This is a genomic window from Giesbergeria giesbergeri, assembly GCF_054779375.1.
Genome location: NZ_BAAGYJ010000001.1, coordinates 269,705 through 385,047, shown reverse-complemented (window position 1 = coordinate 385,047; position 115,343 = coordinate 269,705). Strand labels below are relative to the sequence as shown.

90 protein-coding genes, 3 tRNA genes and 3 pseudogenes (2 of these 96 running past the window's edge) are annotated in these 115,343 nt (G+C 59.1%); 40 read left to right on the top strand and 56 right to left on the bottom strand.

The features are described 5' to 3' along the window. The 11 genes from ACYVB2_RS01745 to ACYVB2_RS01695 all read right to left on the bottom strand — a co-directional run. Positions 1 to 245, bottom strand: the 5' portion of a protein-coding gene (locus ACYVB2_RS01745) for a CsgG/HfaB family protein (RefSeq protein WP_382429637.1). It extends 580 nt beyond the left edge of the window; the window shows 245 of its 825 coding nt (coding positions 1-245); the start codon lies at positions 243 to 245; its stop codon lies beyond the left edge, outside the window. Positions 246 to 249: 4 nt separating this feature from the next. Then, complete coding sequence (locus ACYVB2_RS01740; RefSeq protein WP_460535010.1) at positions 250 to 1,182, bottom strand: restriction endonuclease; 933 nt, start codon at positions 1,180 to 1,182, stop codon at positions 250 to 252. A gap of 78 nt (positions 1,183 to 1,260) precedes the next feature. Further along, a complete protein-coding gene (gene aspS, locus ACYVB2_RS01735) occupies positions 1,261 to 3,063 on the bottom strand; it encodes an aspartate--tRNA ligase (protein ID WP_382429641.1) in 1,803 nt (600 codons plus the stop codon). A gap of 30 nt (positions 3,064 to 3,093) precedes the next feature. Next, positions 3,094 to 3,732, bottom strand: a complete 639-nt coding sequence (locus tag ACYVB2_RS01730; protein ID WP_382429643.1) for a DUF502 domain-containing protein — start codon at positions 3,730 to 3,732, stop codon at positions 3,094 to 3,096. Between the two features lie 10 nt (positions 3,733 to 3,742). Next, on the bottom strand, positions 3,743 to 4,075 hold the full coding sequence (locus tag ACYVB2_RS01725) for an FmdB family zinc ribbon protein (RefSeq protein ID WP_382429645.1): 333 nt from the start codon (positions 4,073 to 4,075) through the stop codon (positions 3,743 to 3,745). Between the two features lie 88 nt (positions 4,076 to 4,163). After that, positions 4,164 to 5,621, bottom strand: a complete 1,458-nt coding sequence (locus ACYVB2_RS01720; protein WP_460535005.1) for a high affinity choline transporter 1 — start codon at positions 5,619 to 5,621, stop codon at positions 4,164 to 4,166. A 57-nt stretch (positions 5,622 to 5,678) separates the two neighbouring features. Beyond that, positions 5,679 to 7,247 carry a ubiquinone biosynthesis regulatory protein kinase UbiB gene (gene ubiB / locus ACYVB2_RS01715; protein ID WP_382429649.1) on the bottom strand — a complete coding sequence of 523 codons (1,569 nt, stop codon included), beginning with the start codon at positions 7,245 to 7,247 and terminating at the stop codon, positions 5,679 to 5,681. Further along, complete coding sequence (locus tag ACYVB2_RS01710; RefSeq protein WP_382429651.1) at positions 7,244 to 7,843, bottom strand: ubiquinone biosynthesis accessory factor UbiJ; 600 nt, start codon at positions 7,841 to 7,843, stop codon at positions 7,244 to 7,246. The genes ubiB and ACYVB2_RS01710 overlap by 4 nt, the downstream gene beginning before the upstream one ends. Positions 7,844 to 7,889: 46 nt before the next feature. Beyond that, entirely contained in the window at positions 7,890 to 8,873 is a 984-nt protein-coding gene (locus ACYVB2_RS01705) for a Tim44 domain-containing protein (protein ID WP_460535001.1), read from the bottom strand. A 19-nt stretch (positions 8,874 to 8,892) separates the two neighbouring features. Further along, positions 8,893 to 9,624, bottom strand: coding sequence for a bifunctional demethylmenaquinone methyltransferase/2-methoxy-6-polyprenyl-1,4-benzoquinol methylase UbiE (gene ubiE, locus ACYVB2_RS01700; RefSeq protein WP_382429655.1), 732 nt, complete (start codon positions 9,622 to 9,624; stop codon positions 8,893 to 8,895). An 80-nt stretch (positions 9,625 to 9,704) separates the two neighbouring features. Further along, a complete protein-coding gene (locus tag ACYVB2_RS01695; RefSeq protein WP_382429657.1) occupies positions 9,705 to 10,133 on the bottom strand; it encodes a gamma-butyrobetaine hydroxylase family protein in 429 nt (142 codons plus the stop codon). A 93-nt stretch (positions 10,134 to 10,226) separates the two neighbouring features. On the opposite strand from ACYVB2_RS01695, the gene ACYVB2_RS01690 reads away from it, so the two are divergent. After that, on the top strand, positions 10,227 to 10,715 hold the full coding sequence (locus tag ACYVB2_RS01690; RefSeq protein ID WP_382429659.1) for a macro domain-containing protein: 489 nt from the start codon (positions 10,227 to 10,229) through the stop codon (positions 10,713 to 10,715). A 49-nt stretch (positions 10,716 to 10,764) separates the two neighbouring features. Here ACYVB2_RS01690 and ACYVB2_RS01685 read toward each other — a convergent pair whose 3' ends face one another. Further along, positions 10,765 to 11,283 (bottom strand): c-type cytochrome, encoded by a 519-nt coding sequence (locus ACYVB2_RS01685; RefSeq protein ID WP_382429661.1) that lies wholly within the window; start codon positions 11,281 to 11,283, stop codon positions 10,765 to 10,767. A gap of 163 nt (positions 11,284 to 11,446) precedes the next feature. On the opposite strand from ACYVB2_RS01685, the gene ACYVB2_RS01680 reads away from it, so the two are divergent. After that, a tRNA-Arg gene (locus tag ACYVB2_RS01680) sits at positions 11,447 to 11,522 on the top strand. 32 nt (positions 11,523 to 11,554) lie between these two features. Here ACYVB2_RS01680 and ACYVB2_RS01675 read toward each other — a convergent pair. Beyond that, positions 11,555 to 13,267: a sensor domain-containing diguanylate cyclase gene (locus ACYVB2_RS01675; RefSeq protein ID WP_382429663.1), complete on the bottom strand. Its 1,713-nt coding sequence runs from the start codon at positions 13,265 to 13,267 to the stop codon at positions 11,555 to 11,557. Between the two features lie 237 nt (positions 13,268 to 13,504). Between ACYVB2_RS01675 and ACYVB2_RS01670 the strand changes: the two genes are divergently transcribed. The 8 genes from ACYVB2_RS01670 to ACYVB2_RS01635 all read left to right on the top strand — a co-directional run bounded on the left by ACYVB2_RS01670 (position 13,505) and on the right by ACYVB2_RS01635 (position 22,024). Then, entirely contained in the window at positions 13,505 to 14,473 is a 969-nt protein-coding gene (locus tag ACYVB2_RS01670) for a chemotaxis protein (protein WP_382429665.1), read from the top strand. Between the two features lie 203 nt (positions 14,474 to 14,676). Continuing rightward, entirely contained in the window at positions 14,677 to 16,596 is a 1,920-nt protein-coding gene (gene thrS, locus ACYVB2_RS01665; protein ID WP_382429667.1) for a threonine--tRNA ligase, read from the top strand. 76 nt (positions 16,597 to 16,672) lie between these two features. Next, on the top strand, positions 16,673 to 17,287 hold the full coding sequence (gene infC / locus ACYVB2_RS01660) for a translation initiation factor IF-3 (RefSeq protein WP_382429793.1): 615 nt from the start codon (positions 16,673 to 16,675) through the stop codon (positions 17,285 to 17,287). Positions 17,288 to 17,451: 164 nt separating this feature from the next. Continuing rightward, positions 17,452 to 17,655 carry a 50S ribosomal protein L35 gene (gene rpmI / locus ACYVB2_RS01655; protein ID WP_091454045.1) on the top strand — a complete coding sequence of 68 codons (204 nt, stop codon included), beginning with the start codon at positions 17,452 to 17,454 and terminating at the stop codon, positions 17,653 to 17,655. A 26-nt stretch (positions 17,656 to 17,681) separates the two neighbouring features. Beyond that, positions 17,682 to 18,041: a 50S ribosomal protein L20 gene (gene rplT, locus ACYVB2_RS01650; protein WP_382429670.1), complete on the top strand. Its 360-nt coding sequence runs from the start codon at positions 17,682 to 17,684 to the stop codon at positions 18,039 to 18,041. A gap of 105 nt (positions 18,042 to 18,146) precedes the next feature. Next, positions 18,147 to 19,199 (top strand): phenylalanine--tRNA ligase subunit alpha, encoded by a 1,053-nt coding sequence (pheS, locus tag ACYVB2_RS01645; protein WP_382429671.1) that lies wholly within the window; start codon positions 18,147 to 18,149, stop codon positions 19,197 to 19,199. A 57-nt stretch (positions 19,200 to 19,256) separates the two neighbouring features. Further along, positions 19,257 to 21,704 carry a phenylalanine--tRNA ligase subunit beta gene (gene pheT / locus ACYVB2_RS01640; RefSeq protein ID WP_382429672.1) on the top strand — a complete coding sequence of 816 codons (2,448 nt, stop codon included), beginning with the start codon at positions 19,257 to 19,259 and terminating at the stop codon, positions 21,702 to 21,704. Beyond that, complete coding sequence (locus ACYVB2_RS01635) at positions 21,704 to 22,024, top strand: integration host factor subunit alpha (protein WP_382429673.1); 321 nt, start codon at positions 21,704 to 21,706, stop codon at positions 22,022 to 22,024. The genes pheT and ACYVB2_RS01635 overlap by 1 nt, the downstream gene beginning before the upstream one ends. A gap of 15 nt (positions 22,025 to 22,039) precedes the next feature. On the opposite strand, the gene ACYVB2_RS01630 is transcribed toward ACYVB2_RS01635, so the two are convergent. The 7 genes from ACYVB2_RS01630 to ACYVB2_RS01600 all read right to left on the bottom strand — a co-directional run bounded on the left by ACYVB2_RS01630 (position 22,040) and on the right by ACYVB2_RS01600 (position 31,927). After that, positions 22,040 to 22,564 (bottom strand): GNAT family N-acetyltransferase, encoded by a 525-nt coding sequence (locus tag ACYVB2_RS01630; protein WP_382429674.1) that lies wholly within the window; start codon positions 22,562 to 22,564, stop codon positions 22,040 to 22,042. A 29-nt stretch (positions 22,565 to 22,593) separates the two neighbouring features. Further along, a complete protein-coding gene (locus ACYVB2_RS01625; protein WP_382429675.1) occupies positions 22,594 to 22,923 on the bottom strand; it encodes a YnfA family protein in 330 nt (109 codons plus the stop codon). 153 nt (positions 22,924 to 23,076) lie between these two features. After that, a tRNA-Ser gene (locus tag ACYVB2_RS01620) sits at positions 23,077 to 23,166 on the bottom strand. A 66-nt stretch (positions 23,167 to 23,232) separates the two neighbouring features. Then, on the bottom strand, positions 23,233 to 23,586 hold the full coding sequence (locus tag ACYVB2_RS01615; protein ID WP_382429677.1) for a hypothetical protein: 354 nt from the start codon (positions 23,584 to 23,586) through the stop codon (positions 23,233 to 23,235). Between the two features lie 6 nt (positions 23,587 to 23,592). Then, on the bottom strand, positions 23,593 to 29,574 hold the full coding sequence (locus ACYVB2_RS01610; protein WP_382429679.1) for an alpha-2-macroglobulin family protein: 5,982 nt from the start codon (positions 29,572 to 29,574) through the stop codon (positions 23,593 to 23,595). A 93-nt stretch (positions 29,575 to 29,667) separates the two neighbouring features. Next, complete coding sequence (locus tag ACYVB2_RS01605) at positions 29,668 to 30,657, bottom strand: Bug family tripartite tricarboxylate transporter substrate binding protein (protein ID WP_382429681.1); 990 nt, start codon at positions 30,655 to 30,657, stop codon at positions 29,668 to 29,670. 40 nt (positions 30,658 to 30,697) lie between these two features. Next, positions 30,698 to 31,927 (bottom strand): HDOD domain-containing protein, encoded by a 1,230-nt coding sequence (locus tag ACYVB2_RS01600; protein WP_382429683.1) that lies wholly within the window; start codon positions 31,925 to 31,927, stop codon positions 30,698 to 30,700. A 135-nt stretch (positions 31,928 to 32,062) separates the two neighbouring features. Here ACYVB2_RS01600 and ACYVB2_RS01595 point away from each other — a divergent pair, with 135 nt between their 5' ends. From ACYVB2_RS01595 to ACYVB2_RS01575, 5 genes are all read left to right on the top strand, one after another. Beyond that, the gene (locus tag ACYVB2_RS01595) at positions 32,063 to 34,333 is read left to right on the top strand and encodes a diguanylate cyclase domain-containing protein (RefSeq protein WP_382429685.1); all 2,271 of its coding nucleotides are present in this window, start codon (positions 32,063 to 32,065) and stop codon (positions 34,331 to 34,333) included. A 90-nt stretch (positions 34,334 to 34,423) separates the two neighbouring features. After that, positions 34,424 to 35,614 (top strand): alpha-hydroxy acid oxidase, encoded by a 1,191-nt coding sequence (locus ACYVB2_RS01590; RefSeq protein ID WP_382429687.1) that lies wholly within the window; start codon positions 34,424 to 34,426, stop codon positions 35,612 to 35,614. Further along, positions 35,614 to 36,546 (top strand): EamA family transporter, encoded by a 933-nt coding sequence (locus ACYVB2_RS01585; RefSeq protein WP_382429689.1) that lies wholly within the window; start codon positions 35,614 to 35,616, stop codon positions 36,544 to 36,546. The genes ACYVB2_RS01590 and ACYVB2_RS01585 overlap by 1 nt, the downstream gene beginning before the upstream one ends. Positions 36,547 to 36,666: 120 nt before the next feature. Further along, positions 36,667 to 38,229 carry a methyl-accepting chemotaxis protein gene (locus ACYVB2_RS01580; protein WP_460534983.1) on the top strand — a complete coding sequence of 521 codons (1,563 nt, stop codon included), beginning with the start codon at positions 36,667 to 36,669 and terminating at the stop codon, positions 38,227 to 38,229. Between the two features lie 114 nt (positions 38,230 to 38,343). Further along, entirely contained in the window at positions 38,344 to 39,909 is a 1,566-nt protein-coding gene (locus tag ACYVB2_RS01575; RefSeq protein ID WP_382429693.1) for a methyl-accepting chemotaxis protein, read from the top strand. Between the two features lie 16 nt (positions 39,910 to 39,925). Here ACYVB2_RS01575 and queF read toward each other — a convergent pair whose 3' ends face one another. The 6 genes from queF to ACYVB2_RS01545 form a co-directional block, all read right to left on the bottom strand. Further along, positions 39,926 to 40,780 carry an NADPH-dependent 7-cyano-7-deazaguanine reductase QueF gene (gene queF / locus ACYVB2_RS01570; protein ID WP_382429695.1) on the bottom strand — a complete coding sequence of 285 codons (855 nt, stop codon included), beginning with the start codon at positions 40,778 to 40,780 and terminating at the stop codon, positions 39,926 to 39,928. Positions 40,781 to 40,792: 12 nt separating this feature from the next. Next, positions 40,793 to 42,547, bottom strand: a complete 1,755-nt coding sequence (locus ACYVB2_RS01565; RefSeq protein ID WP_382429697.1) for a methyl-accepting chemotaxis protein — start codon at positions 42,545 to 42,547, stop codon at positions 40,793 to 40,795. Between the two features lie 187 nt (positions 42,548 to 42,734). Further along, positions 42,735 to 44,882, bottom strand: coding sequence for a methyl-accepting chemotaxis protein (locus ACYVB2_RS01560; RefSeq protein WP_382429699.1), 2,148 nt, complete (start codon positions 44,880 to 44,882; stop codon positions 42,735 to 42,737). Positions 44,883 to 44,909: 27 nt separating this feature from the next. After that, a complete protein-coding gene (locus ACYVB2_RS01555) occupies positions 44,910 to 45,812 on the bottom strand; it encodes a 2OG-Fe(II) oxygenase (protein WP_382429701.1) in 903 nt (300 codons plus the stop codon). Between the two features lie 27 nt (positions 45,813 to 45,839). Further along, entirely contained in the window at positions 45,840 to 46,616 is a 777-nt protein-coding gene (yaaA, locus tag ACYVB2_RS01550) for a peroxide stress protein YaaA (protein WP_382429703.1), read from the bottom strand. A gap of 134 nt (positions 46,617 to 46,750) precedes the next feature. Next, entirely contained in the window at positions 46,751 to 49,774 is a 3,024-nt protein-coding gene (locus ACYVB2_RS01545) for an Rne/Rng family ribonuclease (protein WP_382429705.1), read from the bottom strand. Between the two features lie 582 nt (positions 49,775 to 50,356). Here ACYVB2_RS01545 and ACYVB2_RS01540 point away from each other — a divergent pair. From ACYVB2_RS01540 to ACYVB2_RS01525, 4 genes are all read left to right on the top strand, one after another. Further along, positions 50,357 to 51,397 carry an RluA family pseudouridine synthase gene (locus ACYVB2_RS01540; RefSeq protein ID WP_382429707.1) on the top strand — a complete coding sequence of 347 codons (1,041 nt, stop codon included), beginning with the start codon at positions 50,357 to 50,359 and terminating at the stop codon, positions 51,395 to 51,397. Further along, entirely contained in the window at positions 51,394 to 52,062 is a 669-nt protein-coding gene (locus ACYVB2_RS01535) for an HAD-IA family hydrolase (RefSeq protein WP_382429709.1), read from the top strand. The genes ACYVB2_RS01540 and ACYVB2_RS01535 overlap by 4 nt, the downstream gene beginning before the upstream one ends. A 73-nt stretch (positions 52,063 to 52,135) precedes the next feature. Beyond that, entirely contained in the window at positions 52,136 to 53,185 is a 1,050-nt protein-coding gene (locus ACYVB2_RS01530) for a S49 family peptidase (RefSeq protein ID WP_382429711.1), read from the top strand. A 23-nt stretch (positions 53,186 to 53,208) separates the two neighbouring features. Next, positions 53,209 to 53,802 carry a LemA family protein gene (locus ACYVB2_RS01525; RefSeq protein WP_382429713.1) on the top strand — a complete coding sequence of 198 codons (594 nt, stop codon included), beginning with the start codon at positions 53,209 to 53,211 and terminating at the stop codon, positions 53,800 to 53,802. A gap of 6 nt (positions 53,803 to 53,808) precedes the next feature. On the opposite strand, the gene hmpA is transcribed toward ACYVB2_RS01525, so the two are convergent. Beyond that, positions 53,809 to 54,987 carry an NO-inducible flavohemoprotein gene (gene hmpA, locus ACYVB2_RS01520; protein WP_382429715.1) on the bottom strand — a complete coding sequence of 393 codons (1,179 nt, stop codon included), beginning with the start codon at positions 54,985 to 54,987 and terminating at the stop codon, positions 53,809 to 53,811. Positions 54,988 to 55,150: 163 nt separating this feature from the next. Between hmpA and norR the strand changes: the two genes are divergently transcribed. Together norR and ACYVB2_RS01510 are read left to right on the top strand one after the other, a co-directional pair. Continuing rightward, positions 55,151 to 56,740 carry a nitric oxide reductase transcriptional regulator NorR gene (norR, locus tag ACYVB2_RS01515; RefSeq protein ID WP_382429717.1) on the top strand — a complete coding sequence of 530 codons (1,590 nt, stop codon included), beginning with the start codon at positions 55,151 to 55,153 and terminating at the stop codon, positions 56,738 to 56,740. After that, a complete protein-coding gene (locus ACYVB2_RS01510; protein ID WP_382429719.1) occupies positions 56,737 to 57,819 on the top strand; it encodes a M48 family metalloprotease in 1,083 nt (360 codons plus the stop codon). The genes norR and ACYVB2_RS01510 overlap by 4 nt, the downstream gene beginning before the upstream one ends. A 9-nt stretch (positions 57,820 to 57,828) precedes the next feature. On the opposite strand, the gene ACYVB2_RS01505 is transcribed toward ACYVB2_RS01510, so the two are convergent. From ACYVB2_RS01505 to radC, 7 genes are all read right to left on the bottom strand, one after another. Continuing rightward, positions 57,829 to 58,467, bottom strand: coding sequence for a Smr/MutS family protein (locus ACYVB2_RS01505; RefSeq protein WP_382429795.1), 639 nt, complete (start codon positions 58,465 to 58,467; stop codon positions 57,829 to 57,831). Between the two features lie 390 nt (positions 58,468 to 58,857). Further along, a complete protein-coding gene (locus tag ACYVB2_RS01500; protein WP_382429721.1) occupies positions 58,858 to 59,631 on the bottom strand; it encodes a hypothetical protein in 774 nt (257 codons plus the stop codon). Beyond that, positions 59,628 to 61,544, bottom strand: coding sequence for a CHASE2 domain-containing protein (locus tag ACYVB2_RS01495; protein ID WP_382429723.1), 1,917 nt, complete (start codon positions 61,542 to 61,544; stop codon positions 59,628 to 59,630). The genes ACYVB2_RS01500 and ACYVB2_RS01495 overlap by 4 nt, the downstream gene beginning before the upstream one ends. Next, positions 61,531 to 63,186, bottom strand: a complete 1,656-nt coding sequence (locus tag ACYVB2_RS01490) for a ShlB/FhaC/HecB family hemolysin secretion/activation protein (RefSeq protein WP_382429725.1) — start codon at positions 63,184 to 63,186, stop codon at positions 61,531 to 61,533. The genes ACYVB2_RS01495 and ACYVB2_RS01490 overlap by 14 nt, the downstream gene beginning before the upstream one ends. Then, a complete protein-coding gene (locus ACYVB2_RS01485; RefSeq protein ID WP_382429727.1) occupies positions 63,171 to 66,272 on the bottom strand; it encodes a two-partner secretion domain-containing protein in 3,102 nt (1,033 codons plus the stop codon). The genes ACYVB2_RS01490 and ACYVB2_RS01485 overlap by 16 nt, the downstream gene beginning before the upstream one ends. Further along, positions 66,272 to 68,470: a CHAT domain-containing protein gene (locus tag ACYVB2_RS01480; protein WP_382429729.1), complete on the bottom strand. Its 2,199-nt coding sequence runs from the start codon at positions 68,468 to 68,470 to the stop codon at positions 66,272 to 66,274. The genes ACYVB2_RS01485 and ACYVB2_RS01480 overlap by 1 nt, the downstream gene beginning before the upstream one ends. 38 nt (positions 68,471 to 68,508) lie before the next feature. Further along, complete coding sequence (radC, locus tag ACYVB2_RS01475; RefSeq protein ID WP_382429731.1) at positions 68,509 to 69,222, bottom strand: RadC family protein; 714 nt, start codon at positions 69,220 to 69,222, stop codon at positions 68,509 to 68,511. 53 nt (positions 69,223 to 69,275) lie between these two features. Between radC and ACYVB2_RS01470 the strand changes: the two genes are divergently transcribed. Then, complete coding sequence (locus ACYVB2_RS01470; protein WP_382429733.1) at positions 69,276 to 69,728, top strand: FKBP-type peptidyl-prolyl cis-trans isomerase; 453 nt, start codon at positions 69,276 to 69,278, stop codon at positions 69,726 to 69,728. Continuing rightward, entirely contained in the window at positions 69,725 to 70,675 is a 951-nt protein-coding gene (gene ispH / locus ACYVB2_RS01465) for a 4-hydroxy-3-methylbut-2-enyl diphosphate reductase (protein WP_382429735.1), read from the top strand. Before ACYVB2_RS01470 ends, ispH begins: the two co-directional genes overlap by 4 nt. A 287-nt stretch (positions 70,676 to 70,962) precedes the next feature. On the opposite strand, the gene ACYVB2_RS01460 is transcribed toward ispH, so the two are convergent. Then, the gene (locus ACYVB2_RS01460) at positions 70,963 to 71,640 is read right to left on the bottom strand and encodes a CBS domain-containing protein (protein WP_382429737.1); all 678 of its coding nucleotides are present in this window, start codon (positions 71,638 to 71,640) and stop codon (positions 70,963 to 70,965) included. A gap of 65 nt (positions 71,641 to 71,705) precedes the next feature. Here ACYVB2_RS01460 and serS point away from each other — a divergent pair, with 65 nt between their 5' ends. Further along, positions 71,706 to 73,022, top strand: coding sequence for a serine--tRNA ligase (serS, locus tag ACYVB2_RS01455; RefSeq protein WP_382429739.1), 1,317 nt, complete (start codon positions 71,706 to 71,708; stop codon positions 73,020 to 73,022). Between the two features lie 120 nt (positions 73,023 to 73,142). Beyond that, entirely contained in the window at positions 73,143 to 75,125 is a 1,983-nt protein-coding gene (locus ACYVB2_RS01450) for a methyl-accepting chemotaxis protein (RefSeq protein WP_382429741.1), read from the top strand. Positions 75,126 to 75,153: 28 nt separating this feature from the next. Here ACYVB2_RS01450 and argH read toward each other — a convergent pair whose 3' ends face one another. Beyond that, entirely contained in the window at positions 75,154 to 76,611 is a 1,458-nt protein-coding gene (gene argH, locus ACYVB2_RS01445; RefSeq protein ID WP_382429743.1) for an argininosuccinate lyase, read from the bottom strand. Positions 76,612 to 76,661: 50 nt separating this feature from the next. On the opposite strand from argH, the gene ACYVB2_RS01440 reads away from it, so the two are divergent. Together ACYVB2_RS01440 and ACYVB2_RS01435 are read left to right on the top strand one after the other, a co-directional pair. After that, the gene (locus ACYVB2_RS01440; protein WP_382429745.1) at positions 76,662 to 77,744 is read left to right on the top strand and encodes a sensor histidine kinase; all 1,083 of its coding nucleotides are present in this window, start codon (positions 76,662 to 76,664) and stop codon (positions 77,742 to 77,744) included. Positions 77,745 to 77,751: 7 nt separating this feature from the next. Further along, complete coding sequence (locus tag ACYVB2_RS01435) at positions 77,752 to 78,492, top strand: LytR/AlgR family response regulator transcription factor (protein ID WP_382429747.1); 741 nt, start codon at positions 77,752 to 77,754, stop codon at positions 78,490 to 78,492. Positions 78,493 to 78,594: 102 nt separating this feature from the next. On the opposite strand, the pseudogene ACYVB2_RS01430 reads toward ACYVB2_RS01435, so the two are convergent. Together ACYVB2_RS01430 and ACYVB2_RS01425 are read right to left on the bottom strand one after the other, a co-directional pair. Then, positions 78,595 to 78,869: pseudogene (locus ACYVB2_RS01430) on the bottom strand (transposase); the annotation flags it as partial. Between the two features lie 170 nt (positions 78,870 to 79,039). Continuing rightward, positions 79,040 to 79,159 (bottom strand): annotated as a pseudogene (locus ACYVB2_RS01425) (transposase); the annotation flags it as partial. Positions 79,160 to 79,232: 73 nt separating this feature from the next. On the opposite strand from ACYVB2_RS01425, the gene ACYVB2_RS01420 reads away from it, so the two are divergent. Then, on the top strand, positions 79,233 to 81,071 hold the full coding sequence (locus ACYVB2_RS01420; protein WP_382429749.1) for a sensor histidine kinase: 1,839 nt from the start codon (positions 79,233 to 79,235) through the stop codon (positions 81,069 to 81,071). Here ACYVB2_RS01420 and ACYVB2_RS01415 read toward each other — a convergent pair. After that, positions 81,029 to 81,778 carry a response regulator transcription factor gene (locus ACYVB2_RS01415; protein WP_382429751.1) on the bottom strand — a complete coding sequence of 250 codons (750 nt, stop codon included), beginning with the start codon at positions 81,776 to 81,778 and terminating at the stop codon, positions 81,029 to 81,031. The genes ACYVB2_RS01420 and ACYVB2_RS01415 overlap by 43 nt on opposite strands. Before the next feature lie 216 nt (positions 81,779 to 81,994). Here ACYVB2_RS01415 and ACYVB2_RS01410 point away from each other — a divergent pair, with 216 nt between their 5' ends. The 4 genes from ACYVB2_RS01410 to ACYVB2_RS01395 all read left to right on the top strand — a co-directional run bounded on the left by ACYVB2_RS01410 (position 81,995) and on the right by ACYVB2_RS01395 (position 92,521). After that, entirely contained in the window at positions 81,995 to 82,858 is an 864-nt protein-coding gene (locus ACYVB2_RS01410; RefSeq protein WP_382429753.1) for an RCC1 domain-containing protein, read from the top strand. A 759-nt stretch (positions 82,859 to 83,617) separates the two neighbouring features. Next, a complete protein-coding gene (locus tag ACYVB2_RS01405; protein ID WP_382429755.1) occupies positions 83,618 to 84,607 on the top strand; it encodes a hypothetical protein in 990 nt (329 codons plus the stop codon). A gap of 5 nt (positions 84,608 to 84,612) precedes the next feature. After that, positions 84,613 to 85,089 (top strand): adenylyltransferase/cytidyltransferase family protein, encoded by a 477-nt coding sequence (locus ACYVB2_RS01400; protein WP_382429757.1) that lies wholly within the window; start codon positions 84,613 to 84,615, stop codon positions 85,087 to 85,089. Positions 85,090 to 85,153: 64 nt separating this feature from the next. Further along, positions 85,154 to 92,521 carry a DUF4347 domain-containing protein gene (locus tag ACYVB2_RS01395; RefSeq protein ID WP_460534953.1) on the top strand — a complete coding sequence of 2,456 codons (7,368 nt, stop codon included), beginning with the start codon at positions 85,154 to 85,156 and terminating at the stop codon, positions 92,519 to 92,521. A gap of 385 nt (positions 92,522 to 92,906) precedes the next feature. Here ACYVB2_RS01395 and ACYVB2_RS01390 read toward each other — a convergent pair whose 3' ends face one another. Beyond that, complete coding sequence (locus tag ACYVB2_RS01390) at positions 92,907 to 93,968, bottom strand: DctP family TRAP transporter solute-binding subunit (RefSeq protein WP_460534950.1); 1,062 nt, start codon at positions 93,966 to 93,968, stop codon at positions 92,907 to 92,909. Positions 93,969 to 94,064: 96 nt separating this feature from the next. After that, complete coding sequence (locus tag ACYVB2_RS01385) at positions 94,065 to 94,244, bottom strand: hypothetical protein (RefSeq protein WP_460534948.1); 180 nt, start codon at positions 94,242 to 94,244, stop codon at positions 94,065 to 94,067. Positions 94,245 to 94,325: 81 nt separating this feature from the next. On the opposite strand from ACYVB2_RS01385, the gene ACYVB2_RS01380 reads away from it, so the two are divergent. Then, a complete protein-coding gene (locus ACYVB2_RS01380) occupies positions 94,326 to 95,990 on the top strand; it encodes a sensor histidine kinase (RefSeq protein ID WP_460534945.1) in 1,665 nt (554 codons plus the stop codon). Next, positions 95,987 to 96,634, top strand: coding sequence for a response regulator transcription factor (locus ACYVB2_RS01375; protein WP_382431272.1), 648 nt, complete (start codon positions 95,987 to 95,989; stop codon positions 96,632 to 96,634). Before ACYVB2_RS01380 ends, ACYVB2_RS01375 begins: the two co-directional genes overlap by 4 nt. Before the next feature lie 64 nt (positions 96,635 to 96,698). On the opposite strand, the pseudogene ACYVB2_RS01370 reads toward ACYVB2_RS01375, so the two are convergent. From ACYVB2_RS01370 to ACYVB2_RS01355, 4 genes and pseudogenes are all read right to left on the bottom strand, one after another. Then, positions 96,699 to 98,044 (bottom strand): annotated as a pseudogene (locus ACYVB2_RS01370) (dicarboxylate/amino acid:cation symporter). Between the two features lie 239 nt (positions 98,045 to 98,283). Continuing rightward, positions 98,284 to 98,360: transfer RNA gene (locus ACYVB2_RS01365), tRNA-Pro, on the bottom strand. A gap of 47 nt (positions 98,361 to 98,407) precedes the next feature. Further along, positions 98,408 to 98,881: a molybdenum cofactor biosynthesis protein MoaE gene (locus ACYVB2_RS01360; RefSeq protein ID WP_382431767.1), complete on the bottom strand. Its 474-nt coding sequence runs from the start codon at positions 98,879 to 98,881 to the stop codon at positions 98,408 to 98,410. 26 nt (positions 98,882 to 98,907) lie between these two features. Next, positions 98,908 to 99,138: a hypothetical protein gene (locus tag ACYVB2_RS01355; RefSeq protein ID WP_382431276.1), complete on the bottom strand. Its 231-nt coding sequence runs from the start codon at positions 99,136 to 99,138 to the stop codon at positions 98,908 to 98,910. A gap of 82 nt (positions 99,139 to 99,220) precedes the next feature. Here ACYVB2_RS01355 and ACYVB2_RS01350 point away from each other — a divergent pair, with 82 nt between their 5' ends. Both ACYVB2_RS01350 and ACYVB2_RS01345 read left to right on the top strand, forming a co-directional pair. Continuing rightward, the gene (locus tag ACYVB2_RS01350; protein WP_382431278.1) at positions 99,221 to 99,475 is read left to right on the top strand and encodes a hypothetical protein; all 255 of its coding nucleotides are present in this window, start codon (positions 99,221 to 99,223) and stop codon (positions 99,473 to 99,475) included. A 1-nt stretch (position 99,476) separates the two neighbouring features. Next, entirely contained in the window at positions 99,477 to 99,806 is a 330-nt protein-coding gene (locus ACYVB2_RS01345) for a hypothetical protein (protein WP_382431280.1), read from the top strand. Positions 99,807 to 99,864: 58 nt separating this feature from the next. On the opposite strand, the gene moaD is transcribed toward ACYVB2_RS01345, so the two are convergent. Genes moaD through ACYVB2_RS01315 form a run of 6 tightly spaced genes read right to left on the bottom strand, consistent with a single transcriptional unit; the run spans position 99,865 to position 106,381 of the window. Further along, positions 99,865 to 100,116 (bottom strand): molybdopterin converting factor subunit 1, encoded by a 252-nt coding sequence (gene moaD / locus ACYVB2_RS01340; protein WP_382431282.1) that lies wholly within the window; start codon positions 100,114 to 100,116, stop codon positions 99,865 to 99,867. Further along, positions 100,113 to 101,339 carry a molybdopterin molybdotransferase MoeA gene (locus ACYVB2_RS01335; protein ID WP_382431284.1) on the bottom strand — a complete coding sequence of 409 codons (1,227 nt, stop codon included), beginning with the start codon at positions 101,337 to 101,339 and terminating at the stop codon, positions 100,113 to 100,115. Before ACYVB2_RS01335 ends, moaD begins: the two co-directional genes overlap by 4 nt. A 15-nt stretch (positions 101,340 to 101,354) precedes the next feature. Further along, positions 101,355 to 102,287, bottom strand: coding sequence for a GGDEF domain-containing protein (locus tag ACYVB2_RS01330; RefSeq protein WP_382431286.1), 933 nt, complete (start codon positions 102,285 to 102,287; stop codon positions 101,355 to 101,357). Positions 102,288 to 102,341: 54 nt separating this feature from the next. Further along, positions 102,342 to 103,769 carry a threonine synthase gene (gene thrC / locus ACYVB2_RS01325; protein ID WP_382431288.1) on the bottom strand — a complete coding sequence of 476 codons (1,428 nt, stop codon included), beginning with the start codon at positions 103,767 to 103,769 and terminating at the stop codon, positions 102,342 to 102,344. Continuing rightward, positions 103,769 to 105,103 carry a homoserine dehydrogenase gene (locus ACYVB2_RS01320; RefSeq protein ID WP_382431290.1) on the bottom strand — a complete coding sequence of 445 codons (1,335 nt, stop codon included), beginning with the start codon at positions 105,101 to 105,103 and terminating at the stop codon, positions 103,769 to 103,771. The genes thrC and ACYVB2_RS01320 overlap by 1 nt, the downstream gene beginning before the upstream one ends. Positions 105,104 to 105,151: 48 nt before the next feature. Continuing rightward, positions 105,152 to 106,381, bottom strand: a complete 1,230-nt coding sequence (locus ACYVB2_RS01315; protein WP_382431292.1) for a pyridoxal phosphate-dependent aminotransferase — start codon at positions 106,379 to 106,381, stop codon at positions 105,152 to 105,154. 119 nt (positions 106,382 to 106,500) lie between these two features. Here ACYVB2_RS01315 and ACYVB2_RS01310 point away from each other — a divergent pair, with 119 nt between their 5' ends. The 4 genes from ACYVB2_RS01310 (at position 106,501) to xth (ending at position 110,231) form a co-directional block, all read left to right on the top strand. Beyond that, complete coding sequence (locus ACYVB2_RS01310) at positions 106,501 to 106,875, top strand: Mth938-like domain-containing protein (RefSeq protein ID WP_382431294.1); 375 nt, start codon at positions 106,501 to 106,503, stop codon at positions 106,873 to 106,875. A 116-nt stretch (positions 106,876 to 106,991) separates the two neighbouring features. Continuing rightward, entirely contained in the window at positions 106,992 to 107,477 is a 486-nt protein-coding gene (locus ACYVB2_RS01305; protein WP_382431296.1) for a peroxiredoxin, read from the top strand. A 134-nt stretch (positions 107,478 to 107,611) separates the two neighbouring features. Further along, positions 107,612 to 109,435 (top strand): PhoH family protein, encoded by a 1,824-nt coding sequence (locus ACYVB2_RS01300; RefSeq protein WP_382431298.1) that lies wholly within the window; start codon positions 107,612 to 107,614, stop codon positions 109,433 to 109,435. A 19-nt stretch (positions 109,436 to 109,454) separates the two neighbouring features. Beyond that, positions 109,455 to 110,231 (top strand): exodeoxyribonuclease III, encoded by a 777-nt coding sequence (gene xth / locus ACYVB2_RS01295; RefSeq protein WP_382431300.1) that lies wholly within the window; start codon positions 109,455 to 109,457, stop codon positions 110,229 to 110,231. A 17-nt stretch (positions 110,232 to 110,248) separates the two neighbouring features. Here xth and ntrC read toward each other — a convergent pair whose 3' ends face one another. The 5 genes from ntrC to ACYVB2_RS01270 all read right to left on the bottom strand — a co-directional run. Further along, positions 110,249 to 111,799 (bottom strand): nitrogen regulation protein NR(I), encoded by a 1,551-nt coding sequence (ntrC, locus tag ACYVB2_RS01290; RefSeq protein WP_382431302.1) that lies wholly within the window; start codon positions 111,797 to 111,799, stop codon positions 110,249 to 110,251. A gap of 36 nt (positions 111,800 to 111,835) precedes the next feature. After that, positions 111,836 to 112,903 (bottom strand): nitrogen regulation protein NR(II), encoded by a 1,068-nt coding sequence (gene glnL, locus ACYVB2_RS01285; protein ID WP_382431304.1) that lies wholly within the window; start codon positions 112,901 to 112,903, stop codon positions 111,836 to 111,838. Beyond that, positions 112,900 to 113,415, bottom strand: a complete 516-nt coding sequence (locus ACYVB2_RS01280) for a hypothetical protein (protein ID WP_382431306.1) — start codon at positions 113,413 to 113,415, stop codon at positions 112,900 to 112,902. Before ACYVB2_RS01280 ends, glnL begins: the two co-directional genes overlap by 4 nt. A gap of 223 nt (positions 113,416 to 113,638) precedes the next feature. Then, complete coding sequence (gene glnA / locus ACYVB2_RS01275) at positions 113,639 to 115,054, bottom strand: type I glutamate--ammonia ligase (protein ID WP_382431308.1); 1,416 nt, start codon at positions 115,052 to 115,054, stop codon at positions 113,639 to 113,641. Between the two features lie 143 nt (positions 115,055 to 115,197). After that, positions 115,198 to 115,343, bottom strand: the 3' portion of a protein-coding gene (locus tag ACYVB2_RS01270; RefSeq protein WP_382431310.1) for a competence/damage-inducible protein A. Its footprint extends 673 nt past the window's final position; 146 of the gene's 819 nt are visible here — the last part of the coding sequence; its start codon lies beyond the right edge, outside the window; its stop codon occupies positions 115,198 to 115,200.

The following is a 115,343-nucleotide window of genomic DNA, read 5'->3' as shown; positions in this document are numbered from 1 at the left end:
GGCGAGGCCGGAAGATGACCACTCGAACCCATCACATAGCCATGCGCATTCTCGGCCAGTGCCACGGTAGCTACGGGTGCATCGCAGCGCAGCAATTCGCGGGCTGCGCCTTGGGCACCCTGCGGGCCAGCCGACCCAGTGACCACCGATCCGCCTTGGCCTAATTCTGTTTTCTTCTCACCGCAGCCACCCAATCCTATACAAGCCCACAGCAGCACCACCGTGCCCCGCATCATCTTGTGCATGGTTTTATTCCTCACTGAAGAAATCGGAGTCAATGCGTTTCAATTCGTAGGATTTCCAGGTGGAAACGCCAACGCCATGTTCAATCATCAACTGTGCCAGACGCTCCCCATCCATCAAGATCACCCGCACATGCAACGATTTGACGTATTCCCGCGCCTCCTGACTGAACCGTGAGGTGGTGATGAACACCCCACGATTGGCCTGACGGCCTGCCAAGGCACCCACAAACTGCTGGATGTCGGGCCGCCCCACGGTCTGATGCGTCCAGCGTTTAGCCTGTAGGTAAATGATGTCTAGCCCCAGTTTGTCTTGGTTGATAAAGCCATCCACCCCCCCATCACTGCCCTGTTGCAACGCCAGCCCTTGCCCTCCTGTGCCGCCATAGCCCATAGCCAGTAACAACTCTACAACCAGCCGTTCAAAAAACTTCCAAGAGTTGATTTTGATACGTTCCAGAATTTCTGCGGCCAAAGTGGAGTTCACCGCTTTGCGCAGCCGCTCAAACTGTTCCTCGGGGGGCTCTTGAATCGCGTGGGTGTCATCCGATTTTTCTTTGCCAGAAGATGCCGAGGTGTTGATCTGTTCTTTTTTCCAAGCGCGGTAGCCATCACGGGCTTTGAAGAAAAACCCCTCTGCGCCCAGCGTCAGGGCTTGCTCTCCCAAGAGCGTCAAAGTCCAGACCCCCTTGGATTTGAGCAGATAACCGGATTTCACCGCATCCACCGAAAAAAACTGCACATACATCCTCCAACGGGGCAACCCATTGCTTTCAATCTCCTCCAAGGCCCATTTGTCCAGCGGAACATGGGCGGCAATCGCATCAAAGATATCTGCCGCCTTCATCGTTTTGCCACCGTCGCGCAAGATGCTCATGGCCGCATACATGACCTTGCTGGCCAATGCGTGGGATTTAGAGAGTGGCTTGGTCACGTACATCGCTCCTGAGCATGAAAAAAGGGCGCCAAAGGCGCCCTGTCATTCTGCCGGCCTGCACACAGGCCCGCACTACGGGGTTTAGCCCGCCTTCACCGCATCGGGGTTGCGCAAACGGATGTGCAGCTCGCGCAGTTGTTTCTCGTCCACCGGGCTGGGTGCTTGGGTCAGCAAGTCTTGGGCGCGCTGGGTCTTGGGGAAGGCAATCACATCGCGGATGGATTCTGCGCCGGTCATCAAGGTGATCAGACGATCCAAACCGAAGGCCAAGCCGCCATGTGGGGGCGCACCGTATTGCAATGCATCGAGCAGGTAGCCAAACTTGGCGCGGGCGTCTTCGGGGCTGATATTGAGGGCCGCAAACACCTTGCTTTGCACATCAGCACGGTGGATACGCACCGAGCCACCGCCCAACTCCCAACCATTGAGCACCATGTCGTAGGCTTTAGCCAAACAAGCACCGGGGTCGGTGTCCATCAGGTCTTCGTGGCCGTCTTTGGGGCTGGTGAAGGGGTGGTGTACGGCTGTCCAGCGGTTTTCTTCCTCGTCGTGCTCAAACATCGGGAAGTCCACCACCCACAGCGGAGCCCAGCGGTCTTCAAACAGGCCGTTTTTCTTGCCAAATTCGCTGTGGCCCACCTTCAGGCGCAGTGCGCCGATGGAGTCGTTGACCACTTTTTCTTTGTCGGCACCAAAGAACAGCAAATCGCCATCTTGTGCGCCGGTGCGCTTGAGGATTTCAGCCAAAGCGGCATCGTGCAGGTTCTTGACGATGGGCGATTGCAGACCCTCGCGGCCCTTGGCCACTTCATTGACCTTGATCCAAGCCAAGCCCTTGGCACCGTAAATTTTGACGAATTCAGTGTATTGGTCAATTTCGCCGCGCGAGATTTGGGCGCCACCGGGCACGCGCAGAGCCACCACACGGCCACCCTTGGTGGTGGCGGGGGTAGAGAACACCTTGAAGTCCACATCCTTCATGACTTCGGTCAGCTCGGTAAATTCGAGCTTGACGCGCAGGTCGGGCTTGTCCGAGCCAAAGCGGTGGGCCGCTTCTTGATAGCTCATGATAGGGAACTCGCCCAAATCGACATTCAACTGCTGCTTGAATACTTCGGTAATCATGCGCTGGAACAGGGCGCGGATTTCTTCTTCGTCCAAAAACGAAGTCTCGCAGTCGATCTGTGTGAACTCGGGTTGGCGGTCGGCACGCAGGTCTTCGTCGCGGAAGCACTTGGTAATTTGGTAATAACGGTCGTAGCCCGCCACCATCAGCATCTGCTTGTAGAGCTGGGGCGATTGGGGCAGGGCAAAAAACTGGCCGTCATGCACCCGGCTGGGCACCAAGTAGTCGCGCGCACCTTCGGGCGTGCTCTTGCCCAGCATTGGGGTCTCGATGTCGATAAAGCCTTCTTTGTCCAAGAAGTTGCGCACTTGGATGGCGGTTTTGTAGCGCAGCATCATGTTGCGCTGCATATAGGGGCGGCGCAAGTCCAGCACGCGGTGTGTCAGGCGGGTGGTTTCCGACAGATTGTCTTCGTCAATCTGGAACGGAGGCGTGACAGACGGGTTGAGCACGTTCAACTCGTGGCACAGCACCTCGATTTTGCCGCTTTTCAGGTTGTCGTTGGTGGTGCCTTCAGGGCGAGCGCGCACCAAACCTTTGATTTGCACGCAAAACTCGTTGCGAATGCTCTCGGCGGTTTGGAACATCTCAGGGCGGTCGGGGTCGCACACCACCTGCACATAGCCTTCGCGGTCGCGCAGGTCGATAAAAATCACACCACCGTGGTCGCGGCGGCGGTTAACCCAGCCCGACAAAGTAACGGTTTGGCCCAACAGGGCTTCGGTCACAAGACCGCAATAGTGGGAGCGCATGGCCATGACAAAACTTCCGGCGCCGTTGCAGGCGCGTTAAGGGTTAGGGGGGAGCTGGGCAGCAGCCACCGCCAAGGGATCGACGGGGGTTACCACCCCCATAGAGACGATGTAGCGCAGCGCGGCATCGACGCTCATTTCCAGCTCGACGCATTCGCTCTTGCGCACCATCACGAAATAGCCGCCCGTGGGGTTGGGCGTGGTAGGCACATACACGCTAACAAACTCATCACGCAGGTAGGTGGCTACCTCACCGCTGGGAGCCCCCGTGATGAAGCCCAGCGTCCAAACACCCTCGCGCGGCCATTGCACCAGCACCGCCGTGCGAAAGGCATTGCCGCTCTCAGAAAACAGGGTGTCAGACACCTGTTTGACACTGGAGTAAATGGAGCGTACCACCGGAATGCGGTGCACTACGGCGTCGCCCCACTGCACCAACTTGCGCCCAGCAAAGTTGCTGGCAAACGCACCCACGGTGAGCAAAATCAACAGCGTGAGCAGCACACCAAAACCGGGCAGGTGAAAGCCCAACAGCCGGTCGGGGTGCCAAGCCTGCGGCAGGATCAGCAGCGTCTGATCGAGCAGACCCACAATCCAGTTGAGCACCGACAGGGTGATCGCTCCGGGAACAATCACCAACAGGCCGGTGAACAGCCATTTGCGCAAGGCAGACATGGGCGTGAACTCAGGCTTTGGGGGTAGGGCTGGTGCTGCTGGTGGCGCTGTCTGCTGCGGGGGCAGGCTTGGCCGCCTCGGGGCTGGTGTTGGACGCTGCAACATCCGTGCTGCTGGTGGCCGTTTTATCCGATGTGGCGGGTGCAGTGGTGCCACCACTGCCGCCTCGGAAATCGGTCACATACCAACCAGACCCCTTGAGCTGAAAGCCCGCAGCCGTGACCTGTTTGGTAAAGGCTTCAGCGCCACAAGCGGGGCACTGGGTGAGGGGCGCATCGGACATTTTTTGCAGCACATCCTTGGCATGGCCACAGGAGCCGCATTTGTAGGCGTAAATAGGCATATTTTGGGCCTGGACTGAAAGTGCAAAGCTTTCAATTATAGGCTGCCCTCTTGACGGCGCTATGCCTGCGCGCTAACCGTGCCACCCTTTAGGTGGCAGGGCTGCCCTGATAGTGTGGTACATGGCCCTTATGGTCGGGAATGAACTGTGGCAACAAGGAGCCAAGCAGCATCCCGACCAGTGCGGCCAGCACCCCTGCCAATTGCTGTGGAAACGCCTCCGACAGCATGGGGCTGGCTACAAACAACAACCAGACCCCCAACCCCAACACCACCGCCAGCAACGCCCCTTGGGTGGTAGCGCGTTGCCAGTAAAGGCCAAATACCAGTGGTACAAAAGCCCCTACCAACGGCACTTGGTAGGCCCCTGACACCATCTCATAGATGGATGTGCCTTGCATGGTGATGGCATAGGTGAGCACACAGCCAGTAAACACCAGCACCGATATCCGCATGGCCTTGAGTGTGAGCGCATCGCTCATGTCAGGGCGCAAATTGCGCAGGATGTTTTCCACAAAGGTGGTCGATGGGGCCAACAACGTGGCCGAGGCTGTAGACATGATGGCCGATAGCAGCGCACCAAAAAAAGCAATTTGCAAGACCAGTGGCATGCGCTCCATCACCAGTGTGGGCAACACCTTCTGCGGATCGTCTTGCAACAAGGTGCGTGCGGTATCGGGCATGATCAGCACGGCAGCCGTGACCACAAACATCGGAATAAAGGCAAACAGCAAATAGAGCACACCGCCAATCACGGGGCCAATGCGGGCCGTTTGGGCACTGTCAGACGACATGACGCGTTGAAACACATCTTGCTGTGGAATAGACCCCAGCATCATGGTGATGGCCGAAGCGATAAAAAAGCTCCACTCCTTAAAGCCACCGTCTTGCGGAAAGAACTGGAACTTGCCCTCGCGCGCGGCAAAGTCCACTACTTTGTTGGCACCTCCAGCCAAATCGGCGGCAAACCACGCAATGGCCACCAATCCGATAGCAATGACAATCATCTGCACAAAATCGGTCAGGGCTACCGACCACATACCACCGTACAGGGTGTACACCAACACCACCAAAGTGCCTACCACCATCCCCACAGTGATCGACATGGCGCCCTGTGTGAGCAGGTTAAATACCAGCCCCAGTGCAGCAATCTGTGCCCCCACCCAGCCCAAATAGCTGAAGATGATGATGACGGAACACACCACCTCAACTGCACGGCCATACCGTTGGCGGTAGTAGTCACCCAAGGGAATCAGATTCTTTTGGTACAGCTTGTAGGCAAAAAACAGCCCCACCAACACCAAACACATGGAGGCACCAAACGGGTCTTCGACCACTGCGCCCAGCCCCTGATCGACAAACCGGGCGGACACGCCCAGCACCGTCTCTGAGCCAAACCAAGTGGCAAAGGTGGTTGCAATGACTACCGCCAGTGGCAGGCTGCGGCCCGCCACGGCATAGTCTGCCGTGTTGTGTACCTTGGTGGCGGCAAACAGGCCCACGGCAATGGAGGCCAGCAAATACAGAACGATAAAAGTAATCAGCATGGGCAGCTCCGCCATCCCGAGTGGTGAAAAATGCCGCGCATTATCCGGGCAAGAGGGTTAAAACAGCTGCACACGCACCACCAGTTGCATCACCAACAGGCCCAGCACAAAACCGCCGCCACCATAGAGCAGTGCCTGCAACAATCGGTTGGTGCGGCGTTGCTCTTGGAGTAGTTCTTGTAGTTCGCTGGGGGCCGAGGTGCCAGAGCGACGGTGCAGTTGTTCGTACAACAGGCGCGGCAGCGCAGGCAGCAGCTTGGCGTAATGGGGCGCTTGTGCGCGCAATTCTTGCCATAGGCGTTGTGGCCCCATCTGGTCGAGCATCCACTTTTCCAAAAAGGGCTTGGCAGTGCTCCACAAATCCAAGTCGGGATCAAGCTGGCGGCCTAGGCCTTCGATGTTGAGCAGTGTTTTTTGCAACAGCACCAGTTGTGGCTGGATTTCGACATTGAAGCGCCGCGAGGTCTGGAACAGCCGCATCAACACCATGCCCAGGGATATCTCACGCAGGGGGCGGTCAAAATAAGGCTCGCACACCGTGCGAATGGCCGCCTCTAGGTCATTCACACGCGTCTCTGGAGGCACCCAGCCACTCTCAATGTGCAACTCGGCCACGCGCTTGTAATCGCGTCGGAAAAATGCCGTGAAGTTTTGCGCAAGGTATTCTTTGTCGATCTCGGTGAGGGAGCCGACAATGCCAAAGTCTAAAGAGATGTAGCGCCCCAGCGTTTCGGGGGCCAAGCTGACTTGGATATTGCCGGGGTGCATGTCGGCGTGGAAAAAACCATCGCGAAACACCTGGGTAAAGAAAATGGTCACGCCATCGCGCGCCAGCTTGGGAATATCCACCCCAGCCTCGCGCAGTTTGTCTACTTGGCTAATGGGCACGCCATGCATGCGCTCCATCACCATGACTTCGGGGTGGCAAAAATCCCAGTAAATCTCGGGGATGAGCACCAAATCCAGGCCATCCATATTGCGCCGCAGTTGTGCGGCGTTGGCGGCTTCGCGCACCAAATCCAGTTCGTCGTGCAGATAGTTGTCAAACTCGGCCACCACTTCGCGTGGTTTGAGGCGCTTGCCATCGCTGGACAGGCTCTCTAGCCAGCCCGCCATCATGCGCATCAGCCCCAGGTCTTTGTCGATCACGGGCAACATGCCGGGGCGTAGCACCTTGACGGCCACCTCATGCAGTTGGCCTTGTCGGTCGCGCAGCGTGGCAAAGTGCACTTGGGCAATGGAGGCACTGGCCACTGGCACCTGCTCAAACGAGACAAAAACCTGCCCCACGGGTTTGCCAAAGGCCCGTTCAATGGTGGCTACTGCCACTTTGGAGTCGAACGGTGGCACCCGGTCTTGCAACAGCGCCAGCTCATCGGCAATATCCGGTGGCAGCAGGTCGCGTCGGGTGGAGAGGACTTGACCAAACTTCACAAAGATCGGCCCTAGCCGCTCCAACGCCTCGCGCAGGCGCTGACCGCGCGGTGCGCGCAGATCGCGTCCGATGGAGATGATGCGTGCCAGCAGATGCAGCCAACGGTGTTGGAAGCTGTTGAGCACCAGCTCATCTAGGCCATAACGCAAGGCCACCCAGACGATGGTGGCACCACGAAGCAGTCGGTTCATGGGATGGTGCGGTCGTCCGACCACACTGGGGCCGCTCCAGGGGCATGGGCGGAGGATTCCATGCCTTGGGCTGCAGCCATGCGGCTGCCCACAAATTGGCGTAGCGCCTGTGTCAGCCAGCGCATGGCATCAGACAGGGTGCGTGCAGGCACATCACCAATGACGCGGGCCAGGTCTTCTTCGATGTCCCAGCGCAGGTTGTCCGACAGCCACTGGATGTCACCGGCAAATTGCACATCGCCATCAATGCGCACGGCAGGACGCTCACCACGCAAGGCCAATTGGGCCAGTCCTAGCGGAGAGTCTTGCATCACTTCGAGGCGCAAATCGGGGGTGACGGCTTCGTCAGCAGTGTCAAACAGACCTGCCGGAGTGACTTGCAGGGCAATAAAAAAGTGGCGCCATTGCACTTGAACAATACGCCCATGCTGGCGCTCTAGGCGCTCCATGGCCGCAGGTTCCTGTTGCAGCACATGGTTGAGCAGCAGCACGGCGCGGTGCTGCACCTCATGTACCAGCCACGGTGGAGGGACAAGCCCAGGGGCAATGCGCTCGAACACGCTGCCAAGAATGGAAAAAGGGGACTGTGTTGCCATAGTCCCCGATTATTCCTGAAGCGCGCCCAGCGTTGGGCGGGTGTTGTTATTGCAGGGCTTGCACGCCTGCAACCAACCAGCCGCTGCTACCGGTCTTGGGCTTGGTCATGATCCAGACTTCGCGGAAGGGGTTGGGCCCGGCCGAGGCTTCTTCACGGATCATGCCCGAGAACTCAACGCTGGCCATGTAGGCATCGCCCAGATCCTCAATGCCCAACAGTTGGGCTTCGAGCATCACCACATCGGTTTGGTTGGGGTGTTGCTCGCCACGGTGCGATTCACGTTCGGCCAGTTGGCTGCGAATTTCTGCCAACATGCTGTCGGTCATCATAGAGCGCAGAGTGGACACGTCGGAGCGATCCCAGGCCGCTTGCAAGGTAATGAAGTTGCGTTTGGCCGCTTCGACAAAACCTGCTGCATCAAAACCATCAGGAACGCCCCAGTTTTGTGATCCTGCCAGTGCAGAGCCAATCATGGAGCCACCAGAGCGGCTGTTCTCGAAAGACATGCTGTTGCGCTCCCAAGGGCGGGCAGAGGCGTCGTTGCCTACTTTGTCCGGGCTGTAGTCGCGCAGCACTGGGGCATTGGCAGGTGAGCCAGCCCCGGCCCCTTGGAAAGCAAACGGTGAGGCACTGGTGCCGTTGGCTGTTTGGCGCTTACGCAACACCATCGCGACCACGGCCAAGATAGCAATGCCCACCAAGGCAAAGAGTAAAAACTGGGCCAGTCCCTCGCCAAAGCCCAGCGAGTGGGCCAGCCAAGCCAGCCCCAGCCCGGCGGCCAAGCCACCCAACATGGCACCCCAAGGTTTTTTGGGGGCTGCTGCCGCAGCGGCGGGTGCGGCGTTGGCTGGGCGTGGTGCGGCTTGGTTGAAGTTTTGTGTGGGGGCGCCGGGCGCGGCTTCGCGTTGGGTCACATTGCTCGACTGCTGCCCTACCGATTTGCCACCACCCAGGCGCTTGGCCTCGGCCTCGGGGTGGGCCACGATTACCATGATTGCCAGCAACAGGGCGGGCCAGAGTTTTTTCATTGCTATGTTCTCCTTGGGTTCAACACTTGATGCCAACATGCAGTGCCACTACCCCACCGGTGAGGTTGTGGTAGTCCACATGGCCGAAGCCGGCCTCATGCATCATGGCTTTGAGTTCTTGCTGGCCGGGGTGCATACGGATGGATTCGGCCAGATAGCGGTAGCTGTCGGCATCCCCCGCAATCAACTGCCCCAGTTTGGGTAGTACATTGAACGAATACCAGTCGTAGGCTTTACTCAGAGGTTGGGCCACCTTAGAAAACTCCAGCACCAACAATTTGCCACCGGGTTTGAGCACGCGGCACATCTCGGCCAGTGCCTCGTCTTTGTGCGTCATGTTGCGCAGGCCAAAGGCCACACTGACCACATCAAAGTGTTCGTCGGGAAAGGGCAGTTGCTCGGCATCGCAGACCAGTGTGGGCAGGGCCACACCTTCGTCCAGCAGACGGTTGCGGCCCACGCGCAACATGGCTTCGTTGATGTCGGTGTGCACCACACGGCCGCTTTGACCTACCTTTTTGGCAAAGGCCAGTGCCAAATCGCCAGTGCCTCCGGCAATGTCCAACACCTGACTGCCTTCACGCAGGTTAGCCACCATGACGGTATAGGCTTTCCAGAGGCGGTGCAGGCCCGCCGACATCAGGTCGTTCATCAGGTCGTATTTGGGCGCGACCGAATCGAACACACTGCGCACACGCTGTGCCTTCTCGCGCTCGTCAACCGACTGAAATCCGAAATGGGTGGTACTCATGGTGCTGATGCTATCTGCTGTGGCGACAACCCTGCAAGGTTTCCGGGTATGGCGCCGGGGTGTTGGAGAAAGAGGAAACTTTACTGGCTGGCACAGCCGCTGCCCTCTGCGCGGGGGCTGCCGCGAACAGGCATGGGTGTGTCCCGATCCAGTCCGGCAGCCGCCAGTCGTTGCAGGTACTGTTGCCAGATATCTTGTTGTTGCTGGCCCAATTGGTAGAGGTATTCCCAAGTAAAAATGCCGCTGCTGTGACCATCAGAAAAAGTAGGTTGCACCGCGTAATGGCCTACTGGATCGAGTGCCAAGAGGGTCACATCCCGTTTGCCCGTTTGCAGTGTTTCTTGTCCGGGGCCATGACCTTGCACCTCGGCAGAAGGGGATGCCACGCGCATCAACTCGAATGGGATGCGAAATACCGCGCTATCGGAGAATGCCACTTCCAGCACGCGCGAGGTTTCATGTACCGTGAGGGCTTGGGGTCTGGGTGCATCGGGTTTCAGAGCTGCCATGAAATATCACCTGAGAGAAAACGAAAATCGTTGAAACAAATGCCTGTTCACGCCCCAAGACTGGGGCCAGGCTCCGTCATAGGAGGAGGTGCCGTGGTTCATCCGCAGATTCGAGAGGGCGATCTTTTAGACCAGGATGTAGACGTGATTGTCAATGCCTGGAACCGGAACATCATTCCTTGGTGGCTGTTGGTGCCCCAAGGCGTATCGGGCGCTATCAAACGCCGTGCAGGCTACCAGCCTTTTCGAGAGTTGGGCCGTCTGGGGGCTATTCCACTGGGGGGGGCCGTGCAAACCTCGGCAGGCCGTTTGCCGTACAAAGCCATCATCCATGTGGCAGGCATCAGCATGTGGTGGCGTTCGTCCCAGTATTCGATTCAGCAATCGGTTCATTCGGTCATGGCATTGGTAAACCAGCAGCAGTTTCGCTCTGTGGCTTTTCCGGTCATTGGGGCGGGTACGGGTGGGTTTGGTGAGCAGGGAGCGTTGGCATTGATGGTGCAGGCCTTGGCCTCTGTGGAGTCTGGCGCTACCGTGGTTGTGGTTCGTTTCCGCAGCAAGGCGGCCCCCACCGGGTGTTAAGCGCCCATGAAAAAGGCCGGCATGGAGCCGGCCTGTGGGGTGTGCAGCTTCAGGGCTTGCTGGCTTCGGCACCAGCGGCAGGGCCAGGGATGGCAAACTTGGCACCACCTGCGTTGGCCATGTAGGCCACGGCGCGCCCAATTTCGATATCGTTGAATTCGCCTCCGCCTTGGGCGCCCATCGCACCCTTGCCCTTCAGGGCCGATTGCAGCAGTGCATCAAATCCGGCGCCAATGCGTGGCCCCCAAGCGCCGGCATCGGCAAACTTGGGCGCGCCCACAGTGCCCGCAGCGTGGCAGGCAGAGCATTGGGCTTTGTAGACATCTTCGCCGCTGCGCAGTGCTTTGTTTGCTTCACGGATAGCCACAGAGCCCACTTTTTGGATGCGGCTGGCTACGCCCTGCTCGCTGTTGTCTAGGCGGCCTTTGGGTTCGGTGGGATTGGTCTTGACATAGGCCGTGGCGACCAGTCCGACCACCACGGCAATCGGCAGCACGAGCGTCAGCATGACGGAAGACAGCGACCCTCGGGAGCGGTTGGGGTGTTTTTTGTGGGGATTGGCGCGCATGACGTCCTCGCAAAGATCGGGGGGTAGGTGGACTGAAAAATAACCCCGGATTATATGGGTGCATCCCCACGGCCTTGGCACAACCAGCACCAATGGGGCCATATCTTGCGCTAGGACAGGCGCAGCCATGCGATAATGCGCGAGTCGGCCTTGTGCCGTGCCAGCGGCTGTAGCTCAGTGGATAGAGTATTGGCCTCCGAAGCCAAGGGTCGTGGGTTCGATCCCCGCCAGCCGCACCATTTCTTTCCAGCCCTTCGGGCTGGTGCATGTATCACCCCGTTGTTGCCTCGGGGGTCAGCTCAGACGCCACTCGGTTGCGTCCTGATTTTTTGGCTTGATACAGCCATTCGTCTGCCAACTCTACGGCCTTGTCTTTGCTCTGATCGGCCACGCCCACCTCTTGCGCACCCATGCTGATGGTGATTTGCCCTACCGGCTCGATGGGGGTGTTGGCTACGGTTTGGCGGATTTTTTCTGCCACCAATAAGGCTTGGGGTAAGCGGGTCATGGGCAAGAGGGCCATGAATTCTTCTCCGCCTACACGCCCCACCAAATCCACATCCCGCACCGACTGGCGCAAAACTTGGGCCACCCGCTGCAACACGATGTCGCCTGTGGCATGACCATAGTTGTCATTGATTTTTTTGAAAAAATCAATATCCAGCATCAACACGCTATAAGGTTCGTGGCCGCGCTGGAAGCGGACAAACTCTTCTTCTAGCCGTTCGTAGGTTTGGCGGCGGTTGGGCAGGCCGGTCAGGGTATCGGTGCGGGCCTGTTTGTCTAGCTCCACATTCAGCCGTTGCAGTTCGGCCGTGCGTTCGGCCACTTTGGCTTCCAAACGGTGATTGCTTTGGGCCAGAGAGTCTTTTTGCGCTGCCAGGGTCGAATACATGCCTTGCAAGGCATGAGACAGGCGCTGTAGCTCTAGGGCATCAAAATCGCCATCGAACAATACATTCTCTTCACCGTGTTGAATGCGGTGGGCAATGCGGGTCAGGTGCTCCAATGGGCGGCTCATGTGGTTGGCCCCTATCCATGCCAGCAACAAAAATGCCATACCGGCTAGCCCAGTGGCCCACAGAATGACTTGCTGCAAAGCCCGCACATCGGTTAACACGGTCTGTTCTGGTTGGCGTGCCACCACGCGCCACTCCAAGGGTGTAGAGGGTACGGGGTTTTTGATGGCTGCGCTGGCTGTGAGGTACCAGTTGTCTGGTGCTTGCCCCCAGCTGTGAAAGTGGCCTGACTGGGTGTGGCGCAACTGCTCTGGTGTGGGCACTTTGAGTTGTGCGGGGATATTTTCTGGATAGATGACTTCGTTGTTGCGGTTGACAATGAACAAGTCCAAAGCCAGTTCTTCGGCGTTGTGCGGCCTGACCGCTTGCAGCACATCACCCGCCCAATGCCAATGGGCATGGGATGCCAGTACGCCACGCAGCGCACCTGCATCGTCATAAACGGGGGCTGCAAAATCAATAAAGCGAATCGGCTGCCCTTGTGCTTGCTCTTGCAGCAATTTGGCTAAGAGCAGGGCTTCATGCAAATCCCCAGTAAAAATCCCGTGGCGGCCCTGTTGAAACCACGGGCGCTGTGCCACGCTGGCGCCAAGCAGGTGATCAGAGGTGGCGGCCCGCACCTGACCATCGGTATCGGTCAGGCCAATCCAAGAATAATGCGGATAAGATTTTTTCAGGCGCTCCAAGCTGGGACGAAACTCGGGGCTGTCGAGTGGGGCGCGGCGGTAGAGCGTGGTTTGTGCCAGCAGCTCGATCTCGCGGCGGCGCTCGACCAAGTTTTCGGCAATGACTGTGGCGGCTGAATTGGCCAAGGCGTTGAGGTATTCACGCCGATCATGCAACAGTTGCTCACGGTACACCTCGCTCACATAGAGGTAGGTTGGCAGACCTACCAGTAATGACAATAAGCCAAAGAGCGCCGCCATCCGGCTACGAAATGAGCGTGGTATCAATTCTGAAAGCATGGCATGGCGTGACTTGCGCTGCGTACACTATGGAGGGTGTAGAGAAAAGGGGCTCCGTTGTTTGGGCGGGGTGGTGCAATGGTAGGCCATTCCGCAGTGGGTGCTGCCTGTTTGCATGTGGATATGGGGGTGGGTGTTGCGCAGGGATGGCGTGGATTTTTCTTGCATCCAGTCATGTGCAAGCGCACGCTAGAGCCTAGAATTTGCCCGCGCGAGTCTCCGCGTAAAGGACATGGAATGAAATCTGTACAACACGAGATTGATGAGCGGACTAACCTCACCAGCTCCAACAAGTTCGAGCTGCTGCTGTTTCGTCTGGGGACTGACAGCGCCTTGGGTCAGTCAGAGCTGTTTGGCATCAATGTGTTCAAGATCCGCGAGATTGTGGCCATGCCCAGCATTACGCCCATTGCTGGGGGAACGGCTCACTCGCTTGGGGTGGTGAACTTGCGTGGCCAGGTGATTCCGGTGTTGGATTTGCCTGCCATTGTGGGCTGCAAACCTGCTACCGGGCTGAACATCATGTTGGTGACTGAGTTTGCCCGTACCACCCAAGCGTTTGCTGTGGAGTCGGTAGAAGACATTGTGCGCTTAGACTGGAACCAAGTGCTGTCTGCCGAGAGCAGTGGCGCTGCGGGCAAATTGGTGACCAGCATTGCCCGGCTGGATGGCAATACCGATGGCACACGCTTGGCCCAGGTGCTGGATGTGGAAGCCATTTTGCAAATGGTCACGCCCAACGAGCAAGCCTCCCAAGAGTCGCAAAAACCACGTTCTCAACTCAATATCAAAAACGGCACCATCATTTTGGCTGCCGATGACTCTTTTGTGGCGCGTACCTTGATTGAGCAGGAGTTGCAGCATCTGCATGCACCCTACGAGATGCTCAAGACGGGCAAGGAAGCTTGGGAGCGTTTACAGGCACTGGCCGATCAGGCCCATGCTGAAGGTAAAACCATCATGGACAAGGTTTGCTTGGTGCTGACCGATCTGGAAATGCCCGAGATGGACGGCTTTACCCTGACGCGCAATATCAAGGGCGATGCCCGTTTTAAGGGGCTGCCGGTAGTGATTCATTCTTCGCTGTCGGGATCGGCCAATGAAGACCATGTGCGCGGCGTGGGTGCCGATGGTTATGTGGCTAAGTTTTCTGCTGAAGATTTGGCCGCCACCTTGCACGCGGTGCTACCCGCGAAGGCCAAATAAAGGCCGTTGGGTTTTATGGGAGAATCGAGGCTTCGATTTCTCCTTTTTCAGTGCAAGAAAGATGCCTCGGTTATGACACCGCGAACGACAACCAAGGAGTTGGTTTCTGCCCGTTGAGGGGCGGCAGTTCGCGCCTGCACCGATTTTTCTTTCTTGTTTTCAGCGCGGCCCCAGAGCCGCGTTTTTTATTTTTCCATTGCCCCATGTTGAACATCACGCTCCCAGACGGCTCGCAACGTCAATTTCCCGGCCCGGTCACGGTGGCCGAAGTCGCCGCATCGATTGGCACTGGTCTGGCCAAGGCGGCACTGGCGGGCAAAATTGGTGACAAGGTGGTGGATACCAGCTACCAAATCACCCAAGACAGTTCTTTGGCTATTGTCACGGCCAAAGATGCCGATGGTCTGGAGGTGATTCGCCACTCCACCGCTCACTTGTTGGCCTATGCGGTCAAGGCGTTGTTCCCCGAAGCGCAAGTCACGATTGGCCCGGTAGTAGAAAACGGCTTTTATTACGATTTTTCGTATAAGCGCCCCTTTACTCCTGAAGATCTGGCCGCTATCGAAAAGAAGATGAGCGAGCTGGCCAACAAGGATGAGCCGGTGGTGCGCCGCGTGTTGCCACGCGACGAAGCGGTGGCTTATTTCAAGGGCTTGGGCGAAAACTACAAAGCCGAGCTGATTGCCAGCATCCCCAGCAATGAGGATGTGAGCTTGTACCGCGAGGGCGATTTTGAAGACCTGTGCCGTGGCCCGCACGTCCCGAGCACTGGCAAACTGAAGCATTTCAAGCTGATGAAGGTGGCTGGCGCTTACTGGCGCGGCGACCACCGCAACGAGATGCTGCAACGTATCTATGGCACAGCCTGGACGACCAAAGACGAGTTGCAACAGTACCTGACCCGCCTAGAAGAGGCTGAAAAACGCGATCACCGCAAATTGGGCCGCGAGCTGGACTTGTTCCACATGGATGAGCACGCCCCCGGTTTGGTGTTTTGGCACCCCAAGGGCTGGACGCTGTGGCAAGAGGTGGAGCAGTACATGCGCACCGTCTATCGCCAAAATGGCTACCAAGAAGTGAAAGGCCCACAAATCTTGGAAAAGACGCTGTGGGAAAAAACCGGCCATTGGGACAAGTACCGCGACAACATGTTTGTCACGGAATCGGAAAAGCGTGATTACGCCCTCAAACCGATGAACTGCCCCGGCCACATTCTGATTTTTAAGCAAGGCATCAAGAGCTACCGCGACTTGCCGCTGCGCTATGGTGAGTTTGGGCAGTGCCACCGCAACGAGCCTTCGGGCGGTTTGCACGGCATTATGCGTGTGCGCGGTTTTACACAAGACGATGGTCACATCTTCTGCACCGAAGACCAAATTTTGCCCGAGTGCGACACCTTTACCAAGGTGCTCAAGCAGGTGTATGCCGATTTTGGCTTTACCAACATCTTGTACAAAGTCTCGACCCGTCCAGCAGCGCGCATTGGCTCTGATGAACTGTGGGACAAGGCCGAACAGGCGCTGATGGACAGCCTGCGCCATTCGGGTTGCGAGTTTGTGATTTCGGAAGGCGATGGTGCCTTTTATGGCCCCAAGATCGAATACACGCTCAAAGACGCGATTGGCCGCGAATGGCAATGCGGCACGATTCAGGTGGACTTTAACCTGAGCGAGCGCCTCGATGCAGAATACGTAGCCGAAGACGGCACGCGCAAGCGCCCTGTGATTTTGCACCGCGCCATTGTGGGCAGCTTGGAGCGTTTCATTGGCATTTTGATTGAGGAGCACGCTGGTGCCTTGCCTACTTGGCTGGCCCCTGTGCAGGTGGCGGTGCTCAACATCACCGATGATCAGGCAGATTACTGCCGTGAAGTAGCCGCTCGCTTGCAAAAAGCATTGCCTCAACACCCCTTGCGTGTAGCGATGGATCTTCGTAATGAAAAGATTACGTATAAAATACGCGAGCATTCCATGCAGAAGTTGCCGTTCATTCTTGTCGCAGGCGACAAAGAACGCGCAGCCGGTACAGTCGCAGTGCGTGCTCGGGGCAATAAAGACCTGGGTGTCATGTCGGTTGATGCGTTCATTGAACTCATTACCCAGACGGTTGTCGCTAAACAGTGATTTTTGATCAAATCGCGGCGTGGCGCTTGCTGACTGCTTAAAAGCAGCTACGCTTTTCGTAGCATTTTGATTGAAGGTGATAGCCATAGCTACTGAATTTCGTGATCGTCGCCAGCGTGAAGAGCGCAAGCACCGCCTCAACCGTGAAATCATGGCCCCTGAGGTGCGTCTGTCTGGCCCTGACAATGAGCCCCTGGGTGTCGTCAGCCTGATGGAAGCCCTGCGCATGGCGGGTGAGTTGGATGTGGACTTGGTAGAAATTGCCGCCACGGCCAATCCGCCGGTGTGCCGCCTGATGGACTATGGCAAGTTCAAGTACCAAGAGCAAAAGCGTGCTGCTGAAGCCAAAGCTAAGCAGACGGTCATCGAGATCAAGGAAGTCAAGTTCCGCCCTGGCACCGATGACGGCGACTACAACATCAAGCTGCGCAACATCCGCCGCTTTTTGGCCGATGGTGACAAGTGCAAAATCACGCTGCGTTTCCGTGGCCGCGAAATCACCCACCAAGAACTGGGCTTGGCCTTGCTCAATCGCTTGCGCGATGATCTGGCCGATACCATTTTGGTAGAGCAGTTTCCGCGCCTGGAAGGCCGCCAGATGATCATGATGATTGCTCCGGCACGCAAAAAATCCGGTGGCGGCAAGTCTGCCACTGAGAGTGCAGCCCACACCGCAGAAGGCGCACATTAAACCCAACAGCCCGCAGCAGCCCCTAAAGCTGGTGTGGACTTACTGGGGGCTGTTATGCAGCCCCTTGCGGCAGGCTTTGGCCTGCCAATAAAAGTGGCTCGGGGCCAACAAGTTTGCAAGTCCGTTTGCAAACGCCTCACGAGCACAAACAAAGGAGCATTCACATGCCCAAGATGAAGACCAAGAGCAGCGCCAAGAAGCGCTTTCGCGTTCGTCCCGGTGGTACCGTCAAGCGCGGCCACGCCTTCAAGCGTCACATTTTGACCAAGAAGACCACCAAGAACAAGCGCCAGTTGCGTGGCGTAGCAGCCGTTCATGAGACCAACATGGGTCACATGGCACAAATGCTGCCCAAGTGCGGCTTGTAATTTACTGACGAACAAGGAGTACATACATGCCTCGCGTCAAACGTGGTGTAACGGCCCATGCCCGTCACAAAAAAGTTCTGAATCTGGCCAAGGGTTTCCGTGGTCGTCGTGGTAACGTCTATCGCATCGCCAAACAGGCGGTGATGAAGGCTGGCCAATACGCCTACCGTGACCGCCGTGCCAAGAAGCGCGTGTTCCGCCAACTGTGGATTGCCCGTATCAACGCCGGTGCGCGTGAACTGGGTCTGACCTACAGCCAGTTCGCCAACGGCCTGAAGAAGGCTGCCATCGAAATCGACCGCAAGGTGCTGGCTGATCTGGCCGTGCACGACAAGGCCGCCTTTGGCGCCATCGTGGAACAAGTCAAGGCCAAGCTGGCTGCTTGAGTTTCACAGCCGTAGCTACTGCCCGCAGTAGCTGTGAGCGCACTAACCACAAGGGCTAGAGCTTGCAAAAGCACTAGCCCTTGTGCCTTTTCAAGAGCAGAAAAAATGAACGAGTTGGACTCTCTGGTCGAAAGCGCACAGCAGTTGTTTGCGCAAAGTGCCACCCCCGCCGAGCTAGAAAATGCCAAGGCCCAATTTTTAGGCAAGGCTGGGCGCATCACCGAGCTGATGAAGGGCATGGCACAGCTGTCCGTGGAAGAAAAGAAATCGCGTGGCGCAGCCATCAATGTGGCCAAGCAGGCGATTGAAGCCGCACTGACCGCTCGCCGCCAAGCTTTGGCCGATGCCGAGTTGCAAGTCCAGCTCAAAGCCGAGGCGTTGGATGTCAGCCTGCCCGGTCGCCAGCGCGGCATGGGAGGTTTGCACCCCGTCTCCCTGACCCAAGAGCGCATTGAGAGCATTTTTGGCTCGATGGGTTTTGATGTGGCCGAAGGCCCAGAAATTGAGGCCGACTGGTTCAACTTCACGGCGCTCAACACCCCTGAAGACCACCCCGCCCGCTCCATGCACGACACCTTCTATGTCGAAGGCGGTTCGGCCACAGCCCCCAATTTGTTGCGTACCCACACCAGCCCGGTGCAGGTGCGCCATGCCGTGCAGCACGTCAAGCAATACCGCAACCTGATTGATGCTGGTCAGTCTATGCCCGAAATCCGCGTGATTGTGCCGGGCCGTACCTACCGTGTGGACAGCGATGCCACCCACTCGCCCATGTTCCACCAATGCGAAGGCTTGTGGATTGGCGAGAACGTCAGTTTCAAAGACCTGAAAGTGGTCTTTACCGATTTTTGCCGTACCTTCTTCGAGAGCGATGATTTGGTGCTGCGTTTCCGGCCCAGCTTCTTCCCGTTCACCGAGCCCAGCGCCGAAATCGACATCCAGTTTCAAACCGGCCCCTTGGCCGGTCGCTGGCTCGAAGTGGCTGGTTCGGGCCAAGTGCATCCCAACGTGGTGCGTAACATGGGCCTCGACCCCGAAAAATACATCGGCTTTGCCTTTGGCATGGGCATGGACCGCCTGACCATGCTGCGCTACGGTGTGAACGATCTGCGCCTGTTCTTTGACGGCGATATCCGTTTCTTGTCGCAGTTCCAATAAAGCACAGCAAGCCCCCCGGCGCTCGCTGCCCGGCCCCTGAAGTATCCGAGTCTGACTATGCAATTCCCCGAATCTTGGTTGCGTGCCTTCTGCAACCCCCCACTCACCACGGCCCAATTGGCCGATACGCTGACTATGGCTGGTCTGGAAGTTGAAGAACTTCAGCCGGTGGCACCGCCGTTCACACGGATTGTGGTGGGGGAGATCAAAGAGGCTGTGCAACACCCGAATGCTGACCGCCTGCGCGTGTGCCAAGTGGATGCCGGACAGGGCGAGCTGCTCAATATCGTCTGCGGTGCGCCCAATGCCCGCGTCGGTATCAAAATCCCCTGCGCCTTGGTCGGTGCTGAGCTGCCGCCCGGCGCAGATGGCAAACCCTTCAGCATCAAGCTGGGTAAACTGCGGGGTGTAGAAAGCCAAGGCATGTTGTGCTCGGCCCGCGAGTTGCAAATCTCGGAAGACAGCGCCGGGCTGCTAGAGCTGCCGCTGGATGCCCCAGTCGGCCAAGACATTCGCCAATACCTGAACTTGGACGATACCCTGCTCACGCTCAAGCTCACGCCCAATCTGGCCCACTGCCTGAGTGTGTATGGCATTGCGCGTGAACTCTCGGCCCTGACTGGCGCACCGCTGTTGCAACCCGAGTTCCCCGCCGTGCCGGTGGGCATCCAAGACAAGCTCCCGGTATCGGTGCAAGCGCCCGATTTGTGTGGTCGCTTCAGTGGCCGCATTGTGCGTAACGTGAACACCCGCGCTGCCACGCCGCAGTGGATGGTTGATCGACTGGCCCGTTGTGGTCAGCGCAGCGTTTCGCCGCTGGTGGATATCTCCAACTATGTGATGTTTGAGTTGGGCCGTCCCTCGCACATTTTTGATTTGGACAAAATCCACGGTGGCCTGCAAGTGCGTTGGGGCCAGCCGGGCGAACAGCTCAAGCTGCTCAACGGCAACACCGTGACGGTAGATGCCCAAGTGGGCGTGATTGCCGATGACCAGCAAGTTGAATCGCTGGCCGGTATCATGGGTGGCGATGCCACAGCGGTATCCGACGACGCGCGCCACATTTACATCGAGGCCGCTTTCTGGTGGCCCAAGGCAATTGCGGGCCGTTCGCGCCGTTATAACTTCTCTACCGATGCCGGGCACCGTTTTGAGCGGGGTGTCGATCCGGCCTACACCGTCGAGCATATCGAACGCATCACCCAATTGGTGATCGATATTTGCGGCACCCCCGACACCGTGGTCGGCCCTATCGATGACCAGCAAACCGCCCTGCCCGAGCGTAGCCCAGTCACGTTGCGCGTCGATCGCTGCGCCAAGGTGTTGGGTATGGCGGTTACGCAACAACAATGTGCTGATGCTCTGCGCGGCTTGGGCCTGCCGGTGCAAGAGGGTGATGGCGTGCTGACTGTCACACCGCCCTCCTACCGCTTCGACCTGACCATCGAAGAAGACCTGATCGAAGAAGTCGCCCGCATGGTGGGTTACAACCAGTTGCCCACCACGCCACCGTTAGCACCCATCACCGCCAAGCTGCGCGCCGAAAACCGCCGTAGCGCCTTTGCCGTGCGCCGCCAATTGGCCGCACTGGGCTACCAAGAAACCATCAATTTCAGTTTTGTCGATGAGCGTTGGGAGCGCGAGTTGGCAGGCAATGCCCAGCCGATCAAGTTGCTGAACCCGATTGCCAGCCAAATGGGCGTGATGCGCTCTTCGCTGTTGGGTTCGCTGTTGCAGGTGCTCAAATTCAACGTTGATCGCCGCGCCGAGCGTGTGCGCGTATTCGAGTTGGGCCGCGTGTTCTTGCGCGATGCCACAGTGCCCAACAGCGACAACACGGTGGCCGGTTTTGATCAGCCCATGCGGGTCGCAGGTCTGGCTTTTGGCCCCGCCGACAACCTGCAATGGGGCCGCAAAGAGCAAGCAGTGGACTTCTTCGACCTGAAAGGCGATGTCGAAGCCTTGCTGGCTCCTTTCAAGGCCCAATTTGAGCCGGCGACCCACCCGGCCATGCACCCCGGTCGCTGCGCCCGTGTGTTGTTGGATGGCAAGGCCATTGGTTTTGTGGGGGAGTTGCACCCACAATGGCGGCAATCGTGGGACTTGCCTCAAGCGCCTATCTTGTTCGAGTTGCAACTCGATGCCGTGTTGCAACGCAACGTGCCCCAGTTCAAAACCGTGCCTAAGCACCAGCCGGTGCAGCGCGATTTGGCCGTGGTGGTGGCCGAGCAGGTCAGCCATGCCCAGATCATGGCGGCGATTGAATCGGCAGTGGCGCCCGAAATGCTACGCCAAGCGGTGCTGTTCGATGTGTACCGTCCCAAGCCCGTCAAAGCGGGCGAAGCAGCGCCTGCTACTGGCTTGGCTGCCGGAGAAAAGAGCTTGGCGGTGCGCCTGACCTTGGGCAGTGGCGAGGCCACCCTGACCGATGCTGAGATCGAGGCCGCTGTGGCTGCTGTAGTGGCCCAGTTGGCAGGACAAACTGGCGCAAAGCTGCGGGTGTGATGGGCGCCGACCAGCGCACCACCCCGGTGCTAACCAAGGCCCAGCTCATTGAGCTGTTGCAGGAGGAGATTGTGCTGAACAAACGCGAAGCCCAAGAACTGGTCGATGCGTTTTTCAGCCTGATTGCTGAGCACCTGGTGGCGGGAGATGAGGTCAAGCTGCTGGGCTTTGGCAATTTTCAGGTGCGCGACAAACCCCCCCGCCCCGGCCGCAACCCGCGCACTGGAGAACCCGCACCTATTCGGGCGCGGCGCGTAGTCACCTTTCACGCCAGCAGCAAACTCAAGGAGCAGGTGCAAGCCTGTGCTTTGGTTTCTTGAGTTTTTGGCCGGTGTTCAGGAGCGTGGCAGTAGGCCACGCATCACGATACCCTCTTGGGCCGGTTGTGCTTGGGGCTGAAAAAAGCCCTCAAACCGCGCTACCTCTCGAAAGCCTGCCCCCATGTAGATGCGCCGGGCTGGCGTCCAAGTGGCATTGACCAGTAGCAGTGCCGAGTGCAGTTGGTTATAGACTTGGGCCATTGTTGTCAGGCAGCCCTGAAACAGCGGCAGGCCCAAGCTGCGCCCGCGCAGGGCTGGATCGAGCACCATCGAGGCGATATACAGTGTGTTGCCATGCACAGGATCGTGGCGCTCCAGAATGTCGTGTCCTAGCGCAAAGTGGTCAGCCTGCAGGGCGTTGTCGTTTGTTTCTGGCCAGATTTCACAGAAAACGCAACCAATGTTTTCCCCCTCATAGAAGGCCATCAGAGAGCCTTCGGGAAAGACCTCTACGCGCTGGGCATAAACATGCCGTGCTTCCCAATGTCCGGGATCGAAGCCTGTGACCTCTAGTGCCATGATGCGATCGAGATCGGCCAAAGTGGCGGCTCTGAACGTTAATTTTGTCATTAGCGAGGGGCCAACATAATGATTGCCATCCCTGCAATGGCTACCAATGCACCCAGCAAATCCCAAAATGTGGGTTGGATGCCATCTACGGCCCAAAGCCATAAAACGGCCACAAAAATGTAGACGCCACCGTAGGCTGCATACACCCGTCCAGAGGCTGTGGGGTGCAAGGAAAGGAGCCATGCAAAGGCCGCCAAACTGATGGCCCCCGGAACAAGCCACCAAATGCTCTTGCCTTGGTTGAGCCACAGGCTTGGGAAGTAGCAGCCGAAGATTTCTGCCACTGCAGTGACTAGGAAAAGGCCAACGGTCTTCAGTTCTGAAGGCATGGGGCGTCGTTCTTCAAAGTGGATAGGCGCCAGAGTGCGCCATCATGGCACTGGGGAGGTACTGTTCCGTTGGCAGCCATATCGCGGCACATGGTGTGCTAGAAATACAAAAGGCTTGCTACTCAATGGATAGTAGCAAGCCTTGGTATTGCTTGGCGGAGAGGGAGGGATTCGAACCCTCGGTAGGGTCGCCCCTACGCCTGATTTCGAGTCAGGTACATTCGACCACTCTGCCACCTCTCCTGTGTGCCGAAGCGGGCATTGTAGCAGTAGTTTGCTGAGGCCGAAAGAGAAGGGCGCTGGAGACGATCAGTCGAGGTAGGTGAGCTCCGCCGTAACCAGCCGTCCCTGCCGGGCCGTGATGCGGCAGATATGCCGCGAGAACGGTGACATTCCGGTAAAGGTGGCATAGAGCAGCGCATCGCCTTGTTCACGCTGGAACCAGCGTGTTTGGCGCGGTTGGGCTCCTTGCAAGATAGCTTCTTCTGCCAAGTGCGTGCTGTCCATTCCTGGAGTGAGTGGCCGACAAAATGCCTGCGCCCGCTGCTCGGCCTGGTGTTCGGCATACGTAGCGTAGGCCAGTAACAGCACCAAGGTGGTAAGCAGCACCAGTATGGTTTTGCCTACCCTCCAGCACCAGCGTTGCCAACGGTTGTTGGGCATGGCGCATTACTTTCCAGCAGGGTGAGACAGGGCCACCTGTACCTGTGCATTGGGGTACTCCCCAAACATTTCAGGGGCATACATGGCTTCTGCCCGGCTGGGAGGCAAGGCAAAGACCCCGGCATTGTTCAGGCGCACGGTGTATTCCATCTTCATGGTGCCTTTGGGTAGATATTGGTAGTAGCTGCGGAAGGCTTCAAAGCTGCGCTCCTCAAATGCGGGCCAGCCCACGCCGCTGCGTTTTTCGCCTTGGGTGGCCAATTCGGAATCACGCCCCAGGCCGCTGCCCAAAATGGTGGCTCCGCCGGGAATCGGATCGGTGATGACCACCCATGTCATATCGGCGCTGGCAGTCACTTCCAGCGTGATGCGTAGCACATCGCCCCTGGTGTATTGGCCGGGGGGCAGGTGTTTGTTGGCCTGCTCAATAGGCGTGATGGTTTTTTGCAGGCCGTAGCCTGATGCAAATGGGGCTTTGCGTTGGATGGCCGCCACCGATTGCAGCGTCAGCCACGGTTTGCCACTGCCTTGGTGGGTAACGTCCAGCGGTGCTTTGTCACCCGGCTTGGCCCAAGGCAGGAACATACTGTTGCCACGCAACATACCGGGGGCAGCAGGGGCACCAAACCATACGCTCTGATGCGCCGCGCCACTGGCATCTGCTGGCTGAATGCGTTCGACTTTGGCCCAATCCACCAGTGCGGTGTTGTTGCTCAGTGTGGCACGGGTGGTACCAGCCACCGGGATCGCCTCAAATTTTTGCGAGAAACGCTCTAAGGCCAAGCCGCCCCAGAGGTTGGCAGTGGTGGTGTGCCAAGCACCGTTTTGTTGGCGCTGAATAAAGCCGTTGGCTAAGCGGCCCATGTCGTCTTTCCAACTGGGATCGTCCATCACGGCCAGCATCAGCCGGGCCGTGTTGGCATCCCCGTTTTGCATCAGCCACCACCAGTAGTCGTCTTGCTCGGTGCTGAACAGTAGTTTGGTGCCTTGGTAGCTCAGGCGGCCCCGCACAATTTGCATGGCTTCTTGCAGCCGCTTATCCCGCTCGGGCGCATCGCTGACGCGTTGCAGCACATTGATCCAGTCCAGCACGGCGTGGGTAGGCCATTGGTTGGGGGCGATGGTGATGCTGGTCAGCATTTTGGGTGTAGCCTTACCGTAGCGCGATAGCGCCTCGATGGCCGCTAGCTTGCGCATGTCCAGGTCTTTGCGGGGGCTCCAGAAGTTGCGTTCAATGCGCCCTTCCACAAAGGCGATCAGGCCACGCTCCATGGGTGCGCGGGCGTCGTCGGGCAGAGCAAAGGCGGGGTTGATGCGGGCGGCCTCGTGGGTGGCTGCCAGCAGGTAAGCTGTCAGGGTGTCGCTGCCGTGGTTGGCCTCGCTGCTGTGTGGTGGGAAGTAGTTGGCCAGCCCGTCGCTGTCGAGGTAGGTGGGCAGTTGTGCCACCACGGTTTGCCAGAGTTTGGTATCGCGCAGGCCAATCGATTTGCTGGTTTTTTGTTCTAGGCAGGCAAACGGGTAGTTGGCCCACCAGTCGCGCACACCGGGCAAGCCCTCGGCCAACTTGGGTTGCAGTGCCATTTTCAGGCCACCGCGGCCGGGCAGCGCCTCTGCTGGGGGGCTAACGGGCAGGTTGTAGCTGCCATCGATTTGCACCAAGGTAGCCTGCTGCACCGACAAGGGCACCGCTGGCACGATGCGCTGGCGGGCCTTGAGGGCATCGCGGGCGCCGCTGCGGCTGTCTTTGGCCTCTATCTCCCACAAAATGGCCTCAATGCGGGTTTGGCCCAGTGGGGCTGGGGCTTTCACGTCCCAGGCCACTTCGCGGGCTTCTCCGGCTGCAATCTCCACCGTTTGCGGCTTGAGGTCGATCAAAGTGGCACGGGGGCTGACTTCTACCTGCATGGCCGCTTTGGTGGTGTTGCGCAGCGTGATTTGGGCGCGGAACAGGTCGTCTTCGCGCACCAGTGGCGGCAGGCCGCTGATGATCTGCAAGTCTTGTGTGGTGCGGATGCTGGTGCTGCCTGTGCCAAACAAGCCGGTAGCAGCATCAGCCACGGCCACAACTTTGAAGCTGGTCAGGGCATCATTGAGTGGCACCGTGACTTTGGCTTGGCCGTTGGCATCGAGCTGCACGGTGGGGTTCCAGAGCAGCAGGGTATCGAGCAGTTCACGCGTGGGGTTGCGGCCTCCGCCCCCGCCTGCAGGCACGGCTTTGCGGCCATAGTGGCGTCGGCCAATGATTTCCATCTGTGCCGTAGACGTAGCCACGCCCCAACTGCGCCGTTGCAGCATGGCTTCCAGCAGGTTCCAACTGTGGTTGGGCATCAGCTCTAACAGGGCTTGATCAACGGCAGCCAACGCCACCTCGGCATGGGCTGCAGGCTGGCCGTTGGGCAACTTGGCTGTGATGGTAATTTGTGCCTTGCCGCGCACGGGGTAGCTGTCTTTGTCGGCAGCCACCTTCACATCGAGTTGGTGGGCTTTGGTGCCCACTTTGATTTCGGTCACGCCCAAACGGAATGCTGGTTTGCTCAAATCGACCAGCGCGGTGGGGGCGACATATTCGCGGCCCTCGTACCAGAAGGCTGTCCACCATTGGCGTGGGGCTTTGTAACCCCAGCTAAAAAAGCTGTACCAAGGCACTTCGTGCAAGCGACCCCGCAGCGCCAAGACGCTGACATAGACGTTGGGCCCCCAGCCCTCTTGCACTTTGAGGCTGACCGTGGGATCTTGACCATTGAGTTCTACCACTTGGGTGTCCAAAATGCCTTCGCGTTCTATGCTGACCAGCGCCGTGGCAAAACGGAAGGGCATCCGCACTTGAAAGCGGGCGGTCTCGCCGGGCTGGTAGGTTTTCTTTTCGGGCAGCAGGTCAATACGGTCGTGGTTTTCACCCCCAAACCACACTTCGCCTTGGCGTGTTACCCAAACAGAGGCAGCGGCCTCGAAGGTGTTGCCGTTGCTATCGCGGGCGCTGGCGGTCAGTTCGATCTCGCCAGCGTCAGTCACTTGGGTTTGGCACAGCAGCAGACCACGGGCATCGCTCTTGCCGCTACAGACGGTGCCCAAGTCTTTGGTGCTGGTTTGGCTGTCGTAACTGTAAAACCCGCCCACCATGCGCTTGCGGTTAGTGGTGGTGATGCGCACATTGGCCTGCACTTGCAGGGGCACATCGGCAGCAGGCTTGCCTTCGGGGGTTAATGCCAGCACTTGGAATTGGGCCTTTTGGCTGGTCGATACCCAGCCCTCGGTTTTGACGCCCACCACCACGGCAGCAGGCCACAGGGTATGGGTGCTGCGCAGGGTTTGCACTTCGCCGTTGGGGTCGGCATAGGTGGCTTCGAGCACCAAATCTTGGGCTTGGGATGAGCGTGGCAACTTGTCCAGGGTGATCTGGCCGCTGCCTTCGCGGTTGAGCGTCAGGGGCAGCTTGTCGGCCACAATACGGCTGTCTTGGCTGGCGCTGTCTTCCTCCTCGCCGTTGCTGTGGCTGGCTTGGCGCTGGCGGGGGGGGCGGAAGCTGAAGCCCTCGTAATCGGCAAACTCCAAGCCTTTGCGGCGCACTTGGGCCGAGACCCGCACGGGCAGATTGGCCGCACCACCACCGGCCACATAGTTGATTTGCACGTTGGTGGGCACAGAGCGCACACTGACCAATGGTTTCTTCTCGGCGGGGCCAATGCGGCCTTCAAAGACGGGCAAGCGGAACTCTTCTACCCGAAACTGGCCTGAGCTGAAAGTTTGTTCACCTGCTTGGCTGCTGTGTAGTTCTACGGTGTACAGCCCCAACTTGGCAGCGGGTGGGATGGCAAAGCTGTTGTACGCACTGCGCCCACCAGTGGCGGTTTTGCGCCAAGCCAGTGGCTGGGTAAATTGTTGGCCGCTGCCGCTGTGCGTGATCACCAATGTGTCAGGCAATTGTGCTGGGAGGCCAAAGCCTTTGCCGGTTTCGGTGCGAATCAGGTGCTTCATCGACACGGTTTCACCAGCGCGCAGTAGGGTGCGGTCAAAAACGGTGTGGGCACGCTCATCGGGTTGGATGCTGCTGCTGGTGGGCAGGTCAAAGCGCCAAGGCTCAATTCCGCGCTGCCATTCACTCCACGTAAAGGCCATGTCTTGCACGCCATCACTCCCTTGGCTGCGGGCGCTGACAAAATAGCCATGCGTACCGCCATGTGAGTCGTTGCAGTGGGAGGGCTCGGGATTGAGTTGGCCCAACAAGGCTCGCCCTTGGTCGTCGGTGGTGGCACTGGCCAGCAACCGGCCGTGGCAGTCAGAGACCTGCACTTTGGCCCCTGCCACTGCTTTGCCTTTGTCTAGGGTGGTAACCCATGCCAAGGCATTTTCGCGGCCTAGCTTGAAATGCACGCCCAAGTTGGTCACCAGTGCCGAGGTGCGCACGACCATGGTACGGTTGGCACCATGACGCTCGTCGAGCAGCGAGGCTCCCAGCCTGGGTGAGGCAATCTCCACCACATGAAAGCCCGGTGTGAGTGGAATACCCACCACCTCAAAGGGGCGCGGGTCGCCCTTGGCGGGCTGGGGCAGCTCCAGTGTTTGCACGCCTGCCTGCCCCGCCAACAACGACAGCATCCGCGACTGCACATAGGCTTTGTCATCGGGGTTGATCACTTGTGGCAGTGGGCCTTTCACATCTTGGCGGGCTTGGCTGCGATCGACGATAAAACTATCGTAGTGCTGCACCTTGCGGTACCAACGGATGATGTCGGCATCGCTGCCGGGTTGCAAAGTGCTGACCTTGCCTTGGGGGGCTGCACCCGTCTGCAAGCCTTGGATGTGCAACTGGGCCTCCACATTGCGCAGCGTCACGGGCAGCAGCGCCGGGCCGTTGGGGCCTTCGGCAAAACGCTCCACAATGCCAAAAGGGGCGGCGGCAAACTTGGCCAGTGGTGGCCTACCTGCTGTAGCCACTTGCAGCGGAAAACTGGCGGCATTGACCAAAGAGCGGCCCGCCGCATCGGCAAAATGCTTCGGAAGCTCTATCGTAAAACGGGTTTCTTCTGCCAGTGGTGGCGCAAATTGCACTTGCTCCACCAACTCATCTTCTGTCGCTTGCGGCGCTATGGTTTCGTCTTTGGATTTGAGGCGAATGGCGCTGGCCAGCTTGGCGGGCACAGGGGCGTTGAACGACAGCGACATCGGGCGAATGGGCAAGCAAGCGGCTTGGGCGTTTTCGCGCTCGCAGTGGAACTCGGCTTGAAACGGTGCTCGTACCGTGAAGCCAAAGCGTTTTTCTATGCGGTTGGCAATGCCGCTGGGGGTGCTCACGCCCTGCCCCCAAACCAGTTGTACTTTGGAGGAGGGCGTCAGGCGTCGGTTGCAGGCCAATGTGACGACCGACAGTGCATCTGTGCTGGCCTGCTGGCGCAGGCCGTGGGCATCAAGTAGGCTACTGCGCTCCTTGCCATCGATCAGTCGCACGGGCACCCGCTCGCCCAGTCCTTCGGCGGTACACCAGACATTGGCCTGCACACTGGCCGCAGTGGCGGGGCCATTGAGTTGCAGAATGAAGAACTGCTCCTCGTCAATCGGTTGCCAGCTGGAGGGCCAGACCTGTTGCACAAAAGGCCCGCCGGTATTGAACTGGTAGCGGGTCGTACCGCTCAAGGCGGTGCTGGTGGGCGATTGAAAACCCGGTTTGCCCTGCACAGTGCAGCGCAGGCCGGGGGGCAAGTCGCGGGCAAAGTCAAATACCCATTCTCGTTCGCTAGTCCAGCGGCCCGTGCCTTGGCTTGCTTGGGCATCACTGCAACGCACCTCCAATGGCGCTGGCGCCTGCGGATCGCCAAAGCGCACTGCAGCCCCATCAAATTTGGCTACCACTTGGCGCACGCGGGCCACTTCGCCTTGGGGCGACAGGCTGGTGATTTGCAGCGCCTGTGCGCCCAGAGACGTCAGGAGCAGGCTGGTGGCTAACAAGAGCTTTGAGAATGTCAAGGTGTTTCTCCACGCCGTGGTGGGCATAAAAAACGGCCTGTATGAAGACAGGCCGTTTCAGCGGGGCGTCAGGGCCAAGGCACAGCATACTCCTGTGCGCTCTTGGCTACGGGTTTTGTTTTATCGGGGCTGAAACCCGCTTTTCTGGATGATCTGTGCCCACGCTTGGCTATAAGCGCGCTCGCGGGTTGCCAATTGTTCGCTGCTCATATAACCCACGGTCAGGCCCATATCGGTCAGTTGTTTGTGTACGTCGGGCAAGGCCAGCACCTTGGCTATCGCTGCCGATAGGCGTTGTATCTCGGCAACTGGTGTGCCCTTGGGGGCATAAATGCCATAAAACGGCAGTTCCTCAAACCCCTTTAGGCCCAGCTCATCAAAGGTAGGTACATCTGGCATGGCGGCTTGGCGCTGGGCACCCAGCACGCCCACTACACGCACTTTGCCCGCTTTGTGGTTTTCAATGAAGTCGGGTACAGAACCTACACCAGCGGCAATCTGGTTGCCCAACATGTCGGCCAGCATGGGCGCGCTGCCCCTGTAGGGTGCAGAGATCAGATCAAGCTGGTACTTTTGGCCGATGAGTTTGACCAAGAACTCGGGGGTGGAAGCAGGCGCTGGAATGCCGACGGCCCCTTTGCCTGCACCTTGGGTTTTGATCCATTCCACATACTCTTTGAAGCCCTTGGCGGGGGTTGCCCCAGAGACAGCAAAGGCATTGACGAAGGTGGCAAACCCTGCCACCGGCACAAAATCCTGTGCGGGCTGGTAGCCTGGGTTCTTGACTACCAAGGGCAGGATAGAGATGGTGTGATCGTGCGACAAAAACAGCGTGGTGCCATCAGCGGGGGCTGCCTTGAGCGTTTGTGCTGCAATTTGCCCGCCTGCGCCTGGGCGGTTGTCCACCACCACCGAAGTGCCCAGTGGCTCCTTGAGCTTGTCAGCCAATAGCCGGGCAATCATGTCGGAGCCGCCCCCAGCTGGAAAACCCACCAGAATATGCACGGGCTTGGCCGTTTGTGCCAAGGCGGCAGCGCCTGCGGTGCAGGTCACTGCCAGAGCAGCGGTGCGCAAAATACGGGTCAAAAAATGGCGGCGCAAGGCAGGCATGGGCTGGTGCTCCAGAAATCAATAAAAAGAAACACAGTGTTCAATGGCGTATGGAACCGGGGACTTGCATGGCGTGCAGAGCTGCGTGCAGTTCGGTGGAGGCCAGCACAGCACGCAACTGGGCCAGCGCCGGGTGGCTCAGGTAGGAGCGTAGATGGAACGTGTCGGAGCCTAGGTCGGCATCCAAATCGTAAGCCTTGAGCGAGGCCAATTGGCCCAACGCCAGTTTCTCACCCAAGCCAATGCACAAATAACCCAGAGCCAAGAGCGGTGCCTGTGCTGTATCAACCGCAGTGGCGGGTGTGACCAGCACCCGGCTGATGGCAGACACATCCTGCACCAAGGTGGTGGGCAACTCCCACAAGCGCAATACCAAACTGGCGACTTCACCGGCAGCCACACCAATCACTTCTTGCTCCAGTTCGGCGCGGTGTAGCCGGTCTAGCATCAGCCACTCTTCCACGCCATTGCTGGGCAAGAGGGAGGCTGCTGCCAGATGCCCCACAAAGGCCAGCACCACCTTGGTGGCTAGCACCCCTGGTTCAGGCCAGCCCAGCGCCTTGCCCAAGTGCAGGCACAGTTCGCTGGCGGTGGCACTGGCCTGCCAGATGGCATCAAACGAGCGTTGGGCCGAGGCCAGTTCTGGGCGGAAAGCTTGCGCCAGCATGTATTGCAGGCAAACATTGCGCACAGTGTCCATGCCCAGCAGCGTCACGGCGGGTTCAATACTGGTGACGGGTTGGGGCAGCCCATAGAACGGTGAATTGACAATCGCCAGCACCCGTGCGGCGATCAGCGGCTCGCCCATTAACAGTTCACTCAATTCTGCGGGGTCGGCACGGTTGAAGAAATCGGGTTCCAGCAGTTTCTGCATTGACAGAGGGGGGCGTGGAATGCCGCCAATCACCGTCATCAAGGCCTTGTGCCGTGCGGGCGACAAGTCACGTTCTAGCATCCAATGGAATGCGGCCAGCTCTGGAGGCGTATCGGGTGGCAGCGTCCCTGTGCTGGGGGGGGATGTTGGTTTGCCCAGTGCCGAGGCGTTGGGCAGTGCCTGCCTATCCAAACCCGGTGCATGGACGGTGGGGCGTTTGGCAGGCAGGATGGTTGGGGGCTGTGGGCTGGCGGTAGGGTGGGGCTGTTGTGCCTGTCCATCGCTAGGCAGCTGTGCCGTCTTGGTATGGTGTTGCCGTGCGGTGGGGCGGAATTTCCACCAAACCAAGGCAGCAAGGGCGATCAGGACAGGGATCAAGAGCAGCAAGGCAGGCACGGGTTCAACTCCTGGTGGGGGATACAACAAGTTGCCTATGCTAACCACTCTGAGCAGCCCACAGCCCAAGTACAACGCAAGTTTCAGCGCCTCAATACAATCGCCTCCTCTCTTGCCCCCCACTCTGCCTGCACTGTGCGTCTGACCCGCCCCCGCCAACTGATCCTGCTTGCTGTACTGCTCTCACTGGGGATTGGCGCCTTGTTCATGCACGCTATCTGGGCCATGCGGCAAGACCAGTGGAATTTTGCCAGCCGTACGCAGGTCAATCTGGCACAGACATTGGCGCAGGCCATTCACCACACTTTGGATGGTTTTGATGAGTCACTCAAGGGGGTGGTGGCCGGAGTGCAATATCCACAGCTGATGGCTTTGAAGCCTTTGTTGCGAGATCGGGCCTTGTTTGACCATTCCCTGACCGTGCCCGGTATTGAGGGGGTGGCTGTGCTCGATTTGCAGGGCCGCATACGGATGGCCTCGGCCTCCACCACCTTGAAGTCGGGGGGCCGCATAGAGCTGGAGGCGTTAGGTGTGCTGCCCGTTGAACAGCACCAGGGCTTGTATGTGGGCAACCCCATACACAGCCCGTTTTCGGGGGGGTACGTATTGCCGCTGAGCCGTGCTTATCGGGGGGCTGATGGTCGGCCTGCGGGCTTGGCGGTGGGATTTATCCAGTTGCAGCGGTTTAACGAATTGTTTGCTTCGGTCAACCTTGGGCCGCACAGTGGACTGAATCTGTTCCAACTCAACGGCACTGTGGTGGTACGTTTTCCTTACAGTGATCGGGATACGGGCAAATCGCTGGCGGGCACTGACAACATGCGCAGGCTGCAAGCGGCACCCCACGGCACGTTCTCCAGTCGTGCGGTGCTGGATGGTGTGTTGCGCATGTATGCGTTTCACCGGGTAGAGGGCTATCCGCTGGTCATCAATGTGGCGCAATCGGTGGATGCTGTGTTGGCTGATTGGCGCCGCAGTGCGGCTTGGTTGGGCATTTTTGCTTTGGTATTGATGGCCGCCTGTGTGGGGTTGGCCGTACTGTCTGCACGCGAACTTGAGCGCCGCCAAGCAGTCAGCAGCCAACTGCAACAGGCACAGCATGACTTGCACACGATTCTGGACAGTTTGCCATCGATGGTGAGCTATTGGGATCGCGATCTGCACAACCGCTTTGCCAACCGGGCGACTGAACTCTGGTTTGGTATCTCACCCGAGCAATTGCGCGGTATGCCTGCGGCCACCCTGTTGGGGCCACGCGATTACGCTTGGGTGCAGCCTTATCTGGAGCGTGCTTTGAATGGGGAGGCCCAGTGCTTTGAACGCCGTTTGACGGACGCGCTAGGGCAAAGCCACCATGTCCATGTCACCTATACCCCTGATGTAGACCATGGGCAGGTGCGTGGCATTCTGGCCCAGCTGATCGACATGACCGAACGCAAGCGCATGGAGGACGAGCTGTTTGAGGAAAAAGAGCGTATCCGCCTGACGCTGCAATCCATTGGTGATGCGGTGGTGTGTACCGATGCCCAGGGACGGCTGACTTACCTCAATCCGGTGGCCGAGCGCATGACGGGTTGGCCCAAAGACGAAGCCGTTGGGCAGGATGCAGACACAGTGGTGCCACTGTATTGGAGCAATGGTCAGTCTCTGCAGCCCAGTCCGCTGCGCCAGGCGCTAGAGTCGGGTGTGTCGTGTGGGCCTACCCGTGGGGTCGTGTTGCACTGCAAAGATGGCCCGCGCTATGACGTAGAAGAGTCGGCCAGCCCGATTGTGGATCGCCACGGCCAGAAAGTGGGAGTGGTCATGGTCTTGCACGATATGACCCAGACGATGGCGATGGCTGCACGCATGGCCCATCTGGCGCAATACGATTCCCTGACCGACTTGCCCAATCGCCTGCTGCTGCAAGACCGTGCCCGCCATGCGCTGGCCCAAGCGCGGCGTGATGGTCGCCAGTTGGCTGTCATTTACTTGGATTTGGATGGTTTCAAACAGATCAATGACGGCCTAGGCCACGATGCAGGCGACCAATTGTTGGTGGAGTTTGCCCGGCGCCTCAAGGCCACGGTACGTGAGTCCGACACCGTTTGCCGTCAGGGGGGAGATGAATTTGTGCTCCTGCTGCCGGGGTTGGAAAATGCCGCACATATTGATCGGTTGGCACACAAGATACTGGCTACTTGCGAGGCACCATTCAACTTGCAAGAGGGCTGCTTTGGCAAGACGGGGCGTGTGGGTGTGAGTGCGGGGGTGGCGCTGTTTCCGCAGCACGGCCTTTCGTTTGAGTTGCTGGCCCGCCATGCTGATGAGGCCATGTATGCCGCCAAACGTGCTGGGCGGGGCTGCTTTTATCTGTACCAAGGTGATGGCTTGGCCCCGATACCCATTGCCCCCCGGCACCCCTGAAAACATGGCCTGTTCAGTATGCCCCCCATGTTTGTCGATGTGCGGCCCACTTGGTAGCCCTCTACAACTCTTTTTTCATTCTCTTGTGCCATGAGCCATCTCTCTGACATCACCTGCATTGAAGACTTGCGCCAACTGGCCCAGCGCCGTGTGCCGCGCATGTTTTACGACTATGTGGACACTGGCTCATATACCGAAGCCACTTACCGTGCCAATGAGGCCGATTTGCAACGCATCCGGCTGCGCCAGCGTGTGGCCGTTGACCTGAGTGAGCGCAGTACCCGTAGCACGATGGTGGGCCAAAGTGTGGCTATGCCAGTGGCACTGGCCCCAACGGGCCTAACGGGTATGCAACATGCCGATGGCGAGATTCTGGCTGCCCGTGCTGCGCAGGCTTTTGGCGTACCGTTCACGCTCTCGACCATGAGCATTTGTTCGATAGAGGATGTGGCTGCACACACAGGGCGCTACCCGTTCTGGTTCCAGTTGTATGTGATGCGCGACCGTGATTTTGTAGCCCGTCTGATTGACCGTGCGAAAGCCGCAGGCTGCTCGGCCTTGCAACTGACGCTCGATCTGCAATTGCAGGGGCAGCGCCATAAAGACATTAAAAATGGCCTGTCGGTGCCAGTGCGGCCCACGTTGGCTAACTTGCTCAATTTGGCCAGCAAGCCACGTTGGTGCCGCGCTATGCTGGGCACACCACGGCGCAGCTTTGGCAACATCATGGGCCATGTGCAGGGGGTTGAAGATCTGTCCTCGCTGGGGGCTTGGACAGCCGCCCAGTTTGATCCCACGTTGAACTGGAATGATGTGGAATGGATCAAGCGCCGCTGGGGTGGCAAGCTCATCCTCAAGGGCATCATGGATGCCGAAGACGCCCGGTTGGCCGTGGCTACCGGGGCCGATGCTTTGATCGTCAGCAACCACGGTGGGCGCCAGCTCGACGGTGCGCCCTCCACCATTGAGGCACTGCCTGCCATCGTACAAGCCGTGGGCCAGCAGACAGAGGTGTGGATGGATGGTGGTATTCGCAGCGGGCAAGATGTGCTCAAGGCGCTGGCCTTGGGCGCGCGTGGCACCCTGATTGGGCGCAGCTTTCTGTATGGCTTGGGGGCTGGTGGTCAAGCAGGGGTGACTCGGGCGCTGGAAATCATCCAGAAAGAACTAGACACCACGATGGCTTTTTGTGGCCGTACCGATATCCGCACTGTCGATGCCTCTGTGTTGTGGCCCGGCAGTTATCCGCAGCCGCTGGCTGAATCCGGAGGCTTGGACTAATGTCTTCTGTTGCTCTTCATGCCTCTCCAGACTGGCTGTGGGTGCCTGTGGTGTTGGTGGCTGCTTTGGCTCAAACGGTACGCAACACGGCTCAACGCTCTTTGACTTCGGAGTTGGGCACCATGCCGGCCACCTTGGTGCGTTTTTTGTATGGGCTGCCATTTGCGGTGGTCTATTTGGCCGCGTTGTATCTGCTGCTGCCAGAGGCACGGGTGCTGCCAGCGTTCAGCATCAGCTATGTGGGCTGGATTGCGTTGGGGGCGCTGTTTCAGATCTTGGCGACGGCAGCCTTGCTGCGGGCGATGGAGGAGCGCAATTTTGCTGTGGCTGTGACTTTGGCCAAGACCGAGGTGTTGCAAGTGGCCTTGTTTGCTGCGGTGTTTTTGCACGAGTTGCCTACCGCTTTGGCATTGGTGGCCATGGTGCTGTCCACATTGGGCGTGGTGGTGTTGTCTCTGCCGGGGCGGGGCCAGTGGCTCTCGCTGTCGGCTTGGTTCAGTCGCCCAGCGTTATACGGTTTGGCGGGGGGCGCCTGTTTTGCCATTGCCACAGTGTGTTTTCGGGGCGGGGCGCTGGCGCTGGATGCGGCCTCGCCTTGGGTTTCTGGAGCCTGGGGCGTGTTGTTGGCCCAAAGTTTGCAATCTGTAGGGTTGGGCGCTTGGGTGGCCCAACGCACTCCGCAGGGGCTGGCGCCACTGTGGCGGGCTTGGCGGGTTTCTTTACTCACAGGGGCCATGGGGGCAATCGCTTCCATTGCTTGGTTCACCGCCTATGCTCTGCAAAGTGTTGGGCAGGTGCGCACGTTGGGCATGATTGAAGTGGTGTTCAGTTACTTTGTATCGCGCCGTATCTTGAGTGAGCACCTGCTATGGCAGGAAAAGACGGGAATGTTGATGGTGGTGGCCGGGCTGGTGTTGATCTGCTGGCCTTGACAGAACCGTGGGATGATTCAGGGTACGCATGGTGAATATGGCAAGAGAATGAAACCGTTCGTATCGAGTTGTAAACTTTGCCGTTCTAGAGCAAAGCATTTTTGAGGAGGAGACCCATTCATGCGTGTGAATTTGCCCGTGACCGATCAGGAATATGAATTTCCTGCCAAAACTATGCTGGTGTCCACCACTGACACCACCGGCGTGATCACGCATTGCAATCAAGCCTTCATGGATGCCAGCGGTTATGCCTACGAAGAACTGATAGGCCAGCCACACAACCTGATCCGCCACCCCGATATGCCGCCCCAGGCTTACAAAGATCTGTGGGCGACTGTGGGCCGGGGTTTGCCTTGGTTGGGCATTGTGAAGAACCGGCGCAAAAATGGCGGTTTTTACTGGGTGCGTGCCAACGTAACGCCCATTATGGAGGGGGGCAAGCCGCGTGGTTACATGTCGGTGCGCACCAAGCCCAGCCGCAACGAGATCGCGCAAGCTGAAGCCCTGTATGTGCAATTGCGTGCCGATTTGGCAGCCCAGCGCGAGACCTTCCGTTTGCACCGTGGCACTGTGGTACACCCCGGTTTGCGTGGTGCATTGCAGCGTGTGCGGCAGGTGGGTGCCACTCCCACTTTAGGGCTGATGTTGGCGGGTATGGCTGCCATAGCTACCTTGCCACGCTGGTTGGATTGGCAAGGGCCGCTGGCTTGGGCAGCCGAACTAGGCTTGCTGCTGCTCACTGGGGCTGGGGTGTTGACATGGTTTCAGCGCCGCATTGTGGGGGGAATGCGCAATGCAGGCTACTTTGCCCGCGACATTGCGGCCTGTAATTTGAGCACCCAGCTCGATATGTCGCAGTTTCCCAATTCGCTCCAGCCTATGGCCCGCAGCCTGCAACAGATTCAGGTCAATTTGCGTGCCGTGGTCGGAGATGTGCGTACCGAGATTGTGGGCTTCATGGCCGCCGCAGACCGCATAGCCCAGGGCGGGCATGACCTCTATGCCCGCACTGAGGCCCAAGCCAGCAGTTTGGTGCAGACGACTTCGGCGATGGAGACGCTCTCCAGCGCAGTCCACCAAACGGCCCAAACAGCAGAACAGGTGTCGGGCGACAGTGTGCAAAGTGCCGAGGTGGCCCGCCAAGGTGGGCAAGCGGTGCAACAGGTAGGGCAGGCCATGCAGGCTATTGAGCACTCCTCCCGTCAGGTGCGTGACATCATTGCCGTGATTGAAGGCATTGCCTTTCAGACCAATTTGTTGGCGCTCAATGCGGCGGTGGAGGCCGCGCGGGCGGGTGAGCAGGGGCGTGGCTTTGCGGTGGTGGCTGGTGAGGTGCGGGCGCTGGCCCAGCGCAGTGCGCAAGCGGCCAAAGAAATCCGTACCCTCATCAGTGCCTCGGCCCAACAGGTTGCAGATGGCACACACCAAATGGCTCAGGCGGGGCAAACCATCAATGACGTGGTGGCTTCGGTGTATCGGGTCAGTGAATTGGTGCGCCAGATCAGCCATGCCACCACCGAGCAATCGGTGGGTATCGACCAGGCCAATGCAGCCATGGTGCAGCTAGAAATGGTAACGCAGCAGAACGCGGCACTGGTGGAGCAAACCTCCGTATCGGCGGATGCACTCAAAAATAGCTCCACCGCCTTGTCGCGTTCTGTAGAAGTGTTTCGTCTCGATTGAGATTTGTTGGTTTTTTGTTACGCTGTTAACAAAAAGACGCAGTCATCCGATTCACGTCAGTGGCCTGCGTAGCCAGCATCCCTATATTGGAGCCTTCAACGGAGGACTTGCTGCATGCGTACCAACCTACCTGTCACGCCCCACGAGTTTGATTACTCGGGTGAAGAGCTGCTGATGTCCACCACCGATGAAACGGGACGGATCACCCATTGCAACGCAGCATTTTCCCGTGTCAGTGGCTATGCCATCCATGAGTTGATGGGCCAGCCCCACAACATGGTGCGCCACCCCGACATGCCACCAGAGGCCTTTAAGGACATGTGGAACACCATTGGCAAAGGCCGCACATGGGTGGGCGTTGTCAAAAACCGGCGCAAAGATGGCGGTCATTATTGGGTGCGGGCCCATGTGACGCCGCTGATGGAGAACGGCAAGCCCAAAGGCTATATGTCGGTACGGGTCAAACCATCGCGTGAAGAAGTACACGAGGCACAAGCACTGTATGCCCGTGTGGTGCAGGAGCGCGAGTCGGGGCGACACACTTTTTACCTGCATTGTGGCCGGGTGCGCCCCACAGGGTGGCGCGACAGGGCTGGACGTTTGCAGCGTGCCACCTTTACCGAGCGTTTGTTGGCCATGATGGTGCCCCTGTGGGCAGTGGCCTTGGTGCCACAGGCTATGGGCTGGACGAACGACTTGACGGTGCGTGTTTTGCAGCTGGTGTTGGTGTTGGGGGTGTCGGGCCTGATTGTGTGGCTTTTTCACCGGCGTATCACGCTGGCACTGGCCGATGCCAACCAACTGGCCATAGGAATTGCTGGTTGCAGCGTGATGGGTGATGAGCAGCGCATTCGCGAGCGCCATCCGGTCGCCTTGTTGATGGAGCGATTGCAGCAAATACAAGTCAATTTGCGGGCGATTGTGGGGGATGCCCGTACAGAAATCAGCGGCTTTGGTGAAATTGCCGAGACCATTGCCCACGGTGCTCAGAGCTTGGCCCAACGCACCGATGCCCAGGCCAGTAGCCTAGAGCAAACCGCAGCCTCGATGGAGGAGCTGGCCAGTACGGTGCGCCAGTCGGCCGATACCGCACAGCAGGTGCTGCGCGAGAGTGAGCGCAGTGCAAACTTGGCCCGCCGTGGGGGCCAGGTGGTGGCAGAGGTGGGGGAGGCGGTGCAATCGATTGAGCAGTCCTCGCACAAAATGGGGCAAATTATTGGCACCATTGAGGGCATCGCTTTCCAGACCAATTTGTTGGCCCTCAATGCCGCCATTGAGGCAGCACGCGCTGGTGAGCAGGGTCGTGGTTTTGCCGTGGTGGCCGGTGAGGTGCGGGCGCTGGCGCAGCGCAGCGCCACAGCGGCCCGCGAGATCAAGGGCTTGATTGGGGAGTCCAGCGCCCATATTGAGCGTGGTGCCACCCAAATGGCCTCGGCACGCCAAACGATCCAAGAGGTGGTGGAATCGGTGTCCCATGTAAATGCCCTGATGCAGCACATGGGGGCGGCGGCCCAAGAGCAATCCCAAGGTATTGCCCAAGTCAATCAGGCCGTGACAGAGCTCGACCGTGTGACCCAAGAGAACGTGGCTCAGGTGCAGGAGTCTGCCTCCACCGCCGCAGCCATGAGCAATAACGCGGGCGTGCTGGGGCGCACGCTGGCGGTGTTTCAGTTGCCCTGAGTTTGGGCAGGGCGGTTTATTGCCTTGCTGTGCGGATGTTGCGTGGCAAGGCTTGTGGATGGCTGGTGCGCAATGGGTTGATGTCTAGTCCGCCCCGGCGGGTGTAGCGGGCATAGACCGTCAACTTGATGGGTTTGCAGCGTTGCCAGAGATCCATGAAGATGCGTTCAACGCATTGCTCATGGAACTCGTTGTGGTTGCGAAAGCTGACAATGTATTGCAACAAACTTTCTTGGTCGATTTGTGGGCCGCTGTAGGCAATTTGCACCGTGCCCCAGTCGGGTTGGCCTGTGACCAAACAGTTGCTCTTGAGCAGGTGGCTAACCAACACTTCATCGACCGGAGCTTCATCAAACTGAGCGCGCAACAGCTCGGGGGCAGGCTGGTATTGCGTGCATTCGATGTCCAGCCGGTCTAGCAGCAGGCCATCGAGTTCATGCACAGGCTCGCGGTCAAACATATCGGGCAGCAGCAACTTCACGCCTACTGTGGCGGTGCGGTCGGCACCGCGCCAGACGGCCTCACTCACATCGGCACGGATGCGCGCCTGCACTTCGGTGGCATCGGCAAAGCGGGTGTTGTTAAAGCTGTTGAGGTAGAGCTTGAAAGACTTGCTCTCAATCAGGTTGGGTGTTTCACAGGGTACCGTGATGTGGGCCAGCGCCACCTGGGGTTTGCCACGCAGGTTCAACCAAGACAACTCAAACGCTGTCCACAGGTCAGCACCAAAAAAGGGTGGGGCCGCCGTCGAGATACCGATCTCGCTGCGCTTGCTGGCCCGTGGTAGTGGAAACAGCAGGCTGGGGTCGTATTGGTCGGCATAGCTGGACGTCTTGCCCAATTGGGAATGTTCAGGAGTGTTAGAAGGCATGAGAGATCAATGTCAGAAGCTTTCCCAGTCATTGTCCGATGAGGTCTGGGGGCGGGCCGCCGCTACGGGGGGCAAGGCCGGTTTGGGGCTGGAAATGCCAGCTGCACGTTGGGGTGCAGGCATGGCGGGCTTGCGCGCGGTGGCAGGCAGGCTGGGCGCAGCGGGGGGGCTGCTCTTTGGGGGCAGTGGTGCTGGCCGTGCAACTTGGGGTGGCTGTCGGTGGTCGGTGGTGGCCAGCTGGAACACAGAGACTGTTTGCACCAAGTCTTGCGCCTGGTTTTTGAGGCTGCTGGCTGCGGCTGCCATCTCTTCCACCAAGGCGGCATTTTGTTGCGTGGCCTGATCCATTTGTGTCACGGCCTGACCGACTTGAATCACTCCGGCACTTTGCTCGGTGCTGGCCGCACTGATTTCACCCATGATGTCGGTGACTTGCTTGATGCTGCTGACCACCTTGTTCATGGTTTGGCCGGCCTTGTCCACCAACAGCGTACCTTGTCCAACACGCCCAACACTGGCATCAATGAGGGTTTTGATTTCTTTGGCGGCTGCCGCGCTGCGTCCTGCCAAAGCGCGCACTTCAGAGGCCACCACCGCAAAGCCACGGCCTTGGTCTCCGGCCCGGGCGGCTTCTACCGCAGCGTTGAGGGCCAGGATATTGGTTTGGAACGCAATGCCATCAATCACGCTGATGATGTCAGCAATTTTTTGTGAACTGGTGTTGATCTCTTTCATGGTCTCAACGACCTGGCCCACCACTTCGCCACCTTCGGCGGCCACATCGCTGGCCTGTTGGGCCAGTTGGTTGGCCTGGCGGGCGTTGTCTGCATTTTGGCGCACCGTGGAGCCGAGCTGCTCCATGCTAGAGGCGGTTTGCTCCAGCGCACTGGCTTGGCTTTCGGTGCGAGAGGAGAGATCTTGGTTGCCTTGGGCAATTTCGGCACTGGCTGTTGCCACCGATTCGGAGCCTGTGCGCACACTGCTCACCACCCGGATCAGGGCGGTTTGCATCTCGTTCATGGCCGTCAGCAAAGTGCCCAGTTCATCGGTGCGTTGCACTTGAATCGGGTTGCTCAAATCGCCTTGGGCGATACGGCGGGCCGCATCGACTGCATCATGCAAAGGTGCGGTGATGGAGCGGATGATGACGGCGCTCAACACCACGGTGGCACCGATGGCGATCAACACCAAAACGATCATTTGCAGATGTGCCGAAGTGTAGGCACCGTCCGATTTTTTGGCAGATTGGGCGCTGCCTTGCTCATTGATCTGAATTAGCTTTTCCAGTTCGGCCACCATGCCGTCAAAGGCCTGTTTGGATTCGCCCTCAAACAGCACCCGCGCCTCTTCGTTGAGGTTTTGGCTGCTGAGATGGAGGGTGGTTTGGTCTAGCGCCTGCATTCGTTGCCACTTGCTGAGGTAGATGGGGTAGGTGGTTTTCTCCCCCGGCTCGGTGATCAACAACTCATACTTTTTGCGGCTCTTTTCTAGCAGTTCTTGGTGCTGCCGGAATGCCGACTCCAGCTTGGTCATGGCCTCTGAATTGGTGTTCATGACATGCTCGGCCACCAACAAGCGCAGGTTGCTGTGCTGGAGGTGCAGTGTCTCCACCGCCGTGAGGGCGGGCAGCCAGTTGGACATCACTTCATCGGCAGCCTCATTCATCTGCTTCATCTTGAGCAGGGAAGAACCTGCCAACAACAGCAGCAAGAGAATGATCAAACCAAAGGCACCCGACAAGCGAGTGCTTATTTTCCAATGTCCCATAGTCTCCACCTCTTTGATTGTTGACGCCAAGTTGAAATAGCCAACCCAGATACGTTGTAACCGCATGATGGATCAAAAGCGGCTATCCAACACCTACCCGTTGGTACTTTAGTGGTATGTGTGGTGTTGATGGGGCGTTGGGGGCTGATGGTGTCAGCCCCCTGTATCGTCAGATTCGCCAGAATCGTTAGAACGTCTCCCACGCATCGTCTTCTGGCGTGGTCTTGGAGGACATGGTCAGAGGTGGTGGTGGTGCCGTTTTGGGGGCCGCTGCCCGCAGTGTGGGAGCACTGGGGGGGTTGGCGGGCATGGGGGGGCGTTGCACCCTTGCGGCGGGCGGGGGTGTGGTGCGTGCAGGGGCGCTGCTTGGTGTGCTGGTGTGCTGGGCATTGAGCTTGAACACATCGACGGCATGCACCAGTTCTTGGGCCTGCACCTTGAGGCTGCTGGCTGCCGCTGCCATTTGCTCGACCAGCGCCGAGTTTTGTTGTGTGACCTGATCCATTTGTGCCACGGCCTCACCCACTTGGCCGACGCCTGCACTTTGCTGCACGCTGGCTGCACTGATATCGCCCATGATGTCTGTGACCCGCTGGATGGCGCTGACCACTTCGGTCATGGTATTGCCTGCTTGGTCTACTTGGCTCGCGCCCACCTCTACGCGGTCTACACTGGCGTTGATCAACTCCTTGATTTCTTTGGCGGCATTGGCCGAGCGGCCTGCCAAATTGCGCACTTCGGCGGCAACCACTGCAAAGCCACGGCCTTGCTCTCCCGCCCGTGCGGCTTCCACCGCCGCATTCAGTGCCAGGATGTTGGTCTGGAATGCAATGCCATCAATCACACTGATGATGTCGGCAATTTTGCGTGAGCTGTCATTGATCTCCTTCATGGTCTCAATCACCCGGCCTACGGCTTCGCCACCTTGCACGGCCACCCCGGAGGCATGGCGGGCCAACTCGTTGGCATGGCGGGCGTGTTCGGCATTTTGTGTCACTGCCGAGCCTAGTTGGCTCATGGAGGCTGCTGTCTCTTCCAGTGCGCTGGCCTGGCTCTCGGTGCGTCCAGACAGGTCTTGGTTGCCTTGGGCAATTTCGGTACTGGCGGTGGCTACGCCTTCTGCCCCTTGACGCACCTTGGCAACCACACCTGCCAAGCCGTCTTGCATCCGCTGCAATTGGGCCATCAGGCTGCTTTGGTCGTGGGGGCGCACCACAATGGATTGGCTCAAATCGCCTTCGGCCACACGGGCGGCAATGGCCGCAGCATGTTCGGGCTCCCCGCCAATCGGGCGCAGCACCATGCGTTCAAGCGCCAGTGCCAAGCCTATCGATACCAGCAGAATGCTCAACAGCCCCAACCCGGCAGCGAGCCAGCGTTGTTGGTAGATCTCGGCCAGAATTTCGGTATTGGGCACGGTAATGGCGAAAGACCAAGGCGTTTTGCTGGCCCCAATTTGCAAGGGCATGTAGATGCGGGTGACGGTCTCATTCAAACGCTGGCTATATGTCTCCATGCGCAACAGGCGCCCTTCAGCAATGGCAGCCCGTGCCTGCTCTGCTTCGGGGTGTTTGCCTATGTCTTGGCCCACGTTGGCTGGGTCTTGGTCACCCAGAAAAATACCGCCGTGCGAGAGCAGGCTGGCATAACCGTTGTTGAAGACGCGCACCTGCGAGGTCATCTTTTGTAGCCCTTCTAGCGTCAGATCGACACCGGCCACGCCGACAAACCGACCATCCACCTGAATGGGTACAACCAAACTGGTGATGAGCATTTCTTTGCCGCCCACAGTGTATTTGTAAGGCTCAATCAGGGTTTCTTGGCCGGTTTTCTTGGGCAACAGGTAGTAATCACCCGCCACAGGCTTGTCGTAGTCGACCAGCGGCTCTACTGCCAATGTGCCACTGCCCCGGTTCCAGTAGGGGATGTAGCGGCCTGTGGCATCGTGCCCTGGTTGGTTGGCATATTCGCTGTCCTTGCCATCAAAGGCATCGGGCTCCCAGCCAGACCAGACCCCAATCAAAGCAGGATTGCCTGCCAGCACTCCCTTGAGCAAGGCGTCTGCACTGGCACGGTTGGCCAGCCCAGACGACTTGAGTTGCCCTAGGGCATGGGCCAGTGTGCGGGCCACATCCATCCCCTGTTCCAAGTCTGCGGTGGCCTTGTGGCCTTGGTTGGCCGCCAACTGCTCGGTGTAGCGCAAGGCGCTTTCGTGTTGCAGTTGCCCTGCTTTGTATGTCAGGACTGTGAGTGTGAGGGCATAGCCTGCCAGCACGATCAGTGCCACCAACAGCAGTAACCTGGTGCGCAGGGTCAGCTTGTGGGATGTGGGCATTTTGAGGAACTCCGATAGATCAATGATTCAGGTGAACTCGCGTTCGCGTAGCCATTTCGTGGCTATCCACTTCTCGCCTGCCTGCACGGGGGCACCACCATGCAGGGTGCGCGTAGCAGGATGGGGCAGGGGGTAGCTAAAAAACACCGCATTGCCCCGCTGGGCGGCTACTTCCAGCCCTACATCAGGGAAAGTGGTGCCCCCGCCCTGTTCAGGTGTGTTGAGGTACAACACAAAGGTGCCAACACGTTGGCCGCCACGGGCCAGAATCCGCGGTGTGCCTGGCTGGGCCGGATCGAAATAGTCGTAATGGGGCCGGTATTGAGCACCGGGTGCGTAGTGCAGCACCTGCAAGCCTTCGCCGTTTTCCAGGGGCCAGTTAGCCAAGCGGGCCAGTCGGGCCTCTATGCGCTGAATCAGTTCGCTCTCACCACGTTGGAAGAACATGCCATCGCTGGTGCGGTCTGCATTGACTTCTTCGCCGCCCGTGAGGGTGGCTACCGTCAGCGAGCGGGCCATGCGTGGACGGGCGGCTTCAATCAGGGCATCACACTCTTGGGGTGACAGCACATTGCCCAACACCACCACCCGGGGTAGGGCCAGCGACAGCAACACATCGACTTGGCGGTCACCTGCATCCAAGCGGCTGGGTGCACCTTGCAGTGAGGGTTCTGGCACAGCTTGGTCGGTTGCAGGGATGGCATCACTACCCATGTGACCTAGGTGTTCACGCAGGGTCTCTTCCAGTGCCTGCATGGCAACTTCTTCGTGCCAGCCCGCAGTGGTCATGGCCTGTATCAGGGCCGGAGCACTGACGTTGGCTTGGGCTTGTTGGATGATCCAGGTTCGCAGCTCGGGCGTAATGGCGGGAGCCGCAGCCGTGCGGGCAACCTGGGCAGATGCGGTGGTGGGAGCGATTTGTGGTGCCATGATGGTATTGCGTTATGTAACATTGTCTTACATTAAGCGCCGCCGGAATACCAGCCGGTTGCATTCCGAGGCGTGTGGGTCAAAGGCATAGCCTTCTTCCTGAAAGCCTAGCAGCTGTTCTGGCTGTGTCGCGCGTTGCAAGATGGCGTGGCGAGCCATCAGGCCACGGGCGCGTTTGGCGTGGAAGCTAACGATCTTGTAGCTGCCTCCTTTCCATTCTTCAAATACACATTCCACAATGCGGGAGCGCAGGACGCTGGTATCAACGGCTTTGAAATACTCTTGAGATGCCAGATGGAGCACTACGGGAGTGGGGTCGTGGGCAAGCTCTTGCTGCAGATGGGCAGCAATTTTCGTGCCCCAGAATTGGTACAAGGTATTGCCCACTGGGGTTGCCAGCCGGGTGCCCATCTCTAGTCGATAGGCCTGCATCCAGTCCAGCGGGCGTAGCACGCCGTACAGACCACTGAGAATGCGCAGATGTTGCTGTGCCCATTCCAGATCGCTCTGTGCCAAGGTGCGGGCATTGAGTCCGTCATACACATCACCATTGAAGGCCAGGATTGCCGGGCGTGCATTGTGGGGGGGGAACTCTGGCGACCAAGCCGCATAACGGGCCACGTTGAGAGCGGCCAAGGCATCACTGATTTTCATCAGGGCGGCCAAGTCTTGGGGTGCCTTGGTACGCAGCAGCTCAATCAACTCGGTGGTTTCGGGCAGGAATGGGGGCAGGCTGTGGGGCCAATCCGCAGCCACGGGGGTGTCGTAGTCCAAAGACTTGGCAGGAGACAGCAGGATCAACATGGTGCTAAGAAAGAGAGACTGAACAGAAAAAAGCGCCGGTCTGTGTGGCACAGATCGGCGCTGGGGAGCGTTCTGGTCTGAAGGTCAGCAGCAGGGGGCGTTGTGCTGACCTTGCAGGCCTAGGGCGGGCTTCTTCAGGGCTGGATGGCCTGCTCGAATGGCAGCACCAACTCGCGCAGATCGCGGCGGGTTTCTACCAGCACCAGTGGGCCTTCGTCCAGCAAGACGGGGGCTGGGCGGTGGCGGGGCACATGCACCGGGCGGGGTTCGGCGGCAATCGCTGCCTGTGCCCGTGCTACCTTTTCTGGGTCAGACTGTACCCATTGCAGGCCGGCACGCTCGGCCAACGCTTGCATTTCAGCGACGGGCAACACAAACGGTTGCACTGGCTGCAAGGGGCTGGCGCTGGTCTCGACATCGGCGGTGTGGGCCGATGCTTCAACTGCTGGCTCTACCACGGGGGCAGCTGGTGCAGGTGCTGTAGGCTCTGCCACAGGAAGGGGTGGCTCCGAGGCGTTAACCGCTGCCACAGGCGTGAGCACTTCGGGTGCCAGTGCTGGGGTGGCTGGTGCTGGGTCAGCAGCGGCTACCACTGTAGCCACTGCTGGCGTTGCCGCAGCAAAGTAGCTGCGGCGCACAGGGGGCTCTGCCCCCTCGGTGGTCACTTCGGCAGGTGCTTCGCTAGCAGGCATGGTGGCCTGTTCAGGGCGCTCACCGCGCTCGCCGCGCTGACGGTCGCGGCCATAGCGGTCACGGGAGCGGCGTTCCCGGCGCTCTTCTGTGGCTGTGGCTGGCGTGGAGGGTTCTGCCCCGTTGTTGACGGTGACCTCAGCCGCCACGTTGGGCGTAGAGACTGGGTTCAGGCCGACATCAACGGCTTCTGCAACGCGTGGGGTGCGCTCACGGCCTTCGTTGCGTGGATTGCGCTCTGCCCGTTCGGCGCGGTCGCGCCGGGGTTGCTCGTTGCGTTCGCCGCGTTCACTGTTGCGGGGCGGGCGTTCGTTACGCGGCTCATGGGCAGGGGCCTCGTTGGGCTGCACCGACAGATTTTGGGTCAGTTCGGTATCGAGCACCTCATCGTTCAAAGGGCGGTTGTCGGCTTCGCGGCGTTCACGGCCCCGGTGGGGGGTGCGGGGTTCGCGGCGCTCGTTGCTGTCAAAGCGGTCGTTGTCTTTGGTGGGACGGGTCGTGGTGTCATGGTGGCGATTGTCCGTGCCGCGCTCATTGCGTTCTGGGCGTTCGTTGCGGCGGGTGCCGTTGCGTTCTGGACGTTCGTTGCGCTCGTAGCGGTCATTGCGCTCGGCACCTCGGCGTGGGCGGTTTTCACTGCCATTGCGTTCGTTGCGTTCGCCACGGCGGGCATCCCGTGCCGTGGGGGCGGGTGCTGGGGCCGGTGCCGCCACGGGGCTGGGGGTACGGCCAAAACCCAATAGCCGTTTGAGCCAAGCAAAGAAACCACGCTCTTGGGCAACAGGTGCGGGTGCTGGGCTGGGGCGGGCAGCGCCACGGTGGGGGCGGCCCTCGCCTTCGGGGCGGGGTGCTGCTTGGGGGGCTGGAGCGTCGGGTAGCACGCCCCGGATCAGCGGGGTTTGCTTGTTGGTCGGCTCTTGTGAGCGGCGGGTAACAGCCGTGGGGTCTTCAAAGTCTTCGGCCAGCTTGTAGCTGGGTTGGATGCCATCTAGGCGAGGATCGTCGTGCTTGAGGCGTTCTAGGCGGTAGTTGGGGGTTTCCAGGGTTTTGTTGGGCACCATCAGCACATTGACGCGCTGTTTGAGTTCGATCTTGGCAATTTCGGTGCGCTTCTCATTGAGCAGGAAACTAGCCACCTCTACCGGCACTTGGCAGTGCACAGCCGCGGTGTTGTCCTTCATCGATTCTTCTTGGATGATGCGCAGGATTTGCAGTGCCGATGATTCGGTATCGCGGATATGCCCAGCGCCGCCACAACGGGGGCAGGGAATCGAGGAGCCTTCGCTCAGGGCCGGTTTGAGACGTTGGCGGCTCATTTCCATCAGGCCAAACTTGCTGATGGTGCCAAATTGCACCCGCGCACGGTCTTGGCGCAGTGCATCGCGCAGGCGGTTTTCTACTTCGCGGCGGTTTTTGGCCTCTTCCATGTCGATGAAGTCGATCACGACCAAGCCACCCAGATCACGCAGACGCATCTGGCGGGCTACTTCATCGGCGGCTTCAAGGTTGGTGCGGGTAGCGGTTTCTTCGATGTCGCCACCCTTGATGGCGCGGGCCGAGTTGACGTCCACCGATACCAGTGCCTCGGTGTGGTCGATGACGATGGCACCGCCCGAGGGCAGTTGCACAGTACGGGCATAGGCCGATTCGATTTGGTGCTCGATTTGGAAGCGCGAGAACAGGGCTGCATCGTCGCGGTAGCGTTTGACGCGGCTGGCGTGCTCAGGCATGACATGGGCCATGAACTGCTGGGCCTGCTCGAAGATATCGTCGGTGTCGATCAGGATGTCACCGATGTCGGTATTGAAGTAGTCGCGGATAGCGCGGATCACCAAGCTCGATTCTTGGTAGATCAGGAAGGCGCCCTTGCCTGCCTTGGCGGCACCGTCAATGGCATTCCACAACTTCAGCAGGTAGTTCAAATCCCATTGCAGCTCGGGGGCCGTGCGGCCAATGCCCGCTGTGCGGGCGATGATGCTCATGCCGTTGGGGTAGTCGAGCTGATCCATCGCTTCTTTGAGCTCGGCACGGTCTTCACCCTCAATGCGGCGGCTCACGCCACCGCCACGCGGGTTGTTGGGCATGAGCACCACATAGCGGCCAGCCAGGCTGATAAACGTGGTCAGGGCCGCGCCCTTGTTGCCGCGCTCTTCTTTTTCGACCTGGATGAGCAGTTCCTGGCCTTCTTTGATGACGTCGTGGATGCGCGCTTGGCTGGGCGAGACGCCAGGGGCAAAGTATTGCTTAGAGATTTCTTTGAACGGCAAAAAGCCGTGGCGGTCTTCACCGTAATCAACAAAGCAGGCCTCGAGGCTGGGCTCTACACGGGTTACTACTGCTTTGTAGATGTTGCCCTTGCGCTGCTCGCGTCCTTCGATCTCGATTTCATAATCCAGCAACTTCTGGCCATCGACAATGGCCAAGCGACGTTCTTCGGGCTGGGTGGCGTTGATCAGCATCCGCTTCATGATGCGTTTCCTTTTTTTGCGTGGGCTGGCAGCCTGGCAGCCTCGATGCTGCACCGCTGCGACCCGTGATTCCAAACAAACAACAGGCTCTGTAGGAGCCAACAATGCCTGGACTGACGCCTTGAAACGAAGGGAATTGCCGGGTATGCCAAAGGCCGTTGGGCTGTGTCAGCTCAACGGGGGAGGCAGGGGCGCATGGATGGGAGCGGGCCTGAGAATCTGTAGCTTTGCCATTGCAGGAATGGCTGCTGGCGCAGGCAGGATAGGCACTGGCAGAGCATTGTTGGCCCATAGCGGCGGCATAAGCCATCGCTCCAGGGTCTGAAACAACATTGCCAGCATCCACATATTCGCTTTGATCCGCTGGCAGTCGCACCCCCGTGGGGTGAACTGCCAGATGGGGTATTCCGTATCTGTATTTCAATTGTGTCAGTCTGCCGTGCATCATGTAGGCCAACGCAGGCAACTGGCCTGCGATTCTTGCGTGCATGACACCCGCTGGCATCGACCGGCCTGCGCGGGGGGAAATGGCCGTGTGGACTAAACTCCAGACGAATCAACCACTTACAAAACACTGCGCAGGTGACACAGATTATAGGCGGCAAAACCCCGCAGCCCCAGCATGGGGCCAACCCTTCCCACCCCATCTCTCGTGCTGTTGGCACACCAGCGGCACGTCAAGTGCTGGTCGATGCAGACTCCAGCGGGCAGCGGCTGGACAACTTTCTCATGCGCCACCTCAAAGGTGTGCCCAAAACCCATGTCTACCGCATCATTCGCAGCGGCGAGGTGCGTATCAACAAGGGCCGTGCCAGCGCCGATACCAGGGTGCAAGAGGGCGACATGGTGCGCCTGCCGCCGGTACGGGTGTCGGAGAAGATGGCCGACAAGGCTGCGCACCCTGCGCCAGCGCGCGAGTTTCCGCTGCTGCACGAAGATGAACACCTGCTGGCGATTGATAAGCCCGCAGGCGTGGCGGTGCATGGCGGCAGTGGCGTGAGCTTTGGCGTGATTGAGCAATTGCGCCAAGCCCGGCCCCAAGCCAAGTTTTTGGAGTTGGTGCATCGCCTAGACCGCGAAACCTCAGGCATCTTGTTGGTCGCCAAAAAGCGCAGCGCGCTCACGCACTTGCAAGACCAATTTCGCGAACGCGAAACCGGCAAAACCTATCTGGCGTTGGTGCAGGGGGTCTGGCCTGCCAAACTCAAGGTTATTGATGCGCCATTGCACAAATACTTGTTGCCCGATGGTGAGCGCCGTGTGCGTGTCACCACCGCAGATGACCCCGATGGCATGCGCTCGATCACGCTGGTGAAGGTGCGGGCCACGGCAGCCGCACGGCCTGCGCAGGGCTTGCCTGCGATGAGTTTGTTAGAGGTGACGATCAAGACCGGGCGCACGCACCAAATTCGCGTTCATCTGGCCTCTCAGGGCCATCCGATTGCGGGCGATGACAAATATGGTGATTTCGAGCTGAACAAGCGCCTGCAAAAAATGGGCCTCAAACGTATGTTCCTGCACGCTTGGCGCTTGCAGTTTACCCATCCAGCCAGCAGTGAGCGTCTGCAATTGCTGGCCGAGTTGCCCCCCGAGTTGCTTTCTTTTGCACCACAGCCATCATGACCCTGACCCGCTCCCGCCGTTTTGACCTGATCGCTTTTGATTGGGATGGCACTTTGTTTGATTCCACCCAGATCATCGTGCGCTGTATTCAGGAGGCTGTGCGCGATGTGGGGGGCGTGGTGCCTAGCCAAGAGGCCGCCGCTTATGTGATTGGCATGGCGCTGATGCCTGCATTGGCCCACGCTGCCCCGGATGTGCCGCCAGAAAAATACCCCGAGTTGAGCAACCGTTACCGCTACCACTATGTGCGGTTACAAGATGAGTTGAGCCTGTTTGAGGGTATCTTGCCGCTGCTGGATGATTTGCGTGCGCGGGGCCATTTGCTCACAGTGGCCACGGGCAAGAGCCGCCGAGGCTTGAACGATGCACTGCAAAGCGCCGCACTGCGCGGGGTGTTTGATGGCTCACGCACCGCTGATGAAACAGCGGGCAAGCCCCATCCCCTGATGTTGCAGGAATTGATGGCCGAATTTGATGTGCCGCCTGAGCGGGTGCTGATGATTGGTGACACCACACACGATTTGCAAATGGCGCTCAATGCAGGCTGTGCCAGTGTGGGGGTAGCCTATGGTGCCCACGACCCCAAGACCTTTGCGCCACTGCGTCCGCTGGAAGTGGCCCATACAGTGCAGGGGCTGCACGACTGGTTGCGCGCGAATGGCTAAAGACGGTATGTACCTTGCTTGTGCCGCTGGCATACTGCATACCACGTTCCGCCGATAGCCTTTTTATTTAGCCATGACTGAACCGCACCCGCCTCACCCATCCGCTCCAGAACCCCATCGGCCTGCTCCAGATCTCTGGGCTCAGCAGCAGGCACCTGATGCGAGTGCCACGCAGGCTCCCAAGACGCCGGGTTGGGAGCGTGATGTGTTGGAAAAACTGGTGCTGGGCACTTTGGCCGAGCAGCGTGCCGCTCGGCGCTGGCGTACGTTAACACGCCTGGGGTGGTTGGCCTTTTTTGCCTTTTTGATTTGGTTGGCCATGTCGCAGGAGATGGCTGCCTCTACGCAAAAGAGCAAACCGCACACCGCAGTGGTCGCCATTAAAGGCGAAATTGCGGCGGGCGTGGACGCCAGTGCCGAAAACATTGTGGCGGCCATGCGCAGTGCTTTGGAAGATGACGGCTCTAAGGCGCTGGTATTGCTGATCAACTCGCCCGGTGGCAGCCCAGTGCAGGCAGGCATGATCAACGATGAAATCATGCGCCTGAAAGCCAAGCACCGCAAACCCATCTATGCGGTCGTGGAGGAGACCTGTGCTTCGGCAGCCTACTATATTGCAGCGGCGGCCGATGACATTTATGTAGACAAGGCCAGCATTGTGGGCAGTATTGGGGTGCTGATGGATGGCTTTGGTTTTACTGGCACGATGGACAAACTGGGAGTGGAGCGCCGCTTGCTCACAGCGGGTGAGAACAAGGGGTTTTTAGATCCGTTTAGCCCACAGTCAGAGCAGCAGCGGGCTTATGCACAGACCATGCTAGACCATATCCACCAGCAGTTTATTGCTGTGGTGCGCGCTGGGCGTGGCGACCGGCTCAAGCCCACCGACGAGACCTTCAGCGGTTTGTTCTGGACGGGCGCACAGGCGATTGACATGGGCTTGGCAGATCGCTTGGGCAGTGTGGACTATGTGGCCCGTGAGGTCGTCAAGGCCGAGGAGTTGATCAATTACACCCGCCACGAGAATGTGGCCGAGCGATTGGCCAAGCGTTTTGGTGTAGCGGTGGGTTTGGGTATGGCACAGGCGCTGCACACGCAGACGGCGGTGCCTCAGTTGCGTTAAACAGCCTTTGCAGGAGCCTCGCCATGGAATGGACGACCTGGATGCAACTGGTGGTTTTGGTGGCGGTAGCGTGGTGGGCTATTGGGGTCTACAACCGGCTGGTCAAACTGCACAACCGCATTGCCAATGCCTTTGGTCAGATTGATGTGCAACTCAAGCGTCGACACGATCTGGTACCCAATTTGGTGGAGGTAGCACGGGGTTATCTGCAACATGAGGCCGCTACGCTCGAGGCCGTTATTCAAGCGCGGGGCCAAGCACAAGGCGCCGCCAAGACGGCACGCAGCCAGCCTACGGATGCGGCGGCCATTGGTGCGCTGGCCGTGGCAGAGGGGGCTTTAGGCGCTAGCTTGGGCCGCCTGATGGTAGTGGCCGAAAACTACCCCGAGCTCAAAGCCGATGCCACCATGGCATCGTTGAGTGAAGAGCTCACCAGCACCGAAAACCGCATCGGCTTTGCCCGCCAAGCCTACAACGATCAGGTGCTGGACTTTAATAATCTGGCCACGCAATTTCCAGCCCTGCTGGTGGCACGGCTGACGGGGTTGCCCCCGGCAGCCATGCTCCAGTCCACCCAGTCTGAGGCGGAGCGCCAAGCGCCGCGCGTGCAGTTCTGAGCCGGGTTAGGCCAGCGCAGCAGCTGGGCCAAAAAACTCGTAGTGGGTTTGGCTTTCTGGCACACCCAAGGCAGCCAAACTGCGTTTGACCAAGGCCATAAATGGTTTGGGGCCAAGGAAGTAAGCATCCACATCACGGTTTTCGGGCAGCCATTGTGCCAATTGCTCGGGGGTCAGGTAGCCCACGGCATCGGCACCATCGGCCTCGGTGGCTTGGTCGTAGCTGTAAAAGCGTTGCAATTGTGGGTGCTGTGCTGCCAAGGCATCCACGGTGTCGCGGAAGGCATGCACCGCACGGTTGCGGGCGCAGTGGATAAAGTGCACGGGCCGTCCGCTGGGCAAGGCCGCTTGCAGCATGGCCAGTGTGGGGGTAATGCCCACACCACCACTGATCAGCACCAAGGGCTTATCGCTGGCTTGTAGTGTGAACGGGCCAGCAGGCGGGAACACTTCGAGCACGCCACCCTCGGGCACTTGGTCATGCAGGTAGTTGGAGGCCACGCCGCCCGCTTCTCGCTTGATGCTGATGCGCAGGCCTTGCCCATCGGCAATGCTCGAAAGCGAATAGTTGCGCCGCTGCTCTTTGCCATCCACCACCAAACGCAGGCCAATATATTGGCCGGGCTGGTAGCGCAGCACAGGGCCACCGTCTTCGGGTTGCAAATAGAACGAGGTGATTTCGGCACTCTCGGCCACTTTGCGTGCCACCCGAAAGCGCCGCACCCCGCGCCAGCCGCCTTCAAGAGCGGCATTGGCGGCATACACCTGTTCTTCGGCACCAATCAACAGGTCGGCCAGTTGCTGGTAAGCGGCTCCCCAAGCGGCCAGCACCTCGTCGGTGGCAATGTCTGCACCCAGCACCTCGCGAATAGCACGCAGCAGGCAGGTGCCCACGATGGGGTACTGCTCGGGCAGCACTTGCAGAGCGACATGTTTGTGGACGATTTGCGCGGGCAGGTTGCCCAGCTTTTCGAGGTGGTCGATATGGCGCGCATACATCAACACGCTGTTGGCTAAGGCGCGGGGCTGGTCGCCGCTGGCTTGGTGCGCTTGGTTGAACAGGGGGCGCACTTCGGGGTACTCATTGAGCATGATGCCGTAGAAGTGCTTGGTCAGGGTTTCGCCGCCGGTTTCGAGCAACGGAACGGTGGCTTTGACAATGGCGCGTTGGGCTTCGGTGAGCATAGAGGTCTCCAGAGGAAAAAATATCAGAAAGGCAAACAGGGCCTGTTGTGCCTACGCAGCATCTGTGCCAACCCAAATTTCTTTTAAAAACAAGGACTTCATAAGAATGTTGTCTTAATGACCGCAAAAATATAAAAGTCATAAAGACTGCAAAATAGTCAATATGACTACATCTACCCTGCTGGCTGCCTTGGTTCCTTTGGTGGCCGATTTGTCCCAAGAATTGCCCGAGCGCGAACGCTATCGCCGTTTGTTGCAAGCGGTGCGGGCGCTGTTTCCGTGCGATGCCGTGGCTTTGTTGCGGCTGGAGGGCGAATGGTTGGTGCCTTTGGCCATGGATGGCCTGAGCAGCGATGCGCTGGGGCGGCGCTTTCGGGTCAGTGCCCACCCCCGCTTGCAGGCACTGTTACAGGCTGGTCTGCCCACCCACTTTCCATTGGGGAGCACCTTGCCCGATCCCTATGATGGCCTGATCGAAGGGGTGAGTGGGCACTTGGAAGTTCACGACTGCATGGGTTGTGCGTTGGCGGTAGAAGGCCAACCGTGGGGTTTGCTGACTTTGGATGCCTTGGTGCCAGGCCAGTTCACGCCTGCCCATTTGGCGGCCTTGCAGGCTTTCAGTGATCTGGCCGCTGCCACGGTGGCGGCAGCCATGCGCATTAACCGGCTGGCAGCTCGGGTGGAGAACGAGCACCTGCGTGCCGAGTCTTACCGTTTGGCTGCCAGCAGTGGTTCTGCACATCAATTGATGGGGCACAGCCCAGCCTTGCAGCAGTTGCTGCAAGAGATTGATCTGGTGGGCCCCAGCGATTTGACGGTGCTGATCAGCGGTGAAACGGGCGTGGGCAAAGAGCTGGTGGCTCGGGCGCTGCACGCCCGTTCTGGTCGGGCAGATCGGCCTTTGGTGAGCGTCAATTGTGCCGCCCTGCCCGATACGCTGGTAGAGAGCGAACTATTTGGTCATGTGCGTGGTGCGTTTACTGGGGCGGTGCAAGAGCGCCAAGGCAAGTTTGAGTTGGCCGATGGCGGCACTTTGTTTTTGGATGAGGTGGGCGAGTTGCCCTTGCCGGTGCAGGCCAAGCTGTTGCGGGTGTTGCAAAGTGGGCAGTTGCAGCGCCTGGGTTCGGACAGGGAGCACCATGTGGATGTGCGGTTGATTGTGGCGACCAACCGCGATTTGGTGGCCGAGGTGCGTGCCGGACGCATGCGCGCCGACATTTACCACCGCCTCAGTGTCTATCCGTTGCCAGTGCCCGCACTGCGCGAGCGCGGGCGCGATGTGCTGATGCTCAGTGGCTTTTTTCTGGAAGAGAACCGTACCCGCTTAGGGCTGGGCAGCCTGCGGCTAGACCGTGAGGCCCAGGCCGCATTGCTGGCCTACGATTGGCCTGGCAATGTGCGTGAGCTGGAGCATTTGATTGGGCGCAGCGTGCTCAAGGCGCTGGGCCGCCACCGGCCCCGCCCACGCATTTTGACGCTCACGGCCACGGATTTGGGCTTGCCGGAGTGGGGGCCGTCCACAGGGTCGGTGCCATCGGCCCATGTCCAAGGGCCGTCGGTGATCTCTGCACCACAGGGGCTGGGTTTGCGTGCCGCTGTAGATGCCTTTGAGCGCCAATGGGTGCAGGATTGTTTGGAGCGGCATGGTTACCATTGGGCCGCAGCAGCGCGTGAGTTGCGCATGGATCGGGCCAATTTGGCTAGATTGGCTAAGCGGCTGGGCCTAGCACAAAACAGGAGCGCCAACGCATGAAGTTCTGGAACCACCAAGAAAATGCCCGCACCGAAACCCGCCGCCTGCTGCTGGCCTTTGCCGTGGCCGTGCTGCTGTTGGTGGCAGGGGTGCATGGTGCCTTGGTGTTGGCGTGGTGGTTGCTGAATGCCTTGTTGCCGGTGCATTGGCCTTACCCGGCAGGATTTATGGCGGTGAATATGGGCATGACGCTGTTTTTTATTCTGGGTGGCTGGTGGCTAGAAACCGCCAACTTGCGTGCAGGTGGCGTCAAGTTGGCGCTGCGGGTGGGCGCACGCGAGGCCCGGCCCGGCAGCTCCTATGCCGAGCAGCGCCTGTGCAATGTGGTGCAAGAGCTGTGCATTGCTGCCCACATGCCAGTGCCGCAGGTGATGGTGCTGGCGCGTACCCCTGCCATCAATGCCTTTGCCGCGGGGTGGGATCAGTCTGATGCGGTGGTGGCCGTCACCCAAGGCGCGTTGGACTACCTCAACCGTGAGGAACTGCAAGGCATGGTGGCCCATGAGCTGTCTCACTTGCATGAGGGGGACACCCGCCTGAAGATGCGCTTGGCGGGTATGGTGTTTGGGCTGGAGCTGGTACACCATTTTGGCGACACCCTGCGTGAGCGTGGCGGGCTGGCCCCCCTGTTTGGCAGTGCCATCATGGCAGTAGGTTGGTTGGGCTGGTTGGTGGGGCAGGCGCTTCAAGCTGCGGTGTCGCGCCAGCGTGAATATTTGGCCGATGCCCGTGCGGTGCAGTGGACGCGCAGCCAGCAAGGCTTGGGCGGTGTGCTGCGCAAGGTGCTGGCACAGCGGCAAGCGGCCCAAGCCAATCGGCATGGTCGTACCGGTTTAGAGCATCCTAGCGTGCAGCCTATGCTGCTGGTCGATGTGGCCGGTGGCGGGGTGTGGGCGCGTTGGTTGGATAGCCATCCACCGTTGCTCGAACGTGTACAGCGCATTTATGGCCGTCCCATGCCACCGCTGCCACTGGTACGTGTCGAGATGCCCCCCGACCCCCAGCCGCCCAAGCCAGTGCTGCAACCTGGCCCCGACTCTCTGGCGGCACAGGTCGATCCGTTTGCGCGCTACCTGTAGCTGGTGGGTCTACGGGCTTTCATTTGCAGAGGCAGTTTGGGCATGCCCTGCTGGCACCAGCAGCACCAACAAAGCGCCAGCCCCCCCCTGCACTGGGCGTGCTTGGACAAAGGCCAGCACTTCTTTTTTTTGTACCAACCAGCCTTGTACCCGGCCTTTGAGCACCGGGCTTTTGCCTGGGGAGCCTAGACCTTTGCCGTGGATGACACGCAGGCAGCGCAAGCCATTGCGGTGTGCTTGGCGTATGAATTCACCCAGCGCCTCGCGGGCCTCGTCGGTGCGCAGGCCATGCAAATCTAGCTGGCGCTGAATGCTCCAATGCCCTGCGCGCAGGCGGCGCGTGATCTCGACACCAATGCCTGGGCGGCGAAAACTGAGCTGGTCATCGGTATCGAGCAGGGTGCTGACATCCAAGTCGTCACTGATCGACTCTTGCAGCACGCGTTCCTCATCTAGCCACAGTTGCAGCGGCAGTGGTTCGGGGGGGGGCTGTTGGAGGTGAACGTGGTTGCGCTGGTGCAGTGGTGTGACTGGCCCCACAGCCCGGCTGAACCACTGGCGTTCGGCCTCTTGGCGGGCAGCGGCTTCGCGGCGCTTTTGTGCCTCGGCTTGCGTTTGGGCTTGGGCCTCGCGCCATTGCTGTGCCACTTGGCCCAGTTCGTGCAGGCCATCAAGGCGTGTGCTGGCTGGGCGTGGTGCTGGGGCGCGCTTGTTGCGTGGAGGCCGTGCAGAGGTGGATGCTGCCACGCGCACATTGGACGTGCCAGCGCCTGACGGGCGCACTGACCGTGCCAACAAGGTGGCCGTATGGGTTAGGGCACGGCGGGCTGCCCTGGCAGGGCGGGGCGCAGGGGGGGCCGCTGGTGCTGTGGGGGGTGTAGGCTGGGCTGGGGGCTGGCGCACAGCCTCTAGGGCGTGCGCCAGTGCCGAGCGCAAGGTGCCTGGGTCGTTGCGGCTCATGGCTTTTTGAAGTGGGGCACAGGCCGCAAGAGCGAGGCTGGCAGCAGGAGCAGAGGGGGCAGGCGGTGCATTGTGGCGTTATTTTCCGGCATCCTCTGTGGTGGGGTTGCGAGGGGTGGGCATGGGCTTGTGCATATTGGGGGCAGAAGATGGCAACACCCCCGCATAGAGCGTGTGCAGGCGCATGATCACGGGGTCGTGGGGGTGCAGACCCTGTAGGCGTTGGAGCTCGTGGCGCAGTCGTTCGTGCGCCCCCAGATCCCACAGCCCGGCCAGAAAATAGACCTCGGGGTTGTGGTCATCGGCGGCGGTGTTGTGGCGTAAGGACTGGTAGTTTTCTTCCAGTGTTGCCAGATTGGTGGACGAGGCACCAGTCGATGTCTCGGGGGCCAAGGTGCTCACGGGTGGGGTGGGCGGCTCTTGGCCGGGAGGAGGCGCAGAAGAGGGCAGACGCCGCAGCCGCACCCCCCCGATGCGGGCTGTGCTGTCACTGCGCGGAGTGCGGGCCATTTGCTGGGTGATAGCCAGTGGGAGTTGGCGTGTTTCGCGCCGTGGTTGGCCCCGAACAATGCTGCTCTCGGTGCTATTGATGCGCAGTACGCCAGCATCTTGCCAATCTTCTTGCAAACCGCTGCGGGCATACAACAGCCGGATGTGGGCGCCGGGGGCCAGCCGGACGCGGTCGCCCTCTAGCAGCCGGATCAGGGGCTCTATGCTTTGGGCCTTGTCGGGGAGTTCTAGCACCACATCCCCTTGTATGCGCAAAACCATTGCTGAGGAGGGCTGTCCCCATGCCAGACTGCAGAGCACCATGCTGCTCCCCCAGATGACCCAGTGCTGCCATTGTTTCATGCTGCTTCCTCCATTGCGATGATTTCAAAAACCTCTGTCGGGTGGATGCGGCCCCGCACGGTGATGCTGTCACTGCGGCCCAAGACAAAACCGGGGCCAGCGGCATGCAGGGTGTCTTGGCTGGCCAGAATCACGCAGCCTAGCGCCTTTGTCATGCCTTCAAGCCGTGAGGCAATGTTGACTGTATCGCCAATGGCGGTGTATTCCATCCGCTGTGCGGTGCCGATGTTGCCTGAAATCGCCAGCCCCGTGTGTACACCCACGCCAATCCGAAATGCGGGTAGATTTCTGCCCGGAAAACGCTGTTGCATCCATTGCCCGAAGTGCTCAGCCACGGTGCGCAGGTGCAGAGCCGCAGTCAGGGCGCGGTGGGCGTGGTCGGGATTTTTGAGTGGGGCACCAAATTCGGCCATGATGGCATCGCCAATAAATTTGTCTATGCATGCACCTTGTTCCGTCAGCACAGTGCAGGCCGCAGAAAAATAATGGTTGAGCATCTCCACCACTTCTTCTGGGGTCAGCTGCTCGCTGATCGTGGTGAAGTTGCGGATATCGGTAAACAGCACCGTCATCTCGCAGCATTCGCCACCCAGTTGTGGCATACGGTCGGAGTGAATCAGCGCCTCTACCACCCGAGGTTCTAGGTAGCGCGAGAACATCAGCCGGATGCGTTGGCGCTCGCGTTCGCCATGTGTGAAGCGCCAAGCGTAAATGCCCATGAAGCAAAACAGTGCTGTCAGTTGTATGTGGCTGGTCGAGAGCAGTAGATTGCGCTCCAGTGCGGCATAACCTAATCCACCGGCCAATACCCAGAGCAGCCCACACAGCAACAGCCCCCGCCATAGCCGCTGGTGCCACCAAAAGAGGCCCGCAGGCAGACAGAGCAGCAAGGCCAGACCCATGCGCGTGTGGTCTGGGGTGGCATTGAGCCAGTGCCCTTGCAGGAGCGCCTCGACGGTCTGGGCCTGAATCTCCATACCCAACATCAGGGGGGCGTTGCCCAAGCCGCGGCCATAGGGGGTGATGTGTACATCGTTCATGCCGCCATAGCTGGCCCCCAAAATCACCACTTTGCCGCGCAGAGCCTGCACTTGGGGCTGTGCTAGGGCATCGGGCCGCAGCAGATCCAGCATGGGGATGGCTGGTACGCTGCCAGGAGGGCCAGCATAGGCCAGACGCAGGCGCTCATCTATAGACACCGTGCGTCCGGCAAACTCCCATGTGGGCCCCTGCACGGGCTGCCCGCTGGCGTGCAGGGCCAACAAAAAGGGCAAGGAGCGCAACCGCAACGCAGAAGAGGGGTCGGGGTGCGGCACGGCAGGGGAATAGGCCCGTAGCACGCCATCGGCATCGGCTTGCAGATCGGCAGCCCCGACAAAGCGGGCAATGTCCCAATCGGGCAGTGCAGCGAGGTAGTCGCTGGCAGGCAGCAAAAGGTCGCCGGGGGGCTGCATGCCAGCCACCACTACCCGGCCTGTAGCCAGAGCTTGGCGCAGGGGTTGGTCAAACTGGCGTGCTGCCAGAGTAGGAACCCCGCCGAGTTTGGCTAGCCATTGCTCTGGACTGCTGCTCAGTACCAAATCCAGACCCACCACGGTGGCCCCAGCGGCTTGTAGGGTCTGAATTGCTTGGGCGTAATGTGGCCCCCAAAACACCAGCGGTTCATCGGGGTACTGTGCCAGAGTGGCTTCGTCCAGCTTCACCAGCGCCACCCGCTCTACCGTGTGGCGCTGTCCGGCCAATCGGAACCAGCCGTCGCTGTACCACTGGTCTATGCCCTCCAGGGCACCTTGTCGCCAGAGGGTTTCGGTCAATGCTAGGGCGATGATGGCGATGAAGGCAGCACGCCCCCCCCAACTGCGCAGGTTTTGCAGCCACTGCCATAGTGGGAAGGAGGGGCTAGAAGAAGTCATAGCTCCAATGCAGGTGAATGCCCCGGTGTTGCCAGCTGTGGCCTGCGCTGCGCTCGCCGTGCAAGGGTTGGCCCACGGCCAAGTCCAGCCGCATGCCTTGCCAGCGCAGGCGGGTAGCCAAGCCCACGGAGGCAATGCGGGTGCTGGCCTCGCCTTGGTTGTGGCCCTGACCCATGTCGTAAAACGGAATCAGAGACCATTGCAGGTCTTGCCCAGTACCTTGCAGCAGTGGCACATCCAACTCTAGATTCAAGATCTGGCCTTGGTCACGCACCAGCTGGTTTTCTAGAAAGCCGCGCACGCTGTTGGCGCCGCCAATGGCCAAGCGATCTAGTGCCAGCAGACGCTGGCGGCTTCTTTGCACCGTGGCACGAACGACCCATTGCGTGCCGTTGTCGAGCAACTTGCGGGCATATTGACCTTGCAATAGCCACAGGTGGGCTTGCTGATCGGCAGCAACAGGCCCACCCGCAGGCCAGCCAGTTTGGGCTTGTAGATTGTTGTGTTGGCGTTGTAGTGTGGCGCGCAAGGTCAGAGCTTGGTGCTCAGTGCGGTAGCTGTATTCTTGCCACAAACGCCAGCCGGTGATGCGGGTCTGGCCTTGTGATTCGCCCGGCACCAAAGAGAAGGGGGTGCCAGCCAGCCAAGTGCGGTGGCTGCGCCAGCCGTAATGCACGCCCACAGCCCACTGGTGCTGCAAGCTTTGGTGCAGCACCTGCTCCAGCCCCAGTTCTTGCTGTTGCAACTGGCTGCTGAAGTCCAGCGCCCGTATCGGTTCTTCCACCACCGCCGATTGCCCATAGTTGCCTTGCCATGACACAGCGGTGCGCGCGCCCAGTGGTAGCTTCCAGTGCCATTGGCTGCGCAGCCCACCCTGTGCAGGGGTGGCTTGTTGCAGGCTGGCATAGAGCGCATCACCGTGCCCGCTCAGATTACGCACCCAGCCCGATAGCTCCAGCGCCTGCGTGCCAATGGAGGGGGGGCGGTGGTTGTGGGTGGCTACCGTGAGCTGGTAAGGGCGTGCGCGTTGCACCTCAATGTCTAGCACCGCTTGGCCCAGGGTCTCACCGGGGCGTAACCGGGCCTGCATTTGTGCAAACAGGGGGTCATCCAGCAGCCGTTGAAAGCGTGCGCGCAGGGTGTCGAGGTGCAGCACTTCTCCGGGCTGCGGGGCCAGCCGTTGTGCAATGTATTGCGGGCGCAGGTTTTGGAGGCCGTGCGATTGAATGGCACCGAGTTGGCCCTCCATCAGTTGCAGCGTCAGTATGGGGCCAGTCAATGCTGGACTGGCAAAAACCGCCCCCGAATTGACATAGCCTTGGCGCACATAGTGCTGCGTGATGGTGCGGCGCAGGCTCTCCAGATCGGCCTCATCCAGTGGGCGGTGCAGATAAGGTGCGGCCAGTTGCTCTAGGGTGGGGGTATCGACCACCGTATTGCCAACAAAGGCCACCCGTTCTAGGCGTATGGTGGTGGGTGCTGCGGCCCTGTGGGCGGGCGCTGGTAATTCAGGCAGCACAAAGGGCGCTGCACCAGCCGCCCATGCGGGCAGTGCAGTGCCAGTTGCTAGGCTCAGCGCACAGATACAGCCGAGAGTTGCACGGTAGGCAATAGCAGGGGAGGTGATCAGGGGCGAGGGCATGGATCGGCTTTCACACGGTCTGGCTCGGCCCATGCAGCTGTGGGCAGCAGGCCTAACCAGCCATAGTGGGCCACGGGATAGTGGCCTCGGCCCGCCACAGCCAACGTGCTGCCGTTGCGGGTATCGCAGGGGTTGTGTCCTAGCCGGGCGCTGTCAAGCAAAGGAGCGCCTAGCCCTTGCAGGGCGCTGCTCAGGTCTAGGGCCGGTACGGTGATGTTGACGTGGCCGTTGATGCCTGTGGGGGCCGCCGCTTGAATGACATTGAAGCCAAACAGCCCTGGCACCAATGCATAGGGGGTATTGCCACCCAGCCACAGCGCCCCAGCACTGGGCAGCAGTGTTTGCACATCGACCTGCACCCGTCCACCACTGGCATGACGGGCGGCAGTATTGGCCTGAATGGCCCCTGTGTGGAGCGCCAGGGCTTGGCTACGCACAGCAATATCACCGCCATTGCCCAATGCGCCCAGCACAGACGTCGTAATTTGGCTGTTGTGCAGGCCCAACCGTTGACCGCCCAGCAGTTGGATGGCCCCACCATTGCCTAAAGAGGCTGATGTGGTGATCTGGCTATTGTCCAATTGCAAGCGATCTTTAAAAGACACGCTCAGGTTACTGGCATCTACATTGCCACTGGCCGCCGCAGTTATTTGGCTGTCGGTCAGTTGCACGACGGGGGCACGGATGTGCAGTGCGCTAGGCACAATCTGTGTGGGGTTGACCACAGTGGCATCGTTGCGGATAGAGATGCTGCTGCCGTTGGTCAGGGTGAGGTGTTGATGGGCTTGCAGATCCAGCGTGCCGGTTTGCCCAGAAGAATGGGCTTTGGCAATTCCCAGTATGCGGCTGTCTACACCGTCCATGCGGATTTCTGTGGCAGACACAGCCACCGCACCGGCGGCGCCTGCGGTTGCGGTGCTGGAGGAGATAACGCCGCCGCCCAGCAACTCCAGTGCGCCAGCCACCGCCACTTGCACGGTGCCAGCATGGCCGCTGCCCGAGACGGTATCACTGGAAATGACGGCAAATTGATCATCGCCTCCAGCTATCCGCAAATTTCCTGCAGCCACACGCACATCGCCTGCGGCGCCGTCGCCCAACGTGGTGGTGGATATGACACCGCCGTTATGGATGGTCATGGTGTCACGCACCTGCACCTGCACCGATCCTGCCTGTCCGGTGCTGCCGGGGCCCGTACCACTGTAGATCATGGCAGCGGCGGCATGGGCGCCATCTACCGAGAGCGAACCAGCTTTGATCTGTACCGTTCCCGCATGGCCCGCTCCCAAGGTGGCGCTGCCCACAAAACCACCATTGCTCACTGTCAATTGGTCACGAATATCGAGCTGTACATCGCCGCCATTTCCCGTCCCTTGGGTGTTGGAGGACACCATGCTGCCATCGCTCACGGCCATAGCACCACCCACCTGCACTTGGACTGATCCAGCAGGGCCGGTGCTGCCTAGCCATGAATCGCTCAGAATGGCACTTCCTTGCTCCATAGACAGCGAACCGGCCTGGACTTGTACCGTCCCGGCCTTGCCCGACCCTAAGGTGACGCTGCTGATCAAGCCCCCATTGCGCAGTGCCAGTTGCTCCTCAACGTGGAGATGCACATCGCCGCCCCGTCCGGCTCCTTGGGTGTTGGAGGACACCATGCTGCCATCGCTCACCGTCATGGCACCACGCACTTGCACCTGAACAGTGCCTGCATTGCCGCTGCCATCACTGGTGTCGCTGGAGATGAAACTTTTTGCATTGCCTCCCTCCATAGAGAGGGAACCAGCCTCGACTTGCACCGTCCCCGCATGGCCCGACCCTAAAGTGACGCTGCTGATAAAGCCGCCATTGCGCAATGCCAACCGCTCCCCAACGTGCAGGCGCACATCGCCGCCGCTGCCAGTCCCTTGGGTGTTGGAGGACACCATGCTGTTGTTGCTCACCGTCATCGTGTCATGTACCTGCACCTGCACGGAGCCAGCCCGACCGGTGCTGCCGGGGAAGGAGTCACTCAAGATCGTGCTGAGCTGATCCATCGATAGCGACCCCGCATCAATCTGCACCGACCCAGTATCCCCAGCGGTGAAGGTGCTGGAGGCAATGGCACCATGGCGCAGTTGCAGCGGCCCCGCCACATGAACCCTGACATGACCCGTGTTGCCCGTGGCCGAGTAGCCGCTAAGACCGCTGATGTCTGTGATGGCTGTTATATACCGGTCGGTATCCATGCGATCAATGAACTGGCTCAGGCCTGCGAGGTCGGGAATGCCGGTCACGGCGAGGCTGGTAATGCCCGTCACCGTCCCTGGATCTGGCCCATCAATTGACAAGGCCGCCGCTTCAATAGTGGTGTCGCCTGCTTGCGCTGGGCTGCTGGTGTAGCTGATGATTTTGCTGCCCCGCAACACCGACAGTTTTCCAGCCGCCGATACACGGATTGCGCCGCCTTCACTGCTGGACAGCAGTGAACCATCCAGCGTTATATCGTTCCCCACCACGCTCAAAGGCTGGCCGGTAGCAGGGTGCAGCATGGTTCCTTGGCCGATATGCACTGGCCCGCGCCCTGGCCCCAGAAAGCCAAAATCTACCGGGTCGGCGCTAGAGAATACGCTGGTGCTGCCAGCCGTGTGGGCCAGCCAAACACCCTCAGGAAAGCGCAGGCCATCGGCAGTGCTGATATGGAGTGCACCGGGCACATCGACCGTCGCCCCATGGCCAAAAACAATTCCGGCAGGATTGAGAAAATAAAAAGCCGGGGTGCCACTGTGGGCCCGCAGTGCCAGCGTGCCATGAATCTGAGACATACTGCCCCCCGTGACCCGGCTGATGACATTGCGAATGCCATCGCTGTGGGTAAGAAAGGTAGCCGATTCATCGCTGCCGATGTTGAATTGCCCAAAGCTGTGAAACAGGTTGTGGCCCACCCGTTTGCCCAGCAGCTCGGGCAATACATAGGCTGGGCCTTGCAGGGTTTGTGGTGTTTGCCCTAGGCTGGCATCGGTGCGAATCTGGGCTGTGGCGTCAAGGCCGGTGCAGGCCAGCAGTGCAGCCCAGAGCAGTACCGTCAGGGGAGGTTGCCAGTGCATCACAGCCAGTTTCCTATCAAGATGAACGGTGCCCAAAAGAAGGGGTGGGCCATGTCGTGGCTGTATAACAGCTGCAATTGCGCTTGGCGCAAGGCTTGGGCCTTGCTCAGGCGCCCTTGGGCCAGCCCGGTGTAAAACTGCTCCATCACGGCCTTGGCTGCCAGATCGGCAATAGGCCACAAAGTGCCCAGCACACTTTGGGCGTGGGCTTTGATGGCCACGCCCGAGAGGCCCAGGGGGGCGCGTTCGTTGCCTTGGGCCGTTTGGCAGGCCGACAGGGTGAGCAACTCAATGGGTTGGCGTTGCAAAGCCTCACTTTCTAGCAGGGTCTGGAACTGGGGCAGGCGCAGCAAGTCATCGTAGGCCATGATGAAGCTGGTGGCCGCACTGTCGCCAAAGACCCCGTGCGAGGCAATATGCACAATGCGGTATTGGCCGCTGGCCGTTTCTCGTTGAAACTGCCCTACGGTAAAACCGGCATCGAGCAAGGCGGTGCCAGGCAGCAACTGGTGCAAGGCTTGTATTTCGTCGCGCACGCCCGGCAGGGCCAAGCTGTCTTGCCACTGGGCCAGTGTGGGTGCTTGTGCTGTACGCACCTGTTGCCAGGTGCGGGTGGTGGTGTGCTGGGCCAACCCCCGATGGACAACTGTGGGGGGGGCTGGAGGCGCACGCCAGCTTTGGGCCATTTTCTCAACCGCAGGGCCGGGCAGAGCCACGCCTGTCACGAGGGCACGGGCTTGGGTTTGGGGGGGGGCCAAGCTGGTCAGTCCCATGCTGGTCACGACCGAAATAGCCCACTGCTCTATGGCGTAGTGTTGTCCATTGTGCAGTGCCGCCACCGGAATCAGTCGCAAGGTGCTGTCGGGCACCACGACCAGGTGGTCAATGCCTTGCTCAGACAACACAGCCTCCACTGGGCGCAGCAGCCAGTCGTAGAGTTGCTGTGCCGCAGGCAGGTAGGGCTCATCGCCTAGACGCAGGGTGTCGGCCCATGTGCGCACATGGCTGCGCAACAGTGGCCCGGCCACGGGGGAGGTGCGCCTCACGACACCCGTGGGGGTTTGCAAGAGCAACTCTAGCCGGTCGGCCAAAATGACAGGGTAGAGCACGCCCGTGCCAGCGGGCAACAGCGGTTTGCCCGACCGCACCTCCCATGCACAGCGGTCTCCCAAAAAATCTTGCAATTGCGCTTGGTGCAATTGCTCCATCGCCTCTATCGCAGTGTGGAGGGCAGCCTCTCTGTGGGGGCTGGGCTGTTCGTGGGTTGTGTGCAACAGCAGATCGACATAGCCTAGATACAGAGGCTCGATCAGGACACGGAATGATGATTGCCCATCGCTGGTTTCTAGCGGCAAGTCTTGGCGTGTGGCTTCCAATTGCTCTACCGCCCGCGCATAGGCGGCCAGTGCAGCACCCGGCTGCCCTTGCGCTTGTTGCAGGCGGCCTTGCCGCCACTCCAGTGCCACCAGCAGGTCGGCCCGATCTTGCAGAGCCAGACGGTGCGCCAACAGCAGCCCTTCTTGCGTCAGTTGCAGGGCTTCAGGCCTGCGCGCATGGTCTTCATACAGTTGTGCCAAGGCATCCAGTGTTTGTACATGCAGGCGGCCATCTTGAGCCGCCATTGCCAAGCTGCGGGCGCGCTCCAGATGGTGGTAGGCCAGCGCCAAAGACGCGGGGCCGATTTGCCGAGCCTGTTGCCCCAGATCAAGGTGATAGCGTGCCAGTGCAGGGTTGGGTAAGGCTTGCTCTAGCCGCTGAGCAATCGGCTCTAGGTGGGCGAGTTTGTCTTTGGCTGGGGCCAGCCTTGCCAAAGCCAAGCGTGCGCTCAGCCAGAGCGGCAACGGTGCATCCGCTACCATGCCCAGTGCCTCTGTGTAGTAACGGGCCGCCGTGTCGGGCTGTTGGCTGAGGGCGGCCAGACTGCCCAGTTGCATGGCCCACAGAGACCGTTCTGCCCCAACGGGGGCCGAGCAGTAGGCCGATTGCAGCAGTGGCTCGGCCTGTGCATAGTGGCGCCGCTGCAGCAGGGCTGCTCCGCGCTGTCCGGCGGCAGTTGCATCGCTGGTGTGCTGCATGGCCTGGGGGGGCGTTGGGCAGTAGGGGGCGGTGGCTGGGGGGGCGGCAGCGGCCACTCCACTGGCGGCTGCTGCCAGGAGCAGGGCCACTGTCAGCCAACTGCGCAATCGTGCAAATGCCATGACTTGAACCTCGCTTGGTGCAGAGCGGTAAGGGTGGCTCAGATTAACCCCTTTTCTGCCATAGATAAAGCAGCCCCCGGTGCTACGATCACATGGTCTAGCACGCGCACGTCCACCATGCCCAAAGCTGTTTTGAGCGTTTGCGTCAGGGCACTGTCGGCGTTGCTGGGCTGCACATGGCCGCTGGGATGGTTGTGCGCCAGCACCACGGCAGCAGCCCGGTGGTGCAAGGCCCGCAGCAGCACCTCGCGTGGATAGACGCTGGTTTGCGTCAACGTGCCCCGAAACATCTCCTCCAACGCCAGCAGCCGGTGTTGGGCATCCAAAAACAGCACAGCAAACACTTCATGGCCCTTGTAGGCCAAATGCAGTTGCAGGTAGTGTTTGACTGCTTCGGGTGAATCAAATACCTCACCTTGCTGCAACTGTTGTGCCAGGGCACGCCGGGCCAACTCTAGCACCGCCACCAGTTCGGCCCGTTTGGCCGGCCCTAGCCCTTTGATGCGTTCCAAATCTGTGGCACTTGTGTGCAACAGCCCCCCAATGCCGCCAAAGCCACCTTGTCGTTGGCCGGTCGTGGCATCGGTGCTGGGTGGGGCCAGCAGTTCTTGTGCCATTTGCAGCACGTTTTTGCCAACAATGCCTGTGCGCAGCAAAATTGCCAGCAATTCCGCATCGGCCAGTGCTGCTGGGCCACGGGAGAGCAGCTTCTCGCGTGGCAGCATATCGGCAGGAAGGTCTTTGAAGGACATGGTGCTGGGGCCAGAGGCAAACGTAAAATGCGGTCAGTTTATAGAGGCTACCAATGGCAACCGTTCAACCGGGTTCGTTTCTGACCCTGCATTACCGTCTGGCGGGTCCCGCTGGCGACATCATCAACACCTTTGCCGACAAGCCCGCCACGCTCACGCTGGGCAGCGGTGAGCTCTCGCCGGCGGTAGAGGAGCGTCTGTTGGGCCTAGAAGAGGGCCAACGTGCCACCTTTGAGCTGGCTGCGGGCGAGGCTTTCGGCCAACACAACCCCGATATGCAGCAATGGGTAGCACGTAAGCTGCTCAATGATTTGGGCGACCCCGACGAACGCTATGCCGTGGGCGAAGTGGTGGAGTTTGCCACCCCTGATGGCATGGCTACCTATGCGGGTGTGGTGGTGCAGGTGGGCAATGCCGACAGCCCAGATGCCATCTTGGTGGACTTTAACCACCCGCTGGCAGGCCAGCCCGTGACTTTTGAAGCGTATGTGATTGGTGCCTTGTGAGCCAGCTGCAAGAAATCTTGCTCGCCGAGCCGCGCGGGTTTTGCGCCGGAGTAGACCGAGCCATTGAGATTGTGGAGCGGGCACTGCAAAAATTTGGCGCTCCCATCCATGTACGCCACGAAATCGTACACAACACCTATGTGGTCAATGACCTCAAGGCCAAGGGCGCCATCTTCATTGAAGAGTTGGCCGAGGTGCCGCCCGGCGCCACACTGGTGTTTAGCGCCCACGGTGTAAGCAAGGCGGTACAAAACGAGGCCCAAGCGCGTGGCTTTCGCATTTTTGATGCCACCTGCCCATTGGTGAGCAAAGTGCATGTGGAGGTAGCCAAGCTGGCGCAAGAAGGCTACGAGTTCATCATGATTGGGCACAAAGGCCACCCCGAGGTGGAAGGCACTATGGGCCAGTTGGATCACGGTATCCATCTGGTAGAAGATGTGGCCGATGTAGCCCGCGTGCAGCCCGCCCAGACCGAGCGGTTGGCTGTTGTCACACAAACCACGCTCAGTGTGGATGATGCTGCCGAGATTACCGCTGCCGTGCGGGCACGTTTTCCCAGTGTACGTGAGCCTAAGCAACAAGACATTTGCTACGCTACGCAAAACCGCCAAGACGCCGTCAAGGTGCTCAGTGCCCAAGTCGATTTGTTGATTGTCGTGGGCAGCCCCACCAGCTCCAATAGCAACCGCCTGCGCGAGTTGGCCGTGAAGTTGGGCACGCCAGCCTACATGGTCGATAGTGCGGCTGAACTGCTCCCGCAGTGGTTTGAAGGCGTGACCCGTGTTGGCCTGACGGCAGGCGCTTCCGCCCCTGAGATTTTGGTGAGCCAAGTCATAGACCGTATCAAGGCGCTGGGTGCCGTATCCGTGCGCACGGTGCCAGGCATGGAAGAGACCATCAAGTTCCCGCTGCCCAAGGGGCTGAAAATCGAGACGGTAGTGGATTGACATCCTCCCCGCCGCGAGAATGTTGCGTGCTGCATTCACATCGCGGTCGTGTTCCGCTGCGCAGTCGCAGGGTTTTGGTGCAGTCCATGATGTAGATTATGGATTGCTAATCCCTGCTCTCAACCCCGGACTGAACTCCGGGGCTTCCCGCGCACCGGGTGATCTGGGGAGCCTGCTCTTAAGAGAGCGGCTGGGGCTTGGAAGCAATGGTCTGTGGTTTGCCTTTTGTCATCCGTGTGGCCTAGGCTAGGCTCTGACGGCTACTACCGCAGACGCCGTAGCCAGTTCTAACTCCATAAGTCCAGTGGTGGGTCTGCGGCAATGGCACGCAACAAATCAGTGCGTGAGACAAAACCTTTCAGCTCACCACTGTCGTCTGTCACTGGCAGGCCGGGCAAACCCGTCTCGAGCAACACCCCAGCCAAGCGGCGCAGTTCGGTATCTTCTGACACCGTAGGCACTGGGCTGACCATCACTTCGGCCACAGGCCGACGGGCGCTGGCGAGCCGTTCTGCCGCTTGGTCATTGGGGGGCAACAGGTCTGGTGGCCCCATGTCGGTGCGCAGCAGCAGCCCCACCACCCGGCCCACACTATTGAGTACGGGTGCCTGACCCACTTGGTAGCGGGTAAACATTTGCCATGCTTCATGCACCCGGGCCGACAATGGCACTGTCAGGGCACCACGCGTCATCACGTCACGCACCAGTGTCAGGGGTTGACGCGGGGGAGATTGCCCGCTGCTGCGGGTATAGGCACTCACAGCATCCTGTGCCCGCAGTGTGCGCGCAGGGGCTGTGGTAGTGGGGGCAGGCAGTGGCAGGGGGGCTGCTTCTTCACCATGCAGGCCTGCGGCACGGGTGCGCAATGCCAAGGGACGACGAACACCACGCACAGGCGAAATCTTCGCCAGGTTTTCTGGGCCGCCCCGGTACATCTGCCCCGAAGGGCCAAAGACAAAGAACATACGCAGCACTCCTGATGGCCGATGTGGATGACGATGTTATCGATACTGCCGCCTAAAATCGGACTATGCTAGACATCCTCCTCCTTCGCAAAGACCTTGCTTCGGCCATTGCCCGGCTCGAAACCCGCAAAACCCCCCAAGCCTTCCTCAACGTCGAGGCCTTCCAAGCCTTAGATGCCGAGCGAAAAACCCTGCAAACCCGCACCGAGGAGTTGCAGGCCCAGCGCAACCAACTCTCTAAACAGATTGGTATGCTGATGGGCAAGGGCGACAAAGACGGTGCCGAAGCCGCCAAAGCCCAAGTAGCGGCATTCAAAACCGAACTGGAGCAATCCGCCACCCGTTTGGAGCAGATACAGGCCGAACTGCAAACCTTGCTGTTGGCCGTGCCCAACCTTCCGCACGAGAGCGTGCCTGTGGGCAGTGATGAAACCGGTAATGTCGAAGTGCGCCGCTGGGGCACGCCGCGCAGTTTTGACTTTGACGTCAAAGACCATGTTGATGTGGGCACCCCGCTGGGGCTGGACTTTGATATGGGCGTCAAACTGTCTGGCTCACGCTTTACGGTGATGAAGGGTGGTATTGCGCGTCTGCACCGCGCGTTGGCCCAGTTCATGCTGGACGTGCAAACGCAAGAACATGGCTATACAGAATGCTATGTGCCCTATGCCGTCAATGCCGACTCGCTCAAGGGCACTGGTCAGTTGCCCAAGTTTGAGGGCGATCTGTTTGCGGCCAAAAAGGGAGGCCAAGATGGCGAGCCGGTGCCAGACAATGCCGCGCTCTACCTGATCCCGACCAGCGAAGTGCCCCTGACCAACTTTGTTCGCGATGTGGTGCTGCAAGAAGCTGAACTGCCGATCAAGTTGACAGCGCACACCCCTTGTTTCCGTTCTGAAGCTGGTAGCTATGGCCGCGACACACGCGGCATGATCCGCCAGCACCAGTTTGACAAGGTAGAGATGGTGCAGATTGTGCATCCCGAGCAAAGCTATGCGGCGCTCGAAGAAATGACCGGCCATGCGGAGGCCGTTTTGCAAAAGTTGGGCCTGCCCTACCGCGTCATGAGCTTGTGCAGTGGTGATATGGGCTTTGGTGCGTCCAAAACCTACGATTTGGAAGTTTGGTTGCCCGCCCAAGGCACCTACCGTGAGATCAGCTCTGTCAGCAACTGCGAGGCCTTCCAAGCGCGCCGCCTGCAAGCGCGGTTTAAAAACACCCAAGGCAAAAACGAACTGGTACACACCCTGAACGGCTCAGGCTTGGCCGTGGGCCGTTGCCTCGTGGCCGTGTTAGAAAACTACCAGAACCAAGATGGCAGCGTAACGGTGCCTGAGGCACTGCGCCCTTATCTTGGTGGGTTGGAACATCTTATCCCCTAAAGCTTTTTAGTTTCTGGTTGATGTAGAAGATGTTAAAAAATGTAGGGAAATTGACATAAATGTTGCAGGGTCGGTAGGGCTATGGCCCAATCAGGGGCTGGATTACTTTTCCAGCCCCTTATGTCTCGTCCTCTGTCTTCTTCTACAAACGCCCCTTCGGCTGATCAAAGTGCGGGCTTTTTTGCGCACCACGGTGTCTGGTCGTTGGGGATACGGTTGTTCCGGCAGTTGCGCTTTGGTGCCAAAGCGGCCATTGTGAGCAGCTTGTTTTTGTTGGCTACGCTCGTGGGGGTGGTGCTGTATTTGAGTGCAGCCCAGCAAGGCATTGAGCGTTTGCGCAAAGAGCAGGCCGGGGTGTCGATTGTGGAACGGCTGGCGCCCGTACTGCACGCGCTCACCGATTTGCGCAATGCCAGCCGCGCTCAAGGGGCGGGTTATGTGGCGGCTACGCCACTGTTGCAGCAGGCACACCAAGCCTTGCACCAAGCCGAGGCTGACTTGCGTTTGGTAGAGGGCGACCATATCGACCGCTTGGGTTTGGGCCAAGAAGCCGAGCAGTTGCACCAAGTGCTGGATGCCCTGCCAACACAGGCCGATATCAAGGCCATTGAAGCGGCATTACACAAAACGGTAGAGTACGATAACCTCATTGCAGCCCGCTCGGGCATGATTTTGGATGCCGATGCTGCCGACCTCCAGTTGCTGATGGCCTATACCCGTGAAGTGCCGTTCTTGGCCGAGGCAGTGGGGCAAATGCGCAGTTGGGGCACCGTGGCGCTGGTGGGGCAGTTGCAGAATCTGGCCGCCATGCAGCGGGTGTTTGGCTGGAGTGCGCGGGCACAAAAGCATGTGGCCGAAAGCCAAGCGTGGCTCAAAGGCGCCATCAAGGCAGCCCCTGCTTTAGACAAGCAACTAGACCTTGCCGTGCTGGAGCGTGCCCAAGCCTATGTGGGCCAGGCCGATAAAGTGTTTGCCAAGGCCGACCCCGCCTTGGTGGGGGATGTGGATGGCTGGTGGCGTCAGGGCAGCCAGTTGGTGGCTGATTTGTACGTTGTCCAAGCCAAAGCCATGCAGGTGGTACACCAACGGCTGGAGGCACGTTTGGTGGCTGCCGAGGCAGAGCGCAACTTGTCGATGGGCTTGATTCTGTTGGCTTTGGCCTTGGCTGGTTATTTTTTCTATAGTTTCTATTGCGTGATGGATGGTGGACTGAAAGAGACACGCCGCCACCTAGAGGCCATGAGCAGTGGTGACTTGACCACCCAACCCAACCCTTGGGGGGCTGACGATATTGCGGTGCTCATGCTGTCGATGCGCCAAATGCAAGATGCGCTGCGCTCTATTGTGGGTGACGTACGCATGGCCAGCGACGAGATTGTGGGCTCCAGTGCCGACATTGCCGAAGGCTCGGTGGATTTGTCGGCACGCACCGAGGCGGCAGCCAGTACCTTGGAAGAAACCGCACAGGCAATGGCCCAGATTTCTGGCACCATCCAAAACAGTGCCCAAAATGCAGAGCAAGCGGCCGCGATGGCGATGGACAACGCTACGGCAGCACATGAGGCTGGACAAATCATGCAGCGCATGGTGGCTACGATGGATGACATTGGCACCGCCTCCAGCAAGATCAATGACATCATCGGCACCATTGACGGCATTGCTTTTCAGACCAACATATTGGCGCTCAATGCAGCAGTCGAGGCCGCACGGGCTGGTGAGGCTGGACGGGGTTTTGCTGTAGTTGCTGCTGAGGTGCGTAATTTGGCCCAGCGCAGTGCTGCTGCCTCGCACGAAATCCGCCAACTCATCATTGACAGTGTGGGGCAAGCCCACAATGGCGTGCAGGTCGCCAACGAGGCCGGAGCCTCGATTGCCAAGGTGCGCGCCCATGCCGACCGAATTGGCCAGTTGATCAGCGATATTGCAACTGAGGCCCGTGCGGGCGCTCAGGGCATTCGACAGGTGGATGAGGCCACCAAGGCACTAGAGCACAGCACGCAGCAAAATGCGGCCTTGGTTGAACACACAGCGGCGGCTTCTACCACCCTGCGGGAGCAGGCCCACGCGTTGTCAGAGCGGGTAGCGCAGTTCCGCATGCTTTGAGGCGTGTGTCGGCAGGGGCTGGCGTGGGTTAGCCCAAGCGCGCTTGGTGCCGTGCAATTTGCGTCCGTACCTGTGCTGGTGCGGTGCCACCCAAGGTGTTGCGGGCGTTGAGCGAGCCATGCAGGCTCAGGCAGTCGTACACATCCTTCTCGATGGAGGGGTGAAAGCCTTGCAGCACCGTCAGGGGCAACTCAGACAAATCGCAGGCGTGGGTGGTGGCCGCCTTGACGGCATGGGCCACGGTTTCGTGGGCATCGCGGAAGGGCAGGCCTTTTTTCACCAAATAGTCGGCCAGGTCGGTGGCAGTGGCGTAGCCCTTCTTGGCGGCCTCTTGCATGGCTGGTGCATTGACGGTGATGCCGCCTTCTTTGGCCCCAGTGGTGGGGTTGACTTGGCCGCCCACCATCTCGGCAAAAATACGCAAAGTGTCTTTGAGCGTGTCTACCGTATCAAACAGCGGCTCTTTGTCTTCTTGGTTGTCTTTGTTGTAGGCCAGTGGCTGGCCTTTCATGAGCGTGATCAAACCCATCAGGTGGCCGACCACACGGCCCGTTTTGCCGCGTGCCAGTTCAGGCACATCGGGGTTTTTCTTCTGCGGCATGATGGAGCTGCCGGTGGTGAAGCGGTCGGCAATCTTGATAAAGCCAAAGTTCTGGCTCATCCAGATGATGAGTTCTTCACTCAAACGGCTGATGTGTACCATGCACAGGCTGGCAGCAGCGGTAAATTCAATCGCAAAGTCACGGTCGCTCACGGCGTCCAGGCTGTTTTGGCACACGCCTTCCATGCCCAAGCTGCGGGCTACGCGCTCCCGATCCAGTGGGTAGGTGGTGCCAGCCAATGCAGCACTGCCCAAGGGCAGCAGGTTGACGCGCTTGCGTACATCGGCCATGCGCTCGGCATCGCGGGCAAACATTTCTACATAGGCCAGCAGGTGGTGGGCAAAACTGACCGGCTGGGCCACTTGCAAATGGGTGAAGCCCGGCAAAATCACGTCGATGTTTTTGGCTGCCACTTCGACCAGCGCCTTTTGTAATTCGGTGAGCAGGCCGCCAATCAGGTCAATCTCACTGCGCAGCCACAGGCGCACATCGGTTGCCACTTGGTCGTTGCGGCTGCGGCCTGTGTGCAGGCGCTTGCCTGCATCGCCCACCAGTTGGGTCAGGCGGGCTTCAATGTTCAGGTGTACGTCTTCTAAATCCAGTTTCCATTCAAACTGACCCGACTCAATCTCTTGGCTGATTTGTGCCATGCCCCGCTCGATGGCGGCTTGGTCTTCTGGGGCGATGATGCCTTGGGCGGCCAGCATCTCGGCATGGGCCAAGCTGCCCGCAATATCGGCTTGCCACAGGCGCTTGTCAAAAAATACACTGGAGGTGTAACGCTTGACCAGATCGCTCATGGGCTCAGAAAACAAGGCTGACCAGGCTTGCGCTTTGGTGTCGAGCTGGTTGTGGGAGGGCTGCGTAGGTTGGCTGGTGGACATGGGAGGCAATAATCCGGTGAAACAGACACCCGGAACAGCCGGATGCCGCAATGCAGAAGACGCGAATTTTATCGACCCCGCTCTCTCAACCTGCTGCCAAAGCCACACATCCGCAGGGCCGGGTGGAGATTGGGCGCGTGCTGGTCTTTGATGCCTGCCATGCCGGTGTGGTGTTGCGGGCGGTGTTGTTTGTGGAAACCGTGGTGGGCGTGGGCGCTTTGTTTGGCAGTCAGAGTCCGCTCGAATGGTTGGCCCGGCTGGCGCTGCTCACGGGGGCTGTGCTGCCCGCCACATTGGCTTGGCTGGTCACGGCCTGTAGCCTGAAGCAGTGGCTTCAACGCTTGGGCCCGCCAGGGCAGTGGGCTGCCGGGGTGGTGCTGGGCGCACTGGCGGGTTTGTACGCCTGCGCCATGTTGGCATGGATGGAGGCGGCACAGCCTGCACCTTGGTTGGCTAGCGCCGCCAGTGGCGCCTTATTGGCCGCCATACTGATGGTTGCCTTGATGCTGCGGGCGCAGGCCCGTACGCCAGCGGCCACCACCGCCCGGCTGGCCGAGTTGCAGTCGCGCATCCGACCCCATTTTTTGTTCAATACCCTCAACAGTGCGATTGCCTTGGTGCGTGACGAACCGGCCAAGGCCGAGGCATTGCTGGAAGATTTGAGCGATTTATTTCGCAGCGCCTTGACCGAGCAGGGCGAGACCGTTACGTTGGAAGAGGAGATTACCTTGGCCCGGCGTTATCTGGCTATTGAGCAGGTGCGCTTCGGTCAGCGCCTGCAAGTGCAATGGCGCCTTGATCCCCGTGCCAGTGCAGCCCTGCTACCGCCCCTGTTGTTGCAGCCCTTGGTAGAAAACGCTGTCAAGCATGGCGTGGAGCCTTGCGCACGGGGAGGCAAATTGCGTGTTTGCACCCAACTGCGGGGCAGCCGGGTGGTGGTGCGTATTACCAACACCCTGCCAGTGGCAGAGGAGTCTGGCGGTGCTGTGGGGGCCAGGGGGCACGGCATGGCTCTGGCCAATGTGCGCGCGCGGTTGTTGTTGCTGCATGATGTGCAGTGTGATTTCAGGGCGGGCATGCACGGCGATGTGTATGAAGTGCGCATCACCCTGCCTGCCCCTGCTTCTGTTTAGCACCACCATGAATATTCTGATTGTTGACGATGAGCCGCTGGCCCGCAGCCGTTTACACACCCTGTTGGCCGATACAGGTAGCCACCAGCTGGCGCAGGCTGCCACCGCCCACGAGGCGTTGGCATTGCTGAGTGCGGCGGGCAGTGGACAGCCCTTTGATTTGTTGTTGTTAGACATCCATTTGCCCGGTCAAGATGGCTTGCAATTGGCGCGGCAATTGCACACCTTGGCCCATGCACCCGCGGTGGTGTTTGTCACGGCACATACCGAACATGCCCTGAACGCCTTTGAATTGGACGCCGTGGACTACCTGACCAAACCGGTGCGCCGCGAACGCTTGCAACAGGCGTTGGCTAAGGTGGGGCGGGTATTGGCTGCACCCCCTGCTGTGGGCCTAGAGCCTGCTGTGGGCGAGGTGCTGCTGATCCAAGATCGGGGCCGCACCGAACGTGTGCCCTTGGCCGAAGTGCTCTATTGCAAAGCAGAGCTGAAATACGTCACCGTGTGTACCGCCACGCACAGCTATGTACTCGATGGTGCCTTGAGTGAGCTGGAGAGCCGCTACGGTGCGCATTGGGTGCGTATCCATCGCAATGCACTGGTAGCCCGCCATGCCATCCGCGCCCTAGAAAAACACCGTGATTCACAAGATGGCGAAGTGTGGGCAGTGCGTTTGCATGGGTTAGCGCAGTGGCTCACAGTATCGCGGCGGCAGGTGCCAGTGGTGCGTGAAGCACTGATGGCTTAGGGCGTGTTATGAACTGCCAGCGGTAGCTAAGATCTGGCTCGCCGTTGGCCACATCAGCACCACAAACACCAGAAAGTTGCGCTGGCCTTGTTTGCTTTAAGCAACACGAATGCTAGAGCGCAGATCCGAGGTTATCACCTTAAAGCAACCAGCCTGCAGCCAGCGGTGTGTTGGTTGGTATACCGCTTCCCAAGGAGGCAGATCATTGGGCAGCATGCGCCAAGGCGCTCCAGCACGCAGGAGTCAGTGCAGGGCGTTCAGGACTTCGCGCAGATCATGGTGACGCTGTGGAGCCTTGGTGGTGATCAGTGCCAAGACGATAGAGCGAAATCCCATTCTTCGTCGCTGACATCGGTAGGGTAGGCTTTGTGGGGCATGACTACAATTCACTCTGCTTCTGGGTCAAGTCAGAGTTCATAACACGCTCTAGTAGAATTTGGCGGGGACGCCGATCATGTGGAGTTACTCATTGATCAGGATGCCCGTCAAACCCGGTTCTTCAGGGCCGGGAAGGATAGCGCGGACACCGCAGGTGTCCTGTGAGCGATCAATGCGGCGTTTGCTGTTGTTGAATGTACTGACGAATCGCCTCGATAGGTACCCCGCCACAACTGCCCGCAAAGTACGATGGAGACCATAGTGATCCACCCCAGAGTTTTTGTTGGATCATGACAATCCATGCGCCACTGATTCATCTTTGGGGATTATTTTTATGTTTGATTTTCAGTACAGGAACTGCAGTGGCGCAAGACCTGTCTGGACAGTGGCTGTTGCACTGGGATGATGCTGGCACGCAAACTGCGCAGCAAGTGATTCAACCCCACATTGCGTGGCAGCTCGATACGAACCATGGCTTCTTTGGCTACCGTAGCGGGGTGCTGTGGCTGCGTTTTGATGTGCCTGCCACACCAACGAAACTGGCTGCATCCCATGGCCACATACTGCTGCTAGGGCAGCCCTATCTTGATCGGATGGAGTTGTACCTTTGGGGTGCCTCCGAGCCATTGGCAGTAGTGGGGGATTCGGTACCCAGCAAACCAGAACGGGTGCATCCCACCCGCCACGGGGTGCGTCTGCCAGTGAGCACACAGCCACAAACGTGGTTATTACGGATACAAACCACTAGCGCCATGAATATCTCCGTTCGTCTCATTGAGGAGGCCAAACTTATTCAAACCCTGCCCACTGAACTGCTGTCTGCAGGGGCTATTTTTACTTTATACCTATTAGCGGCGGGCATGTATACCGTGTCTGCGGCGGTATTGCGTCAACCGATTCAATGGTCTTATAGCTTGTACATGGTGTGCTTGTTAGCCATTTTTGTCGGAACCCAACAGCCATTACTCCTGAACGACCTGATGGGTTCACCAGGGTGGGCGAACTGGGTCACAGGCTTTGGAATTTTGATAGTTCCTGCTGCGAGTGCTTTATTGTGGGCCAGGGCGCTGGATTTACGTCACACCAAGCCACAGTGGTTGCGCATATATCAAGGTATCTTCGTGTTTTTTATATGCAGCTTGGGCACTATCAACACAAAGGCCTACCGATGGGCTGCTTTGGCTGCCTTGCTGGGGGTATTAGTGTTGATTGTATTCAGCATTGGTTTGGCCATATGGTTCATGAGGTGCTATCCCGCCAATCGGTTGCAATTGGGGCTTTTTGTGTTGGCTTTTGCTGTTAGTGTGCTTGCCGCCGTTGCATTAAACCTGAGTGTGGCCGGGATTATTACTTCTAATCCTTGGTTTAGTTTGGTGTTTGATGTATCAGCACTGGTGCATGTGGTGCTGCTGGCGGTGGCTACCAATTGGTCTGTGCTCCACAGTGAGAGAAAAAACCGCGAGGCTACATTTCAAAAACGCCAGTTGGCTGAGCAGCAGGTTCAGATTCGGGCATTCTCTGCTTTTGTAGCACACGAGTTGCTCAACCCGCTGGCGCGCATCGGACGCTCCGCCGAAATGGCATTGCGTGAATGGGTCGGGCCAGAGCGCACACGACGGCGTTTGAGTGATATGCGAGCTTGGGCTTTTGAGTCGGGCAAGTTGGTTGAAGTGTTTTTAAACAATGCGGCACTGCAATCGGGCCAGGCACAATTGCGGCCCGTCTCTGTCAACTTGGCCGAGTGGATGCAAGGCGTTTATACCGAATTTACCCTTAACTACCCTCAGGCCCGGCTGCACATTATTTGGCCCCAAGATCAAGATATTTCTGTGGTGCTAGATCCGTTGTTGGGCAAGCTGGCCCTAGAAAATATCCTGATTAACGCACTGAAATATGCTGGGCAGAAAGGTGAAATTACCATTCAGGCCCAAACACAAGGCACAGGGGTGACACTGACGGTAGACGACGAGGGCCCTGGCCTGCGGCCCGAGCAATACGCCTTGGTAGGCCATAGTGCCTTGTTACGCCCACCCACACAAGAGCAGCCGGGCTTTGGCTTAGGCCTGTCGTTGGTGGCACACATTGCCAAGGCCCACGGTGGTCAATTACATGCTCAACCCCGCCACCCTCGTGGCGTGCGCTGGGTACTAGAGTTTGGTCAGGTGGCGGCATCCGACTCTCGTCCCGGCACAAACGCATAGCCATTGGCATAGCTCGCGCGTAGCGGCAAGTCAAACCCTGTCTGGCGCCGAACCTTGGCACGAATTCGGCTGATGACAGCATCTAGGTTGCGACGATTGATCTCGGTATCTTCCTTACCTACCAGTTGCAGGAGCACAGGTCGAGGCACAGGGTCTCCCTTGGCTAATACGGTGGCTTGTACCAACCGAAATTCGTTGACCGACAGCAACGCTTCTTGCCCTTGGGGAGCCTGTAGACATTGATCATTTTCACGCAAGACCCAGCCCGTAGCCACAGCGGGGGGCTCTGGCGGGCTGACATCTCGGACATTCCAACGCAAGCGGCGCAGCACGCTTGCCACCGTGGCCTCTACGAGTGGCAAAGTGGCCGTTTTGAGCAAATAGGCATCCGCCCCAACTTGCAGGCCCGCTTGCTGGTGCTCAACACCACTGCGACTGGTGAGCATGACTACGCCTATCCCCGGCCAGCGGGTGCGTAGCACACGACACACATCCAGGCCATCCAGGCCAGGCAACCCCAAATCCAAAAGTACCAAATGGGGGTGGAGCAAATCGCTCACAGGGGCGAGTTGTTCATAACTGGCAAAACCCACCGCTCGATAACCCTCGGCCCCCAAAAAATCAACCAAATCGTCACGCAAGCTAGCGTCATCGTCGATCACAAAGAGAATCGGGCTACCAATCGTGGTGGGAACAGATGTATGCATGGTTTGCTAACTATAGGGCGCATGCGACCTGATGTGGGTACTAACGGAGGGGTAGCGCAAGAATTGGCAAGAATTGGTAAGCATTGATTAGACATCTGTCGATCTTTGCTGCCTAAGATGGCTACCGTTCTTTTTGCTATAAAAATAGCAGCTTATTTTGTCGATCTTTTGAAGTGTTGCACTTCATTTTTAGACCTTCAAGACTGGGTTCCCACCATGTTCGCAGCCAGCCCATCGCACGATCTGCTTTTGCATCGCCTGTATGCGCTTGGTCATCGCCAATTTGGTGGCCTGTGGCTAGGCCATCTCTGGGGTCATTCCCATGTTCTGCCGTGGGCCAATCCCACACCTCTGTTCATACACTATCGTTACCCTACTTTAAGTAAGACCCGCCAGCGCAATGAATGGGTGTTGCTGTTAAACAATAGTGTTGCCGTGGCAGCGGAGATCACGCAGCGGTGCTCTACCGATGCTGCCTTTGCGGCACTCCGAAGCGACGGTTCGGTGGTGACTTGGGGCCATTCTTCTTACGGGGGTGACAGCAGTGCTGTCCGTGCTGCACTGGCCTCAGGGGTCACGCAGTTATGCGGGAGCAGTGCGGCATTTGCGGCACTCAAGGCCAATGGTGCCGTGTTCACTTGGGGTAGTGCGCGCAGCGGGGGCGATAGTCGTGCGGTTCGCACTGCACTGGCCTCGGGGAACACGCAGTTGTGTGCAACCGGCTTTGCGTTTGCGGCACTCAAAAGCGACGGCTCGGTGGTCACTTGGGGTGCTGCCCATTACGGCGGCAACAGCAGTGCGGTCAGTACTGCGCTGGCCTCAGGGGTCACGCAGTTGTGTGCAACCGGCTTTGCGTTTGCGGCACTCAAAAGTGACGGCTCGGTGGTCACTTGGGGGGACTCCCATAACGGTGGTAACAGCAATGCTGTTCGCAGAGCGTTGGCCTCCGGAGTCATACAGTTGTTTGCGAACGATTTTGCCTTTGGGGCGCTCAAAAGCGATGGCACGGTGGTCACTTGGGGCGGTAGGCGCCACAGTGGTAACAGCCGTGGCACCCATACGGCGTTTGTTTTGGGTTGACATCCTCTCCGGGCTAAACCCCGGAGATTCCTACTGCTAGACGGCGATGCCCCGCCGCATCAGCTTGCACTGACTTATTCAGCAAGATGCCTACCTTTCGGATTCCACTAATGGACGGCAAATTACCGGAGATTTCTGTGCTCGATTCCAAGTGCCTAATGGCGGGAGAATTCGGAATCTTGTTTACACGGGCAAGAATTTTAGCACCTAAGAACGGCTACGCCGTTCGCGCTCTCAACCCCGGACTGAACTCCGGGGCTTCCCGCGTACCGGGTGACACAGGCTTTTGTACAAGGTAACGCCTTTACAGCCAGCACAAGCAATGGAGTTGCGGTGTCTTAAAGGGGGGCAGTGCAAGGTTTGGCAAGGTTTGGTGATGATTGATTAGACATCGATCCATCTCTTCAGCCTAGGATGGTGGCGGTCTAGGTCGCGTTTTGCCATGTTCCCCACTCAACATCCCCTACTGACGGTAGCTCCCGTCCATCATCTGACAGCAGTGGATGCACAACCTGTCGCTGTCTCTGGTTCGATGGACACAGGCTCACGGGCCAATGCACGCCTTGTTTGTACGCCTACCTCAGCCCATGTGAACCAGCAAGCGCAGATGCTCCGTTGGCTATCCGTAGTGTTCGCTTTGCAGCATGCTGTTGTCGTGTTGTTGGCCGGTTGGCTCGATGTGTACTCACCAGCATCCGGTTCACACGCGCTCTATGCATCATGGCTGTCCTATCCCAGAGGGTAGGTGCTGTGATGCACATGCGTACCATTACCCTTTCCGATCCAGACGCAGTGTGGCAGGCCGCACATGCCATCCTCACGCAGCCCCATGCGGTGGCTATCTTTGCCAAGGCTTTGTCGTTGCTGCCAACGGACGGGCAGGGCTTTGCCAAGATGCACCGCATCCGACTGGAGCTGTGCCACGGTTTAGCGTTATTTTCCGCCAACCAGATGGAAGCCTGTTTGGCCGTGTTGCACACCGCCGCGCAACGCGCCGCCCGTCACCCCTTGCCTGCTCCCACGCCACAGCCCCCTACGGCCATGGATACCGATGCTGGCTTGGCCCTGTTGCGCCATACCCTCGTGGGCTTGGCGGCACTGGGGCTGACGGCTTTTCCCACGGCAGGCTCTTTGTTGGGCCTGGTGCGCGAAGGCCGCCTGCTGCCCAAAGACAAAGACTTGGACGTGGGGGTGCCCTTTGGGCAACTGCAAACGGCTGCCAACGCCATGCCCACACTGGGCTGGAAGCCCGCGCGGGTAACCGTGAACGCTGTTAATTTTCGCAGTTTTGTGCATACACAACATCCGGTCACGCTGGATTTGTTGGGCTACGAATGGGATGCCACCCAGCCATGTGTATGGGGTGGTTGGTGGCCTGTCGGTTTGCCACGTGAGCAAGGCCGCTTGCTCAAGCTGGCCCCCATTCAACTGGAGCTCACATCCCACCCGTGGGGCATGCACTGGGCCGTATGCCAGCCCGAGCAACTGCTGATGCAACTGTACGGCCCAGGTTGGCGCACCCCCGATGGTGCATTTGACGGCACGCTGGAAACCCCCGCCCTGCACGCCCACACCCACTTCACCCGGGCTTGGGGTGCGCTGCGCGTACTTGAAGCCTGGCTGCAAGGGCAGGCCCAGCTAGTGGCCCGCCGCTTGCACATTCTGGCCAAGTTGGATGCCACCGACCCTGTGGTACGTGCCTTTACTGCGCCTGATGCCAGCCCATTACCACTTGGATTGCCGTATTGATAGTCATGTTGACGCACTCCCCCCATCCACCAGCCAATCCCCTCCCCCCTGATGCCCCTGTGGTGGGCGGCACCATTGGTGCCTTTGATCTGCTCCATGTCGGACACCTGCGCTTTTTGACTGCGGCACGCCAGCACTGCCAATACCTGAAGGTAGGCGTTGGCACCGACCGACTGCTGCGCCACGTCAAAGGGCGGGCCACCGTGTGCCACGAGGCGCACCGTCTGGAAGTGATTCAGGGTCTGCGCTGTGTGGACGAAGCCTGTCTGTTTGACGTAGGGCTGGATCAAACCACCCAAGCCACCCGCTGGCTGGCCGACTGGGGCGTAAACACCCTGTTTGTCAGCAGCGAGTGGATAGACACCCCCCGCTGGCAACGCCTGCGGCCTTTGCTGGCCCAGCATGGCCTGATTTGCCGGGTGCTGCCTTACACCCAAGGCATTTCGAGCACGGCGCTGCGGCAAAAAGTGCTTCACCCATAAAGCGCCCCGAGGTTTTTGGCCTCTGTTTTTTCTAGCACCACTCTTTAATCTCTAGGAAACCCCCATGATCTCCACCCCCGACCTTTTAGGCACCTCGTACACCAGCGGCCAGCCCGACCAGAACCACGCGCGCACCGAAGTTGCTTTTGTGCTCGACAACGTGACCGACTGGCAGACCTTGGCCGCAGGCGTACGCCCCGGCGTGGAGGTGGTTGTGTTGGACAGCCGGGGCAATGGCCTGGCGCAAATGGCCGACTGGCTGGCGCACAAAGCGTCGGGCACTGTCGATGCCATTCACCTGTTAACACATGGCAGCGCAGGCACCATCCAACTAGGCGCGCTGACACTAGAGGCCAGCAACCTTGATGAACACAGCAACACGCTGGCGCAAATCGGCCAGAGCCTGAGCGCCGAGGGCGATTTTTTGCTCTATGGCTGCAATGTGGCCAGCGGCACCATGGGCATAGACTTTATCGGCACACTGGCCCAAGCCACGGGGGCCGACATCGCTGCCTCTAGCAACCCCACTGGCGCGGCCAACTTGGGGGGCGATTGGAGGCTAGAAACCACCCGTGGCCTGATTGAAACCGCCCCCATAGCGGCTCCCGCATGGCAACAGGTGTTGGCCAGCCCGGTGCTCAATGCCACCGCATCCCCCACGCTGGGCACCGTGCCGGCCAATCTGAGCGCGCCCACCGATGGCAGCACCGCCAACAGTGTGCTGGTGAGCAGCTTGATAGACAACGGTGGCAACTTGAACAACTACAGCGATGCCGATAATGACCCGGCGGGCATCGCCATCACCGGGGTGAACAGCAACGGCACGCTGTACTACAGCACCGATGGGGGGGGGCACTGGACGCAACTGACGGGCACGGTATCGGACAGCTCGGCGCTGGTGTTGAAAGCCGATGCCGACAACCGCCTGTATTTCCAACCCCAGGCCAATTACAACGGCAACCTGAGCAATGCCATCACCTTCAAGGCCTGGGATGGCACTGGGGGGTGGAGCGATGGGCAAACCGGGGGAAGTAGCGCACCCATATTGGTAGGCTCCTACGTCACCGGCAGTTCTGCGCGGAGTATCGCCGTCAGTGGCCACTACGCCTATGTGGGGAATAACTTAACGGGCCTGCAGATCATCGATATCAGCAACCCCGCCAGCCTCACGTGGGTAGGCACCTTCAACACCGGCACCGTTCCGGCGGTCGCCGTCAGTGGCAACTACGCCTATATGGCGGCTGGCACCACGGGCCTGCAGATCGTAGATATCAGCAACCCCGCCAGCCCCACGCCGGCAGGCACCTACGACACCAGCGGCTCTGCTCGGGGAGTCGCCGTCAGTGGCAACTACGCCTATGTGGCAGATGGCTCCTCGGGCCTGCAAATCATCAATATCAGCACCCCCACCAACCCCACGTGGGTAGGCGGCTACAACACCAGCGGCAATGCTATGGGTGTCGCCGTCAGTGGCAACTACGCCTATGTGGCGGATGGCAGCGCGGGCCTGCAGATCATCAATATCAGCAGCGACCCCGCCAATCCCACGCTGGTACGCACGTACGACACCAGCGGCAATGCTCAGGGTGTCGCCGTCAGTGGCAACTACGCCTATGTGGCGGATGGCACCGCGGGCCTGCAGATCATCGATATCAGCAACCCCGCCAGCCCCACGCCGGCAGGCACCGGCCCCTCATTACTCTTCTCAGCCACTGGTGTTACCGTCAGTGGTAATTACGCCTATGTGACGGATTTAGCGAAGGGCCTGGAGATCATCGATATCAGCAACCCCGCCAACCCCACGTTGGCAAGCGCCTACTACACCAACGGCATGCCCTATGGTGTCGCCGTCAGTGGCAACAATGCCTATGTGGCGATGAGCGGCTGGGGCCTGCAAGTGATCCAGCCTGTGTTGGGGTTTTCGGCAGCCACGGATACGGCCAGCCTGGCGGTGGGGGATACCACAGCCCCTGGGCCACCGGCCATCACCAGCGTCAGCGACGATGTAGACCGCATCATCGGCCCAGTGGCTTCGGGGGGCTTGACCAACGACGCAACACTGACCGTGCGCGTCTCGCTCACAAACACCGATGCCGTCGCTGGCGACACGGTGCAGTTGTATCTGAACAGCACGATAAATGAGATGGCAACTGCCACCTTGGGCGCGAACGACATCCTCAACGGCTACCTGGATATCACCACCCCGGCACTGAGCGCCGGAACGTTGAGTATTACCGCCTTTATCACCGATCAGGTGGGCAACCGCAGCACTAGCTCTACCAGCCACACCGTCACCCTCGACCTGACGGCCCCCAGTGCCCCCACCGCCATAACGCTGCTATCTGACATAGGTATCTCGAATAGCGATGGCATTACCGGAAAAGATCATAACTCCATCAATGTGAGCGGCTTGACGGCAGGCAACACATGGGAGTACTCAACAGATGGCGGCCAGAGCTGGAGCGCAGGCACGGGCTCCAGTTTTACCCTGGCCGAGGGCAGCTACGCGGCCAACACCATTCAGGCCCGCCAGATCGATGCCGCAGGCAACATCGGCGCGGTAGCACAGATGGCCAGCGCGGTGGTGATTGACACCACCGCACCCACTTTGGATGGTAGCCACTCCAGCCCTGCGGACGATGCCACCAACGTAGCGGTGGGCGACGACATCGTGATCGACTTGTCCGAAACCATCGCTTTTTTCGGCAGTGGCACCATCACCCTGCGCAACGTCACCGACAACACAGTGGCGGGCTCCTTCGACATATATTACGATGGCCCTTCTGTTGCTGCCAACCCGTTTGGTTCACTCACCTGGAGTGGCGACAAGCTCACCATTAACCCCGACTCAGACCTGCTCAAGGGCAAGACCTATGCCGTGCAATGGAGTGGGACTTTGCTGTATGACAGCGCAGGCAATGGGCTGGCCGCCATTACCGACGACACAACCTATAACTTCAGCACGGTGGCGCCCAGCCAGGCACCCACCCTCACCCATCTGGCCTCTGATAGCCTGAGCTTTACCGAAGGCGGCCTTGCTGCACCAATCGACCAAGCAACGCCAGCGGCTGTGGCCGATACTGATTCGGCTGACTTTGACACCGGCACGCTCACCGTGTCGATGGCGGCCAACCGAAACAGCACCGAGGATGTGCTAGCTATCCGCCACCAAGGCACAGCCGCCGGAGACATTGGGGTACTGGGCAGCGATGTCACCTACGGTGGTACCACCATTGGCACCTTTACTGGGGGCACCGGCAGCGACGACTTGGTGGTGACTCTCAATGCCAATGCCACCGCCGCTGCCACACAGGCGCTGGTACAGAACATTACCTACCAAAACACCAACACCACCGACCCCAGCACCGCAGCGCGCACCGTGCGCTTTGTGCTCAAGGATGGCGATGGCGGCACTAGCAGCAACACCGATACCACGGTCAACATCACTGCCGTCAACGATGCCCCAGCATTGAATGCCAATGGCATCAGCCCCACCTTCACCGAAGACGGTGGGGCTGTCCCATTGTTTGGCAGCTCTAACGCCAGCACCCAAGAAGCAGGGCAACTGCTGACCGGCTTGACCCTGACGGTTTCCAATGTGTCAGACAGCACCGAGCAGTTGGGCATTGATGGCAGCACCATTGCCCTGACCCACGGGGGCAGCGGCACAACCAGCACCAATGGGATGTCCTACAGCGTCAGCGTCACCGGTAGCACGGCTACGGTCACGCTGACCAAGACGGCTGGTATTTCCGTCTCGACCATGGATGCCTTGATCACGGGCATGACCTACAGCAATACCAGCCAAGCCCCCAGCACTGCCAGCACCCGAGTGGTCACCCTCACGTCCATTCAAGACAATGGCGGCACAGCCAACGGCGGCGCAGACACAGGCACCCCGAGCGGTTCCCCCGCAGTGGCCACGGTCACGTTGGTAGCCACCAACGATGCCCCCGTGATAGACCTCAACGACACCACCGGCGGTAATGACCACAGTACCCTTTTTGTGGCTGGCGGGTCAGCGGTGGCAATGGCCAATAGCAACGCCACCTTAACCGATGTGGACAGCACCCATCTGGCCTCCCTGACCGTGACACTGAGTAGCCGACCTGATGGCGATAATGCAGAAAGTCTATCCTTGAACACTGCCGCGCAAGCGGCTGCCACTGCGGCCAGCCTGAGCGTTGGTTACACCGCTGCCACAGGTGTGCTCAACATCACCGGCTCGGCGGCAGTGTCCGTCTATGAGACGGTATTGCGCGGGGTGATTTACTACAACACCACTCCGGTGGACAACGCCACTCTAGGCAATCGTGCCGTCACGGTGGCAGCCAATGACGGCGTGGACACCGCCACTTTGCGAACATCCACAGTCACGGTGGATGTGGTGCCCACCATCACCAGTGCCACCTACAACGCGGCCACCCATACCTTGGTTGTCACGGGCGCTAACCTGCCAGAGAATCCTGGGGCTAACAATGACATTGACCTCAGTAAGCTCACCCTCACCGGCGAAGGGGGAGAGACGGTCACGCTGAGTGGTTCCTCCATCGAACTGACCGGCACGGACAGCTTTGGTGTGCCGCCGCAGACACCTATCACCCAATTTACCGTGATTTTGAGCAATGCAGCCGATTTGGCGCTAGAGAGCTTGCTCAACAAAAACGGGCTCACTTCCACCAGTGGCACGGCCTACAATCTCGCCGCTGCTACGGGCTGGGCACCGGGCTACGCCAACACACCCGCCGATACCACCGACAACCCCATCACGGTCAGCAACGTTCCTGTTCCGACAATCACGTCGGCCACCTATGACGCAGCTACCGGCACCTTGGTGCTCACCGGCACGGGGTTCTTGAAACGCAGCGGTGCCACCAACGACATAGTGGCCAACAAATTGACCTTCACGGGCGAAGGCGGAGAGACCTACACCTTGACCGACACGGCTAATGTGGACATTGCTAGCGGCACAGCAGCCACCCTCACGTTGAGCGCCACCGACCAAGCTGCTTTGAATCTAATCATCAACAAAAACGGCACCAGCTCCACCATTGGTACCCCCTACAACTTAGCCGCAGCAGAAGACTGGGCCGCAGGGGCCGATGCCACGACGACCACCACAGCCGACCTCACCAGCAACGCCGTCACGGCCAGCAATGTCCCGGCCCCCACCCTGACCAGTGCCACCTACAACGCCAGCACGGGCGTACTGGCCGTCACCGGGACGGGGTTCCTCAAACGCTCCGGCGCTACCAACGACATTGATGTCGGCAAATTGACCATCACCGGCGACGGCACGGCCTACACGCTCACTTCCAGCAGTGTCGAGATCACCGATGGCACCAGCTTTAGCGTCACCCTCAATGCTACCGACAAGACAGCATTGGCAACCGTGCTCAACAAAAATGGTGGCAGCAGTACGGGCGAAGTGACCTACAACCTGGCGGGGGCCGAAGACTGGGCAGCCGGTGCCGAAGCGGAGACCACGGTGGCTGATCTCGTCGACAACAGTATCACGGTGTCAGGCATCAGTGCCGGGGGTGGGGGTGATCCAGCCCCGGCTCCAGCTCCAGCTCCGGCTCCGGCTCCGGCTCCGGCTCCGGCTCCAGCTCCAGCTCCAGCTCCAGCTCCAGCTCCAGCTCCAGCTCCAGCTCCAGCGCCCAACACCGAAACTGTCGATGGCACGACAGTACAAACACAGACCAGCACCCAAACAGGCAGCGATGGTCAAACTACCACCACCACGACCCAAACCATTGCCCCTGTCAGTGACAGCCGCGCCGAAGACCCCAACACCCCCAATGGCGCGCTGGCCGATATCCCACTGGTCAAGAACAGTAGCGGTGAACCGCTGCTGCAAGTGAGTCTGCCTGTGGGGGTGGGCTTGATCTCTGAAAGCACCCAAGGCAGTGGCTTGAGCCTACGTGAAAAACTCATCCAGGCCAGCGAGCCACGCATAGATCTGCCCGCCGACTTTATCGAAGTGCTGGATCAAGGCATTGACCAATATGTGCCCGGCGTCATCAACCAAGACCAAGTCACCGTGCGCACCGTCACCATGACGATGGCTCCGGGCAGTACGGCTCCCACACAGCCCATCGTGATTCGAGGCACCACCGGCACCGGCGAGGATGATAGCGCCAACCCCCAACGCGCCGAAGCCTTGGTGATTGACGCCCGCCAGCTTCCGCCCGGCACCGTACTCGATTTGAGTCTGGTCGAGTTTGCCATCGTCATTGGCCCCACCACGGCCATGGGTGGTAGCGGGCGCAACTTTGTTATTGGCGATGGCAGCGCACAATTTTTGGTGCTCGGCGCCGATGACGACGTGCTGCGTGGCGGTGATGGCAACGACACCATTGGCTCCAAAGGCGGCGACGATCAACTCTTTGGCGATGGTGGTAACGACTGGGTGGTCGGTGGCATTGGCAACGACACCTTGCAAGGCGGCGATGGCAACGACCTGCTCCAAGGCGGCCCCAGCGATGCGGGGCAGTGGCGTTTTGCTCTGACACCTGCAGGGCACTTGCAAGTGGACTTCACCCCCAGCAGCACCGAGTTGGCCGACAGCACTAGCTTGCACTTGGTCAACAGCTGGAGCAACGGGCATGGCAGTGGCCTAGTCACTGATGCGCGCTTGGCGTGGATCTATGACAACTACCAATTGGCCCAAGACACCACCTTGCTGGTACACGCACTGGGTGCAGGTTTACCGACGCTGGTAAAAATGGGCACGTTTGCGGGAGGTGACTTTAGCAGTGAGCAACTGGGCAAGATGGCCCATGACTACTGGCTGCAAACCCACCCTGCATTAGCCCAACAGCCCCTACCAGAACAGATCGCAGCAGTGATTGATCAGGTGTGGGGTGCGGGCCAAGCCACGCCTACCCTCACGGCCTTGGGGGTCGACTACCTCAACGCTGGTGGCAGTTGGTCAGCGATCTGGCTGGCTTTGGCACGCCACAGCCGCCACGCCAGCGCGCTGACCGATACCCAAGGCAATCTGCTGCTGGTGGATCAACCGCTCAGTGAAACGGGCTGGTCGTTTGAAGCGGGCAATAACAGCCTACAGGGCGGAGCGGGCAACGATGTACTGGTGGGAGGCAGTGGCAGCGATGTACTTGATGGAGGCGAAGGCACAGATATCGCGGTGTACTTTGGTCGGCCCTCGGATTACGAAGCAGCCCTGACAACCAATACCAGCACCGGGGTAGCTGATGCTCTCATCCGGCACAAGACCACGGGCATCGTAGACGTCATACGCAATATGGAGTTGTTACAGATGGGGGGGGTGTTGTACCAAGTTCCGGTGGGGCTGCCCCAGCCCGCAGAGAATGTGTATGTCGAGCTCAAAGATTATGTGCAACTGGTGCCCACAGCCGCTTTGACAGGCGTGAGTTGGTACACAGGGTCGGTGGATTCGTTCTCCTAGAGCGTGTTATGAACTGCCAGCGGTAGCTAAGATCTGGCTCGCCGCTGGCCACATCAGCACCACAAACACCAGAAAGTTAGGACGGCCTTGTTCGCCTCAAGCAACACGAATGCTAGAGCGCAGATCCGAGGTTATCACCTTAAAGCAACCAGCCTGCAACCAGCGGTGTGTTGGTTGGTAGACCGCTTCTCAAACAGGCAGATCATTGGGCGGCATGTGCCAAGGTGCCACCGCACGCACGAATCAGTGCCAAGTACGGCAGAATGAAATCCCATTCTTCGTTCCTGACATTGGTAGGGTGGGGTTTGCGGGACATAGCCACAATTTGCTCTGCTCTTGGGTCAAGTCAGAGTTCATAACATGCTCTAGACGCGCGTTGGCCCGCTTAGCGGGCACCGGCACTGCTGGCCCGGATCGCTGCCAGCATGGCTGGATCAATCCAGGCGCTTGCCTGTCGGTAGACTGGGGCCAGTGTTTCGCGCCACAGTGCCAACATCTGGGCCGTGGGCTCATGCACGGTCAGTTTGCCGCTGGCCTTGAGCAGCTCCAGCGCCCGCTGGTTTTCTGCCTCGGCAATGCTGTTGGCGTATTGTGTGGCTTCGTGCAAGGCCAGGCGCAGTGCTTCACGAATGTCGTAGGGAAGTTGGTTCCAAAATTGCCGGTTCACCAGCACCACATAAGCCAGATAACCATGCCGGGTGACGCTCAAATGGCTTTGTACATCGTGCAGGTGCTGGCTGTAGATGTTGGTGGGTACGTTTTCTTGACCATCGAGTTGGCCTGAGCGCAGTGCCTCGTACACATTGGCCATGGGGTGTATGGACACATCGGCCCCCAGCGCCTTCATCTGTGACACCAAAATACGCGACGATTGAATCCGGATTTTGATGCCACGAAAGTCGGCGGGGCTTAGCAGCGGACGGTTGGCCGTAAACACCTTAAAACCGTTGTCCCAAAACGCCAAGCCTTGCAGGCCGCTGGGCTCCAAGCGCCGCAGCAGGGTGGCTCCTACGGGGCCATCCACGGCCGCCCGAAAGGCCGCATGGTCTTTGAACAGAAAAGGCAGGTCAAACACCTCAAAATCGCTGCCTCCCACGGTGGCGAGTTTGGACAGCGAGGTGGCCAGCATTTGTACGGCACCAATTTGCAGTGCCTGCAATTCTTCCCGGTCTTTGTAGAGCGTGCTGTCGGGGTAGACTTCTACCCGCACTCGCCCAGCTGTGCGGGCTTCGGCCAGTTCTTTAAATTTCAATGCGGCCTTGCCTTTGGCCGTATCGGCCCCCACCACATGGCTGAACTGGATGATGATGGGATCTTTGGCCGTTTGTGCTTGGGCTGTGGTGTCAGGCAAGGGCCAACCGTTCGCCATAGCCAGCGCCAACGCACTGGCAAAGCACCGGCGCGTCAAAGCTGGGGGGGAGTTTTTGGGGGGGCTGGGGTTGCGCATGGTCTTGTGTGGTCAATCCTAGAATGCACAAATGCTAGCGGCTCACCTTCCTACCCCATTCCGTCCTATGGTGAGGGCGTCTTTTGTCAAACGCAACTACTGGCTGCTGCCTAGTTTGTTGGCGCTGGTGTTTGTGTTGATGGTCGGGGCTTGGGCATCGGTAAACGATGCTGCTGAACAGCGTGCATTTGCCCAAACATTGGCCTCCGATGCCGCCAGTGTAGAGGCACAGATAGCGGCCCGCTTGGAGGTGGAGCGGGCGCGTTTGCGTGACATTGCCCGCCAACTGTCGCTGGGGTCGTCCAGAAACCGCACTGGCTTTGCCGAATTGGCAGAGGTGCAGGCAGCGTTGCAGCGTTGCAGCGTTTATCCAACCGATTGGTGTGGTTGGATGACAAGCTGCGCCTGTTGGCCAGTGCCGAGCGCCAAGTGCGCTGGAGCACGCTGGAGGACAGTGCTGATTTGCGCATCCAAATGCGCGGGCAGGCCGAGCATTTGGTGGTGCCTGCCCCCAGAGGTGACGGGCAGCCCGGAGGTCAATTGCTGGCCCGTTACGAAATCACCGACCTATTGGGCAGTACCGATCTGGCCTGGCTGAACCGTCGCTACGAGGTATCATTTTTATCAGAGTTGGGCGAGGTCATCGCCACCACAGCGCATCCGCAGCGCATGGCCCACGGTGCCCCGTTTGAGCGGCACTTGGCTTCCTCTGCCGACACCCGTCTTATTCTGCGCCCCTACGACATGCCCATCCTTTGGTGGCGCAGCCCGCGCACCTTTGCCCTGTTGGCGGGCTTGTTGTTGCTGGGGGCCGGAGGCTCCTTGCTGTTGCGCCGCGAAATGCGACGCGTAGCCCAAGCCGTGGCCGATGCCCAAACTGAAGCGGCCTGGCGGCAGTCGATGGAAGATTCGGCCTTGGTGGGTTTGCGCGCCCGAGATACTGAGGGCAGCATCCTCTACGTGAACAAAACCCTGTGCGATATGGTGGGCTACAGTGCGCAGGAGTTGATTGGCTCTCGGCCTCCGCTGCCGTTTTGGCCGCCCGACGCCGTGGATGCCATGATGGCCCGCAACCTTGATACCTTGGCCGGAGCTGCCCCAGCCACAGGTTTTGAGAGCCGTTGGCAGCACCGCGATGGTCACTTTATTGACGTGATGATTTTTGAGTCCCGACTGCATGATCCGCAGGGCCAGCACTTGGGCTGGATGGGGTCTATCGTCGATATCAGTGATCGCAAATTGCTGGAAGAAAAAAACCGCCGCTATACCGCGCTGATGGCCCAACATGCCCGTCTGAGCGATTTGGGGTTGCTGGCTTCGGAGTTGGCGCACGAGCTCAACCAGCCGCTGGCGACTGTGATTGCCTACAGCTCGGGCCTGTCGATGGCCGTGCGCAAAATGGAGCAAGCCAGCCCCGACATCTTGGCCGCCTTGGATGCCTTGCAACAGAATGCCCGCAAGGCGGGCGATATTGTGCATTGGATTCGGCGTCAAACCAGCCGTGTGCCTGCCCAACACCAGTGGTTGGATATGGCCGTATTGGTGGCCGAGGTGCTGGCAATGCACCGGCACACCTTCCAGCAAGCTGGCATGGTGCTGGAGTGGACTCCCCCTGGCATTGCGTGCCCTGTATTGGCCGATCGTGTGGGCATAGAGCAGGTGTTGGGCAATCTGTTGCGCAATGCCTTAGAAGCATTGTCGGAGCAGCAAAGCCCGACGGGCCATGTCCAGATCACCCTCACCCCGCGCCATGCCCCGGAAGGGGGTGTCGGGAGCGTAGAGGTTGCTGTCTGTGACAACGGCCCCGGTGTGCAAGGTCGCAATATTGACGATCTGTGCGCCACCTTTTATTCCACCAAAACGCAGGGCATGGGCTTGGGGCTGGGCATCTGTCGCTCCATTATCGAGGCGCATGGCGGCACTTTGACGGCCAGCGATGCAGAATCTGGTGGTGCCATCTTCCGTTTTGCCCTGCCTATGGCAGCACCATTGCCACCCTCTCTGCCGGAGTCTTTGCCATGAGTACGCTTTTTCTCTGCGACGATGATGCGGGCGTGAGTGGTGCGCTGTCATTTTTGTTGCGGCAATATGGTTTTGAGGTACGCGCCTACAGCAGTGGCCCTGAACTGCTGGCTGCCATAGATGCTTTGCCGCCACCGGTGCGTGGTGTTTTTTTGCTCGATGTGCGCATGGAGCCAATGTCGGGGCCACAAGTGCATGAGCAATTGTTGCAACGTGGCTTGCGCCAGCGCAACCCGGTGATTTTTCTGACCGGCCACGGCGATATTCCGATGGCTGTGGCGGCTATGGCCAGAGGGGCGCTCAACTTTGTGGAAAAGCCTTACACCGATGATTCCCTGATTGCCATTTTGCGTGACGCATTGGTGCAAGAAGCCCAGTGGCAAGCGGCGGCCAAGCGGGCTGAGTTTTTGCAATCGATGGTAGAAAGCCTGACCCCACAACAGCGCCGCGTTGCGGTGCTGGTAGCCGCAGGCGATTTGAACAAGGTCATTGCCGCCAAGCTCAACATTTCTGAGCGCATGGTCGAAGTGCACCGCGCCAAGGTGTTTGAGAAGTTGGGGGTCGATTCAGCCGCCGCCTTGGCGACCACTGTGGCCGACATCCGCGCTTGTGGCTTGGAGCTATCCCCCCCCGAGGCTGCTTAAAACCCCAAAGCCGTGGCAGACGGATGCTGCCACGGCTTTGGGGGTGTCCATCTGAGGGGTGGATTTAGCGGGTGGCAGGGGCCACTGCCATGTGCTCTTGGCGCTCATCCATCAGCACTTCAGGCTCTTGGGCTTCTACTTGGGTGGGGGCATCCAAGCCTTGTTGTAAGCGTTGCATGTCCAAGTCCCCCGTCCATTTGGCTACGACCAAAGTTGCCACGCCATTGCCAACCAAATTGGTCAGGGCACGGGCTTCGGACATAAAGCGATCAATGCCCAGAATCAGCGCCAAACCAGCCACTGGCACACCGCCCACTGCCGACAGCGTGGCTGCTAACACAATAAAGCCACTGCCCGTAATACCTGCGGCGCCCTTGGAGGTTAGCAACAGCACAGCCAAGTGAGTTGCTGCGTCAAGGTCATGGGGGTGTCGGTGGCTTGGGCAATGAAAACTGCTGCCATCGTCAGGTAAATCGACGTGCCATCCAAGTTGAACGAATAGCCAGTAGGAATCACCAAGCCCACCACCGATTTGCGTGCGCCCAGGTTTTCCAATTTTTCCATCATGCGCGGCAGCACCGATTCTGACGACGAAGTACCCAGCACAATCAACAGTTCTTCCTTGATGTAGCGGATGAACTTGACGATGCTAAAGCCATGCAAGCGGCTGATGATGCCCAACACGACAAACACGAACAACAGGCAAGTCAGGTAGAACGTACCCATCAGCTTGCCCAGCGAGAACAACGAGGCAATGCCGTATTTGCCGATGGTGAAAGCCATCGCACCAAACGCACCCACGGGAGCGACCTTCATGATGATGCCGACAATGTCAAACAGCACATGCGAGAAACGTTCGATAAAGTCAAACACCAGTGTGCCCCGGCCACCAAACTTGTGCAGTGCAAAGCCAAACAGCACCGAGAACAGCAGCACTTGCAAAATTTCGCCCTTGGCAAAAGCATCTACCACCGAAGACGGAATCACGTTGAGCAAAAAGTCCACTGTGCCCTGCATTTTGCCGGGGGCCGTATAGGCAGAAATACTCTTGGTATCGAGCGTGCTGGGGTCCACATGCATGCCGCTGCCCGGTTGCAGCAGGTTGACCACCACCAACCCAATCACCAGTGCGATGGTGGACACAACTTCAAAATACAGCAGGGCCAAGCCGCCGGTCTTGCCGACCTTTTTCATGTCCTCCATACCCGCAATACCCACCACCACAGTACAAAAGATGATGGGGGCAATAATCATCTTGATGAGCTTGATAAACCCATCTCCCAGTGGTTTGAGGTCGGCGCCCAGTTGTGGGTGAAAGTGGCCCAAGCATACGCCAGCGATCACGGCGATTAGCACCTGGACGTAAAGGGATTGGTAGAGCGGCTTGCGCTGCGGTGTTGGTGACGACATGGGTGTCCCCTGCTGAAAGTGAGTGGAAACAGCGCCTGTGGTGGCGCTGGCCTATACCCGTGACGATAGGGGGGAGGCACTTTCTAGCCAAGTGTGGGGTTCCACATCAGGGTTAACCCTAAACCATTTCTCCAGTACCTTTGCGCGTACATGGCTTTTGGTTGGGGGGGACATGGTGCAATACCGTGCCCATGAAAAAATCCCGCTTACTGTTGCCAATAAGCGGGATTTTATCGATATGGTCGGTGTGAAAGGATTCGAACCTTCGACCCCTTGCACCCCATGCAAGTGCGCTACCAGGCTGCGCCACACACCGAAGAATTGAATTATATACCTGAAAAATCCATCATTTCAAGATGGCACCTAATTTTCTGCATCAGACTGCCAACGAGCCAGTGCTGCGGCATCACTGCTGCGGGCATCCAGCCAGCGGGCACCTGTCAGAGTGTGTTCTTTTTTCCAGAACGGGGCCTGCATTTTGAGATGGTCCATCAAAAATTCGCAGGCAGTAAAAGCCTCTGCCCGGTGGATGGCCGTGACTGCCACCAGCACAATGTGGTCAGAGGGTTGCAAACGGCCCACACGGTGGATGATGCGCGCTCCCAAAATGCCAAACCGGCTGATGGCCTGCTGCGCCAGTGCCATGATGGTGCGCTCGGTCATGCCAGGATAGTGTTCCAGCTCTAAGGTAGACACGGTATCGCCTGCATGGCATTCACGCACGGTACCTACCAGGCAACAGACAGCACCCACCCGGGGATCTTGTCTGCGCAGGGCAGCCAACTCGGTAGAAATATCGAAGTCAGCGGTTTGCACTGCCACATGCAGTGCTGGCATAAGGGGCATGATCGGCAGCGTTCTTTTTATGGGGAGCGGTGCAAGCGGGGAGCGGCCAGCATGGCACGCTCTTCCTCCACCACTTTATCTAGCTGCTTTTGTGCTGGAGTAGAGGGCAAGGTGGCTAGCAGGGTTTGCAGTCGGGACAGATCTGCCACCGTGGGCGCTACCTTGATTTGGGCCACGGCCGCAGGCAACTGCCCCGATTTGACCAGTGTAAACACCTTGGTCGCCCATTCGTTTTTTCCTCGCGCCATTGTCGCCTTTCTGTGAGTCCGGCACAAATGCCGGTAGCATGGGGCTGCACTTTAACGCTCCTTTAACCCACATTGGCACGCTATGGCCACCTCTACCATCACTACTGCCACCTACCAACTGTATCCATCACCGCGCAACCACAGTAACACCTTGTTTGCCCATGAGTTGTTTGTGCCTTACCCCTATGCACTGATCCATCTGCCCGATTACAACCTTGCAGGTGCCGCCACTTTGTTTGCAGCCTGTCGGCTGGCCGATCAAAAAATGGGGCAATTGGTGACGTTTGAGTTGCCCGCCGATCTGGCCCGGTTTGAGCGCCTGTTCACTCCTGATTGATATGTCTGACAGCGAAAACCAGATTTTCGTCCCGCCCTCTTTCATTGCCCTGTACAGCGATGCCCGTGGGCGTTTGCGTGAACGCCCCGCTTGGGTACGCGAACGCTATGAACTGTGTGAAGACTTGGCCGGGCATCTGGTGGGGCAGGCACAAACGCTGTACCAGTTGCAGGTGCCTTCGGAGTTTGAGGTGCTGCGCCGTATTCATGCTGGGTTGAGCAGTGCAGATGCAGGCTTGTTGGCAGAAGAATCGGTGTGGGTGGTTTGCCGTTTGGCCGAGCTATTGGAGTGGCCATGTCCTGAACTCAAGCCCATTGCGTCTTCAGAATGAGGGCATCTTGACGGCTGAGGAGCGACGGCATTGGTGGTACGCAGGCCGTGGACTGGGCTTAGCCGCCGGTCACGGGAGGAAAAAATGCAACTTCGGCACCGTCACTCAAGGGGGCAGAGGTCTGGCAGAGTTGTTGATTCAGGGCCATACACACCCCAGGTGGCTTGGTAGCCAAGCCTGCATAGGCACCACCACGTTGTACCAAGTGGTCACGCAACGCTCCCACGGTCGCCGCTTCGGTGGTTACGGTTTCTTGGGATACGCCCAATGCTTCTCGGATGGACGCAAAATAGAGCACGGTAATTTTCAAACCAAAAGCTCCGAAAACGGTAGAAAGCGTACCGTGTCTCCAAAAGCAATGGGTTGTCCAGCGGCTTTGTCCACCAAGCCATCACCCCAGAGCATAGAGGTCAGCACCCCAGAACTTTGGTTGGGGAACAAGTCCAGCCCTCCAGAGGCATTACGGCGCACGCGCAAAAACTCACGGCGTTGGTCTGGGTGTGGGCAAGCAAAATCAGCACGGGCCAAGCTAGCGTGTGGCGCCACGGCGTGGACTCCTTGCAGGCGCAGCAGGAAGGGGCGTACCAATACCGCAAACGTGATCAGGCTGGACACAGGGTTGCCTGGCAGCCCAATAAAATGCGCGGCCCCCACACGGCCATAGGCAAAAGGCTTACCCGGTTTGATGGCAATTTGCCACAGATCCAAGCGTCCGAGTGCTTCTACGGCGGGTTTGACATGGTCTTCTTCGCCTACGGATACGCCACCGCTGCTCAGGATCAGGTCGTGGTGGGCGCTGGCCTCTTGCAGTAGAGCCAAAGTGGCTTCACGCTGATCGGCAACGGTGCCCAGATCAGTCACTTCACAACCTAGGCGCTGCAACAAGGCCCGTAAAAAGAAGCGGTTGCTGTTGTAAATGGCGCCAACAGGCATCGCGTCGGGGGCTATCTCGCCTGGCATGACCAACTCATCCCCGGTGGAAAACAGAGCTACTCGTGGACGCCGTACCACCAGCAGGTCTGCCAGACCGACACTTGCAGCCAAGCCCAATGCGGCAGGGGTCATACGGGTGCCTGCCGCCAGCACCACAGTGCCACGGGCAATATCTTCACCGGCCCGACGTATCCATTGGCCGGGTACGGGAATAGTATGGCATTGCACTGTGCCTTCGGGTAGGGACGTACAGTCTTCTTGCAGCACGATGGCATCGGCCCCTGCTGGGACTGGTGCGCCAGTAAAGATGCGTGCCGTTGTTCCTGATGCCAATGCACTGCCCGCACTGCCTGCGGTCAGGCGCTGGGAGATAGGCAAAACAGTACCTGTGCTTTGCACATCAGCGCAGCGCACGGCATAACCGTCCATCGCACTATTGTCTTGGGGTGGCACATGCAACGCTGAGATCACCTCTTGTGCCAGCACCCGGCCATCGGCCATGAGTGTGTCTACCCGTTCATGGTCAGGCAGGGGCTGGGCGTGGGCCAGCAGTTCTGCCAAGGCATCGTCTAGCGGTTTCAGTGGGTTGGTGCGCCCCATGATTACCTTTCTTATCTAGCGGGGGGAGTCGCAAACGGCAATCCGTTGCCCAGTGCGTTTGGCGGCATACATGGCCGCATCCGCTTGGGAAAGCAATGATTGGGCGGCTGTTGCGTCCCGAGGATAACAACTCAAGCCAATGGCCGCGCCCACGGCCCATTCGCTGGCCTCCTGTGCCATTTGCGTGAATACGGTCACCAGCGTTTGCTGGAGTCGCTCGCGCTGCACTTCCAAGGTGGCCGTAGGTGTAGGAGCCAACACCGCAAATTCATCCCCCCCTAGCCGGGCCACCAGCCATTGCTTTGCACAATGCGCGCGCAAGCCTGCGGCCACTTGGCGCAGTATTTGGTCGCCAGCCGCATGGCCAAAACGGTCATTGACGGCTTTGAAGCCATTGAGGTCGATAAAGGCCAACACCACAGCATGGTGGGGATCTGGTGTCTGTGGGATGTGATCGTCCAACCAGCGGTCAAATGCGGCGCGGTTTGCCAACCCGGTCAGTGGATCGGTCTGGGCAATCAAGGCCAGCTGCGCCATACGTTGTTTTTCTTGTGTGATGTCGATCACGACACCACACATCAAGGCGGGTTGGCCGTGCCCGTCGTACAGCATGTTGGCCAGTTCGCGGTGCCAACGCAACTCGCCCGAGGGCCAGAGAAAGCGATATTCGACATTGAGCGCAGCGATGCCACTTTTGCAGTCCAATTCAGCGGCCAGCAGCATGGCGCGGTCATCGGGGTGAACCCGATCGTAAAAATCGACCGGGTTGGCATACTGGGGGTCTTTGCCGAAGGCCCGGATTTCGTACACTTTGTCAGACCAGTGCCATTGATCTTTTTGGCGCTCCCATTTGTAAACGCCAATACCCGCAAACTCCAGTGCCTTTTTGTACCAAAGGATTTCTTCTTGCAGTAACACCAAGTCTTGGTGCAGGGGACGGTCACTCATGGCGACACGCTCCTGCACTACCGGCCCATTGGATGCACCGCAGACATGCGCTGCTCAATCGCAGTGGCGTGCGATGTAGGCTTTGACTTGGGCCACATCGGCGGGCATCACCTGCACGCGCTTGGGCAAATCTTCAATACCAACAAATTTGGCTGGGCGCTCAGGGGCATGGCCCAAGGCTTCGACAATGGTTTCGGCAAACTTGATGGGCAACGCGGTCTCTAGCACCAGCATGGCAATGCCGGGGCTGCGGTGTTCGCGCGCCACCTTCACGCCATCAGCGGTGTGGGTGTCGATGGTCATGCCAAAACGGGCATGGGTGTCGCGGATGGTGGCTAAGCGGTCTGCATGGGTGCTCTTGCCGCTGCAAAAACCATAGCGGCTGGCCGCTTGGGCAAAAGCCGGGTGTTGGCTCAAGTCGAAGTAGCCTTGCTGGCTCAGGGCATCGCCAAACAGAGCCTGCACCTGTGCGCCGTCACGCCCCAGCAGGTCAAAAATAAAGCGTTCAAAGTTGCTGGCTTTGGAGATGTCCATCGATGGGCTGGATGTCTCGTGCGTGTCGGCACTGCTGCGCACACGGTACACGCCGGTGCGGAAGAACTCATCCAGCACATCGTTCTCGTTGGTAGCTACCACCAAGGTGTGGATGGGCAAGCCCATCATCCGGGCCACATGACCGGCGCAGACGTTGCCAAAGTTGCCGCTGGGCACGGTAAAGCTGACTTGCTCGGTATTGCTCTCGGTGGCTTGGATGTAACCGGCAAAGTAGTACACCACTTGCGCCAACAAACGCGCCCAGTTGATGGAGTTGACCGTGCCAATTTTGTATTTGCGCTTGAACTCCAAGTCGTTGCTGACGGCTTTGACGATGTCTTGGCAGTCGTCAAACACGCCTTCAATGGCGATGTTGTGGATGTTCTCGTCTTGCAGGCTGAACATTTGTGCCTGTTGGAAGGCACTCATGCGGCCATGTGGGCTGGTCATGAAGACGCGCACACCTTCTTTGCCACGCATGGCGTGTTCTGCGGCACTGCCGGTGTCGCCACTGGTGGCGCCCAGAATGTTGAGCTGTTCGCCCCGGCGTTTGAGTTCGTATTCAAACAAGTTGCCCAGCAACTGCATGGCCATGTCTTTGAAGGCCAGTGTGGGGCCGTTGGACAGAGCTTCTAGCCACAGGCTGTCTTCGATATGGCGCAGCGGCACAATCTCGCCCGTGCCAAAAACGGCGGCGGTGTAGGTCTTGTGGCACAGGGCGCGCAGGTCGTCGGCAGGGATGTCGTCAATGTAGAGCGACAAAATTTCAAAGGCCAGCTCAGCGTAACCTTGCTTGTGGTAAACGGTGCGCCAACGGGCGAGCGTGGCATCGTCCACTTGGGGATAGTGTTCGGGCAGGTACAGGCCGCCATCAGGGGCCAAGCCTTCGAGCAGAATGTCGCAGAAGTGCTTGCGGTCGGGGTGGCCGCGCGTGGAGAGGTACAACATCAGTTCAACTCCTCTTTACGGATACGGGTGATGGGGGCCAGCACGGTGGGCAAGGCCTGCATCTGGGCGATGGCATCGTTCATCGTGCCTTCGCGCGTGTCGTGCGTCAGGATGATGAGGTCGGTTTGCGTGCTGCCTTCGCCGCCCACTTCGTCGGCTTCGCGTTGCAGCATGGCATCGATGCTGATGCCTGCACCGGCCAAAATGCCAGTCACTTGGGCCAATACACCGGCTTGGTCGGCCACGCGCAGGCGCAGATAGTAGCTGGTGACGACTTCGCTCATGGGCAGCACCGGCAGGCTGTCCATCGCGGCATCCAGCGTGTGCGCTTGGAAGGCCAAGTGCGGCACGCGGTGGTGGGGGTCAGCGGTATGCAGGCGGGCAATATCGACCAAATCAGCAATCACGGCGCTGGCCGTAGGTTCGGAACCGGCACCCTTGCCATAGTAGAGCGTTGTGCCCACGGCATCGCCATGCACCACCACAGCATTCATTGCGCCTTCCACATTGGCAATCAGGCGCTTGGCCGGTACCAAAGAGGGATGCACGCGCAGCTCTACGCCCTTGTCGGTGCGCTTGCTGATGCCCAGCAGCTTGATGCGGTAGCCCAGTTGCTCGGCATATTTGATGTCGGCCGCGCCCAGCTTGGTAATGCCTTCGACATAGGCTTTGTCAAACTGCACCGGAATACCAAAGGCAATCGCGCTCATCAGCGTGGCTTTGTGCGCTGCATCCACGCCTTCAATATCAAAGGTGGGGTCGGCTTCGGCATAGCCCAAGCGTTGCGCCTCTTTGAGCACCACGTCAAAGTCCAGGCCTTTGTCGCGCATCTCAGACAGGATAAAGTTGGTCGTGCCGTTGATGATGCCCGCCAGCCATTGGATGCGGTTGGCCGTCAGGCCTTCGCGCAGTGCCTTGATGATAGGGATGCCCCCGGCCACGGCGGCCTCGTAGGCCACCATCACGCCCTTGGCTGAGGCGGCAGCAAAAATCTCTGTGCCATGCACGGCCAGCAGCGCCTTGTTGGCCGTGACCACATGTTTACCAGCAGCAATGGCTTCGAGCACCAGTGCCTTGGCTACGCCGTAGCCACCAATCAATTCGACCACGATGTCGATATCGGGGTTGGCAATGATGGCGCGGGCATCATTGACCACCTGCACGCTGTTGCCGACCACGCTTTGGGCACGTTCTACGTCCAAATCGGCCACCATCGTGATTTGGATGCCACAACCGGCACGGCGGCTGATTTCTTCTTGGTTGCGTTGCAGTACGTTAAAAACGCCGCTACCAACGGTACCGATGCCCAGCAGGCCAACTTGAATGGGTTTCATAAGGTAATGTGCTAATTAAAAAAGTTGCGGTGCTGTACGGCCAAAGAATTACTCAGTGCCGTGGCGCTTGCGGTACTGCTCCAAGAACTTGGCCACGCGGCCAATGGCCTCACGCAGATCGGCCTCGTGGGGCAGAAACACGATACGAAAGTGATCGGGGCTGGGCCAGTTAAAGCCCGTGCCCTGCACCAACATGACCTTGGTCTCCTGCAACAGTTCTAGGAAGAACTGCTGATCGTCTTCAATGGGATACACCTTGGGATCGAGGCGTGGAAACATGTACAGCGCCGCCTGCGGCTTGACGCAACTGACCCCCGGAATGGCCGTGATGAGTGCATGGGCCAAATCGCGCTGTTTGCGCAGGCGGCCCCCCTCGCAGACCAAATCATTGATGCTTTGATAGCCGCCCAGTGCTGTTTGGATGGCCCACTGGCCGGGCACATTGGCGCACAAGCGCATGTTGGAGAGCATGTTCAAGCCCTCAATGTAGTCTTTGGCGGCTTTTTTATCACCCGACACCACCAACCAGCCCGCACGGTAGCCGCAAGAGCGGTAGCTCTTGGACAGTGAGTTAAAGGTGAGTGTGAGCACATCGTCACTCAGGCTGGCCAATGGCGTGTGTTTAATGCCATCGTAGAGCACCTTGTCATAGACCTCATCGGCAAAAATGACCAAGTTGTGCTCACGCGCAATCGCCACGATGCCCTTGAGCAGTTCGTCAGAATACAGCGCACCTGTGGGGTTGTTGGGGTTAATGACTACGATGCCCTTGGTGCGGGGTGTGACTTTGGCTCGGATGTCGTCTAGGCTGGGCATCCATCCGTTGTCTTCGTCGCACAAATAATGCACTGGGGTGCCCCCCGAGAGACTGGTGCAAGCCGTCCACAATGGGTAATCGGGAGCAGGCAGCAGCAACTCGTCGCCAGTGTCGAGTAGCGCGTTGGTAGCCATAGCAATCAGCTCAGACGCCCCATTGCCCAGATAAATGTCATCCAGCGTGACGCCCTTGACGCCTTGCTTTTGCGTCTCGTGCATCACCGCCTTGCGTGCGGCAAAGATGCCCTTGCTGTCGGAGTAGCCTGCCGAGTTGGGCAGGTTGCGGATCATGTCTTGCTGGATTTCTTCGGGGGCATCAAAGCCAAACACCGCCAAATTGCCAATGTTGAGTTTGATGATTTTGTGGCCGTCTTCTTCCATCTGCTTGGCCGCGTCCATGATCGGGCCTCGGATGTCGTAACAGACGTTGGCGAGCTTGGCAGATTTGCGTATCGATTTCATGGCTGACGAGGGTGCAAGGGGACCACAGACCCACCCTGACGCAGGGCGCTAGGGTGAAACCTATAATTTGACCACAGTTCCGTCCTCTCTTGCGCCACCCGGCGCAGTACGCCAGCACCATGAAATTTCAGCCCGACCGCCACAATATCCACAGCATTACCGGCTACGGCCCCGGATGGATTAGCGTAGGGCCGGACAAAGTGACTTCTAGCCTGATTTTGGGGGCGCATGGTTTGCGCTTGCCTTGGGACTGTGCCCGGTTTGAAGACCTGACGGCGGCACACTTTGCCCCTCTGGCAGACATTGAGGTCGAATTGATTTTGTTTGGTAGCGGTGTGCGCAACCGTTTTGTACCCCCCGCTTGGCTGCGGCCCCTGATGGAGCGGCGCATCGGCTTGGAAACGATGGACACCCAAGCGGCCTGCCGCACCTACAACATCTTGGCTGGTGAAGGCCGCAATGTGGTGGCCGCGTTGCTGTTGGAGACAGCTTAAAACAGGCCAAAAGCCGTTTCGGGGTAAAATGCCGGGTTGCGGTCGGAGGCAATCCAGAACAATACATCCGTTCCTCCGGCTTCCAACGACCACACTCCCGAGAGACTGCAGTTTATATGGCGATCGTTGTCAACAAGCCCCTTCCCGAATTTGAAGCCAACGCCACCGGCGGCATCAAGGTGACCAACACCTCGCATCACGGGCAGGTCATGGTGCTGTATTTTTACCCCAAAGACAACACGCCCGGCTGCACCACCGAGGCGATGCAGTTCCGCGACAAGTACAAAGACTTTGTCAAAGCCGGTGCTGCGGTGTTTGGCGTCTCGCGTGACAACATGAAGTCGCATGACGAGTTCAAAGAAAAGCTGGAACTGCCGTTTGAGCTGATTGCCGATACCGAAGAAAAAATGTGCCACATGTTCGGTGTCGTCAAGAACAAGATCATGTATGGCAAAAAGGTCAAGGGTATTGAGCGCAGCACTTTCCTGATCAATGAGGAAGGCATCCTGACCCACGAATGGCGTGGTTTGAAGGTGCCCGGCCATGTCGAAGAAGTGCTCAAGGCTGTCAAGTTACTCAAGGCGCTGAAAAAAGCGGCCTGATGCTGCCGACATCGCTGCCGTGCATAATGGCCCGATGCCGCTGAACTCTGCGAAGCTCCTTTCTGACCGACAAGCCGCCTGGGTTTCCCGGCGGCTTTTTGCTTTCTGAACCTGCCTGATTGAGGTCTTTGCCCATGCCACCCCTGCCACCTGCTCCCACCCGGCGTGCCGCCCAACTGCCTCCCGAGGCCTTCAAGCCTGTAGCCCGTAAGGCCAGTGCCACCGACAAAAGCCCCCCTGCCCCAGCCACAGATACCGTTGTTTCTGTCAGCGCAGTGGCGGACACGCCAGTGGTGGCCCCAGTTGCGCGCAAGGGTGGTCGTCGCCCTGCTGCCACCCCAGTGAGCACTCCTGCTGTGGCTGCTACCGCCATCGCCACACCTGCTTCCCGTAGCCGCCGCAATGTGCCAACGCCGGCCTTGGTGCAAACACCGGCATCTGTGGTGGCGTCTCCAGAGGTTTCTGTGGTCACAGCGCCTGCAACCCCTATGGCAGCCACTGCACCCGTGGTGGTTGCCCCTGAGAAGCGCCAGCGCCATCAGACACGCAAGGCGGCCCGCAGTAGTGGCCCGACCAAACTGTTTGTGCTCGACACCAATGTGTTGCTGCACGACCCGACCAGCTTGTTCCGTTTTGAAGAACACGATATCTATCTGCCGATGATCGTGCTCGAAGAGCTGGATGCCCACAAGAAGGGCATGACCGAAGTGGCGCGCAATGGTCGCCAGGTCAGCCGGTCGCTGGATGCTTTGGCTGCCACCCAAGGTGCCGACATCGGCCAGGGGCTTAAGCTCGACTCTACCGGCCAGCGTGGGGCCACTGGGCATTTGTATTTCCAGACTTCGGCGTTGGACTACCAACTGCCTACCAGCTTGCCTCAGGGCAAAGCAGACAACCAAATCTTGGGTGTGGTGGAGGCACTGCGCAAGTTGCATGCTCCGCGCGAAGTGGTGTTGGTCTCCAAAGACATCAACATGCGTGTCAAGGCCCGTGCGTTGGGCTTGCCTGCTGAAGACTACCAGAACGACAAAGCACTCGATGATGATGACCTGCTCTATTCAGGCGCTTTGGCGCTGCCTGCCGACTTCTGGAGCCGCCACGGCAAGGCGGTAGAGAGCTGGCAGAGCGGCCCGAATACTTTCTATCGCATCAGTGGCCCGATCGTAGCGCAGTGGATGATCAACCAGTTTGTCTATTTTGAAGCCCCCGGCGAGCCCAGTCTGTATGCGCGCGTTACCGAAATCCGCGACAAAACTGCCGTGTTGCGTACGCTTAAAGACTATGCCCATGCCAAAAATGCGGTGTGGGGTGTCAACAGTCGCAACCGCGAGCAAAACTTTGCCCTCAACCTGCTCATGGATCCAGAGGTCGATTTGGTCACGCTCACTGGCACGGCAGGCACGGGCAAGACCTTGATGGCCTTGGCCGCTGGCCTGACCCAAGTGCTGGATGAGCGCCGCTATACCGAAATCATCATGACCCGTGCTACGGTGAGTGTGGGCGAAGATATTGGTTTCTTGCCTGGCACCGAAGAAGAAAAAATGGGGCCGTGGATGGGTGCCTTGGACGATAACCTCGAGTTTTTAGCCAAAGGTGAGGGGGGCAACCCCGGCGAGTGGGGCCGTGCTGCCACGAATGAATTAATTCGCAGTCGTATCAAGATCAAGAGCATGAACTTTATGCGTGGGCGCACGTTCATGAACAAGTACGTCATCATCGACGAGGCACAAAACCTGACCCCTAAGCAGCTCAAAACGCTGATTACGCGTGCTGGGCCAGGCACCAAAATTGTCTGCATGGGCAATTTGGCGCAGATTGATACGCCCTACCTGACGGAAGGCTCTTCGGGCCTGACTTTCACGGTAGATCGTTTCAAGGGCTGGCCACACAGCGGTCATATCACGTTGGCCCGTGGTGAGCGTTCGCGGTTGGCCGACTTTGCCAGCGATGTGCTCTGAGCGCAAAGCAAAGTTGGCAATGCAAATCGCTACTTGGAACGTCAACTCTCTCTCTGTCCGTTTGCCGCAGGTGTTGGACTGGTTGGCCAGCAACCCTGTCGATGCCCTTGGTTTGCAAGAGCTCAAACTGGTGGAGGAGAGATTTCCTTTCGCTGCCTTAGAAGCGGCAGGCTACCACGCGGTAGTTCACGGCCAAAAAACCTACAACGGTGTGGCCTGGCTCACGCGCAGTCCGGTGCTGGAGGTGGTGCGCAATATTCCCGGTTTGGCCGATGAACAGGCCCGCACCATTGCCGCCACGCTCGACACCCCTCAGGGGCCAGTGCGGTTGATCAATGGTTATTTTGTCAACGGGCAAGCACCTGGCACCGATAAGTTTGCCTACAAGATGCGCTGGCTTTCTGCTTTGCATGCTTGGGTGGCTGCTGAGCTGGCTTGCCACCAGCGGTTGGTGCTGCTGGGTGACTTTAATATTGCCCCGCAAGACCGCGACTCTCATGATCCCGAAGGCCTGCGCGGTAGCATCCACCACACCGTGGAGGAACGGGGGCAATTCCAAGCCTTGCTCGATTTGGATCTACACGACGCCTTTCGTCTGTTCGAGCAGCCCGAGAGAAGCTTTTCTTGGTGGGATTACCGGATGTTGGGTTTTCAGAAGAACCGTGGCTTGCGCATTGACCATATTTTGGTCAGTGCAGCATTGCGCCATACGGTCACTGCTTGCACCATCGACCGCACGCCTCGCAAAAAACCGCAACCCAGTGACCATGCTCCAGTGGTCGTGACTTTGGGTTGAGGGCCAGCGTTGCCGTGCTAGTCTTCATGGGCATCGAGGCCCAACTCTTGGATTTTGCGGGTGATCGTGTTGCGCCCAATGCCCAAACGTTGCGCAGCCTCCATGCGGCGGCCATGTGTGGCAGCCAAGGCTGCCGCGATGAGTCGGGACTCAAAGCGGCGCGTCAATACATCCCAGACATCTGACTGCCCACTGGCCAGCAGCAATTGGGCTTCGGCCTCCAGAGGGGCTTCCCACCCACTGTGAACGGCCAACTCTGGCCCTGTGCCTGCCGCTGGGGTGGGCCAAGCGGGTGGGGCAGACCCAGCGGTGGTAATGCCAGATCCAGCCATCATGCTGGTGGCCTGTAGCGAGGGTTGTGCCAAAGGCAAAATGGGGGGCTGTGGTGGTGGCGCCTCCAGCACTTCTGGAGGCAAATCCTGCACAGAAATGACTTGGGCCGGTGCCATGACTGTGAGCCAATGGCAAATATTTTCTAGTTGGCGCACATTGCCTGGAAAGGCAAACTGTGCCAGCCGGGCCAGTGCAGCATCTGCAATGCGCTTGGGCTCCACCCCCAATTGGCGCGCACTTTGCTGCAAAAAATGGCGCGTGAGCATGGGCACGTCTTCGGGGCGCTCGCGCAGGGCTGGCAGCCGCAGCCGGATCACATTGAGCCGATGGAACAAGTCCTCACGGAAGGCACCGTCCTTGACCCGCTGCTCCAGATTTTGGTGGGTGGCGGCAATGACACGCACATGGGCTTTGACGGCGCTGTGCCCACCCACGCGGTAAAACTGCCCATCTGACAGCACGCGCAGCAAGCGGGTTTGCAAATCAAACGGCATATCGCCGATTTCATCCAAAAACAGCGTGCCGCCCTCCGCCTGTTCAAAACGGCCCCGGCGCTGTGTTTGTGCGCCGGTAAAAGCGCCGCGCTCATGGCCGAACAATTCGGATTCCAACAAATCCTTGGGGATGGCCGCTGTATTGATGGCGACAAATGGCCCATTGGCGCAGGGCGAATGTTTGTGCAGGGCGCGTGCGACCAGCTCTTTGCCCGAGCCGGATTCGCCGGTGATGAGCACTGTGACCATGCTTTGGCTCAGGCGGCCAATGGCACGAAACACGTCTTGCATGGCCGGGGCTTGGCCCAACATCTCCGCCGCAGCAGCGGGGCTGTCTTGGGCCACGCTTTCGCGCTGGCTCTCTTGCACAGCCCGACGGATCAGCTCGACTGCTTTGGGCAGATCAAACGGCTTGGGCAGGTACTCGAACGCACCGCGCTGAAAGGCGGAGACGGCGCTGTCCAGATCGGAATAGGCCGTCATGATGATCACCGGCAGTGCCGGTTGCAAGGCATGGACTTTTTCCAACAATTGCAGCCCAGAGCCACCGGGCATGCGAATGTCACTGACCAGCACTTGTGGCCCTGGCTGGGATGCGTCACCGGCCCCAATGTCGGCCAAGGCATCTAGCACTTCGCGTGGGTTGGTGAAACTGCGGGTGGGCAGGTTGTCACGCGCCAGTGCTTTTTCTAGCACAAAGCGGATCGAGGGGTCGTCATCTACTATCCAGATCGGCTTCATGGGTGTTGTGTCTCACTGGTTGCCGGTTATATATCCTTAGGGCAAAGGAATCAGGATGCGGAAGTCGGTGCGACCGGGTGCGCTATCGCACTCGATCATGCCGTGGTGGCGCTGCACAAAGGTTTGTGCCAACGTCAGGCCCAACCCCGACCCGCCATCCCGTCCCGACACCAGGGGATAGAAGATCCGCTCCCGTATGGCATCGGGCACGCCTGGCCCGTTGTCTATGACATGCAATTCCAATGCCAGCTTGTAACGCTCGCGCCCCAAGGTGACTTGCCGGGCCACCCGGGTGCGCAACATGATGCGCGCGTTGCTCTGTGCCATCTGTGGCACCAGTGCCTGTGCTGCGTTTTGCACCACATTGAGCACGGCTTGGATCAGTTGCGCTCGGTCTCCTCGGAACTCTGGAATCGAGATGTCGTAGTCTTGCTCAATGCTCAGCCCCTGCGGATACTCCACCAACACCAGTGAGCGCACCCGCTCACAGACTTCGTGGATGTTCACATCCCCCACCAGATGGGGGTGGCGGTGTGGGGCCAGCAGCCGATCTACCAAACTTTGCAGGCGGTCGGCTTCATGGATGATGACTTGGGTGTACTCCGTCATCTCGGGGCTGTCGAGTTCCATTTCCAACAACTGCGCGGCTCCCCGAATGCCTCCCAGTGGGTTTTTGATTTCGTGTGCCAGATTGCGGATCAGTTCTTTGTGCGCCTGTGCTTGATCGCGTAGGCGTTCTTCTCGGTCTTGGCGGGCTTGTTGTTCTAGCGGCCACAATTCGACCAGCACTTCACCAGGGTGGTCTGCGGGCACAACGCTCACATGCACCAGCACCGATTCTTGGTGCAAGCGTTTGAGGCAGCCATCAAAGCGCACCGCAGCAAAATCTTCTCCCCAGCTACCGGCCAGTGCATTTTGCAACAGCGATGGCAAGGTGAAGAATTGGGCAAAGTCCATGCCTTCGAGGGTGCGGCGTGACAAACCTACCGTATCTTCGAGGGCTGCATTGGCAAACTGCACAGTACCATCGGGCCGCAACACGGCCACCAGCACCGACAACAAATCCAGCGACTGGAAGCGGCCAGTCAGTGCGGGAGCCTTCATTTGAGCCGTCCTATCTCACGCTGGATGCCTGCGATATCACTTTCGGTGCGGGCAATGTGGGCCTTGAGTTCTGCGGTGCGCTCGGCATAGCGTTGGGGGTTGCGCAAATCCAGTGCATTGCGTTCGGGGGCACCGTTGTTGTATTCTTTTTCCAAGTCTGCCAATCGGGTTTGGGCTTTGCGCAATTCGGCCTCCAAAATGGCGCGGGCATCTGAGTCGCGGGCACGCTGCTCGCCATTGTCTACGCGGGGGGCACCAGCCGGTGATGCCACTGGGGCGGGTTTGCTGGAGGTGGGGGCGGCAGTGCTGCTGCGTGGGCTGGCGGGGTTGGACTGCAATACGGTGACATTGCCCCCATCTACCGGTTTGCAGCCGCGCTCACGGGCTTGGTTGGCATTGTTGGTGTACTCATTGCCACAACGGTAGATGCGGTCCTGTGCCCCAGCAACCACAGGGGCTCCCAGAAGGGCGAACAGCAGGCCCGAGAGCCAGATGAAGCGTGTTTTTTTCATGAATTTTCTCGCCTGGAACATGCAGGGGGTATGCGCCAGAGTATCTGCGAAACACTCTCCTGCTCCAACGAACAAACCGCCGCGACACCCCGACAGCAGGTGGGATGTAGGCCAGCCGTACAGGTTCCGTGGCAGTGCATGATAGGGTGCGACCATGAAAAAAGGCGGTGTATATCACCGCCTTGTGTCTTGCATGTGGGCCAATAAGGCCCAGCATCAGAGTTTACAGCGAGTAGTACATGTCGTACTCGACCGGATGCACGGCCATGCGGAAGCGGGTCACTTCGCTCATCTTCAGCTCAATGTAGGCATCGAGCATGGAGTCGGAGAACACGCCACCCTTGGTCAGGAAGGCGCGGTCTTGGTCGAGGTGCTCCAGTGCTTGATCCAAGCTGTGGCACACGGTAGGCACCAGCTTGTCTTCTTCGGGGGGCAAATGGTACAAGTCCTTGGTGGCAGCTTCGCCGGGATGGATCTTGTTTTCCACGCCGTCCAGACCCGCCATCAGCAGGGCGGCAAAACCCAAGTAGGGGTTCATCAGTGGATCGGGGAAGCGGGCCTCGACGCGGCGACCCTTGGGGTTGGACACGTAGGGGATACGGATAGAAGCCGAGCGGTTTTTGGCCGAGTAGGCCAGCTTGACGGGGGCTTCAAAGTGGGGCACCAGGCGCTTGTAGCTGTTGGTGCCGGGGTTGGTGATGGCGTTCAGGGCGCGGGCGTGCTTGATGATGCCACCGATGTAGTACAGGGCAAAATCGCTCAGGCCCGCATAGCCGTCACCGGCGAACAGGTTTTTGCCGTCTTTCCAGACCGATTGGTGAACGTGCATGCCAGAGCCGTTGTCGCCGTGGTAGGGCTTGGGCATGAAGGTGGCGGTCTTGCCGTAGGCATTCGCCACGTTGTGGATCACGTACTTTTGCAGCATGGTCCAGTCGGCGCGCTCTACCAGCGTGCTGAACTTGGTACCGATTTCGTTTTGACCTGCGCCTGCCACTTCGTGGTGGAACACTTCGACTGGAATGCCCAAGGATTCGAGAATCAAAGACATTTCAGCGCGCATGTCTTGCGTGCTGTCGACGGGGGGCACAGGGAAGTAGCCGCCCTTGACGGTGGGGCGGTGACCACGGTTGCCGCCGTCGAGCTTGGCGCCGGTGTTCCAAGGGGCTTCGTATTCTTCGATTTCGTAGAAGGTGTTGTGTGGCTCGGTGCCCCAACGGATGCCATCAAAAATGAAGAATTCTGGCTCTGGCCCAAAGAAGGCGGTGTCGCCCAAACCAGATGCCTTCAGGTAGGCTTCTGCACGCTTGGCGATGGAGCGGGGGTCACGGTCGTACGACTTGCCATCGCTGGGCTCGATCACGTCACAGGTCAGCACCAGGGTGGGCTCTTCAAAGAAGGGGTCTACCACGGCAGTGTTGGGGTCGGGGATCAGTTGCATGTCGGAGGCTTCAATGCCTTTCCAACCAGCAATGGAGGAGCCATCAAAAGCATGGCCCGACGAGAACTTGTCTTCATCAAAATGCGACACCGGCACCGTGGTGTGGTGTTGCTTGCCACGGGTATCGGTGAAACGGAAGTCAACAAACTTGACTTCGTTTTCTTTCACCATGTTCATCACGTCCGCAACGGTCTTGGCCATCAGGTTCTCCTGGAAAAACGCTCGTTGAAAAAATGGATATGTCCGGTCAAAGCAGATTACATGCCAGCCACAACCCACATTGTGCCTGTTCGTGCCAAGGCAACGAGGCCGTTGTGGGGGCATTACTCGGCTTTTGACGATACTCAGAGATTGCGCACCAATTCGGGGCTGCATTTGGCACCAAATTGGTGCAGTCGTGCACGCAAATCGACCCAAGCGGCAGGTACGGCGGTAGCTGGGCCTTTGACGCCCAATTCAATATGGCGCCCATGTACGGGGTGATCCACAC

Excerpts from the sequence above, each read along its gene's own strand:
- ACYVB2_RS01740 (WP_460535010.1), bottom strand. The coding sequence starts at position 1,182 with ATGTACGTGACCAAGCCACTCTCTAAATCCCACGCATTGGCCAGCAAG.
- aspS (WP_382429641.1), bottom strand. The coding sequence starts at position 3,063 with ATGGCCATGCGCTCCCACTATTGCGGTCTTGTGACCGAAGCCCTGTTG.
- ACYVB2_RS01730 (WP_382429643.1), bottom strand. The coding sequence starts at position 3,732 with ATGTCTGCCTTGCGCAAATGGCTGTTCACCGGCCTGTTGGTGATTGTT.
- ACYVB2_RS01725 (WP_382429645.1), bottom strand. The coding sequence starts at position 4,075 with ATGCCTATTTACGCCTACAAATGCGGCTCCTGTGGCCATGCCAAGGAT.
- ACYVB2_RS01720 (WP_460535005.1), bottom strand. The coding sequence starts at position 5,621 with ATGCTGATTACTTTTATCGTTCTGTATTTGCTGGCCTCCATTGCCGTG.
- ubiB (WP_382429649.1), bottom strand. The coding sequence starts at position 7,247 with ATGAACCGACTGCTTCGTGGTGCCACCATCGTCTGGGTGGCCTTGCGT.
- ACYVB2_RS01710 (WP_382429651.1), bottom strand. The coding sequence starts at position 7,843 with ATGGCAACACAGTCCCCTTTTTCCATTCTTGGCAGCGTGTTCGAGCGC.
- ACYVB2_RS01705 (WP_460535001.1), bottom strand. The coding sequence starts at position 8,873 with ATGAAAAAACTCTGGCCCGCCCTGTTGCTGGCAATCATGGTAATCGTG.
- ubiE (WP_382429655.1), bottom strand. The coding sequence starts at position 9,624 with ATGAGTACCACCCATTTCGGATTTCAGTCGGTTGACGAGCGCGAGAAG.
- ACYVB2_RS01695 (WP_382429657.1), bottom strand. The coding sequence starts at position 10,133 with ATGGCAGCTCTGAAACCCGATGCACCCAGACCCCAAGCCCTCACGGTA.
- ACYVB2_RS01685 (WP_382429661.1), bottom strand. The coding sequence starts at position 11,283 with ATGCGCGCCAATCCCCACAAAAAACACCCCAACCGCTCCCGAGGGTCG.
- ACYVB2_RS01675 (WP_382429663.1), bottom strand. The coding sequence starts at position 13,267 with ATGCTTTCAGAATTGATACCACGCTCATTTCGTAGCCGGATGGCGGCG.
- ACYVB2_RS01670 (WP_382429665.1), top strand. The coding sequence starts at position 13,505 with ATGAAATCTGTACAACACGAGATTGATGAGCGGACTAACCTCACCAGC.
- thrS (WP_382429667.1), top strand. The coding sequence starts at position 14,677 with ATGTTGAACATCACGCTCCCAGACGGCTCGCAACGTCAATTTCCCGGC.
- rpmI (WP_091454045.1), top strand. The coding sequence starts at position 17,452 with ATGCCCAAGATGAAGACCAAGAGCAGCGCCAAGAAGCGCTTTCGCGTT.
- rplT (WP_382429670.1), top strand. The coding sequence starts at position 17,682 with ATGCCTCGCGTCAAACGTGGTGTAACGGCCCATGCCCGTCACAAAAAA.
- pheS (WP_382429671.1), top strand. The coding sequence starts at position 18,147 with ATGAACGAGTTGGACTCTCTGGTCGAAAGCGCACAGCAGTTGTTTGCG.
- pheT (WP_382429672.1), top strand. The coding sequence starts at position 19,257 with ATGCAATTCCCCGAATCTTGGTTGCGTGCCTTCTGCAACCCCCCACTC.
- ACYVB2_RS01635 (WP_382429673.1), top strand. The coding sequence starts at position 21,704 with ATGGGCGCCGACCAGCGCACCACCCCGGTGCTAACCAAGGCCCAGCTC.
- ACYVB2_RS01625 (WP_382429675.1), bottom strand. The coding sequence starts at position 22,923 with ATGCCTTCAGAACTGAAGACCGTTGGCCTTTTCCTAGTCACTGCAGTG.
- ACYVB2_RS01615 (WP_382429677.1), bottom strand. The coding sequence starts at position 23,586 with ATGCCCAACAACCGTTGGCAACGCTGGTGCTGGAGGGTAGGCAAAACC.
- ACYVB2_RS01610 (WP_382429679.1), bottom strand. The coding sequence starts at position 29,574 with ATGCCCACCACGGCGTGGAGAAACACCTTGACATTCTCAAAGCTCTTG.
- ACYVB2_RS01605 (WP_382429681.1), bottom strand. The coding sequence starts at position 30,657 with ATGCCTGCCTTGCGCCGCCATTTTTTGACCCGTATTTTGCGCACCGCT.
- ACYVB2_RS01590 (WP_382429687.1), top strand. The coding sequence starts at position 34,424 with ATGAGCCATCTCTCTGACATCACCTGCATTGAAGACTTGCGCCAACTG.
- ACYVB2_RS01585 (WP_382429689.1), top strand. The coding sequence starts at position 35,614 with ATGTCTTCTGTTGCTCTTCATGCCTCTCCAGACTGGCTGTGGGTGCCT.
- ACYVB2_RS01580 (WP_460534983.1), top strand. The coding sequence starts at position 36,667 with ATGCGTGTGAATTTGCCCGTGACCGATCAGGAATATGAATTTCCTGCC.
- ACYVB2_RS01575 (WP_382429693.1), top strand. The coding sequence starts at position 38,344 with ATGCGTACCAACCTACCTGTCACGCCCCACGAGTTTGATTACTCGGGT.
- queF (WP_382429695.1), bottom strand. The coding sequence starts at position 40,780 with ATGCCTTCTAACACTCCTGAACATTCCCAATTGGGCAAGACGTCCAGC.
- ACYVB2_RS01565 (WP_382429697.1), bottom strand. The coding sequence starts at position 42,547 with ATGGGACATTGGAAAATAAGCACTCGCTTGTCGGGTGCCTTTGGTTTG.
- ACYVB2_RS01560 (WP_382429699.1), bottom strand. The coding sequence starts at position 44,882 with ATGCCCACATCCCACAAGCTGACCCTGCGCACCAGGTTACTGCTGTTG.
- ACYVB2_RS01555 (WP_382429701.1), bottom strand. The coding sequence starts at position 45,812 with ATGGCACCACAAATCGCTCCCACCACCGCATCTGCCCAGGTTGCCCGC.
- yaaA (WP_382429703.1), bottom strand. The coding sequence starts at position 46,616 with ATGTTGATCCTGCTGTCTCCTGCCAAGTCTTTGGACTACGACACCCCC.
- ACYVB2_RS01545 (WP_382429705.1), bottom strand. The coding sequence starts at position 49,774 with ATGAAGCGGATGCTGATCAACGCCACCCAGCCCGAAGAACGTCGCTTG.
- ACYVB2_RS01535 (WP_382429709.1), top strand. The coding sequence starts at position 51,394 with ATGACCCTGACCCGCTCCCGCCGTTTTGACCTGATCGCTTTTGATTGG.
- ACYVB2_RS01530 (WP_382429711.1), top strand. The coding sequence starts at position 52,136 with ATGACTGAACCGCACCCGCCTCACCCATCCGCTCCAGAACCCCATCGG.
- ACYVB2_RS01525 (WP_382429713.1), top strand. The coding sequence starts at position 53,209 with ATGGAATGGACGACCTGGATGCAACTGGTGGTTTTGGTGGCGGTAGCG.
- hmpA (WP_382429715.1), bottom strand. The coding sequence starts at position 54,987 with ATGCTCACCGAAGCCCAACGCGCCATTGTCAAAGCCACCGTTCCGTTG.
- norR (WP_382429717.1), top strand. The coding sequence starts at position 55,151 with ATGACTACATCTACCCTGCTGGCTGCCTTGGTTCCTTTGGTGGCCGAT.
- ACYVB2_RS01510 (WP_382429719.1), top strand. The coding sequence starts at position 56,737 with ATGAAGTTCTGGAACCACCAAGAAAATGCCCGCACCGAAACCCGCCGC.
- ACYVB2_RS01500 (WP_382429721.1), bottom strand. The coding sequence starts at position 59,631 with ATGAAACAATGGCAGCACTGGGTCATCTGGGGGAGCAGCATGGTGCTC.
- ACYVB2_RS01495 (WP_382429723.1), bottom strand. The coding sequence starts at position 61,544 with ATGACTTCTTCTAGCCCCTCCTTCCCACTATGGCAGTGGCTGCAAAAC.
- ACYVB2_RS01490 (WP_382429725.1), bottom strand. The coding sequence starts at position 63,186 with ATGCCCTCGCCCCTGATCACCTCCCCTGCTATTGCCTACCGTGCAACT.
- ACYVB2_RS01485 (WP_382429727.1), bottom strand. The coding sequence starts at position 66,272 with ATGCACTGGCAACCTCCCCTGACGGTACTGCTCTGGGCTGCACTGCTG.
- ACYVB2_RS01480 (WP_382429729.1), bottom strand. The coding sequence starts at position 68,470 with ATGGCATTTGCACGATTGCGCAGTTGGCTGACAGTGGCCCTGCTCCTG.
- radC (WP_382429731.1), bottom strand. The coding sequence starts at position 69,222 with ATGTCCTTCAAAGACCTTCCTGCCGATATGCTGCCACGCGAGAAGCTG.
- ACYVB2_RS01470 (WP_382429733.1), top strand. The coding sequence starts at position 69,276 with ATGGCAACCGTTCAACCGGGTTCGTTTCTGACCCTGCATTACCGTCTG.
- ACYVB2_RS01460 (WP_382429737.1), bottom strand. The coding sequence starts at position 71,640 with ATGTTCTTTGTCTTTGGCCCTTCGGGGCAGATGTACCGGGGCGGCCCA.
- serS (WP_382429739.1), top strand. The coding sequence starts at position 71,706 with ATGCTAGACATCCTCCTCCTTCGCAAAGACCTTGCTTCGGCCATTGCC.
- ACYVB2_RS01450 (WP_382429741.1), top strand. The coding sequence starts at position 73,143 with ATGTCTCGTCCTCTGTCTTCTTCTACAAACGCCCCTTCGGCTGATCAA.
- argH (WP_382429743.1), bottom strand. The coding sequence starts at position 76,611 with ATGTCCACCAGCCAACCTACGCAGCCCTCCCACAACCAGCTCGACACC.
- ACYVB2_RS01440 (WP_382429745.1), top strand. The coding sequence starts at position 76,662 with ATGCAGAAGACGCGAATTTTATCGACCCCGCTCTCTCAACCTGCTGCC.
- ACYVB2_RS01435 (WP_382429747.1), top strand. The coding sequence starts at position 77,752 with ATGAATATTCTGATTGTTGACGATGAGCCGCTGGCCCGCAGCCGTTTA.
- ACYVB2_RS01415 (WP_382429751.1), bottom strand. The coding sequence starts at position 81,778 with ATGCATACATCTGTTCCCACCACGATTGGTAGCCCGATTCTCTTTGTG.
- ACYVB2_RS01410 (WP_382429753.1), top strand. The coding sequence starts at position 81,995 with ATGTTCGCAGCCAGCCCATCGCACGATCTGCTTTTGCATCGCCTGTAT.
- ACYVB2_RS01405 (WP_382429755.1), top strand. The coding sequence starts at position 83,618 with ATGCGTACCATTACCCTTTCCGATCCAGACGCAGTGTGGCAGGCCGCA.
- ACYVB2_RS01400 (WP_382429757.1), top strand. The coding sequence starts at position 84,613 with ATGTTGACGCACTCCCCCCATCCACCAGCCAATCCCCTCCCCCCTGAT.
- ACYVB2_RS01395 (WP_460534953.1), top strand. The coding sequence starts at position 85,154 with ATGATCTCCACCCCCGACCTTTTAGGCACCTCGTACACCAGCGGCCAG.
- ACYVB2_RS01390 (WP_460534950.1), bottom strand. The coding sequence starts at position 93,968 with ATGCGCAACCCCAGCCCCCCCAAAAACTCCCCCCCAGCTTTGACGCGC.
- ACYVB2_RS01385 (WP_460534948.1), bottom strand. The coding sequence starts at position 94,244 with ATGTCACGCAAACGCGCCCGCTCCACCTCCAAGCGGGCCGCTATCTGT.
- ACYVB2_RS01375 (WP_382431272.1), top strand. The coding sequence starts at position 95,987 with ATGAGTACGCTTTTTCTCTGCGACGATGATGCGGGCGTGAGTGGTGCG.
- ACYVB2_RS01360 (WP_382431767.1), bottom strand. The coding sequence starts at position 98,881 with ATGCCAGCACTGCATGTGGCAGTGCAAACCGCTGACTTCGATATTTCT.
- ACYVB2_RS01355 (WP_382431276.1), bottom strand. The coding sequence starts at position 99,138 with ATGGCGCGAGGAAAAAACGAATGGGCGACCAAGGTGTTTACACTGGTC.
- ACYVB2_RS01350 (WP_382431278.1), top strand. The coding sequence starts at position 99,221 with ATGGCCACCTCTACCATCACTACTGCCACCTACCAACTGTATCCATCA.
- ACYVB2_RS01345 (WP_382431280.1), top strand. The coding sequence starts at position 99,477 with ATGTCTGACAGCGAAAACCAGATTTTCGTCCCGCCCTCTTTCATTGCC.
- ACYVB2_RS01335 (WP_382431284.1), bottom strand. The coding sequence starts at position 101,339 with ATGGGGCGCACCAACCCACTGAAACCGCTAGACGATGCCTTGGCAGAA.
- ACYVB2_RS01330 (WP_382431286.1), bottom strand. The coding sequence starts at position 102,287 with ATGAGTGACCGTCCCCTGCACCAAGACTTGGTGTTACTGCAAGAAGAA.
- thrC (WP_382431288.1), bottom strand. The coding sequence starts at position 103,769 with ATGTTGTACCTCTCCACGCGCGGCCACCCCGACCGCAAGCACTTCTGC.
- ACYVB2_RS01320 (WP_382431290.1), bottom strand. The coding sequence starts at position 105,103 with ATGAAACCCATTCAAGTTGGCCTGCTGGGCATCGGTACCGTTGGTAGC.
- ACYVB2_RS01315 (WP_382431292.1), bottom strand. The coding sequence starts at position 106,381 with ATGAAATCGATACGCAAATCTGCCAAGCTCGCCAACGTCTGTTACGAC.
- ACYVB2_RS01310 (WP_382431294.1), top strand. The coding sequence starts at position 106,501 with ATGAAATTTCAGCCCGACCGCCACAATATCCACAGCATTACCGGCTAC.
- ACYVB2_RS01305 (WP_382431296.1), top strand. The coding sequence starts at position 106,992 with ATGGCGATCGTTGTCAACAAGCCCCTTCCCGAATTTGAAGCCAACGCC.
- ACYVB2_RS01300 (WP_382431298.1), top strand. The coding sequence starts at position 107,612 with ATGCCACCCCTGCCACCTGCTCCCACCCGGCGTGCCGCCCAACTGCCT.
- xth (WP_382431300.1), top strand. The coding sequence starts at position 109,455 with ATGCAAATCGCTACTTGGAACGTCAACTCTCTCTCTGTCCGTTTGCCG.
- ntrC (WP_382431302.1), bottom strand. The coding sequence starts at position 111,799 with ATGAAGCCGATCTGGATAGTAGATGACGACCCCTCGATCCGCTTTGTG.
- glnL (WP_382431304.1), bottom strand. The coding sequence starts at position 112,903 with ATGAAGGCTCCCGCACTGACTGGCCGCTTCCAGTCGCTGGATTTGTTG.
- ACYVB2_RS01280 (WP_382431306.1), bottom strand. The coding sequence starts at position 113,415 with ATGAAAAAAACACGCTTCATCTGGCTCTCGGGCCTGCTGTTCGCCCTT.
- glnA (WP_382431308.1), bottom strand. The coding sequence starts at position 115,054 with ATGGCCAAGACCGTTGCGGACGTGATGAACATGGTGAAAGAAAACGAA.